Annotated in this window: 95 protein-coding genes, 3 tRNA genes and 3 pseudogenes (1 of these 101 running past the window's edge); 36 read left to right on the top strand and 65 right to left on the bottom strand. The window is 68.2% G+C overall.

The window, feature by feature from the left end; all coding sequences use genetic code 11:
- From bglB to hisG, 23 genes are all read right to left on the bottom strand, one after another.
- Positions 1-454, bottom strand: partial view of a beta-galactosidase BglB gene (gene bglB, locus M9979_RS07510; protein ID WP_254288713.1) — the beginning only. Its footprint begins 662 nt before the window's first position; the window shows 454 of its 1,116 coding nt (coding positions 1-454); it begins with the start codon at positions 452-454; the stop codon falls past the left edge of the window.
- 1 nt (position 455) lies between these two features.
- Positions 456-3,311: a beta-galactosidase gene (locus M9979_RS07505; RefSeq protein WP_254288712.1), complete on the bottom strand. Its 2,856-nt coding sequence runs from the start codon at positions 3,309-3,311 to the stop codon at positions 456-458.
- Between the two features lie 316 nt (positions 3,312-3,627).
- Positions 3,628-3,945: an L-rhamnose mutarotase gene (gene rhaM, locus M9979_RS07500; protein ID WP_254288711.1), complete on the bottom strand. Its 318-nt coding sequence runs from the start codon at positions 3,943-3,945 to the stop codon at positions 3,628-3,630.
- A gap of 64 nt (positions 3,946-4,009) precedes the next feature.
- A complete protein-coding gene (locus tag M9979_RS07495; protein ID WP_422921723.1) occupies positions 4,010-5,527 on the bottom strand; it encodes a rhamnogalacturonidase in 1,518 nt (505 codons plus the stop codon).
- A 141-nt stretch (positions 5,528-5,668) separates the two neighbouring features.
- On the bottom strand, positions 5,669-6,430 hold the full coding sequence (locus M9979_RS07490; RefSeq protein ID WP_254288710.1) for an L-rhamnose 1-dehydrogenase Lra1: 762 nt from the start codon (positions 6,428-6,430) through the stop codon (positions 5,669-5,671).
- A gap of 103 nt (positions 6,431-6,533) precedes the next feature.
- Positions 6,534-7,337, bottom strand: coding sequence for an IclR family transcriptional regulator (locus M9979_RS07485; RefSeq protein WP_254288709.1), 804 nt, complete (start codon positions 7,335-7,337; stop codon positions 6,534-6,536).
- A 95-nt stretch (positions 7,338-7,432) separates the two neighbouring features.
- Positions 7,433-10,684, bottom strand: coding sequence for a TonB-dependent receptor (locus tag M9979_RS07480; protein ID WP_254288707.1), 3,252 nt, complete (start codon positions 10,682-10,684; stop codon positions 7,433-7,435).
- 438 nt (positions 10,685-11,122) lie between these two features.
- Positions 11,123-12,448 carry a DUF418 domain-containing protein gene (locus M9979_RS07475; RefSeq protein ID WP_254288706.1) on the bottom strand — a complete coding sequence of 442 codons (1,326 nt, stop codon included), beginning with the start codon at positions 12,446-12,448 and terminating at the stop codon, positions 11,123-11,125.
- 206 nt (positions 12,449-12,654) lie between these two features.
- Positions 12,655-12,730 (bottom strand) — tRNA-Phe (locus M9979_RS07470).
- Between the two features lie 42 nt (positions 12,731-12,772).
- On the bottom strand, positions 12,773-12,946 hold the full coding sequence (locus M9979_RS07465) for a DNA gyrase inhibitor YacG (protein ID WP_254288705.1): 174 nt from the start codon (positions 12,944-12,946) through the stop codon (positions 12,773-12,775).
- Entirely contained in the window at positions 12,943-13,884 is a 942-nt protein-coding gene (locus M9979_RS07460; protein WP_254288703.1) for a ribonuclease, read from the bottom strand. The genes M9979_RS07465 and M9979_RS07460 overlap by 4 nt, the downstream gene beginning before the upstream one ends.
- Before the next feature lie 11 nt (positions 13,885-13,895).
- Positions 13,896-14,465 (bottom strand): Maf family protein, encoded by a 570-nt coding sequence (locus M9979_RS07455; RefSeq protein WP_254288702.1) that lies wholly within the window; start codon positions 14,463-14,465, stop codon positions 13,896-13,898.
- 35 nt (positions 14,466-14,500) lie between these two features.
- Positions 14,501-14,746, bottom strand: coding sequence for a translation initiation factor IF-1 (gene infA / locus M9979_RS07450; RefSeq protein ID WP_017977808.1), 246 nt, complete (start codon positions 14,744-14,746; stop codon positions 14,501-14,503).
- A 161-nt stretch (positions 14,747-14,907) separates the two neighbouring features.
- Entirely contained in the window at positions 14,908-16,548 is a 1,641-nt protein-coding gene (locus tag M9979_RS07445) for a GH35 family beta-galactosidase (protein ID WP_254288700.1), read from the bottom strand.
- Complete coding sequence (locus tag M9979_RS07440; protein ID WP_422921719.1) at positions 16,545-18,551, bottom strand: rhamnogalacturonan lyase; 2,007 nt, start codon at positions 18,549-18,551, stop codon at positions 16,545-16,547. Before M9979_RS07440 ends, M9979_RS07445 begins: the two co-directional genes overlap by 4 nt.
- Positions 18,552-18,658: 107 nt before the next feature.
- On the bottom strand, positions 18,659-20,323 hold the full coding sequence (locus M9979_RS07435) for a site-specific DNA-methyltransferase (RefSeq protein ID WP_254288699.1): 1,665 nt from the start codon (positions 20,321-20,323) through the stop codon (positions 18,659-18,661).
- A gap of 172 nt (positions 20,324-20,495) precedes the next feature.
- Positions 20,496-22,664 (bottom strand): sodium-translocating pyrophosphatase, encoded by a 2,169-nt coding sequence (locus M9979_RS07430; RefSeq protein ID WP_254288698.1) that lies wholly within the window; start codon positions 22,662-22,664, stop codon positions 20,496-20,498.
- A 232-nt stretch (positions 22,665-22,896) separates the two neighbouring features.
- Positions 22,897-23,796: a thiamine-phosphate kinase gene (gene thiL / locus M9979_RS07425; RefSeq protein WP_254288697.1), complete on the bottom strand. Its 900-nt coding sequence runs from the start codon at positions 23,794-23,796 to the stop codon at positions 22,897-22,899.
- Between the two features lie 131 nt (positions 23,797-23,927).
- Entirely contained in the window at positions 23,928-24,380 is a 453-nt protein-coding gene (gene nusB, locus M9979_RS07420) for a transcription antitermination factor NusB (RefSeq protein ID WP_254288696.1), read from the bottom strand.
- Positions 24,381-24,465: 85 nt separating this feature from the next.
- Positions 24,466-25,020, bottom strand: a complete 555-nt coding sequence (locus tag M9979_RS07415; RefSeq protein ID WP_254288695.1) for a fasciclin domain-containing protein — start codon at positions 25,018-25,020, stop codon at positions 24,466-24,468.
- Between the two features lie 283 nt (positions 25,021-25,303).
- Positions 25,304-25,744 carry a hypothetical protein gene (locus M9979_RS07410; RefSeq protein ID WP_254288694.1) on the bottom strand — a complete coding sequence of 147 codons (441 nt, stop codon included), beginning with the start codon at positions 25,742-25,744 and terminating at the stop codon, positions 25,304-25,306.
- Between the two features lie 134 nt (positions 25,745-25,878).
- Positions 25,879-27,174: a histidinol dehydrogenase gene (gene hisD, locus M9979_RS07405; RefSeq protein WP_254288693.1), complete on the bottom strand. Its 1,296-nt coding sequence runs from the start codon at positions 27,172-27,174 to the stop codon at positions 25,879-25,881.
- On the bottom strand, positions 27,171-27,932 hold the full coding sequence (gene hisG / locus M9979_RS07400; RefSeq protein ID WP_254288692.1) for an ATP phosphoribosyltransferase: 762 nt from the start codon (positions 27,930-27,932) through the stop codon (positions 27,171-27,173). The genes hisD and hisG overlap by 4 nt, the downstream gene beginning before the upstream one ends.
- A 64-nt stretch (positions 27,933-27,996) precedes the next feature.
- Between hisG and M9979_RS07395 the strand changes: the two genes are divergently transcribed.
- Positions 27,997-29,097, top strand: coding sequence for a DUF2332 domain-containing protein (locus M9979_RS07395; RefSeq protein WP_254288691.1), 1,101 nt, complete (start codon positions 27,997-27,999; stop codon positions 29,095-29,097).
- 102 nt (positions 29,098-29,199) lie between these two features.
- Here M9979_RS07395 and M9979_RS07390 read toward each other — a convergent pair whose 3' ends face one another.
- The 6 genes from M9979_RS07390 to M9979_RS07365 form a co-directional block, all read right to left on the bottom strand.
- Positions 29,200-29,679, bottom strand: a complete 480-nt coding sequence (locus M9979_RS07390) for an RcnB family protein (protein WP_254288690.1) — start codon at positions 29,677-29,679, stop codon at positions 29,200-29,202.
- Positions 29,680-29,904: 225 nt separating this feature from the next.
- Positions 29,905-30,786 (bottom strand): alpha/beta fold hydrolase, encoded by an 882-nt coding sequence (locus tag M9979_RS07385; RefSeq protein WP_254288689.1) that lies wholly within the window; start codon positions 30,784-30,786, stop codon positions 29,905-29,907.
- A gap of 147 nt (positions 30,787-30,933) precedes the next feature.
- A complete protein-coding gene (locus M9979_RS07380) occupies positions 30,934-31,833 on the bottom strand; it encodes a pirin family protein (protein ID WP_254288688.1) in 900 nt (299 codons plus the stop codon).
- Positions 31,826-32,272 (bottom strand): NUDIX hydrolase, encoded by a 447-nt coding sequence (locus M9979_RS07375; protein ID WP_254288687.1) that lies wholly within the window; start codon positions 32,270-32,272, stop codon positions 31,826-31,828. The genes M9979_RS07380 and M9979_RS07375 overlap by 8 nt, the downstream gene beginning before the upstream one ends.
- A 207-nt stretch (positions 32,273-32,479) precedes the next feature.
- Complete coding sequence (locus tag M9979_RS07370) at positions 32,480-33,193, bottom strand: glutathione S-transferase (protein WP_254288686.1); 714 nt, start codon at positions 33,191-33,193, stop codon at positions 32,480-32,482.
- Between the two features lie 5 nt (positions 33,194-33,198).
- Positions 33,199-33,486, bottom strand: a complete 288-nt coding sequence (locus M9979_RS07365) for a BolA family protein (protein ID WP_254288685.1) — start codon at positions 33,484-33,486, stop codon at positions 33,199-33,201.
- 94 nt (positions 33,487-33,580) lie between these two features.
- Between M9979_RS07365 and M9979_RS07360 the strand changes: the two genes are divergently transcribed.
- The gene (locus tag M9979_RS07360; RefSeq protein ID WP_254288781.1) at positions 33,581-34,135 is read left to right on the top strand and encodes a J domain-containing protein; all 555 of its coding nucleotides are present in this window, start codon (positions 33,581-33,583) and stop codon (positions 34,133-34,135) included.
- 349 nt (positions 34,136-34,484) lie between these two features.
- On the opposite strand, the gene M9979_RS07355 is transcribed toward M9979_RS07360, so the two are convergent.
- The 6 genes from M9979_RS07355 to M9979_RS07325 are packed head-to-tail and all read right to left on the bottom strand — an operon-like array spanning position 34,485 to position 38,103.
- Positions 34,485-34,949 (bottom strand): SRPBCC family protein, encoded by a 465-nt coding sequence (locus M9979_RS07355; RefSeq protein WP_254288684.1) that lies wholly within the window; start codon positions 34,947-34,949, stop codon positions 34,485-34,487.
- Positions 34,946-35,434: a VOC family protein gene (locus tag M9979_RS07350; RefSeq protein ID WP_254288683.1), complete on the bottom strand. Its 489-nt coding sequence runs from the start codon at positions 35,432-35,434 to the stop codon at positions 34,946-34,948. The genes M9979_RS07355 and M9979_RS07350 overlap by 4 nt, the downstream gene beginning before the upstream one ends.
- Entirely contained in the window at positions 35,431-36,219 is a 789-nt protein-coding gene (locus M9979_RS07345; RefSeq protein ID WP_254288682.1) for a VOC family protein, read from the bottom strand. The genes M9979_RS07350 and M9979_RS07345 overlap by 4 nt, the downstream gene beginning before the upstream one ends.
- Positions 36,220-36,247: 28 nt before the next feature.
- Complete coding sequence (locus M9979_RS17490) at positions 36,248-36,961, bottom strand: DUF1428 domain-containing protein (protein WP_479725607.1); 714 nt, start codon at positions 36,959-36,961, stop codon at positions 36,248-36,250.
- Entirely contained in the window at positions 36,958-37,662 is a 705-nt protein-coding gene (locus M9979_RS07330) for a glutathione S-transferase family protein (protein WP_254288681.1), read from the bottom strand. Before M9979_RS07330 ends, M9979_RS17490 begins: the two co-directional genes overlap by 4 nt.
- A gap of 12 nt (positions 37,663-37,674) precedes the next feature.
- Complete coding sequence (locus tag M9979_RS07325; RefSeq protein WP_254288680.1) at positions 37,675-38,103, bottom strand: VOC family protein; 429 nt, start codon at positions 38,101-38,103, stop codon at positions 37,675-37,677.
- Positions 38,104-38,196: 93 nt separating this feature from the next.
- Here M9979_RS07325 and M9979_RS07320 point away from each other — a divergent pair, with 93 nt between their 5' ends.
- From M9979_RS07320 to cobT, 5 genes are all read left to right on the top strand, one after another.
- Positions 38,197-38,865: a winged helix-turn-helix transcriptional regulator gene (locus M9979_RS07320; protein WP_340689056.1), complete on the top strand. Its 669-nt coding sequence runs from the start codon at positions 38,197-38,199 to the stop codon at positions 38,863-38,865.
- A gap of 107 nt (positions 38,866-38,972) precedes the next feature.
- The gene (gene cobS, locus M9979_RS07315; protein WP_254288678.1) at positions 38,973-39,977 is read left to right on the top strand and encodes a cobaltochelatase subunit CobS; all 1,005 of its coding nucleotides are present in this window, start codon (positions 38,973-38,975) and stop codon (positions 39,975-39,977) included.
- Positions 39,978-39,984: 7 nt separating this feature from the next.
- Positions 39,985-40,287 (top strand): nucleotidyltransferase family protein, encoded by a 303-nt coding sequence (locus M9979_RS07310; RefSeq protein ID WP_254288677.1) that lies wholly within the window; start codon positions 39,985-39,987, stop codon positions 40,285-40,287.
- Complete coding sequence (locus M9979_RS07305; protein ID WP_254288676.1) at positions 40,277-40,618, top strand: HepT-like ribonuclease domain-containing protein; 342 nt, start codon at positions 40,277-40,279, stop codon at positions 40,616-40,618. Before M9979_RS07310 ends, M9979_RS07305 begins: the two co-directional genes overlap by 11 nt.
- A complete protein-coding gene (cobT, locus tag M9979_RS07300; protein ID WP_254288675.1) occupies positions 40,618-42,444 on the top strand; it encodes a cobaltochelatase subunit CobT in 1,827 nt (608 codons plus the stop codon). The genes M9979_RS07305 and cobT overlap by 1 nt, the downstream gene beginning before the upstream one ends.
- A gap of 59 nt (positions 42,445-42,503) precedes the next feature.
- Here the strand turns inward: cobT and M9979_RS07295 are convergent, their stop codons facing one another.
- A complete protein-coding gene (locus tag M9979_RS07295) occupies positions 42,504-44,618 on the bottom strand; it encodes a TonB-dependent siderophore receptor (protein ID WP_422921743.1) in 2,115 nt (704 codons plus the stop codon).
- Positions 44,619-44,800: 182 nt separating this feature from the next.
- Between M9979_RS07295 and M9979_RS07290 the strand changes: the two genes are divergently transcribed.
- From M9979_RS07290 to M9979_RS07275, 4 genes are all read left to right on the top strand, one after another.
- Positions 44,801-47,233, top strand: a complete 2,433-nt coding sequence (locus tag M9979_RS07290) for a TonB-dependent receptor (protein WP_254288673.1) — start codon at positions 44,801-44,803, stop codon at positions 47,231-47,233.
- A 72-nt stretch (positions 47,234-47,305) separates the two neighbouring features.
- Positions 47,306-47,989 carry a Fe2+-dependent dioxygenase gene (locus M9979_RS07285; protein WP_254288672.1) on the top strand — a complete coding sequence of 228 codons (684 nt, stop codon included), beginning with the start codon at positions 47,306-47,308 and terminating at the stop codon, positions 47,987-47,989.
- The gene (locus M9979_RS07280) at positions 47,982-48,233 is read left to right on the top strand and encodes a ribbon-helix-helix domain-containing protein (RefSeq protein WP_254288671.1); all 252 of its coding nucleotides are present in this window, start codon (positions 47,982-47,984) and stop codon (positions 48,231-48,233) included. Before M9979_RS07285 ends, M9979_RS07280 begins: the two co-directional genes overlap by 8 nt.
- Before the next feature lie 47 nt (positions 48,234-48,280).
- Positions 48,281-49,369: a PepSY-associated TM helix domain-containing protein gene (locus M9979_RS07275; protein WP_254288670.1), complete on the top strand. Its 1,089-nt coding sequence runs from the start codon at positions 48,281-48,283 to the stop codon at positions 49,367-49,369.
- A gap of 132 nt (positions 49,370-49,501) precedes the next feature.
- Here the strand turns inward: M9979_RS07275 and M9979_RS07270 are convergent, their stop codons facing one another.
- The 3 genes from M9979_RS07270 to M9979_RS07260 form a co-directional block, all read right to left on the bottom strand.
- Entirely contained in the window at positions 49,502-54,106 is a 4,605-nt protein-coding gene (locus M9979_RS07270) for an NAD-glutamate dehydrogenase (protein ID WP_254288669.1), read from the bottom strand.
- 75 nt (positions 54,107-54,181) lie between these two features.
- Positions 54,182-54,538 (bottom strand): hypothetical protein, encoded by a 357-nt coding sequence (locus tag M9979_RS07265; RefSeq protein WP_254288668.1) that lies wholly within the window; start codon positions 54,536-54,538, stop codon positions 54,182-54,184.
- A gap of 230 nt (positions 54,539-54,768) precedes the next feature.
- The gene (locus M9979_RS07260; protein WP_254288667.1) at positions 54,769-56,061 is read right to left on the bottom strand and encodes a PAS domain-containing protein; all 1,293 of its coding nucleotides are present in this window, start codon (positions 56,059-56,061) and stop codon (positions 54,769-54,771) included.
- Between the two features lie 170 nt (positions 56,062-56,231).
- On the opposite strand from M9979_RS07260, the gene M9979_RS07255 reads away from it, so the two are divergent.
- Positions 56,232-56,307 (top strand) — tRNA-Thr (locus M9979_RS07255).
- A gap of 207 nt (positions 56,308-56,514) precedes the next feature.
- Here M9979_RS07255 and M9979_RS07250 read toward each other — a convergent pair.
- Positions 56,515-62,379 (bottom strand): DUF3320 domain-containing protein, encoded by a 5,865-nt coding sequence (locus tag M9979_RS07250; protein WP_254288666.1) that lies wholly within the window; start codon positions 62,377-62,379, stop codon positions 56,515-56,517.
- 272 nt (positions 62,380-62,651) lie between these two features.
- On the opposite strand from M9979_RS07250, the gene M9979_RS07245 reads away from it, so the two are divergent.
- Positions 62,652-62,864, top strand: coding sequence for a hypothetical protein (locus M9979_RS07245; protein ID WP_254288665.1), 213 nt, complete (start codon positions 62,652-62,654; stop codon positions 62,862-62,864).
- Positions 62,861-63,115 (top strand): hypothetical protein, encoded by a 255-nt coding sequence (locus M9979_RS07240; protein ID WP_254288664.1) that lies wholly within the window; start codon positions 62,861-62,863, stop codon positions 63,113-63,115. The genes M9979_RS07245 and M9979_RS07240 overlap by 4 nt, the downstream gene beginning before the upstream one ends.
- Here M9979_RS07240 and M9979_RS07235 read toward each other — a convergent pair.
- Entirely contained in the window at positions 63,084-63,875 is a 792-nt protein-coding gene (locus M9979_RS07235) for a DUF1134 domain-containing protein (protein ID WP_254288663.1), read from the bottom strand. The two genes, M9979_RS07240 and M9979_RS07235, sit on opposite strands and share 32 nt — an antisense overlap.
- A 165-nt stretch (positions 63,876-64,040) precedes the next feature.
- Between M9979_RS07235 and M9979_RS07230 the strand changes: the two genes are divergently transcribed.
- A tRNA-Ser gene (locus M9979_RS07230) sits at positions 64,041-64,130 on the top strand.
- 302 nt (positions 64,131-64,432) lie between these two features.
- Here the strand turns inward: M9979_RS07230 and M9979_RS07225 are convergent.
- From M9979_RS07225 to M9979_RS07195, 7 genes are all read right to left on the bottom strand, one after another.
- Entirely contained in the window at positions 64,433-64,906 is a 474-nt protein-coding gene (locus M9979_RS07225; RefSeq protein WP_254288662.1) for a hypothetical protein, read from the bottom strand.
- A complete protein-coding gene (locus M9979_RS07220) occupies positions 64,891-65,484 on the bottom strand; it encodes a TolB-like translocation protein (RefSeq protein WP_254288661.1) in 594 nt (197 codons plus the stop codon). Before M9979_RS07220 ends, M9979_RS07225 begins: the two co-directional genes overlap by 16 nt.
- Before the next feature lie 285 nt (positions 65,485-65,769).
- Positions 65,770-66,399 (bottom strand): hypothetical protein, encoded by a 630-nt coding sequence (locus M9979_RS07215; protein ID WP_254288660.1) that lies wholly within the window; start codon positions 66,397-66,399, stop codon positions 65,770-65,772.
- A 3-nt stretch (positions 66,400-66,402) separates the two neighbouring features.
- Positions 66,403-67,161, bottom strand: coding sequence for a CsgG/HfaB family protein (locus tag M9979_RS07210; RefSeq protein WP_254288659.1), 759 nt, complete (start codon positions 67,159-67,161; stop codon positions 66,403-66,405).
- Positions 67,161-67,601 (bottom strand): DUF3617 domain-containing protein, encoded by a 441-nt coding sequence (locus tag M9979_RS07205; RefSeq protein ID WP_254288658.1) that lies wholly within the window; start codon positions 67,599-67,601, stop codon positions 67,161-67,163. The genes M9979_RS07210 and M9979_RS07205 overlap by 1 nt, the downstream gene beginning before the upstream one ends.
- A 31-nt stretch (positions 67,602-67,632) precedes the next feature.
- A complete protein-coding gene (locus tag M9979_RS07200) occupies positions 67,633-68,691 on the bottom strand; it encodes an OmpA family protein (RefSeq protein ID WP_254288657.1) in 1,059 nt (352 codons plus the stop codon).
- Between the two features lie 9 nt (positions 68,692-68,700).
- On the bottom strand, positions 68,701-69,819 hold the full coding sequence (locus tag M9979_RS07195; protein ID WP_254288656.1) for a hypothetical protein: 1,119 nt from the start codon (positions 69,817-69,819) through the stop codon (positions 68,701-68,703).
- A 194-nt stretch (positions 69,820-70,013) separates the two neighbouring features.
- On the opposite strand from M9979_RS07195, the gene M9979_RS07190 reads away from it, so the two are divergent.
- Genes M9979_RS07190 through M9979_RS07170 form a run of 5 tightly spaced genes read left to right on the top strand, consistent with a single transcriptional unit; the run spans position 70,014 to position 74,063 of the window.
- Positions 70,014-71,240, top strand: coding sequence for a PLL family lectin (locus M9979_RS07190; protein ID WP_254288655.1), 1,227 nt, complete (start codon positions 70,014-70,016; stop codon positions 71,238-71,240).
- Positions 71,241-71,252: 12 nt separating this feature from the next.
- A complete protein-coding gene (locus M9979_RS07185) occupies positions 71,253-71,789 on the top strand; it encodes a hypothetical protein (RefSeq protein WP_254288654.1) in 537 nt (178 codons plus the stop codon).
- A complete protein-coding gene (locus M9979_RS07180; protein ID WP_254288653.1) occupies positions 71,786-72,355 on the top strand; it encodes a LemA family protein in 570 nt (189 codons plus the stop codon). The genes M9979_RS07185 and M9979_RS07180 overlap by 4 nt, the downstream gene beginning before the upstream one ends.
- Before the next feature lie 2 nt (positions 72,356-72,357).
- Complete coding sequence (locus M9979_RS07175) at positions 72,358-73,542, top strand: DUF3137 domain-containing protein (protein WP_254288652.1); 1,185 nt, start codon at positions 72,358-72,360, stop codon at positions 73,540-73,542.
- Entirely contained in the window at positions 73,539-74,063 is a 525-nt protein-coding gene (locus M9979_RS07170) for a hypothetical protein (RefSeq protein ID WP_254288651.1), read from the top strand. The genes M9979_RS07175 and M9979_RS07170 overlap by 4 nt, the downstream gene beginning before the upstream one ends.
- Before the next feature lie 7 nt (positions 74,064-74,070).
- Here M9979_RS07170 and M9979_RS07165 read toward each other — a convergent pair whose 3' ends face one another.
- Together M9979_RS07165 and M9979_RS07160 are read right to left on the bottom strand one after the other, a co-directional pair.
- Positions 74,071-76,500 (bottom strand): serine/threonine-protein kinase, encoded by a 2,430-nt coding sequence (locus M9979_RS07165; RefSeq protein ID WP_254288650.1) that lies wholly within the window; start codon positions 76,498-76,500, stop codon positions 74,071-74,073.
- Positions 76,501-76,530: 30 nt separating this feature from the next.
- Positions 76,531-77,043, bottom strand: a complete 513-nt coding sequence (locus tag M9979_RS07160; RefSeq protein ID WP_254288649.1) for an ECF-type sigma factor — start codon at positions 77,041-77,043, stop codon at positions 76,531-76,533.
- Between the two features lie 101 nt (positions 77,044-77,144).
- On the opposite strand from M9979_RS07160, the gene M9979_RS07155 reads away from it, so the two are divergent.
- The gene (locus tag M9979_RS07155) at positions 77,145-78,104 is read left to right on the top strand and encodes a helix-turn-helix transcriptional regulator (RefSeq protein ID WP_254288648.1); all 960 of its coding nucleotides are present in this window, start codon (positions 77,145-77,147) and stop codon (positions 78,102-78,104) included.
- 60 nt (positions 78,105-78,164) lie between these two features.
- On the opposite strand, the gene M9979_RS07150 is transcribed toward M9979_RS07155, so the two are convergent.
- The 3 genes from M9979_RS07150 to M9979_RS07140 all read right to left on the bottom strand — a co-directional run bounded on the left by M9979_RS07150 (position 78,165) and on the right by M9979_RS07140 (position 81,348).
- A complete protein-coding gene (locus tag M9979_RS07150; protein ID WP_254288647.1) occupies positions 78,165-78,713 on the bottom strand; it encodes a hypothetical protein in 549 nt (182 codons plus the stop codon).
- A 199-nt stretch (positions 78,714-78,912) separates the two neighbouring features.
- Positions 78,913-79,419, bottom strand: a complete 507-nt coding sequence (locus M9979_RS07145) for a hypothetical protein (protein WP_254288646.1) — start codon at positions 79,417-79,419, stop codon at positions 78,913-78,915.
- Positions 79,420-79,476: 57 nt separating this feature from the next.
- Entirely contained in the window at positions 79,477-81,348 is a 1,872-nt protein-coding gene (locus M9979_RS07140; RefSeq protein ID WP_254288645.1) for a hypothetical protein, read from the bottom strand.
- 620 nt (positions 81,349-81,968) lie between these two features.
- Between M9979_RS07140 and M9979_RS07135 the strand changes: the two genes are divergently transcribed.
- The 3 genes from M9979_RS07135 to M9979_RS07125 are packed head-to-tail and all read left to right on the top strand — an operon-like array spanning position 81,969 to position 85,512.
- Positions 81,969-82,793 (top strand): chromate resistance protein ChrB domain-containing protein, encoded by an 825-nt coding sequence (locus M9979_RS07135; protein ID WP_254288644.1) that lies wholly within the window; start codon positions 81,969-81,971, stop codon positions 82,791-82,793.
- Entirely contained in the window at positions 82,790-84,187 is a 1,398-nt protein-coding gene (gene chrA, locus M9979_RS07130; protein WP_254288779.1) for a chromate efflux transporter, read from the top strand. The genes M9979_RS07135 and chrA overlap by 4 nt, the downstream gene beginning before the upstream one ends.
- Complete coding sequence (locus tag M9979_RS07125) at positions 84,187-85,512, top strand: alginate export family protein (protein WP_254288643.1); 1,326 nt, start codon at positions 84,187-84,189, stop codon at positions 85,510-85,512. The genes chrA and M9979_RS07125 overlap by 1 nt, the downstream gene beginning before the upstream one ends.
- A gap of 316 nt (positions 85,513-85,828) precedes the next feature.
- Here M9979_RS07125 and M9979_RS07120 read toward each other — a convergent pair whose 3' ends face one another.
- Positions 85,829-86,245: an aminotransferase class I/II-fold pyridoxal phosphate-dependent enzyme gene (locus M9979_RS07120; RefSeq protein ID WP_254288778.1), complete on the bottom strand. Its 417-nt coding sequence runs from the start codon at positions 86,243-86,245 to the stop codon at positions 85,829-85,831.
- A 4-nt stretch (positions 86,246-86,249) separates the two neighbouring features.
- Here M9979_RS07120 and M9979_RS07115 point away from each other — a divergent pair.
- The 3 genes and pseudogenes from M9979_RS07115 to M9979_RS17215 all read left to right on the top strand — a co-directional run.
- Positions 86,250-86,411 (top strand): annotated as a pseudogene (locus M9979_RS07115) (integrase core domain-containing protein); the annotation flags it as partial.
- Positions 86,412-86,490: 79 nt separating this feature from the next.
- Positions 86,491-87,590: pseudogene (locus M9979_RS07110) on the top strand (IS3 family transposase).
- A 90-nt stretch (positions 87,591-87,680) separates the two neighbouring features.
- Positions 87,681-88,082 carry an acetyl-CoA hydrolase/transferase C-terminal domain-containing protein gene (locus M9979_RS17215; protein ID WP_340689057.1) on the top strand — a complete coding sequence of 134 codons (402 nt, stop codon included), beginning with the start codon at positions 87,681-87,683 and terminating at the stop codon, positions 88,080-88,082.
- Here the strand turns inward: M9979_RS17215 and rutA are convergent.
- From rutA to rutB, 4 genes are read right to left on the bottom strand one after another with little or no spacing between them, the layout of a single operon-like run.
- The gene (rutA, locus tag M9979_RS07100) at positions 88,077-89,159 is read right to left on the bottom strand and encodes a pyrimidine utilization protein A (protein ID WP_254288642.1); all 1,083 of its coding nucleotides are present in this window, start codon (positions 89,157-89,159) and stop codon (positions 88,077-88,079) included. The genes M9979_RS17215 and rutA overlap by 6 nt on opposite strands.
- Before the next feature lie 6 nt (positions 89,160-89,165).
- A complete protein-coding gene (gene rutD / locus M9979_RS07095) occupies positions 89,166-89,951 on the bottom strand; it encodes a pyrimidine utilization protein D (protein ID WP_254288641.1) in 786 nt (261 codons plus the stop codon).
- Positions 89,944-90,327, bottom strand: coding sequence for a pyrimidine utilization protein C (rutC, locus tag M9979_RS07090; protein WP_254288640.1), 384 nt, complete (start codon positions 90,325-90,327; stop codon positions 89,944-89,946). Before rutC ends, rutD begins: the two co-directional genes overlap by 8 nt.
- Positions 90,327-91,064 (bottom strand): pyrimidine utilization protein B, encoded by a 738-nt coding sequence (gene rutB, locus M9979_RS07085; protein WP_254288639.1) that lies wholly within the window; start codon positions 91,062-91,064, stop codon positions 90,327-90,329. Before rutB ends, rutC begins: the two co-directional genes overlap by 1 nt.
- A 600-nt stretch (positions 91,065-91,664) precedes the next feature.
- Here rutB and M9979_RS17405 point away from each other — a divergent pair.
- A pseudogene (locus M9979_RS17405) lies at positions 91,665-91,830 on the top strand (DDE-type integrase/transposase/recombinase); the annotation flags it as partial.
- Between the two features lie 226 nt (positions 91,831-92,056).
- Here the strand turns inward: M9979_RS17405 and M9979_RS07075 are convergent.
- Together M9979_RS07075 and M9979_RS07070 are read right to left on the bottom strand one after the other, a co-directional pair.
- On the bottom strand, positions 92,057-93,547 hold the full coding sequence (locus M9979_RS07075; protein ID WP_254288637.1) for a family 43 glycosylhydrolase: 1,491 nt from the start codon (positions 93,545-93,547) through the stop codon (positions 92,057-92,059).
- Positions 93,544-95,985 carry a glycoside hydrolase family 2 TIM barrel-domain containing protein gene (locus tag M9979_RS07070; RefSeq protein WP_254288636.1) on the bottom strand — a complete coding sequence of 814 codons (2,442 nt, stop codon included), beginning with the start codon at positions 95,983-95,985 and terminating at the stop codon, positions 93,544-93,546. The genes M9979_RS07075 and M9979_RS07070 overlap by 4 nt, the downstream gene beginning before the upstream one ends.
- A gap of 262 nt (positions 95,986-96,247) precedes the next feature.
- On the opposite strand from M9979_RS07070, the gene M9979_RS07065 reads away from it, so the two are divergent.
- Positions 96,248-97,513, top strand: a complete 1,266-nt coding sequence (locus tag M9979_RS07065) for an oligogalacturonate lyase family protein (protein ID WP_254288635.1) — start codon at positions 96,248-96,250, stop codon at positions 97,511-97,513.
- A gap of 57 nt (positions 97,514-97,570) precedes the next feature.
- On the opposite strand, the gene M9979_RS07060 is transcribed toward M9979_RS07065, so the two are convergent.
- Together M9979_RS07060 and M9979_RS07055 are read right to left on the bottom strand one after the other, a co-directional pair.
- Positions 97,571-98,131 (bottom strand): DUF1993 domain-containing protein, encoded by a 561-nt coding sequence (locus M9979_RS07060; protein WP_254288777.1) that lies wholly within the window; start codon positions 98,129-98,131, stop codon positions 97,571-97,573.
- A gap of 59 nt (positions 98,132-98,190) precedes the next feature.
- Entirely contained in the window at positions 98,191-99,072 is an 882-nt protein-coding gene (locus M9979_RS07055; RefSeq protein ID WP_254288634.1) for an aldo/keto reductase family oxidoreductase, read from the bottom strand.
- Positions 99,073-99,161: 89 nt separating this feature from the next.
- Between M9979_RS07055 and M9979_RS07050 the strand changes: the two genes are divergently transcribed.
- The 7 genes from M9979_RS07050 (at position 99,162) to M9979_RS07015 (ending at position 109,539) form a co-directional block, all read left to right on the top strand.
- A complete protein-coding gene (locus M9979_RS07050; RefSeq protein ID WP_254288776.1) occupies positions 99,162-100,067 on the top strand; it encodes a LysR family transcriptional regulator in 906 nt (301 codons plus the stop codon).
- A gap of 71 nt (positions 100,068-100,138) precedes the next feature.
- A complete protein-coding gene (locus tag M9979_RS07045) occupies positions 100,139-101,455 on the top strand; it encodes a dicarboxylate/amino acid:cation symporter (RefSeq protein ID WP_254288633.1) in 1,317 nt (438 codons plus the stop codon).
- 158 nt (positions 101,456-101,613) lie between these two features.
- A complete protein-coding gene (locus tag M9979_RS07040; protein ID WP_254288632.1) occupies positions 101,614-104,139 on the top strand; it encodes a M1 family metallopeptidase in 2,526 nt (841 codons plus the stop codon).
- Positions 104,136-104,639 carry a DUF6702 family protein gene (locus M9979_RS07035; protein ID WP_254288631.1) on the top strand — a complete coding sequence of 168 codons (504 nt, stop codon included), beginning with the start codon at positions 104,136-104,138 and terminating at the stop codon, positions 104,637-104,639. The genes M9979_RS07040 and M9979_RS07035 overlap by 4 nt, the downstream gene beginning before the upstream one ends.
- Positions 104,636-105,451: a DUF4198 domain-containing protein gene (locus M9979_RS07030; protein ID WP_254288630.1), complete on the top strand. Its 816-nt coding sequence runs from the start codon at positions 104,636-104,638 to the stop codon at positions 105,449-105,451. The genes M9979_RS07035 and M9979_RS07030 overlap by 4 nt, the downstream gene beginning before the upstream one ends.
- Positions 105,452-105,746: 295 nt before the next feature.
- Positions 105,747-108,362, top strand: a complete 2,616-nt coding sequence (locus tag M9979_RS07025) for a GAF domain-containing protein (RefSeq protein ID WP_254288629.1) — start codon at positions 105,747-105,749, stop codon at positions 108,360-108,362.
- Between the two features lie 325 nt (positions 108,363-108,687).
- The gene (locus M9979_RS07015) at positions 108,688-109,539 is read left to right on the top strand and encodes an alpha/beta hydrolase (protein ID WP_254288628.1); all 852 of its coding nucleotides are present in this window, start codon (positions 108,688-108,690) and stop codon (positions 109,537-109,539) included.
- A 25-nt stretch (positions 109,540-109,564) separates the two neighbouring features.
- On the opposite strand, the gene M9979_RS07010 is transcribed toward M9979_RS07015, so the two are convergent.
- From M9979_RS07010 to M9979_RS07000, 3 genes are read right to left on the bottom strand one after another with little or no spacing between them, the layout of a single operon-like run.
- The gene (locus M9979_RS07010; protein ID WP_422921695.1) at positions 109,565-111,628 is read right to left on the bottom strand and encodes a M3 family metallopeptidase; all 2,064 of its coding nucleotides are present in this window, start codon (positions 111,626-111,628) and stop codon (positions 109,565-109,567) included.
- 56 nt (positions 111,629-111,684) lie between these two features.
- Complete coding sequence (locus tag M9979_RS07005) at positions 111,685-113,661, bottom strand: PAS domain-containing hybrid sensor histidine kinase/response regulator (RefSeq protein WP_254288626.1); 1,977 nt, start codon at positions 113,659-113,661, stop codon at positions 111,685-111,687.
- Complete coding sequence (locus tag M9979_RS07000) at positions 113,662-115,173, bottom strand: ATPase domain-containing protein (protein WP_277998453.1); 1,512 nt, start codon at positions 115,171-115,173, stop codon at positions 113,662-113,664. It lies immediately after the preceding gene.
- Positions 115,174-115,343 lie beyond the last annotated feature (170 nt).

The raw sequence follows: 115,343 nt of genomic DNA, 5'->3' as shown, positions 1-115,343 counted from the left end.
GGTTCTCGTCGTTGTAGACGATGTGCTGGAAGCCGCCCTCTTCGGTCTTGGGCAGGCCGTCGGGCGCCATCAGCCATTCCGCCCAGGTGTCGAGATAGGGGATGTAGCGCGGGTCGCCCTCCAGCTCGTAGAGATAGGCGAGCGTGATGAACGGCGCGACGGTGTTGATGTTCTTGGTCGGCGTGCCTTCGGCGAAGCGATCCTCGAACCATTGCTTGATGATCTCAAGCGCGGTCATGTCGCCGGTCTGCTCGTAATAGCGCCACATGCCGAACAGGCCGACGCCGTGCGTCCATTCCCAGCCGGCCCAGCCCTTGGTGTCGATGATCCGACCGTCCTCGAGATGGAGCAGGAACTCGCCGGTCTCGTCCTTGATGTTGACGAGGTTGTCCATCAGCTTGTGGATCGCGGTCGTGACCTCCCCGCGGGGGATGTCGTGCGTGAGGGCGGCCAAGTTACTTCTCCTGGATGAGCTGGTCGGGGCGCGTCGGCGCGGCGACCGGGGATACGGACACACCGCCGCGCACGTTGCGCAGCGTGACGAGTTTGACGGGCTCCAGCACGTCGCCGGGCGCACCGTCGCTGATGACGGCGAGCGCGATGCTGTTGGGCCCACGGTGGTTCAATATGCCTTCGGGGATCGGGAAGACGCGCTGCGGGCCGACATGGGCGATGAACTGGCCCATGTTCCAGCCGTTGACGAAGATCGACGCGCGGTATTTCGCGACCGAGCGCGGGCTGGCGGTGTCGCCGAACGCGACCGCGACCGTCGCGTCCTGCCCCTTGGGCATGGCGAGCGTGAAGCGACTGCGATACCAGGTCGTGCCGGGTTGAACGGTGGTCGCCGCGGCCTGCCACTTGGCATCGTCGAAGCCGGGGAGGTGCCAGCCCATTCGCTCGCCATACTGGCCGCCAGTGTTGGCGGGGCCGCGCGCGGGGTCGGGCAGGTCTTCGCCGCCGGCCTTGCCCTGGATCTTCCACGCGATCGGGATCGCGAAGCTGCGCCCGCCGGGTGCCTCGAGCGAGGCGGAGATCAGGCCGCGTGCCTCCTTGTGGAAGTCGTCGCTGTCGAGGTCCCAGTTATGGCCGTTGTTGCGGACCATGACGCTGATGACGTGCTCGCCCGATGCCTGCGCCCCGGCGGGCAGGTCGAAGCGGGCGCCGCCGGTGGTGATCGGGCGAGGCAGGCCGGCGGGTAGCTCGTTCTGGCCGACGAACTGGCCATCGACCCAGACCTGCAGCATCCCGGATCCGCCGGCGCCATAGAACAGTGCGAGCTGCTTGGCGTCGGGCGTGCCGGTGAAGCGGCCGCGATACCAGACGTCGCCGTCGTGGAAGCCATAGGCATCCATCGACAGGTTAGGCTGGCCATCGGGGCGCGCGGTGATGCTGGCGTAAGGCTTGCCCTCGGCGACCTGCCAGCGGCTGTCGTCGAAACCGGGTTGCGCTTCCGGCGAGCCATAGGCGCTGCGCCACGTCAGCGCGGGCAGCGTCACGGGCGCGGGGCCGGCGAGAGGGCGGGTGGCGACCCGGCTGCCGATCGCCGTCGGCTTGAGCGCCACGGACGCGCCGTTCCACGTCACCGAGCGCAGCGCAGCGGGCGTCCAGAGTTCGAGCGGCGTCTCCTCCCGCGTATCGCCGGTCAGCGCGAGCGTGCCGCCCTTCGCTACCGCGCTACGCAGCAACGCCGGGCCGCGGACGAGTGCCGGGCCCTGCCGCCAGTAGCGTGCCCCCTCCGCCTCGTCGGCGAGGACCAGCGTCAGCGGCGTACGGCCGCCGCCCTCGATGCGGACCACGGCGCGGCCGGCATGCGGATAGGTCAGGCGCAGGTCGCCCTTCGCCGCGTCGAACAGGCTGGTCGCCTGCCCATCGAGCACGCGGACCTGCGGCGCGCTCGTGTAGCGCAGCACCGTCTCGCCACTCTCGCCGGCGCGGCCATACAGCAACATCAGGTCGCCGCCGTCCGCCGCCAGCGCCGCCTGCAGTTCGGAAGTTGAATAGACCAGCCTCTGCCCGCCGACGTTCACGCCGGCGACCAGCCACTTGGCGTCGAAACCGTTCAATCGCATCGGTTCGGTGGCGGGGAAAGTGTAGCGGCCATCGGGCAGATCGGCGGTGATCGTGAAGCGGTCGTCGGTCGTGCCGTTCGAAGGCTTGTGCGTCACCATGAGGAAGCGCGCGTCGCTCTCCGGGTTCCTGTCGTGATAGACCTGCACGTTGGGCGACGATGCCACCGCCGCGCCCGCGGGGACCATGCCGGCGAGATCGGGCACGGTGGCGATCAGGCCGCCCAGCTGCTTCATCTCCTCCGCCTTGGGGCGCAATTCGCGCGCCTCCGAGATCGCGGAGCCGTAATCGTAGCTGGTGAACACCACCGGCGCCGGCAGCCAGCCCCAGCTCGTCCCGCCATAGCCCATGTACACCGAATGGATGTCGATGCCGTTGGCGAGGTTGGTGCCGTAGAATACGCGTTGGAAGCGTTTGCCGCGCTGGATCGCGTTGCATTCGTAGCCGCCGTTCGAGCCCCAGTAATCGAACCAGCCGCCGCCGAACTCTGCCAAGAAGGCGGGGGTGTCGGGCGAGGCGCTGGCGCCGCCCTTCGCGCCACCGGGGCCGTAATAGCCCCAGTCGGGCGCGGCCGAGCCGCGCGTCGGCTTGCCCTGAACGGTGCAGGTGCCGCCGGGATAGCCGTCGAAGGCGTAGAGGTCGTTGGGGCCATGGACGACGTTGGCGACCTTAGAGCTTTCCGGCACCCAATAGCCGTTGCGGCCCTGATCGTTGTGGAACAGCGGGATGGTCAGGCCGTCGGCGCGCGCTTTCGCATACAGATGATTCATGTAGCGGCGCTGCGCCGGGGTGGTCAGCGCCAGCTCGTTCTCGATCTGGTGGAGGATGACCGAACCGCCGTTATTGATCTGGTGGCGCGCGATGATCGCGTCGATCCGGGTCAGCCATTCGTCCGCGGCCGCCATATAGGCGGGATCGTCGGTGCGCGCGCGACCGCGCTGGTTGACCAGCCAGCCGGGAAAGCCGCCGCGCGACAGCTCGGCGTTCACGTACGGCCCGGCGCGGGTGATGACGTAGAGCCCCTCCTCCTGCGCCATGGTCAGCACGCGATCCATGTCGCGGATGCCGGTGAAATCGTACACGTCCTGTTTCGGGCTGTGATAGCCCCAGTCGAAATAGAGCGCGACGGTGTTGAACCCGCTCGCCTTCAGCTTCTGCAGCACATCGCGCCACAGATCGGGGCTGGGCAGGCGGAAGGGGTGGAATTCGGCGGACCAGATCACCTGGCGCTTGCCGTCGATCATCAGCGAGCGCGCGTCGTAGCTGACGCGGCCGAAGGTCTTGACCGGCGCAGCGAGGTTTTCGGTGGCGCGCGCGGTCTGCGCGTGCGCGGTGGTGGCGAGGAGAGTGGCAGCCAGGGTCGCGAGGATTCGGAACGTACCCCCACGCCGTCCGTCACCCCGGACTTGGGCCCCATCAAAGTAATACTTTGATGGGGTCCCTTGTTCCGGGGTCCACCGTGCCGCGCGCGCAAGGCAAGAGGCACGAAGCGTCGGCCTCGCCGCAGAGTGGACCCCGGAACAAGTTCGGGGTGACGGGTGGGATTTGGCGGCCGTGCGATCAATCATGGTGGAAGATCATCGGCAGCGGCGTCTCGACCGGGCGATTGTCCGCCTGCACCTCCATCAGCGGTGCCATGTGATCCCACCAGCGCTTCATCACCGGATGGTCGGGCAGCGCGTCGCGCGTGTTGGGTTCGGCGAGCTTGAGCACCGCGAACAGCGCCAGCGTCTCCTCGTCGAGGAAGATCGAATAATCGTGGATGCCGCTCTCCGTCAGCAGCGCCGACAGTTCGGGCCAGATCTCATCGTGGCGGCGGCGATATTCGTCGATGACGCCGGGCTTCAGCTGCATCTTGAATGCGTGGATCGACGTCATCACCCCTCCAGACCATTATATGGTATAGGTCTGTAGGATTTGGTAAGCGTGATTTGCCGTCAGGTCAAACCCAAAGCGGCGTATCGCTGACGCGTACGTTCGCGACGTCTTCGACCCGCACCGGCGGGCGCGCATCGGGAGTGGCGGTGGCGAGGTCGAGGCCGTGGACGGTAAGCCCGCGCGCGTGGCGGACCCACAGGCCCCAGGCGGGGGTGACGCCGAACATGCTCGGTTCGGGATAGGCGGAGGCGAGGTCTTCCGGGCGTCGTGCCGCGTCCGCCGCGGTGCCGCCACCGGCATAGGTCAGGCGGATGTCGCGCAGCGTCACGTCCTCGATTCCGTGGCCGGGCAGGCCGGCGATCGTCGCGGCGAAGCGAGGGTCGATGCCGGTCGCCTCGATCGCCTCCAGCGTCACGCCGCGGATCGCGCCGATGCCGGTGCCGGCGGGACCGCGGCGGCGGTCGCCCAACCGCAGGAACAGCGGCGCGGTAGTGACGTCGCGCATGGTCAGCTGCTGCGCGATCACATTCTCCATCACCCCGCCGTCGACCGTCTCCAGCGCGAGCCCGCGGCCATGGTCGAAGCTGCAATCCTCGATGAGGATGTTGCGATAGCCGCCGTTGCTCTCGGTGCCGAGCTTGATGCGGCCCGTCGGCCGATCGCGATCGGGCGCGAGGGCCTGCGTCGTACGGCGGCTGCCGTCGAGCAATGTGCCGAGGTCGTAGCCGCTGACCGCGCAATGGCGGATCGTGATGTTCTCCGCCGTGGCGATCCGGCCGAGCGCGAAGCTGCTCTTGACGACGATCGCATCGTCGTTGGGCGTGTTGACGCGGCAGCGTTCGACGACGCAATCGCGCACCCCGTCGAGGTCGATGCCGTCGCGGTCGGTGTCGATCGTCAGGTCGGCGATGTGCAGGCCGCGCGTGCCGGTCGCGAGGATCGCGAAATGGCCGCAGGTGCGCATCGTGAAGCCCGACAGGCGGATGTCGCGGCCGTTCTTCAGCGCGATCGCCTTGTTGCCGCGGCCCTGCATGCGCGCGACGTCGGGTTCGAGGCGGGCGATCTCGGCGGCGCTCATCTGGCGCATCGACAGCGGGCGTTCACCGGTCTGCGCCTTCCACCGCGCGCCGGGGCCGTCGCGGGTCAGGCCCTTGCCGTGGATGAGGCCTGGGCCGAGGATCGCGACCTGCTCGACGTCGTCGCCCCAGAACAGGCTGTTGCGCCAGTGGCTGTGGCCGAAATCCTGGTAGAGTTGCTCGCCATTGTCCTCGGGCACGTCGTAGCCGGTGCCGTCCGCGGCTTCGATGATCGCGCCCTTGGCGAGCATGATCGTGACGCGGCTGCGCAGGCGGATCGAGACGCAGCGGTAGCGGCCGATGGGGATGACGACGGTGCCGCCGTGCGGGTGGGCGGCGGCAGCGGCGATGGCGGCGTTGATCGCGGGGGAGTCGAGCGTGGTGCCGTCGCCCTTCGCGCCGTGGTGGCGGACGTCGATCATCGCGGCGGCGTGGGCGGGGAAGGGAAGGAGGGTGGCGATCAGGCCGAGGCCGACGTCGCGCCGTGTGATGGGGGCGGCGCTCACCACCCACACCCGTCATGCCGGACTAGTTCCGGCATCCACCCTGCCGCGAAACCAAGGGCCGGTGGGTACGCGGCACCGTGGACCCCGGAACAAGTCCGGGGTGACGACGGGTGTGGGGGGAGGGCGGGCCCCCTCTCCACGCTATTGCAGGTTCACGTACGCGCCGCCGTCGACCAGCAGCGAGGCGCCGGTAACGTATTGCGACAGGTCGGACGCGAGGAACACCGTCGGCCCGACGAGGTCCTCGGGCTGCCCCAGCCGGCCGAGCGGGATGCGGCCTTCCATGTACGACCGCTTCTCCTGATCGGCGAGGTCGTCCTTGTTGATGTCGGTCAGGATCGTGCCCGGGAACAGCGAGTTGCAGCGGATATTGTGCTTGCCGAGCGCGATCGCGACCGACTGCATCAGCGAATGCAGCCCCGCCTTGGTCGGGGTGTAATGCGTCTGATACTCGCCCCCGACCAGCGCCGAGATCGACGACATGGCGATGATCGATCCGCCGTCGCCCTGTTTGACCATCTGGTTGGCCGCCGCCTGCACCATGAAGTAGGCGCCGTGCAGATTGACGCGCATCGTCCGTTCGAACGTCTCGACCGGCATGTCGAGGAAGGCGTGGAAGGGGCAGATGCCGGCGTTGTTGACGAACACGTCGACGCGGCCGAATGCCTCCACCGCCTGGGCGACGAAGGCGGTCGCGGTGGCGGGGTCGGACACGTCGCCCTGGATCGCGATCCCCTTGCGGCCCAGCGCCTCGATCTCGGCGACCGCGGCGTTGGCGCCGGCGACGTCGCGGCTGAAGTTCAGCGCGACGTTCGCGCCATGGGCCGCGCAGCCGATCGCGACGGCGCGGCCGATCCCGGCCGACGCGCCGGTGACGAGCACGGTCTTGCCTTCGAGCAACATGGGTATCTCCTTGAAAATGATCGCGAACCCGTTCGTGCCGGGGGCTTGTCTAAGCCTTGTGAGACCCGTGCCCTTCGACAGGCTCAGGGCGAACGGGATGGGTTTACGCTGGCGTGGTCGGCTCGAAGCCGAGTTCGTGGCTGATCGCGTTAGCGGTGCCGCGGACCTCGTCGGACAGCGCGGTCATGCGCTCGTCGCTCATGTACTGCGCGGCGGTCGAGACGCTGATCGCGCCGACGATCTTGCCCGCGGCATCGCGGATCGGCGCGGCGACGCAGCGGATCTGGTCTTCGTTCTCCTCGAGGTCGAAGGCGCGGCCGGCTTCGGCATAGCCGGCCATCCGCGTCATCCACACCTTGCCGTCGGCCTTCATCGCGCCCGCCGCCTGATCGGCATCGAACCGCTCCTGCCAATAGGCAGGCGGCGAATCGATCATCAGCGCCTTGCCGAGGCCCGTCGAGCTCAACGGCTGGCGATCGCCGACGCGGCTGGAGATGGTGATGCGGCGGCGGCCGGGGACCTTGTCGAGATACAGCGCGAAATCGCCGTCGAACACGCCGAGATGGACCGTGTCCTCGCTCGAGGCGGCCAGTTCCTCGAGATACGGCCGCGCGACCTGGACGAGGTCGGCCTGCGCCTGCGCGAGCGTGCCGAGCAGCAGCAGCTTCGGCCCCAGCCGATAGCCCGAGCGCGGGGTGAAGGCGAGGTAGCCGCGATCGACCAGCGCGCTGAGCAGGCGGTGCGTCGTACTCTTGGTGAGGTCGAGCTTCGCGGCGAGTTCGCTCAAGCTCAGCACTTCGTGGCTGACCGCCTCGATCAGGTCGAGCCCGCGCATCAGCGTCTGGCTGCCCGCGCCGACCGAACCGGCGGGGTCTGGCTTTTCGATGATGGCGGCGGCTGTCTTCATGTCCACTCCTTAGGACGCCCTCTTACATCTTGGCAATCGACGAAACGACCGGCCGCCGTGGAACACGACGACCGGCCAGTCGGGGGAGGAACGGTCTAGAACTTGAGCTGGAAGCCGGCGAAGAAGCGCTGGCCCGGGTAATAGGTTTCCACGGTGCCGATGTTCTTGATGTAGCTGCGCGAATATTCCTTGCTGATGTTCTGCATCTCCATGAACAGGCTGTAATGCCATTCCGGGAAGCGGAAGGTGATCTTGCCGTCGAGATAGCCTTCGCCCTTGCGGTAGATCGGGTTGTTGCTGTTGACGGTGTTGACCGCCTCGACCAGCCAGTCGGAACGATAATTGTAGCTGAGCCGGGCGTTCAGCCAGTCCTTGTCGTAGAAGATGCTGGCATTGTAGGTCCACTTCGACAGGCCGGGATATTCGTCGAGCGGCAGGCCGGTGGCGCTGTTGGTCAAATTGGTGCGGATCGCGCGGGCGAAGGTGACGTTGCCGCTCGCCCCCAGCCCGTCGAACGGCGCGGGCAGGAAGGTGAAGGCGGTCTGCGCGCTGCCTTCGATACCGTCGAGCAGCGCACCGAAGCCGTTGATCGGCTGACGCACCGTATAGGTGATGCCGTCCTGGAACAGGTCGACGCCGCTGCGCGTCACGTTCGGCACGACGAAGCTCTTCTCGTACTTCTTGTAATAGCCGAGGCTGAACAGCGTGTCGCGGTTGGCGAACCACGACAGGTTCACCTCCCACTGATCGGCGCGATAGGGCTTCAGCGCGGGATTGCCCGCGGTGCAGACGTCGTCGGCCGCGCTGATCGTGGCGTCGTCGAGGCAGTTGATGTTGGGCACGAGATCGAGCGGCTTGGGCCGGGCGAGGTTCTTCGCCCAGTTGGCGCGCAGCACCAGCTTCGGCGTGATCTCCAGCGCCGCGTTGAAGGCGGGCAGGATGTCGTGATAGCTGTTGGTCAGCGACAGCTGCTGCGCGCCCAGGATCACCGTCTCGACGCCGCCGGTGGCGTTGAAGCGGGTGACGCGCGCGATGTTGGTGCCGGTGCCCTGGTCGCGCGTGTAGGTGTAGCGGACGCCGGCGTTGCCGGTCAGCCGCATGCCGAACACCTGCGTATCCATGTTCGCCTGGACGTAGCCCGCGGCGATCTTTTCGGTGATCTTCGCCTGCGGGATCTGCGGCAGGCCGCTCGATTCGAACAACAGGTCCTGATCGAAGCCCGACAGGTCGAAATACTGGCCGATCAGCTGCGGCGTGAAATTGGCGAAGGCGATGCGATCGGGAATGCCCGACGGCGCGCCCTTCAGGCCGGTGAACAGCGCCGCACCGCCGCTGGTCGCGCCGAGCGAGGCGAGCAGCGAGGCATATTCGGCCTGCGTCAGCTGGGCGGTATAGCCACCGCCGCCGGCCGTGCCGCTGGGCGTCACGCGCGCGGTGACGGTCGGCACGATGTTGGTGGTGTAGGAGACGTTGGCGCTGGTCTGGTACACCGGGTTGGCGGTGCCGCCGCCCGACAGGATGCGCGAACCGCCGCCGTTGTAGAGAATATAGTCCTGATTGCGGAACTGGCCGCCGTATTCGATGCTCTTGAGCGGGCCGTACTCGACCTGCCAGTCGACGTCGAGCTTCAGCTGGTCCTCGGTATTGCCCGAATAGGTCGGGCGGTATTGCACCGTCGGCCCGAGCACGGTCGACGTCGTGCCGGTGGCGGTGACGAGGCCGTTACCGGGCCGGGTGAAGTTGGTGTAGATCGACGGATCGGCCGGGTTGATCGCCTCGGGATAGGTGAAGACGGGGATGCCGAGCGCGTTGCGGGTATCGACCTTGACGCCCGAGATGCCGGTCGACAGCGAGACGAGGTTGGTCTGGCCGTTGGTGTTGGCGGTCGCGTGCGAGACGAGCCCCTTGATCTGGACGCGATCGAAATCCCAGTCGAAGCCGCCCTGATAGTAACGCGACTTCTGGTCGTACTGGAAGTCGCGGCGCTGCACGCCCAGGATGTTGCTCGACCCGCTGTAGACCGGCGCGGTGGCGGTGCCGATGTTCACCGGGTTGGCGGCGGTGGTGTAGCTGGTGACGATGTGCGCGGCGTCCACCGTCGAGGTGCCGAGCTGGACCTGCTGGCGCGAGGTGCCGCCGTTGAGGCCGGCGGGCAGCTGCGCATCGAGCGGGAAGCGCTGGAAACGGCCGAGGTCGAGCGCGTAATTGGTGTCGAACAGGCGCTGATCGCGGTTGTTGATCGTCGCTTCGCCGAAGACGCGGAAATTGGGCGCGACCTCGTACTGCACGGTGAGGTCGGCGGAGATGCGCTTGTCGCGGCGGACGAGGTTGCGATAGCGCGGGCCGTTCGGCGCCCAGTCGAAGAACTGCGTTTCGCAGGCGAGGCGGCGTGCGGTCGCGTTGGAGGCGTTCTGGCCGCCGACGCCGGCACAGCTCGCGTACGTGTTGAAGTTCGAATAGAGCGGATCGGCGACCGTCTTCTGGTCCGAATGGTCGAAATCGGCGAGGCGCGTCCAGCCGGTGTTGGCGGCGTAATCCTGCCGCGTCGATTTGTCGTCGTAGGTGCCGTTGAACAGCACGCCGAGCCCGTCGATCAGGAACTTGGGCGTGCCGAGGATGACGGTGGCGCGCGGCCGCCAGTCCTGCGTCAGGTCGAGATGCTGTTCGGAGAAGACGACGCTGCCGAGCGCCTTCTTGAGTTCGAGGGGCTTGCGCGTCTCGACCGACACGGTGCCGCCGAGACCGCCTTCGGTCAGGTTCGCCTGATAGCCCTTGAACACGTCGATCGACTTGACGAGCTCGGTGGCGAGCTCGCGGAAGTCGCCCGAGCGCGAACCCAGCGCGGAGGTCTGGCTGACGCCGTTGATCTCGACGCGATTGAGGTCGGGTTCGACGCCGCGGATCGACACGGCGGTGCCCTCGCCGAAATCGCGGCTGAGCTGGACGCCGGTGATGCGCGACAGCGAATCGCCGACGTTCTTGTCGGGGAAGCTGGCGATGTCGTCGGCGACGATCGAATCGACGACGGTGCCGGCGTTGCGCTTGCGTGCGATCGCGGACTGGAGCGAGGCGCGGGTGCCGACGACCAGGATGTCCTCCGGCGTGGCTTCGGCGTCGGGGCCGGCGGGCTGGGCGGTGGTGGCCTGCCCGGTCGTGGTCGCGGGATCGCCGGCGGGGGTCTGCGCCGGCGTCTTGGGCTCGACCGCGGCGGACGAGGGGGCGACGTTGCGGTCGCCGGGCACCGGTGTCATCTGCGCGGCGGCGGGCGCGATGGCGCAGCCCAGCGCGATGGCGAGGACGGAGGTCGTGGCGAGCGTGCGGCGAACGGCGCGACGGCTGGCGATCATCTTATGGTCTCCCCTATACAGGCCGCCTGCTGGCGGCGGCCGGGCGCTGCGGCGTCGCAGGATCGCCCGGTGATTGGACGTGAAGCGGGCGTTAGCGGCCGAGGGCGGAAGGCGTGCGGCGGCACGGGGTGGACCGGCGTGACGGCGGTCGGGTCGCGGTGGTCGATGGCCTGGTCATTTCATCCCCTCCATGGCCGGCGCGGCTGTTGCCGTCACCGCGGCATCCTGTGCCGAAACGCTGATAGTCCATATGTTGGACTGACGTTCCGATCCTATGATGCCAGGATTTGAAATGCAATCATGATTATTGAGACGATCGTAAAATCATCCGGGATGAAGGGGCGTGACGAGGCGATGCAGGGCCGGACCCGCGCAGATGGCGCGTTTTTCCCGCCGTTCCAACCCGCGCGACGCCGCGGAACGGGCGGGTCCGGTATATCAGAGCGGGGCGGGCTGCGCCTTCGCCCTGACGCCGCCATAGGCGATTCTGCGGAGCAGCGTTTCCGCCGGCCCCATTTCGTGATGCGTCAGCCACCAGCGGCACAGCAACGCCGACACGCCCCAGATGCCGACCGCGATCAGCCACAGCTGCGGCAGCGTGAAGACGCCGACATAGCCCAGACCATAGAAGATCACGCCCCCCAGGATCGATTGCAGGCAATAGACGCTGAGCGTCATCCGCCCGAGCGCGCGCAGCGTCGTCGCATGGCCGAACGCGCCGGCCCGGAACAGCAGCACCACCGCGCCGACATGGCCGATCGTGACGAGCAGCCGCGCCGGCTGGAACAGGGCTTCCGACGCGACCCACGCCCAGCCGGGGACGAGCGGCGATCCCATGTCGAGCCCCGCCCGCGCCAGCAGCGCGACATGCAGCCCGCGCAGCAGCATGCCGCCGCCATAGCCACCGACCACCATCGCCCGGTAGATCGCGGGCCGCGCGGTGCCGGTCAGGATACCGAACCGGAACAGCGCCATGCCGATCAGCATGAAGGCGATGCTCTCCGCGATATCGACCCAGCCGGTGATCGTCAGATTCTCGCGCATCCAATAGCCCGCGCTCCAGTGGAGCAGGCCGAGCAGGTGCGTGCGTTCGGTGATGCGCTCGGCGCGGTCCTCGGCGTCGGGATGCGCGGCGGCGCGATGCTGCCGTTCGGCGGCGATCGCGGCGCGATCATCCGCGTCGAGTCGCCCGCCCGCCTGCGCGCGCGCGGTGGCGGCCTGCCCGCGTTCGAGCTGGACGACCTGCTCGTGCGTCCAGAACGCGCTGTTCGCGCCGAGCCCGGCGATCAGCAGCGCCGCGGCAACGAGCAACGTGCGCGGCCGCGCCGAGCGGAAGGCGAGCAGGAACAGCCCGCTGATCCCGTAATTCCACAGGATCTCGCCCGGCCACAGGAACAGCGCCCATTGCGCGATGCCGAACCCCATCAGCGCCACCGACCGCCGAGTCCACACGTCGAGCGGCCGCGCCGGTCCTGCCGCCCCCTCGGCACGGCGCAGCATGATGAGCATGCTCGCCCCGAACAGCATCGTGAACAGCCCGCGCATCGCCCCCTGCACGAACACCGTCTGGACGCCCCAGCTGATCCATTCGGCGTTCCACGTGGCGGGAAAGCGGGACAGCGGATAGTCGGCGACGTCGCCCATGCCGTGGATGTTCATCAGCAGGATGCCGCAGATCGCGACCCCGCGCAGCACGTCGAGCGTATGGATCCGCTCGGCAGGCACGCTGCGGGTGGCACGGGGCAGGAGAAGGTCGGTCGTCATGAGGCAGGCATGCTTTCCATCCGAAACCCGTGCCCCCCGGCATATGCTGCCATGCACAAACCGCGCGCCGGTCACCATCCGTTAACGCATCGCCACGGCGTACCAGAGCGGGATCGTGGCCGGATCGGGCGGAATCAGGGCATGCCCGGCAAGCAAAAGCGAAGGCTTCGGGCCGTGTGACGGCGACTGCTGCGATGGTGGGGAAGTGGTGCCCGGGGACGGATTCGAACCGCCGACACTGCGATTTTCAGTCGCATGCTCTACCAACTGAGCTACCCGGGCAGGGCCGTCACGCGAAGGCATTCGCGTTCGGAAGCGCGGCCTTTAGTCGGCGGAATCGATGCTGTCCAGCCCGTCTCGCTGTTCGTCCTTCACCGGCAGGCGATATCCTTCGCCCAGCCATTGCAGCAGGTCGCGATCGCGGCAGCCGCGCGAGCAGAAGGGATCGTGGGCGGGATCGACCGGCTTGTCGCAGATCGGGCAGGTCCTGGTGGTCATGCGGGTTCCAGCTGATGGGTGACGCCGGTGCGGCGGGCGAGTTCGGCGAGCCAGTCGGGACGGCTCGCGAGGCGCGCGTGCACCGCGGCGGGCAGGCGGTGGTGGCGCGGGCTGCCCGGCGGTTCGCGTTCGAGCCGGCGCAGCAGCGCGCGCGCCGCGGTGGCGGCGGGATCGGCGCGGAGCAGTTCGGGCAGCGACGCGCGCGGGCGCGGGCGGACGATCTGGAGGAAGCCGAAGCCGTTGACCGCGGTACGCTCGAACGGCGGCGGCAGCGCCGCGTCGAGCGCGTCGGCGACCGCCTGTCGCGCCGCCTTGCCGCCGAGCGTCGGAAAATCGATGCCGATCGACCCGCCGATGCCGTGGCGGCGGATCGCGCGCGCCACCGCGATCGCGGCGGCACGCGCGAGCGGATCGAGCGGCGGCGGGCCGTCGACGTCGAACAGCGTCATCGCCGGGGTCGGCGACATGCGCAGCGCGCCGAGCGTGAAGGGGATCGCGCCGTCGATCGCCTCCTCGATCAGTTCGGACCAGCCCGCCGCCTCCAGCGCATCGGCCTCGTGCGCGCGGGGCGTGCGGACGGGGAGGCCGGTGGCGTGCAGCCGTGCGAGCAGGTCGGGGCCTTCGCACAGGTCCGCGTCGGTCGCCGCGGCGCGCGCGGGCTTGGGGCGGCCGGGTTCCGGAATCGCCTCGCGCGTGATCGCGACGGTCAGGCTCGCGCCCTTGGTGACGCCGGCGGGGATGCGCGGGATGACCGCATCCTGCCCGGCGATGTCGAGCCGGCCCATGCCGCCCGCGGTCAGCTCGACCAGCCGCGCGCGCGCGACGGTGCCGAGACGCAAGGCCCCGGGCAGTTCGATCGCGGCCTCGACGATGTGGCCGTCCTCGACCAGCGCGGCGCGGGATTCACCGATCCCCGCCTCCCAGATCCACTCAGCCAAAGGCGCGCCGTTCAGGCAAGCGGCAGTCCGGCGGCGCGCAGCAGCGCGCGCGTCTCGGTCAGCGGCAGGCCGACGATGCCCGAATGGCTGCCGTTTATGAAGCGGACGAACGCCTCGGCGCGGCCCTGGATGGCGTAGCCGCCCGCCTTGCCCTCGCCCTCGCCGCTGGCGACATAGGCGTCGATCTCGGCCGCGCCCAATGGGCGGAAGGCGACGATCGTGTCGGACAGGCGATGGCGCAGCGTACCGGCGGCGTCGATCACCGCGACCGCGGACAGGCACCGATGGCGGCGGCCGGACAGTAGCGCGAGCATGCGGCGCAGGTCCGCCTCGTCTTCGGGCTTGCCGAGGATGCGGCGGCCGACCGCGATCGTCGTATCGCCGGCGAGGATGACCTCATAGGGCGCGCGTTCGACCGCGCGCGCCTTGGCGCAGGCGATCCGCAGGACATAGTCGCGCGGCGCCTCGCCACGCAGCGGCGTCTCGTCGATGTCGGGCGCGGCGATGCGATCGGCGACGAGGCCGAGGCGCGCCAGCAGCTCGCGGCGGCGTGGCGACGAAGAGGCGAGGACCAGCGGCATGGGAGCAGGCGGCGCGGAAGATGCCGCCCGGTGGCTTATTGCGGGCCGGGGCCGCCGCGGCCGGGCATGAAGCGGTAGGTGATCCGCCCCTTGGTCAGATCGTAGGGGGTGAGTTCGACCAGCACCTCGTCGCCGACGAGCACGCGGATGCGGTTCTTGCGCATCTTGCCCGCGGTATGCCCGAGGATCTCATGGTCGTTTTCGAGCTGGACACGGAACATCGCGTTGGGGAGCAATTCCACCACGCGGCCGCGCATCTCGAGCAGTTCTTCCTTGGCCAAAAATCAACCTCTGTTCGTGTGCTTCGGGCGCGCCATTAGCGCAGGTCGCCGAAAAAGGGAAGCAATCCGGACACGCCCGGCCCCGATATGGGGATCGCCGCGGCGTCCCGCAATCGGGGCGCGGGGGCGGGCAGTCGTCGGCGAACCTCGGTTGGAAGGCGCTATTTGTAGCGATAGACCTTGAGCGTCTGGATGCCGAAGCGTTCGGGCGGCAGGCGCAGGTAGCGGCCCTGTCCGCTCTCGTCGCCGTTGAGCCAGCGGCCGGGCACCCATTGGCCGTCGACGAAGCTGCCGTCGACGATCCGTTCGATGCCGATCCTGAACCCCGATCTGGCGGCATCGGCGAAGCGCAGGATGACGCCGCGGCCGGCGACGAGGAATTCGTCCTGGCCGGTCTGGATGATGAGGCCGCCGTGCGCGCGGATGTCCTGCGTCGCCTTGGGCGTGCGCGAATCGACCATCGACGCGGTGATCGTGAAGCCGCCGAGATCGAACGTGCGCGGCGTCTCGTCGACGACGCCGTCGTAGCTCAAGGGCGCCTTGAAGCCGCGCATCGTACCCTTGCCCTGATTGGCGAGGATCGCCGGCGTCATCTGGCGCAGCACGCGATAGGCGTCGGTCAGGACGTTGGTCGCGGGATCGGGCAGCGTCTCGATGTGGAAGGGCGAGAAGCCGATCCCGTCGAGTTCGCCGATCGTGTAGAAGGCGTTGCCGCCCGCGTCGGGCTGGCCGGCGCGATTGGCCTCGGGCACGAAGACGGGGTTGTCGGGGCGTTTGAACTGGTCCGCCCAGTGGACGTAGTTCGGATAATAGGCATCCATCCCGATCAGGTCGATCGCGGGACCGCCCGCCTTCCAGATGTCGAACAGATGCGGCAGCGGGCCGCCGCTGGGATATTGGCCGGGCTTCTGGTCGGGGGCGTTGAGCGCGACGTTGACGTACATCGGCAAATTGTAGGCCGCCTTGCCGGCGCGGGTCAGGGCGTTGGCGAAGACCGCATAGCCCCACGCCTGGAAGATCTGCTGCCCCTCGACGCCGTCGCCGAACACCTGCGCCCAGGTGCCCGCGGTCCGGCTGCCCGCCCCGGTCCAGGCGTCGCGGACATAAGGGTGGAGGGTCGCCTTGTGCTTCAGCAGGTAATCGATCAGCGCCTTGGGCACGGTGCCGGCGAAAGCCGCCTGCGCCTGCGGGCCATAGTCGCGCACGACCGGCAGCATGCCGATCTCGTTCTCCACCTGCACCATCACGATCGTGTGGCGCGTGTCGATCGCCTTGATATGCGCCATCAGCGCGGCGAACGCGCGCTGGTCGGCTTTCAGCGTGTCGGGGTCGAACGCGCTGAGGATATCGACCGGTTCGCCCTTGTCGTCGCGTGCCTTGGCGAAGCGCCGGTAGTCGTGCTTGACGTAGGGCGGCACGTAGGACGAGGTCGAGTTCTTCCACGCCCCGAACCACAGCGCGACGAGCTTGACCTGGTTGGCCTCCGCCTGCCGGATCAGGCCATCGATCGAGGCGAAGTCGAACCCGCCCTCGCGCGGCTCGATCTGGTCCCATTCCAGCGCGGCGATGACCGTGTTGAGTCCGATCGTCTTCAGCACCGGCCATTGCGCGTCGAGGTAGCGCAGGTCGGACGCGGTCGAATTGCCGAGCTCGCCGCCGGGGATCAGCATCGGCTTGCCGTCGACGATCAGCTGCGTCGCGCTGCCCTGCCGGGCGAGGTGCGGCGCCTGCTGCGCCGGGGCGGCGACCGGCGCGGCGGCGAGCAGCCCGGCGAGCAGGACGCCGCGAACCGTCCGCTTCACCGCGCGCTACCCCGCGCGACGATCTTCGGCACCGGTGGCGTCTTCATGCCGGCGCCCAGTTCGAAGCTGGGCTGCGGCGGCTGGTTGTAGGCGGTGTTCTGCCACGCGATCGCGACGCGATATTGCGCGTCGTGCATCAGCGTCACCAGCCGGCGGTCGGTGGGATAGGGCGTCGTGTAGATGCGCAGGAATTTCTCGTCGGGTGTGTGCCAGACGACTTCCTCGCGCCAGTCGCCGAACAGGTCGGCGGAGACGACGGGGATGTTCTTGGTGCCGCCGGTCGCGGTGGCACCGGTGGCTTCGAGCAGCGTGTGCGTCTTGCCCGTCGTCCAGTCCCATTTGGTGATGCGGTTCCTGTCGTACAGTTCGCGCAGGTCGTCGCCGTCCCACCAGACGAGGAAGCTCATCTCGCGCGGGCGCCTGACCCCGGGGATCGGCTTGCCCTGCGCGGTGTAGAGCGTGTCGCCGTTGCTCGCCCACGCCTCCGCGCCGGGGAAGCGCGGATCGATGTCGGCGGCGACCGCGCGCCCCGTATCGGTGTCCGCGGGCGTGCTCCACAGCACCTTGCCGGTGCGCGCGTCGAGCATCGCCGAACCGATCCCGCCGTTCTTGCGGATCTCCTCGTGCGCGCCGAACTTCTCGAGGCCGGGGTGCGTCGGATCGAGATCGCCGACGATCATCGCGTCGCCGTGGTGCAGGCCCGAGCTCCACAGGCCCTTGCCGTCGTCGTCGATCGCCATCGATCCGTAGACGATCTCGTCCTTGCCGTCGCCGTCGACGTCGGCGACCGACAATTGGTGGTTGCCGTTGTCGCCGAACGTCTCGTTGCCCGGCGTCGCGCTGTCGAACGTCCAACGGCGCGTCAGCTTGCCGTCGCGCCAGTCCCACGCCGCCAGCGTCGAGCGCGCATAATAGCCGCGCGCCATGACGATGCTGGGTCGCTCGCCGTCGAGATAGGCGGTGCCGGCGAGGAACCGGTCGGAGCGGTTGCCGTAATTGTCGCCCCAGATCTCCTTCAGCTGCTCGCCGGTCGGTGCGTCGGTGCCCATGCCACGCTGCGGCCAATAGGGGGCGCTCGCCAGCGCCTTGCCGGTCAGTCCGTCGAAGATCGTCAGATATTCCGGCCCCTTCAGGATGCGGCCCTGCAGCGGCGCGACGATGCTGCCGTCGGGTTGCACCTTGCCTCCGGTGCGGTCGGTCGAGGTCCGCTCGCCACCCGTCTCGCGCCAGTCGGCCTTGGGGTCGCCGAGCACCTTGCCGGTGCCGTCGATCGTGCCGTCGCTGGTGCGCACGGCCATCTCGGCGCGGCCGTCGCCGTCGTAGTCGTAGACCTGGAATTGCGTGTAATGCGCGCCGGCGCGGATGTTGCGGCCCATGTCGATGCGCCACAGCCGCTTGCCGTCCTGCGTATAGGCATCGATGTAGACCGGGCCGGTATAGCCGTCGAAGGCATTGTCCTTGGCGTTGGACGGCGAGGTCACCGGTCGCTGCGCGCCGACCGGGTCCCATTTGAGGATGATCTCGTAACGGCCGTCGCCGTCGAGGTCGGCGACGCTCGCCTCGTGCGCGGTATAGGTGAACGCCTCGCCCGCGGGCGTCGTGCCGCCCGGCGGCTGCTGGATCGGGATGCTGAGATAGCCGTCCTTCCACACCACCGCCGGCTTGCTCGCCCCGACGTAGCGCCCGCCGACGCGGGTGCGCACGACATAGGTCGATGCCGGCGTGCCGCCCGTGTCGACGAAGTCGGTGCCGCCGGTCAGCGGGTGCGGGGTGATCTTCACGCCATCGCGGAACACGTCGAACGTGACGCCGGGCGCATCGGTGGCGAGCAGGCGCCAGCTGACGAGGTTGCCGCCGTCCTTCGCCGGCACCGCGACCGCGCCGCGATCGAGCGCCTCCATCCAGCGCGCCGCCGCGCCCGCATCGGACGCCGCGAACAGCGTCGCGGCGGCGGTGATCCACAGCAGCCTCCGGTACGATCCGCGCTTGGTCAGCCTGGCCATCGTCTTATCCCCTCGTTTTGGTCAGGGTATCAGACGTTCCAACCCGCGCAACTCATTTCCGACATATGAAAATGATATTTGCAATGCGGTACATTTGGGGATGGCTGCTACAACAGCGCACCCTGCCGCCCGGTATCCTCGCGCGCCGGGCGACGGAAGGCGAGGCCGGGGTCGGGATAGGGGATTTCCGGCTTCCGCCCCGCGAAGAGCTCGGCGATCGTCAGGATCTGGAGGCGCGGATAGGTGCGGCCGAAGCCGTCCTCGAACCGGCCGACCGCCGCGGCTTCCTTGAGCATCGGGCCGGTCGGCGCGGTGCGGGTGACGAAGATGCCGATCGGCGCACGCTCGCGCGTCATCGCCGAATGCAGATCGCGGATCATGCCGACGCCGACCCCGTCGCCGCCCTTGACCGACACGATCGCCTTTTCTGTGCGCTTGCCGTCGGGCTTGAAATAGATGAGCCCGTCGACCCCGCCGTCCGCGCCCTTCTTCTTGCCGCCATAGGGCACCGCATCGACCATCGACACGGCCCACCATTGAAACTGGTATTTGTCGCGCCGCGCGAGATCGTCGGCGGAGGCGAGGTCCTTGGGCGTGCCCTCGACGGTAAACGAGGCGTCAGGGAAGGCGGCCTGCATCCGCTTTTCGATCAGCGAGATGGCGAGGTGCGTGACGTCGATCCCGATCCAGTGCCGCCCCAGCTTCTGCGCGGCGTGCACGGCGGTGCCGCACCCGCAGAACGGGTCGAGCACGACATCGCCTTCGTTGGAGGAGGCGGCGATGATGCGTTCGAGGAGCGCGACGGGTTTCTGGGTGGGATAGCCGAGGCGTTCGGCATGGCGGGCGGACAGTGGCGGGATATCGAGGATGATGTCCTGCGCCGCCATGCCCTTGGCGCGATCAAGGTAACGGCGGACGTGCGGCCAGACGGTGCCTTCGCCGGCCGTCGTGACGAGACCCTCTCCGTCGAACAGTTCGAGCCATTGGTGCGGCGACAGGCCCTGATCGGGAAATTGCTCCTTTACGTCGGTAGGGATCGCCCAATGGCGTCCATAAGCGGTCGGATCGAAGCCGCCCCAAGCGCGCCCGCTTTCGCCGTTGCGCGTACCGCTGCCGGTCAGGTCCGACAGTCGGAAGCGGCGCCCCTCGGCGTCGACATGACGGTAATAACGCTGGAGATAGTCGGCGTCATAGTCGCCGAACACCTTGTTCCAGACGAAGCCGGGCGAACGGGCATAGAACAGCAGGATGTCGTGGATCGGACCCCAGCGGCGTGCACTGTTGTGCGAACTGGTCCGCTTCCAGACGATTTCGTTGAGGTAGCGATCGGCGCCGAACACGCCGTCGAGCAGCAGCTTGAGGTAATGGCTCGCGGTGGGGTCGCAATGGAGGTACAGGCTGCCCGTCGATTTGAGGACGCGGTGGAGCTCGACCAAGCGGATCGCCATCATCGCAAGATAGGCCATCATGTCGCTGTCGCCGAGGAACCCGCGCATCGCACGCAGCAGCTCGAACGCGGCGCCATGGCCGCTGCGCGCGACCTGATCGAAAGCGTCCTCTGCCGCGTCGTTCCAGCGCCAGGTATCCTCGAACGCTTCGATCTGCGCATCGGCGCCGGTGCCACCGGGCGATTTGAACAGAATATTGTAGTTGGCGTTCGAATTGAACGGCGGGTCGAGGTAGATCAGGTCGACGCTGGCATCGGCGATGTGTTCGCGCAGGACCTGCAGATTGTCGCCATAGTACAGGTGGTTGTCGGGACGGTTGCGCATCGCCAGAACCTGACGCGGAACGGCGGAAAACCTCTGCGCCGTTTGCTCCGCAATGGCGCGGTTAGGTTACGATGTTTGTATCATGTTCCCGGTATCGATATCGGAAATGGATGCACCGGCAAATCGGCGCGTGCCCGGCGGGTGAAAAGGCACCCGTCGAGCACTCGCATTCTCAGCCGTTGCCCCCCGCCAGTGCCGCCAGCAGCAACAGCGCCACGATGTTGGTGATCTTTATCATCGGGTTGACCGCGGGACCGGCCGTATCTTTGTACGGATCGCCGACGGTGTCGCCGGTGACCGCGGCCTTGTGGGCTTCGGAGCCCTTGCCGCCGTAATTGCCGTCCTCGATATATTTCTTGGCATTGTCCCAGGCGCCGCCGCCGCTGGTCATCGAGATCGCGACGAACAGGCCGGAGACGATCACGCCGAGCAGCATCGCGCCGAGCGACGCGAAGCCCTGCGCCTGGCCGGCGACCGCGGTGATGATGAAGTAGAGCGCGATCGGGCTTGCCACCGGCAACAGGCTGGGAACGATCATCTCGCGGATCGCCGCGCGGGTGACGAGATCGACGGTGCGGCCGTAATTGGGGCGGCTGGTGCCGAGCATGATGCCCGGATTGTCGCGGAACTGGCCGCGGACCTCCTCGACCACCGCGCCCGCCGCGCGGCCGACCGCGGTCATGCCGAACGCGCCGAACAGATAGGGGAGCAATGCGCCGAGCAGCAGCCCGACGATGACGTAGGGGTTGGACAGGCTGAAATCGACGGTGACGTCGGGGAAGTAGGTCTGCAGATCGGTGGTGTAGGCGCCGAACAGGACGAGCGCGGCGAGGCCCGCCGAGCCGATCGCATAGCCCTTGGTCACCGCCTTGGTGGTGTTGCCGACCGCGTCCAAGGCGTCGGTGCGGGTGCGGACGTCGTCGGGCAGGCCGGCCATCTCCGCGATGCCGCCGGCATTGTCGGTGACCGGGCCGTAGGCGTCCAAGGCGACCACCATGCCGGCGAGCGCGAGCATCGCGGTTGCGGCGAAGGCGATGCCGATGATCCCGGCGAGCTGATAGGTGGCGATCACCGCGACGACGATCACCAGCGTGGGGAGCGCGGTTGATTCGAGGCTGATCGCGAGGCCCTGGATGACGTTGGTGCCGTGGCCGGTCTGGCTGGCGGCAGCGATCGATTTCACCGGACGATAGTTGGTGCCGGTGTAATATTCGGTGATCCAGACGATGAGGCCTGTCACCGCGAGACCGATCACCATGCACCAGAACAGGTCCATGCCGGTGAACGATGCGATCGCGCCCGCCGCGGCGGCGGGGCGGTCGAAGCCGGTGGTGAGGTCGTCCGACACCGCGTCGAGGAAGCCGGCGCTGCCGATCGTGCGGTTGAGGTCGCCGAGCACGTATGTGCACGCGAAATAGATCGCCGGGATCGACAGGAGGGCCGACGTCCAGAACCCCTTGTAGAGCGCACCCATGATCGTGCCCTTGCCGAGGCGGACCATATAGGTGCCGATGATCGACGTGATGATGCACACGCCGCCGACGAGCAGCGGCAGCGTCATCAGCCGCATCAGCTCGGCCGCGTCGGCACGGATGAGCAGCGCGATCGAGATCATCGTGACGCCCAGGGTCACGACGTAGGTCTCGAACAGGTCGGCGGCCATGCCGGCGCAGTCGCCGACATTGTCGCCGACGTTGTCGGCGATCACCGCGGGGTTGCGGGGGTCGTCCTCGGGGATGCCCGCCTCGACCTTGCCGACGAGGTCGGCGCCGACGTCGGCGGCCTTGGTGAAGATGCCGCCGCCCAATCGCGCGAAGATCGAGATGAGCGACGCGCCGAAGGCGAGCGCGGTGAGCGCCTCGACGATGATCCGGTCGTTCGGGGCGTGGCCGGCGGGGCCGGTCAGATACCAGAAGAAGGTAGCGATCGCGAGCAGGCCGAGCCCCGCCACCAGCATGCCGGTCACCGCGCCCGAGCGGAACGCCATGGTGAGCCCGCCCTGCAGGCTGGTGCGCGCGGCCTCCGCGGTGCGCACGTTGGCGCGCACCGAGATGTTCATGCCGACGTAGCCCGCGACGCCGGACAGCACCGCACCGATGACGAAGCCGACCGTCGAGATCGCGCCCAGCGTCGCGAACAGGATGATCGCGACGACGACGCCGACGATGGCGATGGTGGTGTACTGGCGGCCGAGATAGGCCTTGGCGCCTTCCTGGATGGCGGCGGCGATATCCTGCATCTTGGCGTCCCCGGGCGAGGCCCGGAGCACTTGTCGGCTGGTGACGAAGCCATAGACCACGGCGATGACGCCGCAGAGGATGGCGATGGTGACCGTGGTCATTACGCGCGAATCCTTCTCCTGTTGACGCACGGCCGATGTGATCCCGGTCTCGTGGCGTTGGGGGGAGGCTATGGCGCGCGGGCGGGGAGCGCAAGCGGCTTCCCGACTTCCCCGTCACCCCGGACTCGTTCCGGGGTCCACCGGGCCGCAGGCGTATCGCCCGAGCCTCAGACCGTTCGCCTCGCCGCGGAGTGGACCCCGGAACACGTCCGGGGTGACGGAGGATGTGCGGTCAGTGCTGGAAACCCAATCGTTCGGGCAGCGGGATCATCGCGTCGCCGTCGTAAAGCCGCAACCCCCCGCCGCGCGCGAAGCGGCCGAGACGCGTCGCCGGCACCGGCGGGACGACGTTGGCAGGCATCGCGAACAGCAGCTCGTAATCGTCGCCCGCGGTCGCCGCCGCCAGCCGTGCGTCGCGGTCGTCGCCGGCGAAGGCGCGGTATGCGGCGGACAGCGGCACCGCGGCGAGATCGAGGTAGACGGCGAGGCCGCTCGCCTCGGCCATGCGCGCGGCGTCGATCAGCAGGCCGTCGCTGACGTCCATCATCGCATGCGCGAGCCGGCCGAGCGCGCGGCCCTCGGCGAGGCGCGGGGCGGGGCGGCGGTAGCGCGCGGCGAGTTCGGCCGGGCCGTCGGCGCCGCGCGCGATGGCGAGACCGGCGCCGGCATCGCCGATCGTGCCGGTGACCCACAAGGCGTCATTCTCGCCGGCTCCGCCGCGCGGCGGGGCGGGGGTGTCGCAGCCGAAGGCGGTGACGGTGAGGATGCGTGGTGCGCCGTGCGGCAAGGTCACCGTGTCGCCGCCGAGCAGCGACGTGCCGCAGGCGGCGAGCACCTCGGCGAGGCCGGCCAGGAAGGCGCGGTCCCATCCGTCGTCGGACAGCGGATAGTTGAGCAGGATGCCGTCGGGCTTCGCGCCCTTGCCGGCGATGTCGGACAGGTTGGTGGCGACGAGCTTCCACGCAACGTCCTGCGGTGTGTCGTGGCTGAGGAAATGAACGCCCTCGACCAGCGTGTCGGTGGTGACGACGAGGGGGGCGTGGACGAGGCGCGCCGTGTCGTCGCGCAGGCCGCGCGCGGAGGGGTGGAGCGGGAGGGCGCGCAGCGCGGCGAGGAAGTCGGTTTCGGTCATGTCGTCTGCTCCCTCTCCCCTCCGGGGAGAGGGCCGGGGTGAGGGGGAAGGGGCCTCGCAGAGAGGGCGGTCTCGGTGAGACACCTTCCCCTCACCCAACCCTCTCCCCAAGGGGAGAGGGCTTTATCGCGTTACCGCACGTCCTTGGCGATGCCGTCGAGCAGGCCGTTGACGAACCCCGCCTCGCGGCGCTCGTAGAAGGCATGCGCGACATCGACATATTCGCTGATCGTCGCGCCGACCGGCACGTCGGCGCGCGCCATCAGTTCGTAGGTGCCGGCGCGCAGGATCGCCTTCATCGGCTTGTCGAGGCGGGCGAGCGTCCAGCCGGTGGCAAGCTTGTTCTCGATGGCGAGGTCGATCTCGCCGGCGCGCGCGGTGGCGCCCTTCACCAGATCGTCGAAGAAATCCTGGTCGGCGTCGGCATATTCGGCATCCTCGATCGTCGCGCCCAACCGATGGTTGTGGAATTCGTGGAGCAGCGCGGGCACCGCGGTGCCCTCCATCTCGTGCTGGTAGAGCGCCTGGACGGCGGCGAGGCGGGCGGCGGCGCGCGCCTGGGTGCGGTTCGGGGTACGGGACATCGGGCGGGCATGTAGTCGTCCGCGTGGCATCCGTCACCCCTTGCCGGGCCGCGGCGGGTCCCCACGCCGCGGCCTATGGCGTGGATCAGGGCATCAGCACCGTGTCGACGACGTGGATGACGCCGTTCGACTGCATGACGTCCTTGATCGTGACGTGGCTCATGCCGCCCTTGGCGTCGGTGAGCGTCAGCCGGCTACCCATCATCGTCGCGGTCAGCGGCTCGCCCTGCACCGTGGTCAGCATCGCCTTGCCGCCGCCGGCCTTGATCGCCGCGGCGATCTGCTTCGAGGTCATCGTGCCGGAGACGACGTGATAGGTGAGGATGTTGGTGAGCGTCGCCTTGTTTTCCGGCTTCACCAGCGTGTCGACGGTGCCGGCGGGCAGCTTGGCGAAGGCGGCATTGGTCGGCGCGAAGACGGTGAACGGGCCGGGACCCGACAGCGTGTCGACAAGGCCGGCGGCCTTCACCGCGGCGACCAGCGTGGTGTGATCCTTCGAATTGACGGCGTTTGCGACGATCGTCTTGGTCGGGTACATCGCGGCACCGCCGACCATGGGGTTTTTCTGCGCCGACAGCGCGGGACCGGCGGCGAGCAACGCGACGGCGGCGAGTCCGGCGCGGAAGTGGGTCTTGGTCATCTGGGGCATCCTTCTCGTGTCGCACCCGCGTGGGGTTGCTGCGAGCAGGTACGTCGGTGGGGTGCAATTGGATGAGGTGCAATCGATGCGATCGGCCCGATCTTTGTTACGAAGCCAAGTCTTTTCGCACGGCGTCATGCGGTTGGACGGATGAGGCGCATCGGATATTTGCATCCTGAAACCGTCCGGATTTCCGCCGTTTCCAATGTGATGCGAAATCCGTGAGTTTTGCATCAGGCGCCGAAATGCAGCCGGTGATTCTTGGCCGCGCACAATCAGTTATTTAGCTTTTACCGGACCATCGCTCTTGCCGCGCAACCAGATTGATGGACTTCCAATAACTCGTTCCTGCCCAAGCAATGTACAGAACAATAGGACCAATGATAATGACGACCGTCCAGATATTGTCTGGGCTAATATTGTAGCCGGCCCTGCCTAATATTACAGCCATTGCCGCAAAGCACAGCAAATAACAGCACCGAAGCAATGCTCCAAGGGGACGGTATGCGAGGCGCTCAACCTCATCGGTATACCGTCCGTAGACCATTCCCCCAATCTGCGCCGCCTGGCGGGATGCCGCTCCTTCAAAGATAGGTGGCACCGCAATAATCAATAATGCCCAAGCGAGTATGTTCTCGCCATTTAGAAACCACATAGCCGCGCCTAGAGCTAGGGCGACTCCACCTATCAAAAGCAGAATCGTTGGAGAGCGATAGTTCGTCACGAATCCAACTGTGCCTGCCCACGCCAAGGTCCGCAACCGGATATCCTGATAGTCTGATTGGCCTGATCCTGATGCAAAACTTTTAAGTTTTGCATCAAGGTCAAAATGCCCCGACGGCGTCAGACCAAATAAGCCTATCGGTTCAGCCGCAGCCTTAGCGCCACCGATCGGGCATGCGCCGGCAGACCCTCCGCGTGGGCGAGGGCGACCGTCGCGGGTCCCAGTTGCGCCAGCGCAGCCTCGTCCAGCCCCAGGAAACTGGTGCGCTTCATGAAGTCGAGGACGGACAGGCCGCTGGCGAAGCGGGCGCGGCGGCCGGTGGGCAGGACGTGGTTGGGGCCGGCGACGTAATCGCCGATCGCTTCGGGGGTGTGGCGGCCGAGGAAGACGCTGCCGGCGTGGCGGACCTTGTCGAACAGCGCCTGTGGGTCGTCGACCGCGAGTTGCAGGTGTTCGGGGGCCAGGCGATCGATGAGGGGGCAGGCGGCCTCGAGCGAATCGACGACGATGATCGCGCCGTTGGCGTCCCATGCTGCGCGGGCGACGGTGGCGGTCGGGAGGTGTGCCAGTTCCTCGTCCACCGCGGCGGCGACGCGGTCGGCGTAAGCAGCATCGTCGGTGAAGAGGATCGATTGCGTGGTGACGTCGTGTTCGGCCTGGCTGAGCAGGTCGGCGGCGGTCCATTGCGGGTCGTTCTTCGCATCGGCGACGACGACGATCTCGCTGGGGCCGGCGACCATGTCGATGCCGACCACGCCATAGACCTGGCGCTTGGCCTCGGCGACCCAGGCGTTGCCGGGGCCGGTGACGACGTCGACCGGCGCGATGCGGCCGGCGCCGTAGGCCAGTGCGGCGATTCCCTGCGCGCCGCCGATCCGCCAGACTTCGTCGACCCCGGCAAGATGCGCGGCGGCGAGGACGAGGTCGTTGATCTGGCCGTCGGGGGTGGGCGTGACCATCACCAGCCGCCCGACGCCGGCGACCTTGGCGGGGATCGCGTTCATCAGCAGCGACGAGGGGTAGGCGGCGCGACCGCCGGGGACGTAGAGACCGGCGGCATCGACCGCGCTCCAGCGTGCGCCGAGGCGGACGCCGGCGGCGTCGGTATAGTCGGTGTCGGTCGGCTTCTGGCGTTCGTGATAGGCGCGGATGCGCGTCGCGGCGAGATTCAGCGCGTCGCGCAAGCCCGGGTCGAGCGCGTCGTAGGCGGCGGCGCAGGTGGCGGGTTCGATGCGCCAGCCGGTGTCGCCAAGGTCGTGGCGGTCGAGCTTGCGGGTGAACGCCGCCACCGCCGCCTCGCCGTCGTCGCGGACGGCGCGGATGATCGTCGCGACGTCGCGGGTGACGTCGGCGGACGCTTCGCGGCGGCCCTCTACCAGAGCGGTGAAGGCGTCGGCGAAGCCGGCGTCGCGCGCGTCGAGGCGGATCATGCGCTTCCCCTCCCGCTTGCGGGAGGGGTCGGGGGAGGGGATGCCCCGTCGGTGGTCGATCGTGGGGACAGGCCCTCCCCCAGCCCCTCCCGCGAGCGGGAGGGGAGCGTGCCAACCGCCCTTCGGAACGCCTCGACCAGCGGCACGACTTCGGCGCGCGTCTTCATCGCGGCGCGGTTGACGATCAGGCGGCTGGTGACCTCGGCGATCACCTCGACCTCGACGAGGCCGTTTTCCTTGAGCGTCTTGCCCGAGGAGACGAGGTCGACAATGCGCGGCGCGAGGCCGAGCGTCGGCGCCAGCTCCATCGCGCCGTTGAGCTTGACGCATTCCGCCTGCACGCCGCGCGCGGCGAAATGCGCGGCGGTGGTGTGGGGATATTTGGTCGCGACGCGGACGTGGCTCCAGCCGCGCGGGTCGTCGGTGGCGGCCATCGCGGCGGGCTCGGCGACCGAGATGCGGCAATGGCCGATGCCGAGGTCGACGGGCGCATAGAGTTCGGAATAGTCGAACTCGGCGAGCACGTCCGACCCGACGATGCCCAATTGCGCGGCGCCGTGCGCGACGAAGGTCGCGACGTCGAAGGCGCGGACGCGGATCAGCTCGATATGGGCTACATCGGTGGCGAAGCGCAGCGCGCGGCTGTCGGGGTCGCCGAACGCCGCCTCCGGGTGGATGCCGGCGCGGGCGAGCAGGGGCAGGGCCTCGGCGAGGATGCGGCCTTTCGGCACGGCGATGACTAGGGGGGATGTCGGCACGGCCCGGGCTTTACTGACGGGCCGGGACGGGCGCAACACGGCGCGGCGAAGGAGGACCGAGTCGATGGCGAGCGAAGCGGACAACCGGCAGGCGTTCGACGTCCAGGCGGGCTATTGCACGGCGATGGCGGCGCCGGTCACCGCGCGGGTCTGCATCGCGCTGGGGCAGGCGCTCGACCGGAGCAGCGCGACGGGGCGGCGGGTGCTCGACTGGGCGGGCGAGCCGGTCGCCGATGCGGTGGTACTGCGGCTGGTCGGCGGGCTGCATGCGCTTCACCGCGCGGGCGTCGATCGCGACCTGTCGCGGCTGTTCGATGGCAAAATCGGCGATGAGCGCGGGGTCGAGGCGGTGCTCGCGCGGGTGTTGCGCGATCATGACGCGGCGCTGCTGCCCTGGCTCGACGGGCCGCCGCAGACCAACGAGGCGGCGCGCTCGGCGGGGCTGATGACCGGGCTGTTGCATCTGGCGCGCCGGTTCGGGCCGCGGGTCGAGGTGCTGGAGATCGGGTCGAGCGCAGGGCTCAACTTGATGCTCGGGCGCTATCGCTTCGATCTGGGTGGGGTGGCGGTCGGGCCCGAAGCGGCTGCGGTGCGGATCGTGCCGGAGTGGCGCGGGGTGGCGCCGCCGGCCGTTGCGGTCGAGGTGACGCACGCGCGCGGCGTCGATATCGCGCCGGTCGATGTCGGCGATCCCGCGCAGGCGGCGCGGCTGGAGGCCTATGTCTGGGTCGATGCGCAGGAGCGGCTGGCGCGGCTGGCGGCGGCGATTCGCGAGGTGCGCGCGCACGGCGTCGATCTGGTGCGGGGCGATGCGGCGGACTGGGTCGAGGCGCGGCTCGCCGAGCCGCAGGACGCGGGGGTGACGCGGGTGCTGATGCATTCGGTGGTGTGGCAATATCTGCCCGCCGCGGGCCGGGCGCGGATCGTTGCGGCGATGGCGGCGGCCGGCACGCGGGCGACGGCGGAGCGGCCGCTCGGCTGGGTGACGATGGAGCCGAACCGCGACCTCCACCGGCACGAGGTGCGCGTGCGCGGCTGGCCGGGTGAGACGCCCATGGAGCTGGTCGCGCTGACGCATGCGCATGGCGCGTGGGTCGAGGGGCTGCCGGCGCCGTACGAAACGCGGGACTATGTGATGCGGCGGGGGGCGTATGAGGCGGATTGAGCGACCCATCGCTTTCCCACCTCCGTCGTCACCCCGGAACAAGTCCGGGGTGACGACGGAGGATTTGGGGAGGGCGCGGGCCCTCCCCGGCATCGGGCTGCCTCAATAGAAGAAGCGGTTGTAGACCTGCACGACGCGGCCCGAGCGCGTGTCGACCAGCACGACGTCGTTGCCGTAGCGGACCCAGCGCTGATAGCCGTAGCCCGGGCGGGGCAGGCGGTAGGTGCCGTAGTCGTTGATCCAGTAACGGCGACCGTAATAGTCCGGGGCGAAGCGATAGCCGACGGTCACCGGGCGGTAGCGGTAGCCGCGCGGGCCGGCATAGCCGCCGCGGCGATAGACGTCGCCATGCGCGCGGCGATAGTCGCGCCAGTCCTCGCGCAGTTCGCGGCGATCCTCGCGGACCTCGCGGCGGGCTTCGCGGACGTCGCCGCGGTCGCCATAGGCGCGGGCGCGGGCGAGATCGCGCTCGCTTTCGCGCACCTCGCGCTGGCTCTGACGGACCTCGCGGGCGCTCTGCGCACTGGCGGCGACCGGCGTGATGGTCGCGGCGGCGATGGCGGCGATGATGATCTTACGCATCGTAACACTCCTCTTCATCGGGCGCCCCGCGGCCGGGGCGGCGGGGCATGGCGGCCTTTTCGGCCTGCGCGGCTGAACGCTTGAGGAATGTTTTGGTCAGGATAGCGAAAGCTGGCGAGGTGCGCTCACCCTCACCCCGCGGCGCTGCGCGCCTTTCCCCTTTCCCCGTGGGAGAGGGGATGAGACGGCGAAGCCGGCGAAGGGTGAGGGTGAGGGTGGGACGGTTCAGATGTTCCACCGCCGCATCGCCGCGACCACCGCCTCCGACTTCTCCCACGGCACGAAATGCCCCGCGTCGATCTTCTCGACCGTCAGCTGCGGCACGTACGGCCCCAGGTCCTCGACCAGCACCGGCAGCAGCGCGGTATCGCGCATGCCCCAGATCACCAGCGTGTCCTGCGTGACCGGCGGGAAGGGCTTGTCGAGGAAGGCGGGGCGGGGTGCGTCCTCGCCCATCGCCGGCACGACCACGCTCGACGCGCGATACCAGTTGAGCATCGCGGTCATCGCGCCGGGCTGCGACCATTCGTCGAGATAGGCGGCCTTGTCCGCGCCGCCGATCGCCTGCGTGACGTGATGCGCGAAGGTGGAGCCGAGGAACTTTTCGAGGCCGGCGCCGGTCAGCCCCTGGTCGATCGAGGTGTCGCGGAAGCGGGTGATGTACTGGCTGGCCTTGCGCTGTTCGGGCTCGTCGAACAATGCGCGCTGGAAGAGGAAGGGGTGCGGCGCATTCACGATCACCAGCCGCGCGACGCGGTCGGGCCGGGCGAGCGCCGCCATCCACGCGATCGCGCCGCCCCAGTCGTGGCCGACAAGCGTGAACTGGCCGATGCCGAGGTGATCGGCAAGCGCGATCAGGTCGGCGAGGATCCTGTCGGCGGCATAGGCCTCGACGCCCTCCGGCTTCGACGAGCGGGCGAAGCCGCGCTGGTCGGGGGCGATGACATAATGGTCGCGGGCGAGATCGGGGATGACGCCGCGCCAGGTGCGGTGCGATTCGGGGAATCCGTGAAGCAGGATCACCGGCGGACGGTCGGGATCGCCGGCGATGGCGACGTCGAGCTCGACGCCGGTAGGCAGAGCGATACGCTGCAATGGTAGGGTCACGGGCCTCTCCTTATATGATCTCGTCACCCCGGACTTGTTCCAGGGTTCACCGGGCCGCAGGCGTGCGGCCCGAACCTCACGCCTTGCGCCTCGCCGCAGAGTGGACCCCGGAACACGTCCGGGGTGACGGTGTGCTTCGGGCAACGATCACGGGTAACTCACCGTCAGCGGCACTTCGGGGATGGGGATCCACTCCTTGTCGTCGCCCGGCACGATCGGAAACTCGCCCGCCTTCCACGCGCGTTTCGCCTCGTTGATCCGGTCGCGGCTCGACGAGACGAAGTTCCACCAGACGTGGCGCGGGGTGGCGAAGGCGTCGCCGCCGGCGAGCATCACCCGGCCGCCGCTCGCCGAACGCAGCGTCGCGGCGATGCCGGGGCGCAGGACGTAGAGCCGCATCGGTTCGAGCGGGACGTCCTCCAGCGTCGCTTCGCCCATCGCGAGATACACCGCGCGTTCCTCGGCCGCGGCGTCGATGGGGACGCTCGCGCCCGGATCGAGCGCGATGTCGGCGTAGATCGTGCCGGCATAGGTGGTGGTCGGCGCGCGCTCGCCCCATAATTCACCCATGATGACCCGCGCGCGCGCGCCGTGCGCGGCGATCGTCGGCAGCGCGGCCTTGGCGACATGTTCGAACGCCGGGTCCATCTCCTCGCGCGCCTCGGGCAGCGCGAGCCAGGTCTGGATGCCCGACAGCGCCGGTCCCGCCTGTCGCTCGTCGCCGGGCGAGCGCTCCGAATGGACGATGCCGTGGCCGGCGGTCATCAGGTTGACCGCGCCCGGTTCGATCCGCTGGCGCGTGCCGAGCGAATCGCGATGGTCGATCGCGCCGTCGAACAGATAGGTGACCGTCGCGAGGTTGATGTGCGGGTGCGGCCGCACGTCGATGCCGGTGCCGACCTCGAGATGCGCCGGCCCCATCTGATCGAAGAACAGGAAGGGGCCGACCATCGTGCGCGCCTTGTTGGGGAGCGTGCGATGCACCTTGAACCCGCCGAGGTCGTGGGTGACCGGGGTGATCGTCTGGAGCACGAAATCGTCAAGCACGGGCGGGCTCCGTTTCTGCGAGCAGGGGGGCGAGGTCGGCAGGATAGATGGTTTCGGGCCAGTCGGCGAGTTCGTGGCGTTCGAACCAGCGCGATCCGGCGAGCACGCGCTGTTCCAGCGCGGTCAGCGCGCCCGCCTGTACCTCGTGGGAATCGACGTCGACGCGGAAATAGCGTTCGTCGGCGATGACCTCGACCCCTTCGAAGGTCAGGAATTCGCAGGTACGCTGCGCGACCTGCGGCCCGCAGTCGACGTCGAGCCCGACCTCTTCCCACAATTCTCGGCGCGCGGCCTGTTCGTAGCTCTCGCCCGGATCGACCGCGCCGCCCGGGGTGCACCACAAAGGCGGGCGGTCGCCGGGGGTGAAGCGCATCAGCAGCACGCGGCCGGCGCCGTCGACGAGCAGGATGCGGGCGGCGGGACGGGGGACGCGGGGCATGGTGACGCTTGTATCGCGTCGCGGGGCGTGCGCGAAGGCGGCAATCGGGAAACGGTGTCGTTCGGTGCTGACGCCGCTCCCAACCGTTCGCCCTGAGCCTGTCGAAGGGCAGGTGAGACTCATCCTGCTTCGACAAGCTCAGCATGAACGGTGGGGGAGAGGGGGCGGGTTCACGACGAACGTCGGGGTGGCTCACGCCGCCCGCCGTTACTCCCCATCCAGTTCGGGATAGTGGCGGAAGATGCCGTCGGTGTTGAACGGCAGCCGGCGGTCGCTCTTCAGATAGGCGCGTACCCCCGGCAGGCCGCCGACCGCGGCGTGCAGCCGCAGCAGCGCGGGGCAATCCGCCTCCAGCGTCTTCATCCGCCGCGGGAACATGTAGCGCAGCCCCTCGACCAGCTGGAACAGCGAGGTGTCGCCATAGGTCCAGCGATGATCGACCAGCCATTCCGCCGGGCCCTGACGCGCTGCGGCTTCGAAATGCGTCAGGAACTTCGGCAGCCGTTCGTCGCGGAACTGCGCCGCGGCGCGTGCCGCCTCGGGCTTCTGGTCGTCGTAATAATCCATCATCGCGACCGGGTGGTGGACGTTGTGCACCTCGGCCACCACGTCGGCGATCGTCAGCTGCAGCTGGGCGAGCCAGTAGCGATCGGCGAGGTTGGAGGGGCCGAGGTCGTGCTGCTGCCCCAGGAACTGCAGGATGTTGGCGACCTGCGCCACCGCATGACCGTCGAGTGCCAGATAAGGCGGGGCGAAGGGGCCGCGGCCGTTGCCGGCGCGCGCCGCCATGTCCGCCATCATGGCATCCGCCCCGCGGGTGCGCGCGCAATCCTCGTACTCGATCCCCGCGGCTTCCAGCGCGAGGCGGACGAACTCGCCGCGGCCCTGGATCGTCGGCCAATACCACAGTTCGTAAGGCATGCGCGTCACTCCCCCGGTGCGCGGGCCCTGATGGCGAGCGCGTGTATGCGCGTGGACAACAGATCGGCGAGCGCTTGGTTCACCGCGCGCTGTCGCGCGACGCGGCTGGCGCCGGCGAAGGCTGCGCTCTCGACGATCACGGTGAAGTGCGATTCGCCGGTGCCGTCGTCGCCCATGTGGCCGGCGTGATGGTGGCTGTCGTTGACGACCTCCAGATGCGTCGGCGCGAGCGCAGCGGTCAGGCGGTCGGCGATGATTTGCGCGAGCGGCGCGGCGGTAGCGGTGTCGGTCATCGCGCCTATATACCGGGATTGCGCCAACAAGGGAGCGTTCGTGACGCGCGCGAGTGAGAAGAAGGAGCGGCCGCACACCCGGTTCCACGGCCGGATGGAGGCAGCGGGCCGGGTCTGCGTCGAACCGGGATGCGAGGCGCCCGGCGAATTCCGCGCGCCGCCGCTGGAGGGTGCCGCCGACGGCGGCGGGCCGGGCGCGTTCCGCTGGATGTGTCTCGACCATGTCCGCGCGTTCAACAGCCGCTACAATTATTTCGACGGCATGACCGCCGACGAGATCCATCACGCGCAGCGGCCGCTGGCGGGCTGGGAGCGCGAGACGCGCGCCTTCGCGCGGGCGGGGGCGGGCGACCAAGGCCCGCGCTGGGCCGATTTCAGCGACCCGCTCGACGCGATCGGCGCCCGCTACCGCCGCGAGGCCGCGCCCGACCGGCCCGACGGCAAGCCCTTGTCCGGGCAGGACCGGATGAGCCTCAAGGTGCTGGGGTTGGCGGCGGACGCCGACCGATCGGCGCTGCGCAAACGCTATTCGGAGCTGGTGCGCAAATATCACCCCGATCGCAACGGCGGCGACCGCAGCCATGAGGCAGTGCTGCAGAAGGTGATCGCGGCGTATCAGCAACTGCGCCAGGCGCCGGCGTTCGCGTGAGGCCCACGTCCGCCTTCGGCGCAGGGGGCGTGCGTAAGGATCCGGACGGTTTCCCCAACTCCTCCGTCACCCCGGACTTGTTCCGGGGTCCACCGGCCCTCAGGCGTCGGACAAGAGGCTCGAGCTTCGCGCTTGCCGAACCGTGGACCCCGGAACAAGTCCGGGGTGACGGAGGATTTGGGGCAGTCACCCCCTGTGCCGGGAGGAGTTAGCGTATGCCGACCGGAGCCAACCCGTTCGTGCTGAGCTTGTCGAAGCACCCTCTCCCCAACGGCGGACGTACTTGTGGAGAGCTGCCCTTCGACAGGCTCAGGGCGAACGGGAGTGAGGAGGGGGCGGTCGTGACGCTCTAGCCGCTTGCCTTGGCGATCCCCACCGCGATCGCCTCCAGCTGGTCGGTCGCGGCGTTCCATCCGGCTTCGAACCCCATTGCGGCGTGGTTGTCTTTCGCTTCCTGCGTCCAGTGTCGCGCCGTCGCGGTGTAGCGCGTCCTGCCGCCCTCGTCGGCGAATGTGTCGATGCGCACCATGAACGGGCCCGCCGGTACCCAGCCGGCGGTGAAGGCGTCGGTCGAGACGATCCGTGTCCCCGGCACGACCTCCAGATAGACGCCCTCCAGCCGGTTCTCCTCGCCGTTCGGCCCGCGCATCACGATCTCCGACCGGCCGCCGGCGCGCAATTCCTGCGTGACGAATTCGGCTGTCCACGGCCTGGGGCAGAACCAGGCGCCGGTGTCTTCGGTCCAGGCGCGCCACACCGCCCCGACCGGCGCGTCGATCAGGCGGGTGATGGACAGTTCGTAGGTGTCGGTCATGCTGCGTCTCCCCGGACGGCGGCTTCGATGCCGGCGATATCGATCCTGGTCATCCCCATCATCGCGGTGAAGGCGCGCGCCCGCACGTCGGGATCGGGATGCGACAGCGCCGCGGGCAGCACGCGCGGCACGATCTGCCAGTTGACGCCCCAGCGGTCGCTGCACCAGCTGCACGCGTTGGGCTTGCCGCCGTTGCCGACGATCGCGTCCCACAGCCGGTCGGTCTCGGCTTGCGTGTCGGTGAAGATCTGGAACGAGATCGCATGGCCGTGCGCCACGCCGCCGCCGCCGTTCAGTCCGACGAACGGCGTGCCACAGACGGTGAATTCCACCGTCAGCACGTCGCCCTGCTGCCCCGCCGGATAGTCGCCGGGCGCATGCGTCACCTTGTCGACGCGCGAATCGGGAAAGGTCGCGGCGTAGAAGGTCGCGGCCTCTTCCGCCGCGCCGTCGAACCACAGGCAGACCGCCATCGGATGGCTCATTGCGCGACTCCCTTGCGCGGGCCGACCAGCCCGATCTGATGGCCGGCGGGATCGACGATATTGGCGGAATAGTCGCCGCCGGGAATCTGGTCCGGTCCCTGGATCAGCTGGCCGCCGCCCTTCTCGGCGGTCGCGATCGCCGCATCGATGTCGGCGGCGAGAAAGTACATGTTCCAATGCTGCGGTGCGCGGGTCAGCGTGCTCGACATCACCGCACCGGGCCGGGCGTCGCCGGCGCCGAGGAAGGCATATTCGCCCATCTCGTCCATCGGCATCGCGCCGGCCTTCGTCCAGCCGAACAGGCCGCCGTAGAAGGCGAAGGCGCCGTCGGGATCGGGGGTCGCCAGTTCGATCCACACGCCATGGCCCAATGCGCCGGGCATCTGCTTGAACGGCCGCGCGGTGTCCTCGCCGTCCGGCTGCATCACCGAAAAGGGGATGCCTTGCGAATCGACGATCACCGCGAAGCGGCCGACATGGGGGATATCCATCGGGCCGAAGACGGTCTTGCCGCCGAGTTCCGCGGCCTTCGCCACCGTCGCCGCGATGTCGGAGGCGAGGAAGTAGAGCGACCAGCCGCCCGATGGCGGCGCGCCGGGCGGCGGCGCCATGATGCCGGCGATGCGATCGCCGTCGGGCGCGGTGGCGACGATGTAGCCGCCGTGCTCGGTCATCGGCGAGGGTGCGGTCGTCCAGCCGAGCAGTGCTTCGTAGAAGCCGGCGGCTGCCTGCGGATCGGCGGTGGTCAGTTCGAACCAGATCGGTGTGCCATCGGTCAGGGCCATCGTCGTCACTCCTGTCAGTCCAAGGCTATCAGGCGAGGGGAAGCGCGGCGAAACCGCCGTAGATCATCCGCCGCGCGTCGAAGGGAAGGTCGCCCGGCGCGATCATCCGGTCGTCCTTCTCGATTCCCGCCCAGCCGGCGTTGCGCGTCGCCTTGTCGGGCCATTCGATCCAGCCGAATACGACCGCCTCGTCGTCACCCGCCTGCACCGCGCGGCGGAAGTCGGTGACCTCGCCCACGGGAACGTCATCGCTCCAGCTGTCGACGATGCGCAACGCGCCGTGATCGCGGAACAGCGCCGCCGCCTTCGCGGCATGCGCGCGATAGGCGTCCCTGTCGGCGGACGGCGCCGGCAGAACGATGCCGTCGATATAGCCGCCGGTCTCCGTTCCTTCCTCGACGATCCCGGCGAAGCCGCCATAGATCATGCGCTTACCGTCGAACGGCATCGATTCGCCCATCGCCATCATCCGTTCGTCCGCCATCATCTTCGCATTGGCGGCATCGCGCGCGGCGCGGTCGGGATATTCGAACCAGCTGAACACGACCGTTTCGTCGTCCTGCTTCTGCACCGCCCGCGCGAAGTCGGTCGTCTTGCCGGCGGGGACGTCGTCGCCCCAATATTCGGCGATCCGCCGCATGCCGAACCCGGCGAACAGCGCCTGCGCTTCCCTGGCATGGGCGATATAGGCGTCCTTCCTGGCGGTCGGCACCGGGGTCACGAAACCTTCGATATAGGTCATTGCATCTCTCCCTGCTGGTCCTGCGCCTTCAGCCACGCGACGATTGCGGGCGGCGGCGTTCCGGTGAAGCCCGCCATCTGGTCGGCGAGCGCGCGCACGAAGGCAGGCCGCGCCCGGCCGCGTGCGACATAGGCGACGAGATCGGGATGACCGTCGAGCAGCCCGGTGTCGGCGATGATGTGCAGCACCGCGACCATCAGCAGGTCGCCCGCGGTGAAGGCGTCGCCGTCGAGCCATGTCTTCCCGCCCAGCCGCCGCGCCAGTTCGCCCAGTCGCTCGTCGATCCGTGCGATCACCGAGGGCAGGCGCGCTGCCGACCACGGCTTGCCGCGTTCGAACAGCGTCGCGATCGCATGGTCCATGATCGGCGGCTCGACCGTGTTGAGCGCAGCGAACATCCATTCGATCGCGCGCGACCGCGCCGCGGGATCGGACGGCAGCAGCCCGCCGCCGAACCGGTCGGCGACGTGCAGCACGATCGCCCCCGATTCGAATAGCGTCAGCTCGCCCTCCTCATAGGTCGGCACCTGTCCGAAGGGCTGGCGGCAACGATGATCCCCGCGCTTCTGTTCGCCCTGGCTGAGGTAGCGGACTGCGTAAGGCTGGCCGACCTCCTCCAGCGCCCAGCGGACGCGCAGGTCGCGCACCTGACCCTTGGCGAAATCGGGGACCCAGTCGAAGGCGGTGATCGTCGGTGTCATCGCTCGCTCCCCTCACGCGGTTGCCGGTTGTCCCATGACCTTCTCGGCCTCGACCATGTCCATATGGAACGGTCCCCAGCCATGGCCGTCGAGATCCTCGAACGCCCGGCTGTACATGAAGCCATGATCCTCGGGATCGTGCAACTCGCGCCCCCCCGCGGCCAGCGCAGCCTCGGTGAAGGTATCGACGTCGCCGCGGCCGTCGAACGACAGTGCCAGCAGCGCGCCGCTGTGTGTCTTGGCGTCGATAATCGTCTTGTTGGTGAAGGTCGCGTAGAAATCTCGGCCGAGCAGCATCACGTAGATCGCGTCCGACCAGACCATCGACGATGCCTGTTCGTTGGAGAACATCGCATTCTTCTCGAATCCCAGTGCCTGGTAGAAAGCGGTGGCGGCGGCGACGTCGGCCACCGGCAGGTTGACGAAGATCATCTTGGTCATGGCGAAATCATCCTCTCTCGAATCGTATCTGGCGTTTTGTGCGCCTCGCAGTTATATAAAACAACCATGAAGTCAGAAAAAATAACAGGAGCCGTGAAATCGCGCTGGTACGAGGATGCGTGCGGGACGGCGATGGCGCTGGAATTCGTCGGGGAGCGCTGGTCGCTGCTGATCCTGCGCGAACTGATGTTCGGCCCGCGCCGCTTCGGCGAGATCCGCGCGCACCTGACGGGGATCAGCGCCAACGTGCTGACCCAGCGGCTGGCCGGCCTGGAGGCGGCGGGGCTGCTGGTGCGCCGCAAGCTGCCGTCGCCGGCGTCGGTGCAGGTCTATGAATTGACGCCTTGGGGTTACGAGATCGAGCCGATCCTGCAGACGATGGGGCGCTGGGCGACGCGTTCGCCGCTGCACGATCCGACGCTGCCGTTTTCGCCGGCGTCGGCGATGCTGTCGCTGCGGACGATGATCGATGCCGGTGCCGCGCGCGGGCTGGCGATGACGATCGGCTTCCGGCTCGGCGAAGACCAGTTCCTGGGCACGCTGGCGGACGGTACGCTCGACATCGTCCGCGGTGATCCCGACGGCGCGGACGTCGTGATCGACACGCAGCCGACGCCGCTGGCGGTGTGGATCTACGTCAAACGCCCGTTGGCGGAGGCTGAGGCGGACGGATCGATCCGGGTGACGGGGGATCGCGCGGCGGCGGAGCGTTTCGCCGATCTGTTCGCTCTGCCCGTGAAGATCGCGCGCCCGGCGGGTTGACGCCGGGACATTCCGTTTCCACTGAATGAACCGTTGCGCCGTTCGCTCGCTTCGCGCGTTGGGAGGGGCCGCTCTCTTGTGACTTTGCCGAACGGTGCCCCGACGCGATGACCGACATTCCCAATACCCAGCCCGACAGCCGCGAGACGACGATTCTCGACGCGCCCGACAAGATGGTCGGCATCCGCGAGCTGTTCGGCATCGACAGCGATATGCAGGTCCCTGCGTTCAGCGAGGCGGACGAGCGCGTCCCCGATCTCGACCCCGCATACGTCTTCGATCCCGACACGACGCTCGCGGTGCTGGCGGGCTTCGCGCACAACCGCCGCGTGATGGTGCAGGGCTATCACGGCACCGGCAAGTCGAGCCACATCGAACAGGTCGCGGCACGCCTCAACTGGCCGTGCATCCGCATCAACCTCGACGCGCATATCAGCCGCATCGACCTGATCGGCCGCGACGCGATCGTGCTGCGCGACGGGCAGCAGGTGACCGAATTCCGCGAGGGCCTGCTCCCCTGGGCGTTGCAGACGCCGACCGCCCTGGTGTTCGACGAATATGACGCCGGCCGCCCCGACGTGATGTTCGTGATCCAGCGCGTGCTGGAGACGGAGGGCAAGCTGACGCTGCTCGACCAGAACCGCGTCATCCGCCCGAACCCGTGGTTCCGCCTGTTCGCGACCGCCAACACCGTCGGCCTGGGCGATACGTCGGGGCTGTATCACGGCACGCAGCAGATCAACCAGGGCCAGATGGACCGCTGGAACATCGTCGTGACGCTCAACTACCTGCCCGCCGCGACCGAAGCGCAGATCGTGCTCGCCAAGTCGGGCGAATACGACAAGCCGGAGGGCAAGAAGCAGGTCGACGCCATGGTCCGCGTCGCCGACCTGACCCGCAAGGGCTTCATCAACGGCGACATCTCCACCGTGATGAGCCCGCGCACCGTCATCACCTGGGCACAGAACACGCTGATCTTCGGCGACGCGGGCTTCGCGTTCCGGCTCTCGTTCCTCAACAAATGCGACGAGGCGGAACGGCCGCTGGTGGCGGAATATTACCAGCGGGTGTTCGGCAAGGACCTGCCCGAAAGCGTGGTGGGGAAGGCGTAAGGGTGCGATGACACGGGCCGAGGCACTTGAACGGTTGCGCGCACGCGAAGTCGATTTGCGGAAGCTGGGTATTGTGCGCTTGGCGATCTTCGGCTCGACGGCGCGTGACGAGGCGCGACCCGACTCCGACGTCGATCTGGTGGCCATGATCGATTACGACGCAGTACGCCGGCTAGGACCGTTCGGCTTCTTCGGTATCGAGGGTAGGATCGAAGAAATGCTTGGCACGAAGGTCGATTTCATGACTGAGCCAATGGATGAGGCTGGCTTGAAAGCGGCAATCGACCGGGATCGTGTGCATGTCTTCTGATCGCATTCGATCGCGGCTTGAACATGTCGTCGAATATGCCGACCATATCGCCGAGTATCTGACAGGTTATGATGTCGATCGTTTTCTCGGCGATCGTAAGACAGTGGATGCCGTAGAGCGTTGTCTTGAGCGAATTGCCGAGGCAATCGTTCAAATCGGTGCTGAGGAAATGGTTACAATGCGTATCCCCGTACCGTGGAATGAAGTCCGGGGACTTGGTAATCGTCTTCGGCACGAATACAGGCGCATCGACAAACGTCTGATCTTCGACACGGCTCGGAACGATATTCCACCGCTGCGCGATGCTGCGTTGCGTGCATTGGGCGAGTAATGGCGAACGAAACCCCCCTCGACCGGTTCAAGGCGGTCCTGGCCGGCACGGCGCGCGCGCTGGCGGAGGAGCCGGAGGTGGAGCTTGCCTTCACCGCGGATGCGCCGACGCAATCGGGCAAGCATATCAAGGTGCCGATGCCCGCGCGCACGCTGCCACCCGAACAGGTGGCGGAGGCGCGCGGGTTTTCCGACGGGTTCGCGCTGCGCCTCAAGCATCACGACGGCGCGCTGCACCTGCGCCATGCGCCGGCCGAGGCGGTGGCGCGCGCGGTGTTCGATGCGGTCGAGGGCGCGCGGGTCGAGGCACTGGGCAGCCGCGGTTACGCCGGCATCGCCGACAATCTGGGCCATGCGCTCGACGTGCGGCTGCGCAGCGATCCGATCACTCGCGCGCGCACGCTCGAGGAGGTGCCGCTGGCGACCGCGCTGTCGCTGCTGGTCCGTGAGCAGCTGACCGGGCAGGCGGCGCCCGCCGCCGCCGCGCCGGGTCTCGCGCTGGTGCGCGACTGGATCGACGCGCGCACCGATCTGTCCAGCCTCGCGCTCGCGCTCGACGACCAGCGTGCCTTCCAGAGCCTTGCGATGAAGATGCTCGAGGAGCTCGAGCTGGTCGAGGGCGAGGCCCTGCCCGAAAACGCCGACGACGGCGGGTCTGAGGACGAGGGCACCGACGAGCAGCAGCAGGACGAGGGCGAAGAGGACGAGGAACAGGACGGCGGCCAGGGCGAGGGCGAGGTCGACGCGCGCGGCGAGGCGCAGGAATCGGACAGCGACGAGGGCGAGGGCGAGGAATTCGGTGACGAGTCGATGGACGACCTCGACGGTCAGCCCGGCGACGACGGCGAGGAGGGGATGCAGCCCGTCCGCCCCAACCGCCCGAACAGCGACTTCATGCCGCAGTTCGAATACAAGCCGTGGACGACGCAGTTCGACGAGGTCGTCGCCGCCACCGACCTGTGCGACTCCGACGAGCTCGCCCGGCTGCGCGGCTATCTCGACCAGCAACTGGCGCACCTGCAATCGGCGGTGTCGAAGCTCGCCAACCGCCTCCAGCGCCGGCTGATGGCGCAGCAGTCGCGCTCATGGGACTTCGACCAGGACGAAGGGATGCTGGACGCCGCGCGCCTCGCCCGCGTCGTCGTCACGCCGGGTCAGTCGCTGTCGTACAAGATCGAGCGCGAGACCGATTTCCGCGACACGGTGGTGACGCTGCTGATCGACAATTCGGGCTCGATGCGCGGTCGCCCGATCGGCATTGCCGCGATCAGCGCCGACATCCTCGCGCGAACGCTGGAGCGCTGCGGCGTCAAGACCGAGATTTTGGGCTTCACCACGCGGGCGTGGAAGGGCGGGCAGGCGCGCGAGACGTGGCTTGCCGCCGGCCGCCCGCCGCAGCCGGGGCGGCTCAACGACATCCGCCACATCGTCTACAAGAAGGCGGACGAACCGTGGCGGCGCGCGCGCACCAACCTCGGCCTGATGATGCGCGAGGGACTGCTCAAGGAGAATATCGACGGCGAGGCGCTGCTGTGGGCGCATGCGCGGCTGATGGCGCGGCCCGAGGAACGCCGCATCCTGATGGTCATCAGCGACGGCGCGCCGGTCGACGATTCGACGCTGTCGGTCAATTCGGGCAGCTATCTCGAACGGCACCTGCGGCAGGTGATCGGCTGGATCGAGGGCAAATCGCCGGTCGAGCTGGTCGCGATCGGCATCGGCCACGACGTGACGCGTTATTACGCGCGCGCGGTGACGATCATGGATGCCGAGCAGCTCGGCGGCACGATCATCGAGCAGCTGGCGGCGCTGTTCGACACGCCCTGACCGCGCGCGGTAGCAAAAGGCCGGGCGGGACGGCGCGATATGCCGATCCCGCCGTCGCATCAGAAGCGATAGCCGAGCGAGGCCATCACGTTGCGGGGTGCGGTGCTGAAACAGTCGCCGCGCGACAGGCAGCTCGCATAGGCCCGGTTGTCGAGCAGGTTGGTCGCGTTGAGCGACAGCCGCCAGTTCGCGCGCGTCAGCTCGACCAGTGCATCGACCATCGTGCGGTCCGGCGTCACGATCGTCCAGGTGTCGCTGCTCGATACCTGCTTGCCTGTGTAGCGGATGCCGGCGCCCAGCCGCAGCGTGCCGAGCGCGCCGACGAACGTCTTGGTGCCCCAGGCCGAGGCGATGTGCTTGGCGAGATAGCCGGTCGCGGCGCTATCGCCGCTGACATCGTTATAGCCATAGGCAAGCGACACGTCGAAGCGGCCGGGCAGAGTACGCGTCGCTTCCAGTTCGACGCCCTTGGTGACGAGTTCGCCGGCCTGGATGATCGACGTACCGGGGCCGGAGATCGGGCGATTGCGCTCCTTGATGCGGAACGCCGTCGCGGTGACCAGCGTCGCGGCATCGGGCTGCCATTTCGCGCCCGCTTCATACTGGGTGCCGGTCTGCGGCTTGAACGGCGATCCGGCGGTCGTGCTGCCGGCGATCGGCTGGAAGCTCTCGGTATAGCTGACGAAGGGCGAGATGTGCGCCGCGACCTCGCCGATGATCCCGGCGCGGACGGTGGTGGCGGTGTCGGTCGTGCGCGTCGTCGTGCCGCTCGCGGTGTCCAGGCTGGTGCTGCGGACATGATCGCGCCGCGCGCCGAGCACCACCGACACCCGGTCCCACAGTCGCAACTGGTCCTGTACGTAGAGACCGAGCTGCTTTTGCGTATCGCGCGAATAGGGACCGGTCACCACCGGCGCGGCGATCGCGGCATAGTCGATATCGTACAGGTCGATCGTCTGGTAGTCGAAGGCGCCCGCCTTCTTCACCGCATTCCAGCTGTAATCGACGCCGGCGAGCAGCGCATGCTCGACCGCGGCACCGGTGTGGAAGCGTGCCTGGATGTTATTGTCGGTCGAGAAGACGTTCATCCGCGCCAGCGAGGCATCGGCGTACAGGCCGATGCGGCGACCGTCGCTGCCCGCCTGATACGGATCGGTCGGGTTGCCGTAGCTGTCGGTATAGTGCGTGAAATAGCTGAGCCGGCTATCGATGTAGCGCGCCTTGAGGCTGAGCTTGATCGCATCGTTGAAACGATGCGTCAGCAGGCCGCTGCCCTGCAGCAGCCGCCCGTCGTAGCGGTCGTAGCCCGGCTTGCCGACGAACAGATAGCGGTCGAGCGGCGGCCTGGTGCCGTTGGGCTTCAGCGTGCCGACGACCGGCAGGAAGTTCGCGGTCGAGCCGCTATGGTCGTCCTGGTACAGGCCGATCAGCGTCACGTCGGTGCTGGCATCGGGCCGCCAGGTGACCGATGGCGCGATCATCACACGGTCGTCGGGGACGTGGTCGACATAGGTGTCGGCATCGCGCACCCGCGCGACGATCCGCCCGGCGACCGTGCCGGTCGTGCCCTGCAGGTCGGCGAGCACCTCCTTGCGGTCATAGTTGCCATAGGTCAGCTGCACCTCGCCGGCATTCTCGAACCCCGGCGTCTTGGACACGAGGTTGACGATGCCGCCGATCGATCCCTGTCCGAACAGGACGGACGCCGGGCCGCGCACCACCTCGACCCGCGAGAAGTTGTAGGGGTCCGAGGTGATGCTGGCATAATAGCTGAAAATGTCGCGCATGCCGTCGCGGAATTGCAGCGCATCGACGCCGCGGATCGCGAAGTTGTCGACGCGCGTATCGCGGCCATAGGCATCGGCGTTGACGCCGGCGGCGTAGCGGACGGTATCGGAAATGTTGATCGCGCCCTGCGCCAGATAGGTGTCGCTGGTGATGACGCTCAAAGGTTGCGGCACCTCGATCAGCGGCGTTTCGGTCTTGGTGCCGGCGAACGTCTCGTCGCGGCGCGCCTGGACGAGGATGTCGTCGCGGTCGGCGCGATCGTCGTCCTGCGTCGTCGCCTGGCCGCCGTCCGCCGTGGCCGTCGCGGCGAGCGTCTGCGCCGCCGCGGGTGTCGCCAGCAGCGCCGCGTACGCCACGCTCATCATCATCATCGCCGTCCTGCTCATCATGGGCCCCTTTTTGCCGAATGGGGGCGCACTAACGCTATCGCGAATCGTTTTCAATACTCGATCGGCGGCGATGGATCAGGCGATGATCGAGGCTGTCACCGAAATCTGCGCGTGACTCTCAATAGCGTTGACGATGATAATCATTCGCATTAAGCGCCCCCTCAACGAAGGGGGTTTTCATGACCAAGCAGCATTTCCTCGCCCTGTCCTGCGTGGGCTTCATCGCATCCGCACCGGCGATCGCGGCCGATACGCACAAGCCGAGCGCCGCCGAACAGCAGGCGCAGGATGCCAAGCGCGCGGTCGAGCGCGACGAGATCGTCGTCAACGGCAAGAACGACGTCGCGCCCGCGGTGGTGGAAAGCCCCAAGGCGACGAGCGCGCTCATCAACACGCCGCAGACGATCACCGTCATCTCCGATCAGGTGATCCGCAAGCAGAACCTGCAGACGCTGCGCGACGCGCTGCAGACGATCCCCGGCATCACCTTCGGCGCGGGCGAGGGCGGCGGCGGCTATGGCGACAGCATCAACCTGCGCGGCTATTCGGCGAACAACGACATCACCGTCGACGGCATCCGCGACAGCGCGCAGTACAGCCGCACCGACCCGTTCAACATCCAGCAGATCGAGGTCTACAACGGCGCCAATTCGGTCTTCAACGGATCGGGCAGCGTCGGCGGCACGATCAACCTCGTCACCAAGGAACCGCGCGCCGAGGATCTGACGATCCTGCAGGGATCGGTCGGCACCGACGATTATTACCGCGGCGCGATCGACGCCAACCGCCGTATCGGCGACACGATCGCGGTGCGCCTGAACGGTGCCTATCACCGCAACGACGTGCCCGGCCGCGACGTCGAACGTTACAAGCGCTGGGGCATCGCGCCCTCCGTCACGATCGGTATCGACGGGCCGACCAGCCTGACGCTCGCCTATGTCCATCAGGAGGATCGCAACACGCCGGTCTATGGTGTGCCCTATTACAAGAACGCGCTGTACGACGGCGCGCTCCCCGGCGTGTCGAGCCGCGCCTATTTCGGCATCCGCAATCTCGATCGCCAGGATACGACGGTCGACCGCTTCACCGCGACCTTCCGCCATCAGGTCAACGACCAATTGTCGGTGCGCAACCTCACCCGCTGGCAGCGCGTCGGCCAGTATAGCGTCACCAGCGCGCCGCAGGGCACCTATTGCCTTGGCCAGACCGGGCTGACGCCGACCGGCACCGCGTGCACCGCGACGTTCAGCAATGTCGTCGATGCGGGCGGCGTCTACCGGCCGGGGACCAATTCGGTGACGATTCCGGTCGCGCGCGGCACCTTCCAGCCCAACGGGCCGCGCGGGCTGATCCGCGATCAGGAGAACCAGCTGCTCGTCAACCAGACCGACATCCGGCTTGAGACGGGCGAGAAGGGCGGCATCCGCAACGTCGCCAACGTCGGCATGTCCGCCTCGGTCGAGGATTATGCGATCACCACCGCCTCGCTGATCCGCAATACGGCGGGGCAGGCGCTGATCCTGCCGCCGATCAGCATCGCCAGCCCCGACACGACCTATACCGGCCCGCTCAACAAGACGATCACCGCGCAATCGAAGTCGCGAACGACCAACGTCGCGGTCTACGTCTTCGACACGCTGGAGCTGGGGCGATACTTCGAGCTGAACGGCGGCGTGCGCTGGGAAACGCAGCAGGCGAACTTCCGCGCGCTGCCGCTCGCGTTCGTGCCGCCGGGGACGACCGCGCTGACCGCCGCGCAGCAGCTGCCGCAGCGCAGCGACGAACGGCTGTTCTCCTACCGCATCGGCGCGGTGGTGCATCCGGTGCCCAACGTCAGCGTCTATGCCGGCTATGGCAATGCCAAGACGCCGTCGTCGGCGACGGTGCGGCTGGGTTGCGGTTCGCTGACCGTGTCGGCGACCGGCACCTATGATCCCTGCGCCGTCGCGCCGGAAACCGCGAAGAATTACGAGGCGGGGGTGAAGGCCGGGCTGTTCGGCCGCCGGCTGGAACTGACCGCGGCGGTGTTCCGCAACGAACGCACCAATTTCCGCGTCACCTCGAACGACCCAGCGCTGCCGACGTCGACGCAGGTGCTCGACGGCCGTGCGCGGGTGGACGGCATCGCCTTGGGCGCGTCGGGCAACGTGACGCGCAACTGGACGATCTTCGCCAATTACACCTATCTCGACGGCAAGATCCTGCAATCGGTGTCGAACGCCTGCATCGCCAACCCCAGCACCGCCTGCGCCAATTCGGCCGGCGTGCGCGATCCGCAGGCCGGCACCTATTTCGTCCAGACGCCGGAGCATTCGGGCAGCCTGTTCACGACGTACAAGCTGCCGTTCGGACTGGAGGTCGGTTATGGCCTGACCTATCAGGGCGACTTCGCGCTCAACGCCGCCAGCCTCGCCGCGCCGACGCAATATCGTTCGGACGATTACCTGATCCACCGCGCCTATCTCGCCTACAGCTTCGCCGGCGGCCTGACCGCGCAGGTCAACGTCCAGAACTTCACCAATGAAAAATACTATACGTCGATCAGAAACAACGGCTGGGCCGCGCCGGGTGAGGGGCGGTCGGCGGTGCTGAGCCTGTTCTACAGCTTCTGATCCCGCTACTTCTGTCCGCTCGCGTGCCCCCCAGGACAGCGACGCGGGCGGGCAGGAGACCAGGAACGAGCCATGCTGATCGCGATTCCCGACATCCTCGACGCCGACGGCGTGGCACGGCTGCGCGCGGTGATCGACGCGGCCGACTGGGTCGATGGCAATGTCACTTCGGGGCCGCAGGCGGCGCTGGCCAAGCGCAACCGGCAATTGCCCGAAGAGTCGGCGGCGGCGCGCGAGGGCGCGGCGATGGTGCTGGCGGCACTCGGCCGGTCGCCGTTGTTCTTCGCCGCGGCGCTGCCGCTCAAGGTGTTTCCGCCCTTGTTCAACCGCTACGAAGGCGGTGAGGATTTCGGGCTGCACGTCGACAATGCGATCCGCATCCAGCGCGGGTCCGAATTCCGCATCCGCGCCGATCTGTCGGCGACCTTGTTCCTCGACGATCCCGCCACCTACGACGGCGGCGAGCTGGTGATCGAGGATCGCTTCGGGCCGCAGAGCGTCAAGTTGCCCGCCGGGCACCTCGTCCTCTATCCCTCATCCAGCCTGCACCGGGTGACGCCCGTCATCCGCGGGGTACGCACCGCGTCGTTCCTGTGGCTCCAGTCGATGGTCCGCGACGATGGCGAGCGGCGGACCTTGTTCGAGCTCGACGAGGCGATCCAGGCGGTCGCCGCCACCAACGGACAGGGCAACCCCGCGGTGGTGCAGCTGACCGGCATCTACCACAATCTGCTGCGGCGCTGGGCCGATGCCTGACGTTGCTGCGCCCTCCTGCGGGTTCGCCGGCCCGGTGAAGCGCTCGATCACCATCGCCGGGCACCAGACGTCGATCAGCCTCGAACCCGTCTTCTGGCGCGCGCTGGAGGGTGCGGCGGCGGCGCATGCATTGCCGCTGTCGGCGCTGGTCGCGCAGATCGACGTGCTTCGCATCGCCGCCGACGCGCCGCCCAATCTCGCCAGCGCACTACGCAGCTGGCTTTTCGCGCAGGCGTTGACCTGAACGCCCAACGCATGCGAGCGCGCTGTGGCGACAGGCGGGAGCGAGCGATGAGCGCAGGGCAATGGCGGCGGCGGTGGTTCCAGATCCACAAATGGATCGGGCTGATCCTCGCCATCCTGATCGTGCCGCTATCGCTGTCGGGTGCGGCGTTGGTCTGGCACGACGGGCTCGACCGGATCGTCAATCCGGCGCGCTACCAGACGAGCGGCGAGGCGTTGCTGGCGCCGGGTGCCTATGCCGCCGCGGCACAGGCGGCGGTCAAGCCCGGCGAACGGATCGCGCAGATCGGCCTGCCCGAGGGCGATGGCCCGGTGACCGTCGCCGCGGTGCCGCCGGATGCGCAGCCGGCGCGGCGCGGGCCGCCGCTGCGCGACATCGTCTATCTCGATCCGCCGACCGCGCGCGTGCTCGACGTCGCGCCGGGCAATGCCGGGCTGGTCCGCGTCCTCCATCGCCTGCACGGCAGCCTGCTGCTGCCAGGCGTCGGGCGCAGCATCGTCGGCTGGATCGGCGTCGCGATGCTGGTGTCGAGCCTCACCGGCTTGTGGCTGTGGTGGCCGACGGTCGGCAGCTGGCGCAAGGGGCTGCGCTGGCGGCGGCATCGCAACACCGACACCAATCTGCATCACATGGCGGGGTTCTGGATCGCCCTGCCGCTGTTCGTGCTGTCGCTGACCGGCGTGTGGATCAGCTTTCCCGGCGTGTTCGGCGGCCGCGACGCCGGCCCGCAGCGCGGCCCCGACCGGGCAGCGATGATGCGCGCGCTGCCGCTCGCCGCGCCGGCGCAGCCGGTCGATGCGGTGCTTGCCCGCGCCGCGGCGGTGGTGCGCGGCCCGTTCCGCAGCATCGCCTGGCCGACGACGTTGTCCGCCGACTGGACGGTGAGCTTCGCCGACGGCCGTCAGGTCAAGGTCGCCGACGACGGCGGCGTCGCGGTCGCGGTCGCCGCGCGCCGTCCGGGTGGCGCGGCGCGCTGGATGCGGCGTATCCACGATGGCGAGGGGATGGGGGGCGTGTGGCAGCTGGTGATCTTCGCCGGCGGGATCCTGCCCGCGGTGTTGGCGGTGACGGGGATCATCATGTGGTGGCGCGCGCGGGGCTGGCGGGCGAAGGTGCAGGCCAAGCGAGGCGCTTGAGGCGCGCCTTCTTCGACCCATCACCCTCACCCTTCCCACCCGGCTGCGCCGGGCGGGCCCCTTCCCTCTCCCAATGGGAGAGGGAGGGAGCGGCGAAGCCGCGGAAGGGTGAGGGTGAGTGATCGACCGGCCTTACCGCCCCAGCAACACCCGCGCTTGCCCCGCGATCTGCGCGAGCATCGCGGCATTCGGCTGCGCCGCATGGCGCGCGCGGTCGATCACCGCCTTGAACTGGCCGATTCGCGCCGCGTTGGCGGTCAGCCAGTCGTTGACCGCGCCGCGTGGGTCCCTGGCGCCGTTGCGGGCGAGGAATTCCAGCCGCTGCTGCTGGAAATCGCGCGCCAGGCCGGCGAGCAGCAGCCGCTCCCACGGGTCGCCCGAGACGATCCGCCCCGCCGCCGCCTGCGCCCAGTCGAGGCCGAGCACCTGCCCCAGATGCGTGAACGCGCGGGTCAGCTCGATCTCGTCCAGCCCCAGCCGCTCGCCCAGCGCCGCCAGCCCGACCGCACCGTCGAGGTCGAACAGGCGTACCACCTGTCGCGCCAGATCGGCGGGCGCGCCCGCCGCCTCCAGCTCGGCGGCGATGCGCGCGCTCTGCGCGCTCGCCTCCTCGAGCAGTAGCGAGGCGGTCTGGCGTTCGAGCTGCGCGATGCCCTTGCCAAGGCGGTCGATCACCGCGCCGGGCAGCGTCCCGGGCGCACTCGCGCGGAGCAGGTCGGCGATGTGCGAGCGCGTCGCCACCGCGACCTCGTTGAACAGCGCGATGCGCGCGCCTTCGGCGATCGGTGCGCGCTCGATCGCCTGCCATAGCGCGTCGAGCCCGAACAGACGTTCGGCGACGACGAACATGCCGGCGATATCGGCGACCGCCGCGCCTTCTTCCTCGGCGAGTTCGAACGGGAACAGCACGCCCAGCCGGTTGACGATGCGGTTGGCGAGCTTGGTCGCGACGATCTGCCCGCGCAGCCGGTGCTCGTCGATCGCCTTCGCATAGTCGCGCTGCATCGCCGCGGGGAAGGCGGCGTGGAGATCGGGCGCGAGTTCGGGCGCCATCGCCAGCGGCGCATGTTCGATGCCGTCCTGCAACGCGAGCTTGGCGGTCGCGAGCAGCACCGCGAGTTCGGGCCGGGTCAGGCCATGGCCCTCCTGCCCGCGACGCAGCAGATCCTCGTTCCCCGCCAGCCCCTCGACCGCGCGGTCGAGTCGGCCGGCGGTTTCGAAGATCTCGATGACGCGCACGTAGCTCGGGATCGCCGACGCACCATCGGCCTCGGCGATCGACAGCGCCAGCGTCTGCAGGCGGTTGTCTTCCAGCACCAGATGCGCGACGTCGTCGGTCATGCTGGCGAGCAGCGCATTGCGTTCCTCGAACCCCAGCCGGCCCTCGTTCATCTCGCGGTTCAATGCGATCTTGATGTTGACCTCGTTATCCGAACAATCGACGCCCGCCGAATTGTCGATGAAGTCGGTGTTGATCCGCCCGCCGCGGCCCGAGAACGCGATGCGCGCCGCCTGCGTCACGCCCAGGTTGGCGCCTTCGCCGATCGCAATGACGCGCAGATCCTCGGCATCGACGCGCAGGCGATCATTGGCCGGATCGCCGACCGCGACGTTGTTCTCCGCCGCCGCCTTCACATAGGTGCCGATGCCGCCGAACCACAGCAGGTCGGCGGGCGCCTTGAGGATCGCCGAGATCAGCGACGCCGGGTCCATCTGCGTCGCGGTGATGCCGAGCGCGGCCTGCGCTTGCGGCGACAGCTTGATGACCTTCTCGCTGCGCGCGAACACGCCGCCACCCTCGCTGATGAGCCCGGCGTCGTAATCCGCCCAGGACGAACGCGGCAGCGCGAACATCCGCGCGCGCTCGTCCCAGCTTGCCGCGGGATCGGGGCTCGGATCGATGAAGATATGGCGGTGATCGAACGCCGCGACGATCTTCAACGTCTTGCTGAGCAGCATGCCGTTGCCGAAGACGTCGCCCGACATGTCACCGCAGCCGACGACGGTGATCGGCTGCGTCTGCACGTCGAGTCCGCGCTCGGCGAAGTGGCGCTGCACCGACACCCACGCGCCCTTGGCGGTGATGCCCATCGCCTTGTGGTCGTAACCCACGCTGCCGCCGCTGGCGAAGGCGTCGCCCAGCCAGAAATCGCGCTCCAGCGCCAGCGCATTGGCGACGTCGCTGAACGTCGCGGTGCCCTTGTCGGCGGCGACGACGAAATAGGGGTCCTCGCCGTCGAGCACCGCGACGCCCGTAGGATGCACGACCTTCCCGTCGACGATATTGTCGGTGATCGACAGCAGCGAACGGATGAAGATGCGGTAGCTCTCGGTCCCTTCCGCCAGCCACGCATCGCGATCGACCGCGGGGGAGGGGAGCTGCTTCGGATAGAAGCCGCCCTTGGCGCCGGTCGGCACGATAACCGCATTCTTGACGCGCTGCGCCTTCATCAGCCCGAGGATCTCGGTGCGGAAGTCGTCGCGGCGATCCGACCAGCGCAGGCCGCCGCGTGCGACCGGGCCGGCGCGCAGGTGGATGCCCTCGATGCGCGGCGAATAGACCCAGACCTCGCGCCACGGCACCGGCGCGGGCAGGCCGGGGATCAGGTGGCTGTCGAGCTTGAACGCCAGCGCTTCCGCCGCGGCGGGCGCGAAGGCGTTGGTGCGCAGGCAGGCGGCGATCAAATTGCGATAGGCACGCAGGATGCGATCGTCGTCGATCGCCGACACCGCGTCGAGCCCGCGCTCGATCGCCTCGTCGCAGGCGTGGACGTCGCCCGGCCGGGCGGGATCGTGCGCCGCCTTGAAACGCGCGATCAGTGCCTTGGTCAGCTTGGGCGCGCGGCGCAGCGCATCGACCACCGTGGTCAGGCCATAAGGCAGGCCGGCCTGGCGCAGATAGCGGAACCACGCGCGCAGCAGCACCACCGATCGCGGCGACAGGCCGACGTCGACGATCAGCCGGTTGAACGCGTCGTTTTCGGCGGCGCCCTCCAGCGTCGCGGCGATCGCGCCTTCCAGCACGGCGGCGTCGTGGCCGTCGCCGCCCGCATCGGTCTCGACGACGAAATCGTGGACGAACGTGTCGGCATCGTCGCGCAGCCGCGTCGGCAGTTCGCCGATGACGCGGAAGCCGAAATTCTCCAGCACCGGCACCGCGTCGGACAGCGCCAGCGCGCCGTGCAACTTGTAGATCTTGAGCTGGCGCTCCTCGCCCGGCACCACCGGGAAGATGCGCACCGATCGCGCGCCGGCGTCGTCCAGCGTGGCGATGCGCAGGATGTCGGCGGCGGCTTCGCCCGCGCTGCTGACGTTGCGGTAATTCGGCGGGAAGGCATTGGCCCAGCGCAGCGCCAGTCGCGCCGCGCGTGCCGCGGGCACCTGTTCGGCGAGCGCCGCCTCGACGTCCGACACCCAGCCGCGCACCATCCGCCGCAATCGCTCGGCGAGCGGCTCGGTCTCCGGCATCCGCCCGTCACCGCGCAGGTCGATCGTATAGCGCAGCAGCGCGACGACGCCGTCGTCGAGGCTGATCGACCAGTTGAGCACGGACCCGTTCGACGCCTCGGTCAGCATCTGCGCGATCTGGACGCGGCGCGCGGTGGTGAGGTCGTCGCGCGGCAGCCAGGCGAAGGCGAACAGATGCCGCCCCAGCGCCGATTTGACCAGCACCAGCGCCGGCCGCGGCCGGTCGGCGAGGCTCATCGCGGTCAGCACCACCTCTTCCAACGCCGCGGGCGGGAAGGCGATGACGAGGTCGTGCGGCAGCGCGGTCAGCGCATGGGTCAGCGCCTTGCCGGTGTGGCCGCGGGGATCGAAGCCGAACTTCGCCTCCAGCGCCGACAGCCGCGCGCGCAGCACGGGTACGTCGCGCGGGCGCACGCTCAGCGCGGCGCTGGTCCACAGGCCGGCGTGGATCGACAGGCCGGTGATCTCACCCGCCTCGATGATCGGTACGATCGCGAGGTCGAGCGGCACCGCGCGATGGACGGTGGAGATCAGGCTGGATTTGAGCAGCAGCGGCGCCTCGCCGCCATCCTCGAACCAGCGGATCGCCAGCGCGCGGCTCGCCTCGGCGAGCACGGGCGTCTCGTGCGGGTTGCGCGCGAGGCCCAGCGCCTCGCCGGCGCTGCCGTCGCGCCGCCAGATCTGGTGGCCGAGCAGCGTGAACTGCCCGTCGAGGAACCATTGCAGCAGCGCCGCGCCTTCGCCCTGCGGCAGCGCGGCCTCGTCGCGCGCCATCGCGCGCTGCAGCGCCGGCCAGTCGGTGACCGCGGCGCGCACGTCGGCGAGCACCGCGGTCAGCTCGTCGATCAGTCCGCGCCGGTCGCGCGCGTCGGCGCGTTCCAGCTCGATGTAGATCATCGATTCAGGCGCGCCCGCGCCGCCGATATCGATCAGCCTGCCCTCGCCGTCGCGGCTGACGCGGACGACGGGGTGGATGACGCGATCGATGTCGAGGTCCTGTTCGCCGATCGCCGCGGCGATCGAATCGACCAGGAACGGCATGTCGTCGTTGACGATCGCCAGCCGCATCCGACGGCGCACGTCGTCCGATGCGATCGGCTCCAGCGCGATCCCCGGCTTGCCCGGCTCCCGCTTCGCGGCGGTCTGCGCGACGAACGCGGCGGCGGCGGTACGTTCGGCATCGCCGAAGCCCGTCAACTCTCCCGGTAGCGCGCCCTTGGTCAGCCGGGCGGCGAGCGCCTCGGCCATGTTCTCGTGATGGTCGGCCATGCCCCGCCTATGCGCCCGCTGCCGCCGGACCTCAAGGCTTGCTGCGATGCGATAATTACGTGGTGGCGTAACTTTCTATGGCGTTGGTCGACCGGAGTGGGGTTCTCCGCGGCGTGGCTTACGCGGGCGCAGGACCGCACGGCTCGCGAGCAGACATGCGAGCCAAGCGGGCATCGCGGCCCAGAGCAACACGCCACCTGGCGGGATGCCGTCGGGCAGCGATTCGGGTTGCCACCAGGGCAGGGGCCACAACAGATATTGGGCGCGGGCCAGCATCGCCGCGGGCAGCACGCTGCCCACCGCGACGAACGTCCGATGCGATACGGCGACACCGACGACGCGCCGGACCACCAGCGCGACCGTCGCGGTCACGCCGGCCGCGATCAGGACCGGTACGACTACCATCGCCAGAAGAAACGTCAGCATGGCCATCAGGCCAGTATAGAGCGGATCGCAGGCGTATCGACCATAAGAGATGTGTTCACGCGGAGGCGCGGAGGACCCGGAGATGTTGCGCGTGCTGCGTCGCCGGGACGCTCTATCGAGCCTTATCGAGGACGGGATCGCGCTGCCGCGCGCAATCCACCTCCACGTCCTCCGTGCCTCTGCGTGAATCATCCCGTCTTGTCGGATCGACCGAACGTCGATGGCGATCCTCGCGCTCAGGCAGCAGCGCGGCGCACGATGCTGTCGACCAGCGCCTTGCCCGCGACGCGCTTGATGACGTCGACCGTCCCGTCGGCGCCGGCGCGAGCGAGCAGCACGACGAATTCCTCGTCCCCCGCCGCAATCGCGACATGGCCCAAGACCGGCAGCGTGCGCAGCTCGGCCGCGGCGCGGTCGAACAGGTCAGGCTGTTTGACCGGCCGTTTCGCGGCGCGCTCGGCGGCGACCACCGCCTTGATGCCGCCCTCGGCCGCGTCGAGGAACTGCGCCAGCTGCCCGGCCGGCACCGCCTGGCGCCGCGCATGGCCCAGCACCGCGGCATATTCGGCGAGCCGCGTCTTGTCGTATTCCACGCCGAAGACCAGCTTGACCACCGGGGTCAGCGGCGCGCGCGGCTGCACCTTCAGCCCCGTCGCATCGAGCAGCGCGGCATAGCCCGCCTCGTCTTCGGCACAGGCGAGCGCGAAATCGTGCGCGCGGCCCAGCGCGCGGTACAGCGCCGACCGTCCGCGCGTATCGGCGGCGCGTACCGCCGCGGCGCTCTCGCGCGCCATCATCAGCCGGTCGCCGAGCGATCCGTCGAGCTGCGGCCCGGCCGGTTCCTCCGACGCCTCGAACCCGCCGCTCGGCCCATCGGCCCATATTGCGGAGGCGGCGGGCGGTTTGGGCGCGGCGCGTACCGCGGCGTCGAGCTCCGCGTCGAGCGTCGCCTGCGTCGCGGCGTCGACCATCTCCTTCCAGTTGATGACGCCATAGATGAAATCGATCGTCTCGCCGTCCGACGAAAACGGCATCAGGATGCCGCGGTACAGCGTCGTGCGGCCGCGGGTGCCGACGAACTCCGCCTCGAACCCGATCGGCGCACGATTCGCGATGATCTGCAGATAATGGTCGGTCAGCCGCGACAGGAGCGAGCGCCCCGGTACGTCGGCGACGCGGACGATATGCGTCTCCAGCCCGCATTCCTCGCGCAGGCTGCGACCCAGATAGGCGATCGTCGGATCCTCGATCCCCGCGCTGAAATCGAGCAGCACGCTATGCGGCCCGAAATCGGCGATATTGGCGGGGTCGAGATCGTCGATGCCGGGGTAGGGGCGGCCCCTCAACAGCGACACCCAATGGTTGTAGGCGCGCACGTGCATGCGCCGTTCGTCGCCGCCGAGATCGAACATCGCATCCTCGACGCCGCCCGCATCGACGCCCGAATCACCACCGCCGCCATCGCCGGCATCGACGATGTCGTCGTCATACCCGACCCGCCCGTCATCGAAGCCGCGCGCCGTTTCCATGCCCAGACCCTTCATCCGCCGGACCTCACATCGGCCCGGTTCACACGTGCTTGTGCACGCCCTGTGGTAAACGGCACGTAAAGCCGCGCGACGATCACGCGACGCTTGTCAGCCCTGATCCGACCTGTTAGGCGCACCTCCGAACGGCCCATGTGGCCGCTTCGCCCCGTGCCGCTTTAGCTCAGCTGGTAGAGCATCGCATTCGTAATGCGGGGGTCACAGGTTCGAGTCCTGTAAGCGGCACCATCGACTTTCCAGCGGTTATCCTGACATTTTCGTCTCCTGTCGCCGCGCGGCAGGAGAGATGGCTCCGGTGCGTTTCCGGTGCAGGGAGCCCGGAGCCAGCGTCTCGATCTCGTTGAGGATGGACTGCGGCGCGCGTTCAGCATCCTGCGCGTTCGTATGGCAAGGATGGATAACGCGCTCGGGCGTGCGGTGTCGGCGGCCATCCGTTCATCGCAGGTGCCCGGTCGCCGGCGCCGCACGCCGCAAGCGGTCGCGGCCGACCCCGCTCAGGCGGCGGACACCCAGCGCCCGCGCGGCGTCGGCCGCAGGGTCTTCGCCCGTACAGGCCCGCAGCGCGGCGGTCAGTTCGGGCAGCGCGATGTCTTCCAGCGACCGGACGTCGTCGCTGGTAGCCGGGTAACGCGGGCGGTCCCACGCGCCGGGTGCCAGGCGGTCGGGCCATAGGAAGGTCGCACCACCCGCTTCGTGCTCCGGATGCGTGGCGGCACGCGCGAGCGTCATCACGCGATCGCGAATGGCGCGGCCCGAACGGCGGAAGCCGTGCGCCCGCGCGATGCGCTCTACCAGGAGATCGTCGCGGATCGGCGCTTCGGCAGCCATCACGCGGCCGATCATCTCGCGCAGGGTCGTGGCATAAGCGGGTTCGTGAAAGCGATCCGGTGCAATGCGGGACGCCATGTCCGTGAATTCCGTGCGTCGATAATCGCCGCCCAGATCGAGCGCCTCGGGCGTGTCTTGCGGCGGGGTATCCGAGGATTCTTCACGATCGCCGGGGTCGACGGCATACGCCATCGATCCGGCGGCGGCGCGTGCCTCCGCCCGGATCGCATCGGCCGCGCGCGCTTCGTCCAGCATGGTGCGCAACGTCGCGTCGAGCCGGTCCAATGCGCCGGGCGCGTCATGCCACCAGTCGGTCGACCAGACCCGCGCGAGCCGCCAACCCAGGCCGGCGAGAACGCCTTCGCGTACCTTGTCGCGATCGCGCGCGGTCGCCGCGCCGTGGTAGGACGCGCCATCGCATTCGACGCCGGCCAGATAGTCGCCGGGGCGATCGGGATGGACGATGCCGAGATCGATCCGGAACCGCGACACGCCGATCTGCGACACGGCGCTCCAGCCGCGGGCGCGCAGGCCCTCTGCCACGGCCTGTTCGAACGGCGATTCGAACCCGCCGATCGATCCCATCACCGCCTCGCCCAGTGCGCGGGGACCGCGTTCGGCGAATTCGAGGAAATGCCTCAGGTCGCGCACGGCTTCGGCACTCGTGCGGTTCAGGTCGATGCGATCGGACGGGAAGGAGGCGAACACCACCATCTCGCGCCGCGCCCGCGTGATCGCGACGTTCAGCCGGCGCCACCCGCCCTGTCGGTTGAGCGGGCCGAAGTTCATCGCCATCACCGGCGCGCCGGGCGTCTCGGGGCCATAGCCGATCCCGAGCAGCACCAGGTCGCGCTCGTCGCCCTGCACGGTTTCCAGATTCTTGACGACGACGGGTTCGGTCGCGTCCTCGGCGAAGAAGGGTTCGAGTTCGGGACGGCCGCGCCGGGCACGATCAAGCAGATCCTCGATCAGCTTCTGCTGTTCGGCGTTGAGCGTGATGACGGCGATGCTGAGCGGGCGACCGCGTTCGTCGACGAAATCGGGGTCGGTCAGCCGCGCGACGACCTCCGCGACGATCGCTTCGGCCTCGATCTGGTTGGTCCGCGCCTTGCCACGCGCCCAGGCGCCGGCGACCGGGCGGAGCGAGACGGCAGCGTCCTGGGTAACGGGGGCGGGGAAGGTGATGAGGTCGCCATCGTAATAGCGGTGGTTGGAGAAGGCGATCAGGCTCTCGTTGCGGCTGCGGTAATGCCAGGTCAGCCGGCGCTGCGGCAGGCGGGCACCGAGGCATTCCTCCAGGATGCTTTCCTGGTCGCTCTCGACCTCGCTGTCGTCGTCCTCCGCGCCGGCGCCGCGGCCGAAGAAACTGGTCGGCGGCATCTGCTTGGGATCGCCGGCGACGACGAGCTGACGCCCCCGCGCGATCGCCCCGACCGCATCCCAGGGCGTGATCTGCGAGGCTTCGTCGAAGATGACGAGGTCGAACTGCGCAGCCTCGGGCGGCAGATATTGCGCCACCGACAAGGGGCTCATCAGCAGGCAGGGGGCAAGCGTGGTCAGCGCCGGCCCCATTTCCGCGACAAGCTGGCGAACCGGTTTCTGGCGCTTCTGAAGCTTGAGCTGATGCGCGAGGGTGCCGAAGCCGGGCGGCTGCACCTGCGTATTCTTGGGCGGAATCGCGCCGGACAGCTTTGCGCGGATATAGGCGATGGTCAGGTCGGCGAATTGACGATCGAGATCGCGGAAGCGGGCGATGGCGTCGGCCTGCTCGGCCAGCGTGAAGTCCCGCACGGACGGTTCCGCATCGATCGCGCCTTCCGCCCACCAGCGCGCATAGGCCAGCTCGAACGAGTCTGCCGCCGCGCCGGGGGGAATGGTCCCGGTTTCGACCCCCGCGACGAGGGCGGCGAGACCGAGGTCGAGCGCGGCCTGTCCGGCGCGGCGCCACGCCGTCCAGCCATGGAGATGGGGGGCGTGTGCGGCGATGCCGGCGGCGATGGCGCGGGCGGCGTCCGCGACATCGGGGCCATCGATCGGGGCGGGAGAGGCGGCAACCCGCTGGAAGGCGTCGAGCGCGGCCTCGAACCGGTCCTGTGCCTCGGTGAACGCCAACAGCGTGCGTCCGATCGCGGCGTCGCCGGCGAGCATGTCGGCGGCGTCGGTTACGATCCGCTTGAGATTGGTACGCAGCGCGACCAGCCGGTCGGGCGTATCGGCGGCATGGAGAATCGCGCGGCGTAGCGCGTCAGCGACATCGAGGACCGCCGCAACGCGCGCGCCGTCGGTGTCGACGCCCGCCCAGCCGGGGGCGCCGCTGCCTGCCGCCGCGAACGGCTCGAGCCGCGCGAGTATGTCCTGAAGCCGGCGCAGACGCGGCAGTTCCTCATCAAGATCGGCGGTGCCGCCCGGATCGAGCTGACGTGTCACGGCTTTCTTGCGGAAGATCGACAGCGGCCACATCGCCGCGGTGGCAGCGGTCCATTCGGCCTCGAGCGTGTCCAGCGGCAGAGCCGCGATCGTCGCGTTCGCCAGCGGGATCGTCAGCGCCGCCGCCTCGGCACGATAGTCGGCGATCAGCGGCAGCGCCGCACGGGCATGCTCGATCGTCCGGACCGCGTCGGGTGCGAAAGCGAAGCCGAGATCGAGCCCCGCCGCACCGACGAGCGACCGCGCGACGTTCGCCGTCGCCGCCAGGCCGCGGCGATCGGAGCCGAGATCGATGCCGAGCACGTCGGTCAACGCCAGCCGCTGCGTCTGCACGACGCTTGCCGTTTCGCCGAGGGTCGCGGCGGCGGCGAGCAGTTCGGCGACCCAGGCGTTGGACCAGTCGGTCCGCCCCACGGTGACGAGCGCCGGTTGTCCGGGATCCGCCGGCCGCAGCAGGTCGAGCCGGCGCGCCGCTTCGCGCAACGCCTCCAGCATGGCCTCGTCGTGATGCGTGTCACGCGGCCAGTCGAGCCGCAACGTGCCGCCCTCGCTTCCATCGCGGACCACGCGCCCGATCGCCGCATAGAGCGTCAGGCCGTTGGGATGGCGGCGGTGCAGGGCCGCGACCAGCCGGTTGAGGCCATCGCGGCTCGTCTTCAATTCGGCTGCCCGGCGTTCCCATTCGGCCTGCGGCGAGGCTTCGCTGGTGCTCCAGGCGGCGTCGAGCTGACGCAGGACATCCTGCTTCGACGCCTTGTTGCTGTGCAGTTCGAGGCAGAACGGGCCAAGGCCGTGCGCCACCAGGCGGCGGTGGACCACGTCCAGCGCCGCGCGCTTTTCGGCGACGAACAGCACCTTGCGGCCGAGCGCCAGATTGTGCGCGATCATGTTGGCGATCGTCTGCGACTTGCCGGTGCCGGGCGGTCCGTCGAGCACGAAGTCGCAGCCGCGCGCGGACCCGACCACCGCCGCGAGTTGCGACGAATCGGCGGGCAGCGGCGTGAACAGGTCGGCGGGCGTCACTTCGCCGTCGAGCGCATCGGGGCGCGGCGGCTGGAGATCGCAAGGATAAGGTTCGCGCGGCGAGTCGAGCAGGTGGCGCACGACCGGGTTCGCCTTCAGCGCGTCGGTGCGATCGACCAGATCCTTCCACATCAGATATTTGGCGAAGGAGAAAGCACCCAGCATCACGTCCGGCACCACCTCGAACCCGGCCATGTCGCGCACCGCGCGGCGGACGATATTCCAGACCCGCGGCACGTCGATGCCCGAGGCGTCCTGCGGCAGCGGACCGGCCAGTTCGGGGATGTCGAGTTCGAAGTCCTGGCGCAGCATCTGGAGCAGCGTGAGATTGAAGCGCGGTTCGTCCTCGTGGATCGCGAGCTTGACGCCCGACCGCACGCTGCGGCGGTCGAGGCGGACGGGCAGCAGGATCAGCGGCGCGCGATACTGGCTCGCATCGGTGTCGGACTTCTTCCACAACAGGAAGCCGACCGCGAGGAACAGCGTATTCGCGCCACCCTCGGCCAGATCGAGCCGCGCCTTGCGGTAGAGTTCGATCAGTTGCGCATCGAGCTTCGCCGGATCGCCCGGCGACAGCAGCTCGCCGCGGTCGAGTGCGGCGCGGGCATAGGCGTCGTCCAGCACGATGCCGGTGCGTTCGGTGTGAAGCGCCGCATCGCGTCCGGCGGCGCCGGCGAGATCGGGTGCGCCGACGATGCGGAAGCTCCTGCCGTCGGCGAGTTCGTCCTCCAGCCGCGCCGGGTCCGGGCACATCAGGCGGATCGCGGTCGCGCCGGGCTTGACATGGAGCAGGCGGTTGCGCGTCGTGAGATCGAGCAGCTTGCGCTGCCAGCGCTCCAGCCGCCCCTCGGCTGTCGTCGGCAGCGCCTCGGCCTCCGCCAGATCGAAGTCGGGCAGCGCCGGGGCCGCTTCCAATGCGTCGCCGGCGGGATCGATGACCGGTTCCGCGGGCATGGCCGTCGCGCCACCGACATCGGTCCCCGCATCGGTCAGGGCCAGCGGGCGGATCCGTTGCATCCGCGCGCGACGGACGTCGATCGCGGTAACGAACGTCGCCTCCTGGTCTTCGGCGATCAGGCGATCGGCGGCGGCGATCGCGCGCGCGAAGCCGGCGGGCGAGGCGCCGGTGGCAAGCGTCGTCTCGAACACCAGCAGTTCGTCGAGGGCGATCCGTTTGCGTAGCGCGGCCGCGTCCGGGACCAGCAGCGTCGCGAACTCCTGCGGTTGCAACCAGAGACCCGTGAAGGCGTGCCCCTCGGTCACGATCAGCACCGGGTAGAGCCCGGCCTGTTCGAGCGCGGCGGCGAACAGCAGGGCGGTATCCAGACAGGTGGCGAGGCCGCCCTCGACGACCTGACCGGGCGTGCGGACCTTCTGTCCCGCCAGTTCGAAACTGGCCGGCGGTTCGGCATAGGTCAGGCGCAGACCCGACACCGCCGACCAGATGGCGGAGGCCAGCTCGTAGACGCGGGTCCTCGACTTCGACTGATATCCGTCGATGCCATCGGGCTTGCCGGCGTGGCGCAGCACGTCGCTCGCCACCTTCAGCAGGCGCCCGACCGCGGGGTCGTTGGGCAGGGCGAATGCCGCCAGCAATTCGGGCATCGCGCCGGCTCCACCCCATTCGTTGCGGGCCAGCAGTTCGATCGGCACGCGGCGTTCGGCGATGGGCCGGTCGTCCCCCTCGATCCGGGCGGTCAGCGTCACCGTGGCCCGGATGGCTTCGCTCAATTGCAGCAGCAGCGCGGCATTGAGCGGCAGGTCGCGCTGCGTGACGTGCACCTCGCCCCCGGCCGTGATCCGGTCGAACCGCCATTGGCGGGCGGCGAAGACGGGCGGATCGGAGGCGACGCCGAGGATCACGTTCTCCGCAGGGACGTCGCCCAGATTGAGCAATTTCAGGTCATGCAGCGCGGGCACGTCGTTCTGATGCGTCGCGAAGCTCAGCTTGGGCGCGATCATCGCATCGATAAGCAGTTCGCCTTCGAACCGTGACCGTATCGCGTCGTCCATTACCGTCATGCCCCGTCTTTCGTCGCCTCTCCATGACGGTGCCAACAAATGGCGATAGCGGAAAGAGATGAGCGACTTTTGTTTTCTTCATGCGGCCGACATTCACCGCGACAGCCCGCTGACCGGCCTTGCCCGCCCCGGGAATTACTGGCCGAAAAGGTACGAAATGCCACGCGCGCAGCGTTCGACAATCTGATCCATTTTGCATGTTAGGAGGCGGTCGAGTTCGTCATCGTCGCCGGCGACCGGTTCGACGGGGACTGGCGGATGCGATCCCCGCGGTGGCGGGCGGCACGCTGCTCGGCTTCGAACAGTTCGCGCTCGGCGGCACGATCACGCTCGCCGCAGGGCAGGCGCAGCTCGACATCGACCGCGCCACCGGTCTGATCCGCCGCTATGCCGCGGACGGCCGCCGGCTCGCCTCGGGCGCCGCGCCGCATGTCTGGCGCGCGGTCGCCGACAACGACCCCGGCAAGATGCTGGCGCCAGCGTGACCGTCGCGTACGCGCTCGGCGACGGCGCGGCGACCTTCACCACCGTCGATACGATGGCCGGCGGCGGATCGGTCGAGGTGTCGGGCGCGCTGACCCCGGTGAAGGCGGATCTGCCCTCGCCGTTCCGCACCCCCGACAAGGCGCTGAGCGCCCGCACGCGACCGCGGACGAATGATGCGGGTGAGCCCCCGGTTCGCCGGGGAGCTCGCGCCCGCAGCGTCAGAACGGCAGCCACTTCGCCTTGTGCGTGAACTTCATATACCCGACGTTTACGCCTGCGCGGTAGCCGACGCCGAGGCGGATCGGGATCAGCACGACGTTGCCGCGGCGCAGATAGGTCGCGGCGAACCCGCCAACCAGATACAGCCGGCCCTCCGCCGCGGGGAAGCGGTGGAACAGCTCCTCGCTGTCGTACAGGTTGTAGACGAGCACGAACACCTTGTTGGCATCGCCGCCGACATCGAAGCCGACCGACGGCCCGGTCCAATAGACCGGCTGCTGGCCTTCGACCTTGTGGCTCATCACGCCCGATCCGTAGCGCAACCCGACGACGAACGCCCCCGCCGCCTCGCGCCCGGCGATATAGGCGTTGGGCTGGCCCTGCTCCTTCAGCACCTTCTCGAGCAGCCCGGCGAGCCCCGCGGCACCCTTGCCGAACACGCCTTCGCCCGCGGCGAGCAGGTCCTCGCGCTGATAGGTGTCGGCGGCACGGTTCGTCGCCTCGGCGCGTGCCTGCTGCTGCGCGGGCGAGGCGTCGGCGGCGGGGGATTCGGCGAAGCCCGGGGAGGGCGCGGCCGGCTCCGTGATCCGGTTCGTCTGTGCGGGCGCCGCCGCCGCGGCACGTGGGGTCGCGGTGGTGCGCGGACGCGTGGAGGCGGGGCCGGACAGATCGCCGTCGATCGCGCGATTGGGATCGATCGTGGTGACCTGCGCCGGCGCGCTCGCCGCCAGCGGGCCGCCCAGCGCCATCGCCGCCATCGCCATCGCCGCCGCGAAACCTGTTCCCCGCATCACCGTCCCCCTTGCCCAACGCCCCGGATCGCCACCGTTAACCACCTGCGCGCTTGCCCGGCAATGAACGAACGGCGGGCGGCATCGAAATTCCGGTCGATTGCATGCGCCAACCCCGTTGATCGCACCGAACACCGCCGCTATAGGCCAACGCCTGCCGCAGCCGGAGACGTGGGTGAGTGGCTGAAACCAACGCTTTGCTAAAGCGTCGTACGGGAAACCGTACCGAGGGTTCGAATCCCTCCGTCTCCGCCAGGCCCCCTTGTTTTCATTGAATAAATTCCAAAAAGGACATCGTTGCCTACTGCCTTGCCCACTTTCGGTTTGGCTTTTGGCGAACGGTCGCGGATGTCCACGACTGATCTGATGCTGAGGTCATTGCGCCCTTGGTGCGTGGAAGAGGCTTCATCCTTAGTATTCCGACGCTAGCATGATGGTCAGCACTCGGGTGGTGACGCCGGGATCGGCTGGCTCCAGTCGCACTGCGCAAGGGCGCGCGCCGCGGTCTGCGAAGGTCGAACTGTTGCGCGATCACCAAGGTCGGAATCGCTCGTCCGTCATCTGCGACGGCGCGGTGATTGATCGCGACCCAGCGTCGTCATCAGACCAAGTGCACCGACCACGACCGCTGCGATCCACAGATAATAGCCGGTGCCGAAGGATACGATAGGCCCAGGCCCACCATCATTGGGATAATCGGTCCAGAACAGCGCATCGATCAGAGCGATCCCCATCGCCAAGATCACGATGACCCTGCCGCGGCCACTGAGGCACGGCCGCCGCGTTACGGTCGCATAGATCGCAACGGCAAGGCACGGCGTCGCGAACCAGCCGAATTGCCCGTTCAGGGCACCCAATGGGCCGATGAGCAGAAGGTTTAAGCCAGTAATGGTCGTTAGGCCCTGTGTCTGCTGTGCGGTGGCGACCGGCAACGCCAGCGACGCAACAAACAGCACGGCCGCGACTACCCCGAACAGCACACTTGCGCCCGATCGGCGAACCATCGCCACAGCGCTTACGAAACCGTCCATCGTTTGGCCGAAAGCCACGCCGTTAACCCTGCGTCGGGATCGCTGCCGTCGGTGTCCGGCACGATGGCGATCTGCCGGCCATCCGGGCGCACGATGATATAGGGATCGTACGATCCATTACCGTTCTTACGATAGCGATGTTGCTGGACGACGAGATAGCCACGCCACGGTCCGTCCCGCAGAACCCCGTACAGCCCGCCGTCGGTCACGTACCGCGCGACGCCGGTGCGAACGTTGACCTGATGAACCGCCGGCGAGGTCGCATAGGCGTCGGCCTCGACATAGACGTATCCGCCATCGAGCGAGAAGTCGGGGTTCGCCAAGCTCGACCGGTCCTGCTTGGGATCAGCGGACGACCGCCCGCGAAAGAGTTGCCGGCTGGCTCCGGTCTTCGCATCGGTCAGCCATAACACTGAAGCCGCCTGCCCGCTCGCGCCTGCTGCACCCTTCACGGGTTTGATCCATGCAGTCAGGCGGCCGTCGGGCGATAGCGCCTTCGCCCGCTCCGCTGCGGATGACGGCGCGATGCCGATTAAAGCGATCACACAACCCAGGCCAGCGCGCTGCACGATCCTCATCTCACCCTCCGTCGTTCGGTGTCCTGACAGATGCTAATCGAAGGCGCTGGCTCTATCATGAACGCAGCGACCGATACATGGTCGAGCCGCGCGTGATTTAAACAGCGAAACGGGCCAGACGGCAGCACGCTCGATTTCCGGCGCATCCACCATCGATTTCGCCCCACCCGCCCCGCGTATTACGTCGCTGTGACGAAGCCATGTCCGCTGTTGTGCCTCGATGACCGGACGACGCATTGCTTTGACGTCGTTCACATATGCCTTGCCCGCGCCCAAGCACGGCCATCACGGCAGCGGATCGTCGGGCCATGTCCACAGCAGCTGTGCGGTGCGCCGTTCCTCCCGTTCGAGCGGGCTGGCTAGTCCCACGCCGGCACGGCTGCTGCCCCAGTTGCGCGCCAGGGACCGGGCGGGCGCAGGAAGGCGCGGGTCGTATAGTTCCACCTGCACGTCCGGCCGGCCGACGCCGTTCGCCTCGATCAGGAGGCTCGCCACACGGGGAAGAGTACGCGGCGCGGCGACCACCCACGCGCCCTCGATCAGCCGTCCGCCCGCCCCGCCCCACGGCCGCCGCGCTTCGAGCCGGATCGGCTGGGCCACGCGCGGATCCGCCCAGGGCGGCGCGTCCAGCACGCGGGCGCTGACCGCGAACCGCGCGTCATGGCTGATGAGGATAAGGACCGGCGTGTCCGATCGCACGGTGACGAAGGCGACCGCATAGGCCGCGACAGGGTTGCCGGTGAACCGGTCGACCGGGCCATAGCCCGGCCGGAGGGAAAGCCATGTCGCCGGGGCGTTCGCCTCGACCATCCCCGGGACCGTCTCGTCGGCGCGGACCGGCGGCACGTCGTAGGGCGGCACCTGTATCGCTCCAAGCAGCGCCAGCGTCACAATCGGCCCGGTGAGACTGCCCATCGATCAGGATGCCGGCGCCAGCCGCCGCACCAGTTCGGCGACGCCGGCTTCCATGCCCACCCGCAACGCCCGGTCGATCCCGTCCTGGTGCGAGGTGGAGATCCGCGCATCCGCGCCGAGCGGCACGCCGCCTGCCCCCGCCTTCTGCAGCAGCCGCCCCGCCAGCGCGTTCAGGCCCGAAACCTGTTTGGCGCGCGCCTCCACCTGGGTGGAGGTGTTGACGGCGTCCATCACCAGCCCGGTCTGTACGTCGGTGATGCGGATGTCGATGCCGATCACGTCGCGGCTGCCCTTGTGATCGAGCTGCGCACCGCCCAGCGAGAAGCTGTTGTCGTGCTTGTCGGCGCCGACCGCCGCTTCGGAGACGACGACCTCGAACACGTAGCGCGCGGCGGCATAGGGCAGCGATGGTACCGGCGCCGGCACGCCGCCCGCACCGGCCAGCATGGCGGTCGTCCCGGCGGCGATCAGGCTGCGCTCGCGGCCGACGCCCTCGTTCAGCCGCGTGCGCTCGGCGACGCGGAACGCTCCCGACTTGATAAGCGCGGTCATGAACATCTCGTTCGCCGCCCGCGGCTGGATCTCGGGCACGGCGCTGCGCACGTCGTAGATGGCGACGACGGGCTTCTCGCCGGCGACCCGCGGCAGCGCGGCGAGCGCGCGGCTGGTCTTCGAATTGTCGACCTTCGCCTTCTGTGCCAGCGCGCCCGCTGGCGCGGCGACAAGAACGGCCAGCACGATCGGGGCGACGATATGGCGCATCAGCAGCCTCCCGTGCGCTGGCCGGTCAGCTTCAGCGACATGGTCATCGGGTGCTTGCCGGTCTGGACGCTCCTGGCGACCGCGTCGAAGGTGGTCGGCGTATAGGTGCCGCTGACGTCGGTGGTGCCGGTGCCGCCATCGGGCTGCGGGCACACGGCGTGCGAGGTGAACACCCCCTTGGCGCTCAGCGTCTGGGTGACGGTGCAGCCCGCCCGCGCGAAGGTGCCGAGCGGTGGCCCCTTGGCGGCGTCCGCCTGCGACACGCAGCCCTTCCACGTCTGCGGCCGCTTCGCGAACAGCTTGGCCAGCATCGGCGGCGCCCCGGGCATCTGCAGATCGGTGATGTCGGTGCGCACCGACCAGCTGCCCGCCTGGATGGGCACGCCGTTGGTCGCTGCGACGAGCAGCAGGATCGGGATGGTGAGCGCCAGTCTGTTCATGGTGGTTCTCCTGCCGCAGCGGGCGTGTGGTTCAGCGTTTGACGAGTTCGACGCGGCGGTTCTTCGCCTTGCCGTCGTCGGTGGCGTTGTCGGCGATCGGTTTGCCCTGGCCGAAGCCCCTGGCCTGCAGGCGTGCAGGGTCGATGCCGGCGGCGATCAGCGCCCCCATCACGGCATTGGCGCGACCCTGCGACAGCGTCTGGTTATGCGCGGGCGTGCCGGCGTCGTCGGTATGCCCCTCGACCGTCAGCTTCAGCGCCGGATCGGCGTTGAGCAGCTTGACGACTTCGCCCAGCAAAGGCTGCGAGCTCGGCTTGACGGCGGTCTTGTCGGTATCGAAATTGACGTACAGCGCGACATGGCCGGTCGCGTCGAGCGCCTTCTTCATCGCCTCGGCCGGCAGCAGCCTGGCGGTCACGTCCAGCGCCTTGCGCTCGACGATCGTCAGCCAGTAATTGTCGGGCTTCTGGTCCCAGGCATCGTACACCTCGACCCAGATCTCGCTGGTCGGCGTGCGCAGCATGTACACGCCCATCTTCTCGTTGCCGAGCATGTTGTAGCGCGCGCGGAAGCGCGGATCGCGGAACGTCAGCTTGCGATCCGCCATCGCCTGCCCGTCGCCTTCGAACACGGTGACGCCGCCCGCCGCGCCGACCAGCGCCGCATAGTTGCGGGCCGCCTGCAGGAAGGACGCCCCCTTGCCGATCGCCTCCACCGTGCGCAGCCGGCCCTCGACCGCGACGATTTTCGTACCGTCGAAGAATTCGTAGCGGTCGAACGCCGCATCCCGCTGGTTCTCGCTGTCCCAGCTCGACGGCGTATTGTCCCTGTTCAGCGCGACATAGCCGTCGAGCAGCCCGAAATAGGGGAAGGCGCCCAGCGCCGCGCCGGATACCGGGACGGACGCCGGATCGAATCCCGTCTGCGCCGTCGCCGGCGTGGCGGCGGGCGTCGGCGCCGGTGCCGGCGAGGCTGCGACGGCGGGCGGAGCGGCAGCGTTTGCCTGCCCGTCGGCGCTGGCCGTCTGCTCCTTCGAACAGCCCGCCAGCGCCAGTCCGGCGAGGATCGCGATCGCCGATGCGGAACGCATGCTCACGGCTCAGCCCCGAACCGGCGACGGGGGACGGCCGTTGCCCAGCTTCGCCTTGCCGACCGGCCCGATCATCTCGCTATAGGTCGCCTTCATCGGCCGCCATGCCGCGACCGCGGCCTTCACCCCGGCGTCGTCGGAAGGACGCCCCAGCGTGTTGAGCGCGCGCTGGACGGTGAGGATCAGCGGATCGGCATCGCCGCCGCCCCACAGCTGCTGGCGCACGCCCTCGACCATCGTGCCGAAATTCTGGCCGCTGGCCGTCCACTGCTGCAGTTCGGCCAGCGAGGGATCACGGCCCAGCGCCGCCTGCGCGACCCGTTGCGCGATGCCGGCCCGCACCTGCGATCCCGGCGCGATACCGGGCATCTGATCGTTGACGATGGTGGCGTACCACGCCTTGCCCGCGCTGATCCGGTTGTAATAATCGATCTGTTCGCCGGGGGTGGACAGGCGTCCGTACACCTGGAGAAAGGCCGCATCGACCGCCGCGTTGCGATAGGGTTCGCCGATCGATCGGGCGATATACCGCTTCAGAAACGCCGATGCGGCGCCGAAGTCGAATTCCTTGGTGAAGATCGCGGCGCGCGATTCGGGATTGGCCGGTGCGCGCGCCGTCATCACCAGCTTGCGGATCTCGTCGCTGCCCAGATCGCGGCCCAGGATCAGCACCGCCGCGGCGCGCATGCCGGGGGTGGCGGCGGCGACCTGTTCGGCGACCTCCAGCTGGTATTTCAGATCGGCCGCCGCCTTGGCCTGTGCGGCGGCGGAGGAATCGGCTGCCGCCTTCGCGTCCACCTCCTTCTTCAGGCGTGCGGCGACCTTGGCCTGATCGTAAGTGCAATACAGGTTGCCGTCGTTGTTGGAGATGTCGCCGACGCAATCGGTGTAATACAGCGACGTCACGGTATTGAGGTACAGGTCGCAACCGGCGAGAAACGAGCATTCGTGCTTCGGCTCGCACGAGGCGGTGAGTTCGCCGCTCGACGAATCGATGCTCATGACGGAGCACGTCTGCAGATAGCTTCCCTGAGGGATCCCGCCCTGCGCACGGGCGACCTCGGGCATCGAAATGCCGCCCAGGCTCGCCACGATCAGGCTTGCTCCCGCCAACAGCGTCATACGCATCGTCATGGTCCTTGTGGTTCGCGATCTTTCGTCGTGATCCTGCCGCGGACGCGCGCGCCGTACTGCCCCCGGATGGGGGCGAAATCGCGAAAACTGACAGGGCGGACGATTGCGGGAGATCGCCCCCAGGTGGTGGCAGTTTGCCGCGGGCCGGCCGCGCTACTCCCGACGCAGGACACGGATGGGAGGCGACGATGCCGACGCGGCACGGGCAGGGGATGAAGGCGGCGTTGGCGGCGGGGGCGCTGCTCGCCTCCGCCGCGCACGCGCAGGAGGACCAGTTGATCCATCTGCCGCCCGAACGCCCGGCGCAGCCGGTGCGCACGATACCGGCGGGTAGCCTGCCGGGGGCGGTCGCGCTGCCGGGCGGCCAGCGGAGCGGCGGCAGCGAGATGCGCGCCGTCCCGACGCTCCCCGACAGATCCTCCAAGCCGATCCTGCTCAAGCTGGCGCCCGTCCCCTGGCTCGGCGTGACGCTGATTCCGCAGAACGACATGACCGGCTGGACGGCGCTGACCAACGGCGCGACCAAGGGCGGCGCCTCGGTCGTCCGGCTGCCCGGCGGCGGTGGCCAGATCATCGTGCGCGGCGCCGACGACGGGCTCTACGTCGCACCGGTCGAGCTGGCGCAGCCCGGCGGCCCGATCGACGCGGCGGCGTGGCGCTCGCTCGGCGCCACCGCGACCTCGGAAGCGAACTGTCGCGTCGCCGGGTTCGGCTATATGTTCGGATGTGCCTGGCTCGGCACGAACGGCAATGCGGTCTACGCCTTCCTGTCGGCCAATCCGTCCGGCACGGCAGCGGAGAGCTACGACCTTGGCGGCAGCAAGGCGGACGGCCGCCCGGCGCTTGCCGCCCTGTCGATCACGCCGGGGGTCGGTCTCACCCGGCGGGTGCGCATGCTGGTGCTCGGCAACGAGACGATGTTCCTGCGCACGCAGAGCACGACCGGCGCCGTCGAACAGCCCAATCCGCTGGTTCCCTGGGGTGGCGCGCCGGGCAGTGTCGACGATACCGGATGGACCCGGATGACCGGCAGCTTCGTGACGTCGGCACAATGCGATGCGGACAGATGCGCCTATGTCCGCAGCGGCGGGCTGCTCGGCCTGGGCGATCCTGCGAACGAGATGCCGGGCGCCGGCGCGCCGCCGCTGCCCGGCGGCTGGTCGAAGACCGCGCCCGCGCCGGTTCGGCTCGCATCGGGCAAATATGCGGTCATCGCGCGCAGTGCCAATGGCCGCATCTACCGCACCGTCACCGACGGCGGCACCAGCTGGACGCCCTGGGCCGACGAGGGCGGCACCGTGATGGCCAGCGCCAGCGTGTCGTGCGTCGCCGAGGGCGAACGCCCCTTGTGCTTCGCGCAGGGACTGGACGGGCGGATCTACTGGAAGAAGCTCGGCACGGCGTCCGGGTTGTAAGGAGGACGGCGAATGAGACACGCATGGATGGCCGTGCTGCTCGCGGCGACGCTGGCAGGATGCGGGGGCAATGACGGCAGGAGCGGCGACGCCACGGCGACGGCGGACGGCTGGGACGAGCGTGACGCCTGCAAGACGTTGCCCAAGGAACGCGTCGCCACGCTGCTGCGCGGCACGGTCATCAAGGCCGAACTCGCCGCGGTCCAGGACGACCGCGACTACGACACCTTCTCGCAATGCAGCTACACGTTCGATGACGGCCGCATCGCGGTGGTCGGCACCGGACATCTGGTGAGCAAGGATCCGCTCGCCGATCAGGTCGAGAAGCAGCGCGCGCAGGCCAATGCGGCGATCGGCCCGACCACACCGCTGGCCGGGGTCGGCAAGGCGGCGCTCTATGCGCCCAACATGAACATGCTCTGGGCATTCCTGGGTGATGGCCGTTACCTGCAGATCAACCTGGCGCAGATCGTCCCCGGTCAGGACAAGATGCCGGCCGACACGCTGAAGGCGCAGGTGATCGCGCTGGCCAGGGCGCTGGGCGCATGACCGGGCTCTGGATCGTCGCCATCGCGCTCTGCGTGGTGCTCTACCTCTGGTATGCCGCCATCGTCACCCGCCGCAACCGCGTCGGCGAGGCGCTGGGCGGGATCGACGCGCAGCTGACCCAGCGGCACGACCTGATCCCCAACATGCTCGCGATCGCCAAGCGCTTCATGGCACACGAGCACGACCTGATCGCCGAGATCACTGCGCTCCGCGCGCAGGGTGCGGCGGCGGTCGGCGGATCCGATCCCGCCGGCCTGTCCGCCAGGTTCGCGACCGAGGAACGGCTGGGCGCCGACCTGCGCCGCCTGATGGCGGTGGCGGAAAACTACCCTGCTCTCCAGTCGCAGGCGCCGATGTTGGAAGCGCAACACGCGCTGATGGAGACGGAGACCAACATCGCCGCGGCACGGCGCAGCTACAATGCCGCGGTCACCGACCTGCGCAATGCGGCACAGATCTTTCCGGGGCCTCTGCTCGCCGCTTTGGCCGGCGCCGGCACGATGCCGCCCTTCTACGAAAGCACGGCGGAGGCGCGCGCGCCCGTCGATGCCGGCGCGCTCCTGTAGCCATGGCTGCCACCGCGCCCTTCACCGGCGGCGGCGACGCCGGGCTGCGCTTCCAGCGGCGCGTGGTCGGCGGCGTGTCCGCGGCGCTGCTCGTCGGCTGCCTCGTCGCGGGCCACCCTTTCAACGGAATGGTGGCGGCGGCGGGGCTATGGTTCGGTGCCGACTGGATCATCCGCGGCGTCGTCAGCCACAAGCATCAGGCGGTCGCCGAGGATGACGCTGCCGACCTGCCCGTGCCCCCGGCCATGGCGCCGATCCTCGCCCGGCTCGAGGCTTCGCGCGCGGCGATGATGCTGGAGATCGAGCAGCGGATGCGCACGCGCATGCCGATCGGCCTCGCCGCCGGCGCGCTGCCGTGGCTATGGTCGCAGTTCGGGCGCCGCCCCGACGATCCCCTGTTCCTCGCCGTCTATCTCGTCGTCGGCGCGACCGCGGCATGGACGTGGGCGTCGGGGTCGCTCGCGAGCGCCTATCGCCGGCGGTACAAGAACGACGTGCTGACCCCGCTCGCCGCCCAATTGGGCGACCTCAGCTACCGGGCGGCGGTGGCGCCCGACGCCGCGATGATCCGCGAACAGCGCATGTTCCCCTATTTCGACCGGCTGACCGCGGATGACGAGATCGTCGGCACCTATCACGGCGTCCCGATCAGCATCGTCGAGCTGGAGCTGGCCGATACGCGCGGCAAGTCGACCATTATCGTCTTCGACGGCCTGTTCGTCCGCATCGCTTTGCCCCGCATGCTGTCGGGCATGACCGCGGTGGTGGCAGACATCGGCGTGCTCACCGCGCTACGCGATCTGATGGGCGCGCGCGGCGCGGGGCGGGTACGGCTGGAGGACCCCGTGTTCGAACGCCTCTATCAGGTCTATGCGACCGACCAGATTTCGGCACGTGCGCTCCTCACCCCGGCGTTCATGACCCGGTTCATCACGCTGGGCGATCGCACCGGCTTTCAACGGCCGGTGGCGCTGGCACAGGGCAACGACCTGACCATCGCGCTCGCCAAGCAACAGGGCCGCGACCTGTTCGAACCGCCCGCCTACAACCGCCGCGCCGACAGCCGCGCCGCGCTGGCGCGACTCCATGACGACCTGGCGGCGGTGCTGACCGTGGCGGACGGCGTGATCGACCTCGACCAGTCCGTGCGCGGGCGTGTCGCGGCCGCGGCCAACAGGGGGGCATGACGATGATCCGTTGGGGCGTGATCGGGCTGGCGGTGATGACGGCGATAGCGACGCCGGGCGCCGCACGCCTGCCGGGACTGGTGCCCACCTTGTCGGAAGCCGGCATCCGGCTGGGCCCGGCGGGGAGGCTGATGCCATTCGGCACGCCCCGAACCATGGCCCTGCGACAGCTCGCTGAAGCCTTCGGCAAGCCGTTGCGACAGCGCATCATCCCCGACTGCGGACAGGGACAGCCGATGGGCGAGGCGCGCTATCGCGGCGCGCTGACCGTCAGCTTCATGAAGGGGCGATTCACCGGCTGGACGATCGACAGGCCTTCTACCCTGCGCACCGACCGCGACGTCGCCATCGGCTCGCCGCGTACCGCGGTGCGGCGCGCCTATCCCGGCATGACCGTCGACGACGGGCCGCTCGGCCTGATGTTCGTCACCGACGAATCGCTCGGCGGCTTCCTCGATGCCGATCGGCCGACCGGTCGCGTCACCGCGCTCTATGCCGGCGAGACCTGCATGGTGTCGTGACCGATCGTCAGCGCATGGCGGCGATGCGCTGGTCGATCTGCCTCAGCTGCATCAGGCCGTACGCGCCCGCCGGTCCCATCGCCGTCAGCACCGCCCTGGCCTGACCGGCGGCCGCCAGCGCCGCGGCACGCTGATGATCGTTGATCGCGATCACCGCATCGACCAGCGCCAGCTGCGGCACGACCGGATTGGGGGACGGCATCGCCGCGACCGCCTGCCGCACCCCGGCCAGTGCCCGCCGCGCGTCGTCCGTCCGGTGCAATTCCGCCAGCGTCTGCGCGATGGCCATGTCGATGTTCATCGTCGGCAGCGAGGTCGCCCCCAGATATTTCACCGCCAGTGGTCGCGCCTCGGTCAGCGCCTGCATCGCGCCGGTGAAATTGCGCTGCGCGAGTCGCGCACGCCCCAGCCATGTCAGGTCGTTGGCGAGGCCGGGGGTCGCGCCGTACAGCGCGCGCCGCCGCGCGGCGACCGTCGCGAAGGTCCGCTCCGCGGTCGCGGGATCGCCGCCGCGCAACTGCCAGCCGCCATGGATCAGCTCGATGCCGAGCGACTGGATCGTGTCGCGCTGCCCCGGCAGGGCCATGACCCGCTCGGCGCGTGCGAAGATCGGCCCCGCCTGCGCCAGCCGGTTCGCCTCGATCAGATAGACGAGCAGGTTGTTGTAGCGGGTCAGCAGCGCACTCTCATTGCCGGCGAAGGCGCGTTCTGCGGCGGCCATATTGTCCATCAGCAGGCCGATCGCGCGGTCATAGTCGCGCTGGCGACGCGCCAGTCCGGCGCGGGTGGCGACGATCTGCTGGAGCGGCACCGCATTGCGTTCCCGGTCGGCGGCCAGCACCGCCTCCGCCCGGTCGAGAATCCCGGGCACATCGTCCTTCGCCCCCGTCGCCATTGCGGCATCGGCCAGGTTCGCCTGCATCTCCGCCGTGACGACGGGATCGTCACCACCGATCCCGCGCGCCAGCGCCGCCTTCGTCAGGTCGTAGCTGCCCTTCGCATCCTGCGTGTTCACGTACAGGTCGCTGAGCACGTTGACGGTGCGGCCGGAGCGCGCGCTGCGGTCGAGCGTGCGCAATAGCCGCGCGGCGGAGGCGTCGAGCGCCTGCTTCAGCGTCAATTCGCCCGCATTGCCGCTTTGGCCGAGCATCAGCGTCAGCGTCTGGACGATCGAATCCGACCGGCGCGCTTCTGCCAGCGCCGCATCGCGCTGCACCGCCGCGCGATGCGCCTGGATCGCCACGCCGATCGTGCCCGCGGCGATCGCGACCAGCACCGCGGACACCGCGGCGATCGCCCAGCGGTTGCGCCGGACATAGCGCTGCATGCGATAGCGGCGCGATCCCGCGCGTGCCGCCACCGGCCGCAGGTCGCGCGACCGCCGGATGTCGTCGGCCAGCGCGGCGACCGAGGCATAGCGCGCGTGCGGCTCCTTGCGCAGCGCCTTGAGGACGATCGCGTCCAGGTCGCCGCGCAGCGCGGCCGGGGCCACCGGCGGCCGGGCATGTGCGGCCGCCGCGCGGCTCGGCGGTTCGGGATCGTCCGCGACGATCCGCTGCACCACCGCCGGCAGCGATCCGCCCGCGCGCCACGGCGGCGAACCGCTGAGCAGTTCGTACAGGATGACGCCCAGCGCATGGACGTCGGTCGCCACCGTGATCGGCCCGTCCTCCAGCTGCTCGGGCGCCGCATAATGCGGGGTCATCATCATGCTGGTCACCAGCGTCTGTTCGTCGCCGGCGTCGTCGATCAGCTTGGCGATGCCGAAGTCGAGCAGTTGTGCCCGCCCGCGCCCGTCGACCAGGATGTTGGCGGGCTTCAGGTCGCGGTGGACAATCAGGTTCGCGTGCGCGAAGCCGACCGCATCGCACACCTCGCCGAACAGCCGCAGGCGCTCGTCCAGCGACGCGCCGCGCTCCTTGCACCAGCGATCGAGCGACTGGCCCTCGACATAGGCCATCGCCATCCACGACCGCCCCTCGGCCGTGATGCCGCCGTCGATCAGCCGGGCGATCGCCGGATGTTCCAGCTTCGACAGCAACCGGCGTTCGCGCGCGAACAGCGCCGCGTCGGTCACCGCGTCGATGCGCAGCAGCTTCAGCGCTACGCGCTGCTGGAACGCGGCATCCGTGCGGATCGCGCGATACACCTCGCCCATGCCGCCGCGGCCGATGAATGCCTCGATCGTGAACGGGCCGACCTGCGCTCCGGGCGCCAGCGATGCGGGGACAGGGGCACTCGCCTGGGTCTGGTCCGCCTGGTCGAGGATGCCGGTCTGCTCCAAGCTCGCCAGCATCGCCTCGACGCGGGTGCGGACGATGGGGTCGCACTTGGCTAGCGCCGCGGCGCGCGCGCCCTGTGGCATGGGCTGGATCCGGTCGAACTCGCGCGCGATGCGCTCCCACAGCGTTACGTCGTCGCTTGCGGCTGTCGTCATGTCGGTGGCCCCCCTCCGTCACGCGAAAAGCTAGACGGAGACGATCCCCGCGTCGAGTCCGTCGTCCATCATCCGCGCATGGATCCACGCCCGCGCCCGCGTCCAGTTACGGCGCACCGTGCGGCCCGACACGCCCAGTATCTCCGCCGTCTCCGCCTCGTCATAGCCCGCGAAGAAGCGGCATTCGACCAGTCGCGCGAGGTCGGGCTCCAGCTGCGCGAGTTCCTGCAGCACGTCGTTGAGGGTCAGCAGCGCGACGTCGCCTTTGGCGCCCTCGTCTCCATCGGGTTCGGGCGCCTGCCGCTTGGCGCTGAGCCGCGCACGGGCGCCGTCGATCAGGACGTGGCGCATCGCGGTCGCCGCGCAACCGAGGAAATGGGCGCGGCTCTGCCAGTTGCTGCGGCGCTGCAGCTTCAGATAGGTTTCGTGGATCAGTGCCGTCGTCTGCAGCGTCATCGGCGATCCCGACCGGACATGCTCGCGCCGCGCCATCCCGCGCAAATGGGGGTAAAGCTCGACGATCAGCACATCCGTGCCCGGCATCCAGACTTTTTCGCCGTCGCTGGCCATTTTCCCCCCGGCCTTCCGTCTATCCTTGTGCAGGCACCACGATCCTACGGGGTCGCCGCCCGCACAGGCAAGTCATGGCGAAGGGGGCGGAAATGACGAAGGGGACGGTCCTGCGGGCATCCGGGGCGCTGCGGCACGTGGAGCATCTCGCGACGCTCGATCTCGAACCGCATATCGCGATTCCTGAGATGCTGCGCACGCTAAACAGCGTGGTCCCCGGCGCGAAAACCGGATTCTTCTGGCTGAACCAGCACGGCAATGTCGTCGATGCCTATCATGCCGACGTGTCCGATCCGGTGCCGTCCCTGTCCGACAACGGCGACGGGGTGCGGGTCCATCTGACGGCGAACGATCGTCTGCTGGCCGTCCTGGCGGTGCATCGGGCAGCGCCGCTCGTGGAACGGGACCGCCGCGTGTTTCGGGCCGCGGCCCCGTCGTTGCGACGCGCCCTGCGTAACGATGCGCGCGTCGGCGAACGGTTCGACGCGAGCCCTGAACGCACCGGCGTCCTGACCGCCACGGCGGACGGGCGGCTCGTCGGAGCCGACGCGCACGCGCTGCTGCTCGTCGCCGAAATGGATGGCCGTCCGTTGCTTGGAAAGGACATCGCCGCCTTACATAGCGGCGAGCGCCTCCCCTCCGTCATCGCCGAGCTCTGCCATCGCCACACGGCACGCCCCGGATCGGCCATCATCCTGAACCGGACGTCGCGTTGGGGCGCCTATCGCGCGCAGTTGTTCGCACAGCATGCCGAGCAGAGCGCGGCATCGCACCACGTCATCGTCATTTCGAAGCATCTGCCGCATCGGGTGGGGCTGATGCGGACGATCGGCACGCTGGATCTGTCGCCGCGCGAACGCCAGGTCGCCTTTCAGCTGGGGATCGGCGCCGACGCCAGCCAGGGCGCCGCCGCTCTCGGCGTTTCGATCGCGACGTGGCGCAGCTACGTGAAACGCGTCTACCTGCGGCTCGACGTCAGCGATCGGTTCGAACTGTTCTCGCGGCTAAACCCACCGACCATGCAGCCGGCGTGAGTCGTCAACGAAAATTCCGGTACCGGCCCGTACTAATGGCGTCGGTTGGGCCGATACCGGTCACCAAACCATGCACGTTCGTCCGGCATATAGGCCGGTGACATGGGAATTGGGGCTCAGGCCGTCGAGAAAACCGGACGGGTCGCCCAAGCGCGTGAACATCGGCCCCAGTGAACCATCATCGACGTCGATATTGGGATAGCCTTTGCGAACGGCCGCGAGCGTGGAGCCGATGGTGATGCCGGCAGCCGTCCTGAAGCGCGGGTCGGCGGGCCGATCGAGCGACCATCCGACCAGTTTCTCCTTCAGGAACTGTAGCGTGAACCCGCCCTTGTAGGTCACGAGCGTCATCGGGTGACCGATGCCGCAATCCGGCGAAACCTGGCTGCCCAACGGCGTGCCGAGCAGGACGCTTGCTGCAGCGACGGCCGCCGACTTGGCAGTGCCGAACCGCAGCCCCTGTGATCGGTGGGCGTCACCAGAGGCGATGCCGTCGCTCCGCAACACGACGCGCGGGAGCGGACGGGCCGCCGAGGGCGCCGCGGCGCCATATCCAGAAATCGCGCCGCCGACAGCTGCCATCAAAAGGCCGAGGCGCAGTACCGCCATGATGCCACGAATGTTACAATCCCGATATATCCGGCCGCGCGATCCCCCAGGCCCGTGGGCCGTCCCGCAACGCGATGCCGGGCTTCTGCGTGGCGCCGAGGCAAACTCGGCAAGCTTCACCCTTACCATCATAGCCCTCCGTCCTCGGAGCACCTGGTAAATGTCCCCCGATGCCCGTCTGCCGGAACGTCGGCTCCGGTCACGATCCGACGGGCGACGCCCCCGGGTTGATCCGTACCGTACGTGGCTGCGTCATCGCGAGCGAGCAGGTGGTGCCCGCCGTACCGGTACAATCGCCCCGCCATTGCGCGCCGGCGATCATCACCGGCTCGCTGGCGGCGACGGCACCGATGTCGTTGCCGACCTGCGACGGCGTCCATTGCGCCGAGAGCGTCGTCTGCGCGCCCTGCGGCACTGGCAGCCGGCAGGTATATTGCGGCACCAGATAGGGTTGCGGGGGCGTGCAGGCGAAACTGCCGAGCGGACTTGTCAGGACGAGCGACGCCGCCCCCGGCACCGCCGGATAGGTGACGACGATGTCCACCATAATGGTCGGCAGCGTCTTCGGGTTGGAGGAGACGGGCTTTGGCGCAAACCCCTTCGCCGCGCGCGGTGCCACGCTCTGGGCCTGCGTTGCGGCACCTGTGCCTGCGCTCGCGAGGCCGATCGTCAGGATCGCGGCAAGCAGATGGAATGTCCTCGTCATGGCTGTGATCCTGTTGGGATGGAAGCATGGCGGCGGGAGCGGTCACCCCCAACCCGTTCAGTTCGCCAGCGGCGTCCCGGTGATCGTCATCGACCCGTCCGCGCCGAACGAGAGGCTGGTCAGCGTCTTGATCTTCCCCGCTGGCAGCGCCTGCTGGATCGCCGCATCCAGCCTGGCACCGATCTGCTGGATCGATGATTTCAGCGGCGGCAGCGTCTTGAGGCGTTGGCGCACCTCGTCGTTCACCCAGGCGCGGAGGTAGGGACAGAAGGTCGCCGCGACCCCGCCGCAGGAGAAGTTCAGCGTCGCATCGATGCTGGACAGCCTCGCCGTCACATGGCCGTCGACGACGGCGAGATCGACCGCGAAGGCGCCGTTGGCGATGCCGATATCGTTGATGTCGGGCATCGCGTCGTCGTAGATCGGCCAGCAGACGAAGCAGAAGCCCTTGATCCGCGGGCTCTGGCCGTTCGCGCCGGTGACGAAGAACCCGCCGGTGACCCGCGCCGGCGCGGCCAGCACCAGCGGCTTCATCCGCAGCAGGATGTTGTCGAGGTAGAAGACGATATCGTCGGTCGGCTTGATCGAGGGGATGTTGAACGCCTTGCCCTGCGACCCCTCGCTGTCGGTGTACATGATCGACGCATTGTCGAGATGCGCGCCGGTGCCGGACCAGTTGGGATTGTAGCTGCGCAGCAGCACGCCATAGGGCTGCGCCGAGGCGAGCTTGTCCGCCACCGTCGCGGCGGAGACGGTCATCGACATCAGGCCGTCGATGCCGGCAATCATCGTCTTGTCGCGGCCGGTGCTGGTGATGGCGCTCGCCCCCGCGATATCGATGCCCAGCTCGCGGGTAAGCCCCGTCAGCGCCGCATTCTTCGTCACCGATAGGCTGCACACGATGCTGCCGGTGCTGCTGGCGACGGTCTGGCACATCGAATCGGCGCCGAGCCGCAGCTTCACCGCAAGGTCGGCGGCGGGCAGCTTGGTCGCCTGGTTGACGATCTGCGCGGTGATGACGGTGCTGCTGCCGAGCGGCATGGTTTCGGGCAGGCCAGCGAACTGGACCGCAAAGGGCGCCGTGGCGACGGTGACGCCGACGGACCCGGTCGACGAGGCGGCCTTGTCGGAATCGTCGCTGGCGGTGGCGCGCAAGGTCGCGGCGCCGGGGCGGATGAAAGTGAACGGCGCCTGGAACGTCGAATTGGTGACGTCGGCCGTCACCATCTCGGCGCCGTCGTCGGAATAGAGTTGCACCTTGGTCGGCTGCACGCCGCAGCTGCCGCTCACCCAGCCGCTGACCTTGCCGGGCGCGCCGATGGTGAAGCCGTCCGGCTGATTGAACCCGACCTTGCTCGGATTGGGCGCCAGCGTCGCCTGCCCCTTGGTCACGATGACGCCGTCGACCCCCTCCACCTCGGCCATGACGATCAGTTCGTAGTCGCCCGGCGGCAGCTCGCATTTGGGGATTTTGACGGTCGCGCGGCGACACTGTCCGATCAGCTTGGGCTGCTGCTGCGGCATGGTGAAGGCGCCGGGGATCTGGGGCGGCTTCCGCTCGAAATACGGCCCCATCTCGCCCGATTGCGTCCCGCCCATCACCGCCGAACCGGGCGTCTTGAGATTATAGTGCATCGCCTGGATCGTGCCGGGATTGCCGGCCTTGTCCGCGACGCAGGCCGCAAAACTCAATTCGCGCGTCCCGTCCTCCTGCATGATGGCATAGCCGGGATCGATGATCGTCAACTCCATCGGGCCGGCCACGGCGATCCGGTTTGGCAGCGGCCGTAACGCCGACGGCGCCACCACCGGCGCGCGCTGGATCGTCGTGGCGGATACCGGCGGCAACGGACGAACGATGGTCTGGGCGGCGGCTGGCGGGATGACCCATGCAAGCCAGAGGAGGCTTAGCGAAAGGAAACGGAACATGTGCGCGACTCCCATGCGGACGATCGCAGCCTAGGCAAACCCCCGATCGAGAACCGCCCCCCGATGGGGGCGGTTTCGCGCGAACGCCTGCCAACCCATCGCGCCTATCCGTTTATCGTCATCACGACGACAGACGGCGGAGCCCCGCATGGCGTGTGGGTCGGCGAGGCCACCTGGCAAACGCGGGGATGCGGCCGTTTCCACCAGTCCCCCTATTTCGGCACGCGCCGGTGCGCACCGACTTTGACGCCCATGTCTCGCTTGGCGGCGGTGCGCCCCTCATCGGCGCCGCTAACCACCACTTCTGCGCACGGAGACCCAGTTGCGGACGCTCACGCCCCGTCGCGCGCGTCCCAACTTCAGCCATTCGTTCATGCCAAATGCGAAGGGAACACTCTCGATAGCAACCGCGCATGGCGGCAAACGAGCTGTGTCAAAAACGACGGTGAGCCGGGAATGAGATGGCTTTCGGACCTCGTCGGTCGCGAGGATCGGAAGGCTGGCGCAGTCAGTTGACAATTTCTTTCGAGCATGGCTGACTAGGCGCATGGGGATCGCGATCTCCCCACGAGGCGTCAGCTAAAGCATCGCGTCCAGCACGAACACGCAAGGGACGCGTCATGCCTGCTCCAAACGCCATTATACCCGACAAACTTGCCCGCCTTATCGCATCCGCCAGCGCGCCTCGCGTCGTCGATCTGCGCGACGGAGTTGCGGAATGCATTCCGGGGTCGACCTTTCCAGCCCATCCCGATCCGACGGGATGGGGCTATGCCGCCGGCTCTGCCGTCGTAACGGTCGACGCCGACGGCAATGGTTCGGCAGTCGCCGCAGCGGCCATACTGCGCAGCGAGGGTGTGGCGGCCGAAGTACTGGAAGGCGGGTTCGCCGCATGGGCGGCAGGGGCATTGCCGACCGTATCGCTCGCCCATCTGCCACCCCGTCACGTGGACGGACGCACATGGTGGGTCACGCGGGCGAGGCCCAAGGTCGATCGCATAGCCTGTCCCTGGCTGATCCGGCGCTTCGTCGATCCCGAGGCTCGCTTCCTGTTCGTGGCTCCCGGCGAGGTGTTGACCGTCGCTACGCAGCAGCAGGCCGAGCCGTTCGACGTCGCGGAAGAAGGCGTATTCTGGAGCCATCGCGGCGAGCGTTGCACCTTCGATGTGATGGTCGAAGCATTCGGACTTGAGAAGCATGAGCCGCTGATGCGCTTGGCGGCGATCGTCCGCGGGGCCGATACCGACCGACTTGACCAAGTGCCGGAAGCCGCCGGACTGCTCGCCATCTCGCTCGGCCTGTCCCGCATCCATAGTGATGACCACGTCCAGCTAGAGGCAGGCATGGTGGTGTATGACGCGCTCTATCGCTGGTGCCGCGACGCGCAGGGCGAAAAGCACAACTGGTCCTCGCATCAGCCGTCGCGCGGCAAGGCGTCGGCATGACTACGGTGACGGCAGAAGCAGCAATCTCGGCGCGCCCCGAGCCGGTTACGCTCGGCCAGGCCTTCTGGGTCTGGCTGCGTGTCGCGATGCTCTCGTTCGGCGGTCCGGCCGGGCAGATCGCGGTCATGCACCGCATCCTCGTCGACGAGAAACGCTGGATCGGTGAACAGCGGTTCCTGCACGCCCTCAACTATTGCATGTTGCTGCCCGGGCCAGAGGCGCAGCAGCTTGCCACCTACATCGGCTGGCTGATGCACCGCACGAAGGGCGGCATCGTCGCCGGCGTGCTGTTCGTCATTCCCGGCGCCGTCGCGATCATGGCGCTGAGCTGGGTCTATGTCCTCTACGGTCGGGTCGGGGTCGTCTCGGCGCTGTTCTTCGGCCTCAAGTGCGCGGTGCTGGCCGTCGTGCTTCAGGCAGTGGTGCGGATCGGCGGACGGGCGCTCAAGTCGACGCCGGCAAGGGCGCTTGCCGCGCTGGCGTTCGTCCTGATCTTCTTTGTCGGGGCGCCTTTTCCGCTGATCGTGCTGGGTGCCGGTCTCATCGGATGGTGGTCCGCCCGGCAGGGCAGCACGGCCTTCCGGGGCGGGGGACACGGCGCATCCAAGGGCGCGGTCGTGGCCGATGCCGACACGCTGCTGGGCGAGGAGCTGCCCGCCCATGCGCGACCCACCGCGGCTGAGACGATCCGCACGGCGCTGGTCTGGTTGGCCCTCTGGCTCGTACCGGTCGCGGCGTTGCTGATCGCGCTAGGTCCCGATGACGTCTTCAGTCGTATCGCGACCTTCTTCTCGACGATGGCGATGGTGACGTTCGGGGGCGCCTATGCCGTCCTCGCCTATGTCGCGCAGCAGGCGGTTGAGAATTACGGCTGGCTGGGGCCGAAGGAGATGCTGGACGGCCTCGGCATGGCGGAGACGACACCGGGGCCGCTCATCATGGTCCTGCAATTCGTCGGCTTCCTCGGCGCCTATCGCGATTCCGGCGGGCTGTCGCCACTGGTGGCCGGCACGCTCGGCGGGCTACTCGCGACTTGGGTGACTTTCGTGCCGTGCTTCCTATGGATCTTCCTCGGCGCGCCCTTCATCGAACGGCTGCGCGGCAATGCCGCTGTCGCCGGGGCGCTATCCGCCATCACTGCGGCGGTAGTCGGCGTCGTTCTCAACCTTGCGGTGTGGTTCGCGCTGCACACGCTGTTCCGCGAAACGACGATGGTAGCGGCGGGTCCGATCCACTTCGACGCGCCCGTGCTTTCCAGCCTCGATCCCTGGGCGACGCTGCTCGCGGCGGCAGCCGTCGCCGCGGTGTTCTGGCTGCGCGCCGGGATCATCACGACTCTGGCGGCAAGCTCTGTCGCTGGACTGGCGCTGTATTTCTTCGGCTTGATCGGCTGATGCGGACCATCGCGATCCTCGCCGCGTCGGCGGCAGCGCTGCCATGCGGGCCGGCCATGGCGCAGGTCAGCGTGAGCGGCACCACCCGCCTCCGCGTCGAAACCATCGATGGTCAGGCGCGGGCCGGCTTCAACGCGAGCGACACGCTGCTCAACCTCCGCACCACGTTGGCGGCGCAATATGAGGACGGCCCTGTCAAGGTCGTGGGCGAACTGTGGGATAGTCGCGTCTACGGTGACAATGCCGGCACGCCGCTGTCGACCGGTGAGGTTAACACCCTCGAACTCGTCCAAGTCTATATCGAATGGAAGCCGACCTCCGCCTTCGGGCGCAGCACCGCCGCCACGATCCAGGCGGGGCGATTGCTGCTCAACCTCGGCTCGCGCCGGCTGGTCGCGGCAGACGACTATCGGAACACCACCAACGGCTACACCGGGGTCCGCGCCGATCTTGCCTGGCCTGGCGGATGGAAGTCGACCGCCATCTACGTGTTGCCGCAGCAGCGCAGGCCCGACGATCTGCCCTCGCTAAGGCGGAAACGCGTCGCACCGGACCGAGAGGGCTTCGACCTTGTCCTGTGGGGCGGACTGCTAAGCCGCTCGAACACGATCGGCCGTGCGACCGTCGAAACCTCGTTCTTCCATCTCGGCGAGCGCGATCGGCCGGGCAGACCGACCCGCGATCGATCCCTCAACACGGGCGCCCTCCGCGTCATTGCCGACCCTATTGCAGGCGGCGTCGACTACGAAGTCGAAGGGATCCTCCAGCGTGGGAGAGTTTCCACCAGCCTGGCCGCCAATGCCTCGCGCCAGGACGTCTCTGCGTGGTTCGTGCATGGTGACATCGGCTACACATTCCAGGCCGGCTGGAAGCCCCGCATCGCCCTCGAATACGACCATGCTAGCGGTGATCGGCCAAGCGGCGACTACGGACGCTTCGATACGCTGTTTGGGATGCGCCGGGCCGACCTTGCCCCTGCCGGACTCTACAACGCCATTATCCGCAGCAATCTCGTCAGCCCGGGTGTTCGGTTCGAGGCCACGCCCGACGAGCGGACCGACCTGATGGCCTCGCTCCGTCCGTTCTGGCTGGCGGCTCGCCAAGACGCGTTCTCCTTTACCGGCGTGCGCGACGCGACCGGCCGATCAGGCTCGTTTGCGGGGTCCCAGTTCGATGGGCGGGTGCGGCATCAACTGTCTAAGGCGTTGCGCCTCGAGCTCGACGCCGTCCTCTTCGCGAAGGGCGAGTTTTTGCGCATGGCCCCCAACGCACGGCCGGGCCGCTGGACTAAATATGTGTCACTCAACGCGACCGCAGTTTTCTGAAGGGACTTAAAGCGACAGCAAGACCCACATCAGGTCACTCAATGCGCAATGTCGGACTTCAAATTGCTGCCATTGGTTCATCTTACCGCTCGCCTGATCAGCTAGGACCGATCGACATTCAGAAGATGACGTGCCGAAAACGGTGGTTTTGCGTGACCCGGAGCGCAGCGTACTTTCGGTACGTGAGCACCGGAAGCACGCGAAACCGCCGTTTGCAGGCCGTCAGGGCTGAATGTCGATCGGTCCTAGCCAAACAGGACTGATCCGATGCCAACGCGCGGGCCATCAATGATCGGCGGCAGACCCACTGCGTCGCTCACCCGACAACGCCGCGCAACACCGCGAGGAACCTGTCATTCTCCGCCGGCAGCCCGACAGTCACGCGCACCCAGTCGTCCAACGGCGGGAACTGGCGGGCGATCTCAATCCCGGTCGCGGCCGCCGCGGTGCGGATGCGGTCTGCGTTAGGCGTTTGGAAGAACACGAAATTGGCGCGGGCATCGGTGTGGCGGAGCGACAGCGCGTCGAGCGCGGCGTGGACCCGCCGCCGTTCCGCCGCCGTCTTTGTCCGTATCGTGGCGACATGCGCCTGATCGTCCAGTGCGGCGCCCGCCGCGGCGAGGCTGGGCCTGGCGAATGCATGCGGCGCGCCGATCCCTGCCGCACGCAGCGCTCTTGCCAGCGGTGCCTGCGTAACGGCGTATCCGATCGACAGGCCCGCCAGTCCATAGATCTTGGCCAAGGTGCTGATCGAGGCATGGCGCCGTCACTACAACACCGTCCGACCGCACAGCAGCCTGGGCTACCGCCCACCCGCACCAGAAGCGGCGACGCCGCCATTGCCGGCCTCCGGTTCCGCTTCGCTCCACCTACGCCCGGCAATGGCGGCGGAGACGTGACCTGAGCCCTTCGGATTGGTCCATTCTTTTTGAGAAATTCCCGGTTAGGTTTGCAGATGCCAGACGAGGGAATCCGCCGATGAAGAAGTCGAGGTTCAGCGAGCAGCAGATAGCCTTCATTCTCAAGCAGGCTGAGGATGGAACGACCGTTGAGGAGGTGTGCCGGAAGGCCGGCATTTCCATCCAGACTTATTATCGATGGCGCAGCAAATACGGTGGGCTGATGCCGTCGGAGATGAAGCGTCTGAAGGTGCTGGAAGAGGAGAACGTCCGGTTGAAGCGGCTGGTGGCGAACCTCAGCCTGGACAAGGAGATGCTGCAGGATGTCATCCGCCGAAAAATGTAGGGCCTGGTCGGGCCCGGGAGATCGTCGGCTATTTGCAGGCGAGCTACCAGGTTAGCGAACGGCGAGCTTGCGGCGCGTTTCCGATCAATCGATCGACCCAGCGCTATCAGTCCCGCCGCCTCGATCAGGCCGGCCTCAAGATGCGGATCAAGGAATTGGCTGCGACCCGTGTTCGCTAAGGGTACCGACGCATCCACGTGCTGCTCCGACGGGAGGGCTGGGAGATCAACCACAAGCGCACCCATCGGCTGTATCGCGAACTCGGGCTGCAGCTGCGCAACAAGACACCCAAGCGCAAGGTGAAAGCAAAGCTGCGCGATGACCGGACGCCGGCGACGGCCCCCAACGAGTGCTGGTCGATGGATTTCTTGTCGGACCAGCTGTTCGACGGGCGCAAGATCCGCGTGCTGTCGATCATCGACAACTTTACCCGTGTGTCGCCAGCGCTCGACGTACGGACGAGCTACCGCGGCTCTGACGTGGTCGAGACGCTCGACCGTATTGCCGCGGTACACGGTCGTCCCAAGCGCATTCGTCTGGATAATGGCCCGGAATTCATCTCGAAGAATCTCGACCTGTGGGCCTACCAGCATGATGTGGTGCTAGACTTCAGCAGGCCTGGAAAACCGACCGACAATGCGTTCGCGGAGGCGTTCAATGGCCGGGTGCGGGCCGAATGCCTCAACGCATACTGGTTCTTGAGCTTGGACGACGCACGGGTAAAATGTGAGGCGTGGCGATGCGATTACAACGAGCACCGTCCGCATAGCTCCCTCGGCAACCAGACCCCGATGGAGCGCGCTTTTTCGTCAGGGCAGGCATGCCTGCCCTGACGAAAAGAGAGCCGGTTTTCTCATAAAGACCGGACCAGAAACGGGGTGAGGCTCAAGACGACAATGCACTAACTAACAACTTGGACCACCCTGTGGGGGCTGCTCAATCAGCTCGATTTTGTTCGGGGAGCCTCCGCCTCTGTTGGAGGAAAATCGATCATCGCCTGCCATTCGACGGCTGCGGGCGGCCAGGTCTCACGCATAGTCTCACGTCTGACCGGTCCGGTCACGACGCCGCGGAATGACGTACACTTTGTCGTTACCGAACACGGCTATGACGACCTGCGCGGAAAATCTATCGCCGAACGGGCTAAGGTCTTGATAGCACTTGCTCATCCGATTTTCGGCACAAACTCGCGGAAGATTTCGCTACGAGCAAAGCAAGGCCGTAGCCCGAAACATCATTCCGTAATTATAAACGAGGGGATGGGCGGGTGTCTCTTTATTCTTGCACGTGCATTTGGTTGGAGCGCATGGCCGTTGCTATCATGATGCGTCCATACCGTTACTGCCCCGGCGGCTGGTCATAAGCGGTTGGATACGGGTCCCGAATGCCTCGACGCCTTCGAGGAAATCGTCGAACGTCAGTAGGACGCCGCCGGTGTTCGGCACCTCGGCCATCTCGTCGAGCATCCGCGCGACGCTGGCGTAGCTGCCGACCAGCGTTCCCATGTTGATGTTCACCGCGCCCTCGGGCGCGGCGAGCTGGCGAACGTTGGTGGTGGCGTTGACCTTGTCGGCGGCGCCCTGGTCCTTCAGCCAGGCGATCGCGTCATGGTCGACGCCAGCATTATAGTGCCGCCACCTAGCCATCGCTTCATCGTCGGTTTCGGCAGCGATAATCATGACCAGCACGAAGACCGACACGTCACGACCCGTCTTCGCGGTGGCGGCGGCGAGGCGTTCGTTGTTGAAGGCGAAGGCGGTCGGCGTATTGACGCCTTTGCCGAGACAAAAGGCATAATCCGCCCATTTGGCGGAGAAGGCGAGCCCTTCGTCCGAACTGCCCGCGCAGATGATCTTCATGTCGCCGGTCGGCCGAGGGCGGACCAGGCAGTCGTCCATCTGGTAATATTCGCCCTTCAGATCCGAGCGCCCCGTCTCCCACAGGTCGCGCAGGATATGGGCATATTCGTCGAGCATCTTGTAGCGGTCGCGGAAATGCTCCTCACCCGGCCACAGTCCCATCTGGCTGTATTCGGGCTTTTGCCAGCCGGTGATGAGGTTCAGTCCGAAGCGCCCGTGGCTGATCGAATCGATCGTGTTGCACATCCGCGCTGCGAAGGCGGGCGGGATGACGAGCGTCGGGCAGGTCGCGTAGATCTTGATCCGTGTCGTGACCGCGGCGAGCCCGGCCATCAGCGTGAAGCTTTCCAGGCCATATTCCCAGAACGCGGTCTTGCCGCCGAACCCGCGCAGCTTGATCATCGACAGCAGGAAATCGAGCCCGTGTTCCTCGGCCTTTTGCGCGATCGCCTTGTTGAGGTCGAACGACGGCATGTACTGCGGGGCGTTCTCGCTGATCAGCCAGCCATTGTTGTTGATGGGCACGAAGACGCCGACCTGCATGGCTTTTCAGCTCCTGAGATAATCGAGAACGTGGCGGTTGAAACCGTCGGGTTCGGTGACGTTGCAGGCATGCCCGCCGCGGGGCATTGCCGCGATCCGGCTGCCAGAAAGCGCGGCGTGGAGCCGGGCGCCGGCGGCGGCTGGGACCAGCATGTCGTCCTCCGCCACGAGGATGAGGACGTCGGCCGCCAACGTGGCGAGGCGGTCGGCGACGTCAAAGGCGGCAAGGGCCGCGATGCGCTTCTCCACCGTCGCGCTGCCGGGGAAGCCGGCGACCTGATGCGGCAGTTCGGCGTCCAGATCGACGGTGTGAACGCTGATCCAATCGGCGGGGAAGAGAAAGATCGGCTGGGCGCGCAGGAACGCTTCGACCCCGCTGTGACGAAGCAGGTTCAGCCGCGCTTCGAAACAGCGCAGAAAGTGCGGGTCAGCCTTGGCCCAGCCGTTGACGACGACCAGCTTGTCGAGGCGATCGGGCGCCTTCAGCGCAAGCGCGAGCCCGGCGACGCCGCCCGCGGCATGGCCGACGATGTGTGCCCGCGACCAACCGACCGCATCCATCAGCGCCAGCATGTCGTCGGCGAGGTCATCGACGGTGACGGTATCGGGCAGCCCACGGTGGCTCCGCCCGGTGCCGCGATGGTCGTAGACCAGGACGCGATACTGCTCGGCAAGCGCTGGCAGGTTGGGGCCCCAATAGCTCGCCGATCCGCCCAGCCCGCTCGACAGGATCAGCGGCGGAGCATCCTCCGATCCGTGCAGTTCGTAATAGAGACCCGCGGCTTCAGCCAAGGTGCGCGACCGACGCGATCTCGACGAGGCAATCGGGCTTCACCAGTTCGCACTTGATGCAGTAGCGCGCCGGTTTGTCGCCGGGAAAATACTCGGCATAGACCTGGTTGAACGCCGCGTAATCGCCAAGGTCCTTCAGGAAGATGTGGTTCATCGCGACGTCGGCCATGGTCGCGCCTGCCGCGACGAGCGTAGTCTTGATGACCTCAAGCACGTGGCGCGTCTGCGCTGCGGCGTCGCCGACATGCAGCACCGTGCCGCCCTCGCCGAGCGCGAGCACGCCCGAAACATAGACGGTGTTGCCCGCCTTGGCGCCGGCCGAATAGGGGGCGATCGGCGTCGCGAATTCGGGCGGGTTGATCGGTTGAAACGGCATCAGGCCTCCTTGGTGGGCAGCTGGCCGACCGCGCCGCAGAAATCGGCGCAGGTGGACACCCAGCCAAAGAATTTCTCGACGTTGTAGACGGTCGCCTGCTGGATGAAATCGGGGCCGAGATGGTGGGTCGCGTCCTCCAGCATCACGCCGAAATATTCGAGGTGGAAGCCGTCGCGCAGCGTCGACTCGACGCATACGTTGCTCGCGATGCCGACGAAGACGATCGTCTTGATCCCGCGAGCCCGCAGGATGCTGTCGAGCTGCGTGTTGAAGAAGGCGGAATAGCGGGTTTTGTGGACGCGAATGTCGCCGGGCTGCGGCGCGAGCGCATCGACGAGCTCATAATCCCAGCCGCCGCGCGCGAGCAGTTGACCGGCAAGTTCCGGCCGCGCCCGCATCGTCTTCAGCGCATTCGACTTGTGCCAATTGGGCGAGGCGGGCGTCCCCGCCTCGATATAGTCGGCGTCCCAGCCGTTCTGCAGATAGATGACCGGCATGCCCGCTGCGCGCGCCGTCTGCAGCACCTGGGCGATCCGGCCGATCACCCCGGCTGCGCCGGCGATGTCGAAGCCTGCCAGATCGACATAGCCGCCCTCGCTCGCATAGGCGTTCTGCATATCGATGACGACCACCGCGGTATCGGCGGGGGACAGGCGAATGGCCTCGGGTCGGGCGCTCAGCACGACCGTCTCGGTGGTTCCGGGGCCCCGGTGATCAACAATCGGTAGAGCGTTCATGCCGTATCGTTGCGCATCCTGATCGTCCGGGCAAGCAGTCCATGGCGGATATTCCGGCATGGAATTGGCCCGCGAGCGGAAGGTAACCCGACGGCAGCGATATTTTCGACGCGATCGACGTGGATGATGAGGCGCCCCGTGGTTTCTCCCTTGCCAGTTCGGAAAGTCCGTCAGCGCCGACAGGCAAAGACAACACCCGCGCGATGACGAGCGTCGTCGAGAATTCCGGCCTGTCGCTGGCGCGTTACGAATATGACGATCTCGGTCGGCGCAAGCGGCGCGTGCTGGGCAACGGGACGAGCACGGCCTATGACTACGATCCGGCGTCACGGCTCTCCGCACTGACGCTGAACGGCGGTGGCCAGGCGAACAGCACGAGCTTCGCCTGGAATCCGGCGGGGCAGATCGCGAGCCGGACGATCTCTAACGATGCCTATGCGTTCACCGGTCATTACACGATCGATCGAGGCTACGCGGTGAACGGCCTGAACCAGTATGCCGCTTCGGGCGACGTCGTGCCGACCTATGACGCGCGCGGCGACCTGACGAGCGCGGCGGGTGGGTCATGGCTCTACAACAGCAAGAACCAGTTGTCGGGGGCTGTTCGCCGGCGACATCCGCCGTCAGCGGGGCAGCCGCATGCGGGGCTTTCGCCACTGGCGCTGGCGCCCGGACGAGATGTACATGAGGCTGAAACGGCGAGATGGTTTACCTGTGGCGGGCATTCGGTCACGAGGGTGAGGTGCTGGAGAGCTATGTTACCAAGGGGTGGACCTGCCCGATGCCCCGGCGCCCGTCGTCGCCGATGAAGATACCATGGGCGTTCAGGTGCTTGACGATCGCCTCGACGCCCATCCGGCTGTGGTCGGCCTCGGCGCCGAGCGCGAGGCCTGAAATGACGTAAATGCCGGTGTGACACCGGCGACATGTCATGCATGTATCAGAACGGATCTGTCTCGTGCTGGTTCGCGAAGTATCGTTGAATATCGTCATCATGGGTCGGTTCCGACCAGCTGAAAATCATCGACGACAAGCGCCTGCCTGTCAGTGCTCTCGACATAAGCGCCGATCTGCAGGTGCTGGTTCGTAACTTCGATCGAAGGCAGCGTGATCTCGGTCCAGCGATCGGCCTGCATAAGGTCACGAGCGATGGTCGCGCCGCCGTAGCCGGTTGCGAAAAGGCGCGCCACGGCCTGTCCGCCGGTGCTTTTGACCCACGCGCGCAGGGCATAGCGGCCATTGGGAAGCGTGATCGTCTGCACGGCGCTGCCCATCGCGGCCGCGGTGGGGGCCAGCGTCAGCGCCCATCGTCCGGTTCGGCCTCCCAACGTGTTGACGATGGGTGCGGCACCCTTGAGGTTCGTCCAGCTCGTTACCCAGCCGGCGACGCCGGTCTGGGGAACCCGATCCGCCTCGAAGCTCGGGTTGAGCACGTAGTTGTTCGCCGCCCCGACCGTCCAGCGTCCCCGCCGTGTATCGAGGTCGATCGCGCTGAGCGAGCGGAAGTGCGGCACATCGCCCTCGAAGCTCAGCGGCACCCAGACATTGTAGCCGATGCCGTTGCCGGCAAAGTCGCTCCAGCGATCGCCCGCATACAGGATCGTCGTCGCCTCCGTCCCCTGCACCGGAATAAAGAAGCCGTTTTGCGAGACGTGGGAAAAGTCCGCCTCCGTCCCCTGCAGCGACCGCTCCGGGCCGTACGGCCCGGTGATCGCCCTGGCGGTCATGTAATAGCTGCGCGAGGCGTTCCAGCCGTGCAGCTCGGACGAGCAGAAATAGTACAGGCCCCCGTGCTTGAACATCGCATTGCCTTCGCGACCGCCGCCGGGCACATCGTAGACCCTGGTCGCGGGCCCGACGTGGAGATAGTCGGGGCCGTCGAGCGGCGCGACATACAGGCTCCGGCGATCGCCCGAGCCGCTGAAGATCAGATACGGGTTGCCGTCGTCGTCGACGAACACCGTCTGGTCGCCCGGTGTCCGCGTCGCGACGCCGTCGACGACCGCCTGATGCCGGGCGAAGACGAAGGGGCCTGCCGGCGTATCGCTGGTCGCGAAGACGATGCCGGGCCCGGTCTCCTTGCCGGCATATTGGCTGACCAGCACGTATTTGCGGGTGCGCGCGTTGTAGACCACGCCCAGGCGGCCCATCCACGCGTCGCGCGCGAACCGCTGCCCGGCGGCGCCGACGGTGATCGCATTGCCTTCGAACCGCCAGTCGACGAGATTCTCCGACGAATAGACCGTCACCGCACTGAAGTGCGGGTTCGCCGCATGGACCGCCGGCTGGCGGGCATAGGCGACCGCCTCCTCGTATTTCGCGCCGTACCAGTAATAGCGGCGCCCGACCTTTAGCATGCCGCCGCCCTGCGAATAGATCGGCGTGCCCGACGTGTCCTTCCAGAAGACGTCGTTGTGGATCGTCTGCGCGGGCGCGCCCTGGCTCGACAGCGCGACGAGCATCGCAATCGCCGCGCGCTTCATCGGGTCGCCGTCAGCTGGATGCTGTCGCCCGCGACGCCGTCGGCGGTCGCGGTGACGCGGAAGCGCCCCGATCCGGCGCCGCGCACCAAGGCGACGGCATGGCCGCCCAGCACCGCGCGCTCGGGCGACGCGAACGGCGTATGATCGACCGACGAACCATTGTCGGTGGCGACCAGCGTCCCCGCCCCGTCGACCGCGAAGCGCAGGCGGCGACCGTCCTCCGGTACCGTCGTGCCTGTGGCATCGACGACGCGGGCGCGGACGTAGGTCAAATCGTCGAACGACGAGCCGACTGACGACCGATCCGGCTCGAGTACGATGCGGGCGGGCTTGCCCGCGGTGCGCAATATGTCGGTCACGGTGCCGACGCCCGGGTCACGGCAGGTGGCACGCACCTCACCCGGCGCATAGCGCACCGACCAGCGCCGCGGCGAGGCGTCCTGATGAAGCGGCTGGACGCCCAGCGAGCGGCCGTTGAGGAACGCCTCGACCTGCCGGCAGTTGCTGTACACCTCGATCGTCTCGTCGTGCGGCGCGGCGTTCGCGGGCGTCCAGTCGTCGAACAGCGCGACCTTCGGCTTCGGCGTCGCGACCGCGATCATCGTCGGCAGCGCCGGCTGGTTCGGGCCGCCGGCGCCATCGGTGGCGGGGCCGGCCGCCGCCGGATCGGCATTGCGCACGACATGGACGACCGGGCGGGCAGACCACCAGCTCTCGCGCTCCATGCCGCTGATCTTCTGCCGACCGGTGCGGTCGAGCAGCCCCGCCGGGTTCTGGACATTGGGCCAGCCCGAGCGGTTCGCCTCGCCGAGATAATCGACGCCGGTCCACAGGAACATGCCCGAAAACGGCGCATAGTCGCGCACCGGCAGCCAGTTGACGCGGTTGTGCGCATTCTCCGTACCCACGATGCTGCGTTTCGGATTCTGGCGGCTCGCGGCGATCAGCTCGTTCTCGCGGTAATTCTGCCCTACGACGTCGAGCATGTCGGCGAGGCCGTTGTCGTAATCCTTGGTGACGTTCGGGCGGAACAGCGCCATCGTCACGGGGCGCGACGGATCGGCGGCGTGGACGATGTCGAGGATGCTGCGCAGCGCCGCCTTGGCCTGCACCGGATAGGCGGTGTCGTGGATCTCGTTGCCGGCGCTCCACAGCACGATGCTCGGGTGGTTGCGGTCGCGCCGGACCATGTCGAGCGTGTCGCGCTGGTGCCAGTCGCCGAAGAACAGGTGATAGTCCTCGGGCGTCTTGGCGACGTTCCACTGGTCGAACAGTTCGTCCATCACGAGCAGGCCGAGCTCGTCCGCCAGATCGAGGAATTCGGGGCTGGGGACGTTGTGCGCGGTGCGGATCGCGTTGACGCCTTGCGCCTTCAGCGTCGACAATCGCTGCCGCCAGACGTCGAGCGGCACCGCCGCGCCGACCGCGCCGCCGTCGTGATGGAGCGCGACGCCCTTCAGCTTGAAGTTGCGCCCGTTGAGCCAGAAGCCGGTGGCGGGATCGAACCGCGCGTCGCGGATGCCGAAGCGGACGGTGTCGTCGTCCAGCGTCGTGCCGTCGGCACCGAGAATGCGGATCGTCGCGCGATACTGCACGGGATCTTTTATGTCCCAGCGGCGGGGGTGCGGCACGGCGATCTCGCCCTGCACGGTCACCGTCCGATCCGCCGCGACGGTCGCGGCCGGCAGCATCGTCCGCGCGACCTCGCGTCCATCGGGACCGGTCAGCACGACCTCGACCTTCACATCGTTTGCCGCGACGCCGGCGTTGTGGACATCGGTCGCGATCGCCAGCGTCGCACCGCTGGCATCGAGCCTGGCGGTACGGACATAGGCGCCGCCCTGCGGGATGTGCACGTCGCCCGTCTCGATCAGGCGGACACGGCGGTAGATGCCCGCACCCGTATACCAGCGCGACGATGGCGCGGCGGAGGTATCGGCGCGCACCGCCATCACGGTGCGCCCGTCCGCATCGAGGTGCCGCGTGATATCGAAGCGCTGACTGACGTAGCCCATCGGCCGGTAGCCGACGTGGTGACCGTTCACCCAGACGCCGCTGCGCTCCATGATGCCATCGAATTCGACGAAATAGCGCCGGCCGGGGCGCGGCGTCAGGTCGAGCGTCCTGCGATACCAGGCGACGCCGCTCGGCAGGAAGCCGTTCTCGCCCGCGGCCTTGGCGTTCGCATCGAACGGGCCGGCGATCGCCCAGTCGTGCGGCACCGACACCGTCCGCCATGCCTTGTCGTCGAGCGTCGCCGCCTCGGCATCCTTCGGGTCGGCCTGGATGAACCGCCACCCGTCCGCCAGCGCGGTAACGGCCCGCGGCGCCGCCCGTGCCGCGATCGCCGGACACAGGCACAGCGCCGCCATGGCGACCGCGCCGTGCATGCGCAGACGGCGCCCGATGCGCGCGGATCGATCATCGGTACGATGCATCAAAGCCCCTTTCGACAGGCCCACGACCCCGAAGGAAAATCGGGGCGGACACCGTCCGCCTCAAGGATTCTCCGGGGAGGGAGATCTGGAGCGCGAGAAAAACGCGTGACCTTTCATCATCATCCCCTCTTCGTCCCTCGGCGGGTCGCATGTCGCCTTTGGCTGACGGATGCACATTGCCGCTTGCCAAACGCGGTGACAAGCGAAATATTGTAACTGAATTCCATATTATGAAATAGCAGATACTGCCGGAGAGTGACCGATGCCGCTTGCGACCTGGACGATGGCGATCGCCGCCGCAGCGACATTCGGCATGCCGCCGGCGTCATGGACCGACCCCGCGACGGGCCATCGCATCGTCCGTATCGATGCGATGCCGGGCAATTACGCGCTGTATTTCAACTACAATCCCTTCACGCCGCAGGGCGACCTGATGATCTATATGACCCCGGAGGGGATCCGGGTGGCCGACCTCAAGACATGGCGAACCCGGCTGGTGCTGCGCACGAGGGTCGACCGGCTGCTGTTCGCCGGACCCAAGAGCCGCAGCGCCTATTACACGACCAAGGATGCGTCGGTGGACGACGGTGGTCCTTTCCAGGTGTGGCGCGTCGATCTCGACACCGGCCGGACGCGCAAGGTCGCCGACCTGCCCGGCGGGCGGATCGAGGCGATCAACGCCGACGAGACGCTGCTGGCGGGCGAGCGCGAACTGGAGCCGCCGCCGCCGGCGATCGCCGCACAGGGCCGGCGCGATCCCACGACGGGTGCTCCCACCTATTCCGGCACCGGGCCGGACGGGCGGCCGTTATCGTTCGGCGCCGCCAAGGCGCAGTGGATGGCGGCGCGGCTGGCGGCGCACGTCCCCATGGAGCTTTACGCGGTCACGATCGGCACCGGTACGAAGCGGACGATCCATCGCGCCACCGACTGGCTGAACCACGTTCAGTTCTCGCCGACCGATCCCGCATTGCTGATGTTCTGCCACGAAGGGCCGTGGGATCAGGTCGACCGGATCTGGACGGTCAGGACCGACGGCAGCGCGCTGACCAGGGTGCATCAGCGCACGATGGCGGGCGAGATCGCGGGCCACGAATTCTGGAGCAGCGACGGGCGGACGATCTGGTACGACCTCCAGACCCCCGCGCGCCGCGTCGGCTGGCTGGCGAGCTACGACGTCGTCAGCGGCGCGCGCACCCGCTATCTGGTCGCCCCCGATCAGGCCTCGTTCCACTTCACCCAGTCGCCTGATCGCCGTACCTTCGCGGGCGACGGCAGCGCGGCGGGCAAGTGGATCAGCGTCTTCACGCCCCGCAGCGTCGCGACGCCGCAGCCCGGCCTCATCACGCCCGGCGTCCTCGACACGCACCGTCTCGCCAGTCTCGCCCGGCACGACTACACGCTGGAACCCAACGAGCATTTCACGCCCGATGGCCACTGGATCGTCTATCGCACGAACCTGGAGGGTGCGCCCGCGATCTACGCGGTGTCGACGGACCCGGTTCAGGCTCGCCCGGCGACGCCATAATCGGGCGCGCGAAATCCGGTGACGTTCTCCGTGATGATCGGTCGAGCGGCGGCCTCGTCAGGACATGGCGGGTTGACGAAAATAGGCGATCATGTGCGAGACGTAATCGGCCTTTCCCAGTTCGATGCCTTGCGCGCGAATGATCGAATATGCCGTCACCACGTGGAAGTAGAATTGAGGCAGCGCCCAGTCGCGCGCATATTGCTCCGCCGTCAGGTCCAGGATCATGCCGTTTGGCAGCGCGTGCGCGATCGGTGCGGTTGGTTCGATCGCGATGCCCTGCGCCGCCGCGGCTTCCACCACCGCGATCGTTTCGGCGATCCGCGCCTGTGCCTCCGCGATGGTACCGGGGCGCTCGCCGGCGTTTCGGCCTTCGTCGAGCAGGATCTGCAGCGAGGGGGGGAAATCCTGTTGCAGCAGTCGGAACACGCCCTCCTGCGCCTGCCGGCATGCAAACCGGACCTGCGTCGCGAGGGGGAACATGTCCGGCGCGAGCCGGGCGATCAGCAACGCTTCCGCCTCCCCGGCCGGCTGCTGCGCCTCGGCCTTCGCGAGCCATTTCGATAACGCTCCCAGCATCTGCACGTAGGAGGGGACGAGAAGGTCTGGAAGCGTCATGGAAGGGGGGCTCGCTGCACGGATCAAAGGCGCAGTCCAAGCCGGCCGGAGCCAGAGCGTCAAGCGCCCTGTTCGCCGATCCCGTCCAGCGCTGCCATCGTCTCGCTCGAAAGCTGCAACGCCGCAACTGCGAGATTCTCGCGAAGGTGGGCGACCGACGAGGTGCCGGGGATCAGCAGGATATTGGGCGACCGCTGCAGCAGCCAGGCCAGTGCCACCTGCATCGGCGTCACGCGCAAGCGCGCGGCGACGTCGGACAGGGTCTGCGACTGGAGAGGATCGAAACCGCCCAGCGGAAAGAAGGGCACGTATGCGATGCCGTCGGCCGCCAGCGCGTCGATCAATGCATCGTCGCGGCGGTGGGCGAGATTATAGTGGTTCTGGACGCAGACGATCTCGACGATGCCGCGAGCCTGCTCGACCTGCCCAGGGGTCGCGTTGCTCAGCCCGATATGCCGGATCAACCCCTGCTCCCGAAGTTTGGCGAGCGCGGTCAGCTGCGGCTCCACCGGGCCGTCCGCCGGTCCATGGTCGTCACCCCCGCCCATCAGACGCATGTTGACGACGTCCAGCACGTCGAGGCCGAGGTTCCTCAGATTGTCGTGAACCGCAGCCGTCAACGCCGCCGCGTCCTGCGCCGAGTTCCAGGATCCATCATCGCCGCGCACCGCGCCGACCTTCGTCACGATCGTCAACCCGTCGGGGTAGGGGTGGAGCGCCTCGCGGATGATCTGGTTGGTGACGTGCGGGCCGTAGAAGTCGCTGGTATCGATATGGTCGATCCCGTTCGCCACCGCCTCGCGTAGAACGGCCAGCGCCGCGCTGCGGTCGCGCGGCGGGCCGAACACGCCCGGGCCGGCCAGCTGCATCGCGCCATAGCCCAGCCGGCTCACCTCGCGGTCACCCAGCCGGAAGCGGCCTGCCTGATCGATCGTCTGCATGTCGTTCTCCTCTTGGCCTGCCAGATAGGCGATGGTGACACGCGCGATAATCCGGCATGATCCGCACGGGCTGTACGGAAAACCGCACGATGGACGCCGACCTTGGAGACCTGACCGCCTTCCTCGCCGTGGCGAAGGCGCGTGGCTTTCGCGAGGCGGCCCGGACGAGCGGCACGAGCGCCTCGACGCTGAGCGAAGCCGTGCGGCGTCTGGAAACGCGGCTCGGCATACGGCTCCTCCACCGTACGACCCGCAGCGTGACGCCGACCGCGGCCGGCGCCGGCTTGATCCAACGGCTGACACCCGCGCTTGGCGAAGTCGATGCGGCACTGGATGCGGCCGGTGGCTTGCGGGACGGTTCGGCGGGGGTGCTTCGTCTGAACGTACCGGTCAGCGCCGCACGGCTGGTGCTCCCCGCGATCGTGCCGGGCTTTCTCGCCGCCCACCCCGGGATCCGGCTGGAGATCGTGGCGGAGGACAGCTTCGTCGATGTGCTGGCCGCCGGGTGCGACGCCGGCATCCGCTATGACGAGCGGCTGGAGCAGGACATGGTCGCCGTTCCGATCGGTCCGCGCGTCCAGCGCATGGCGACCGCCGGCGCGCCGGTCTATCTCGATCTTCATGGTCGTCCGGATCACCCACGGGACCTTCTCGACCACGCCTGTGTGCTCGGGCGTTTCGCGAGCGGTGCCCTGACGAGCCCATGGGAGTTCGAGCGTGCCGGCGAGATCATCCGGATCGAGCCGCGCGGACAGCTGATCGTGCAGGTCGGCGGTGCGACCGATCTGGCCGTCGATGCCGCGATCGCGGGAGTGGGGATCATCTTTCTGTTCGAGGATTGGCTGCGACCTCATCTCGAGAGCGGCGAACTGGAGCCGGTGCTGATGGATTGGTGGCAGCCGTTCTCCGGTCCCTTCCTCTATTATTCCGATCGCCGGCTGGTGCCGCCCCCGCTTCGCGCGTTCATCGATTTCATCAAGACGATGACCGCTTGAGCGGTCTTCGTTCCGGAGCATTATCCATATCGAGCGCTGGAGCATGCGCGACCCCAAGCGTTGGAGATGGCATGAGCGACACCGACACCGAAACCGAAACGCCGGCCCCATCGCGGTTTCCGCTTCATCTCCAGATGCTCGCGGGTTTCGCCATCGGCCTGTCCGCCGGTCTGGTCGTCAATCTGACGGCGGGCGACGCGGCATGGGTGAAGGCGATCACCACCTATGTCACCGGGCCGGCGGGGCAGGTGTTCCTGCGCCTGCTGTTTATGCTGGTCATTCCGCTGCTGTTCTCGGCGCTGGTCACCGGCGTTGCGGAGATGGGCGATCTCGCCTCGCTGAAGCGGGTGGGGCTGCGGACGCTCGCGTTCACGCTCGCGCTGTCGACGATCTCGGTGGTGGTCGCGCTGGTGCTGGTCAACGTGATCCGGCCGGGCGGCGGTGTCGATCCGGCGCTCGCCCGATCGATGCTGGCGCAGGCGGGCAGCGGCGCCGGCGCGATCGTCGGATCGGGCCGGGAACAGCCGGGCGGTGTCGAGGCGGTGCTCGGCATCATCCCGTCCAACGCGATCAAGGCGGCGGCGGACGACGACATCCTCGCGCTGATGGTCTTCGCGCTGGCGATCGGCATCGGGCTGGTGCTGGTCCGTACCGACAAGACGCAGGCGTTCCAGAACGCGGTCGAGGGGTTGCTGGAGGTCGCGATGGCGCTGATCGGCCTCGTCATCCGGCTCGCCCCGATCGCCGTCGCCTGTTTCATGTTCAACCTCGCCGCGCTGTTCGGCTTCGACATCCTCGTCAGGCTGAGCTGGTACGTCGCGACGGTGCTGGCGGCGATCCTGTTCCAGCTGGTGATCGTCTACGGCGCCGGGGTGTGGTTCGCGGCCGGGATGGGGCCGCGGACGTTCTTCGGCGGCGTGCGCGAGGCGATGGTGATGGCCTTTTCCACCGCGAGTTCGAACGCGACGCTGCCCACGTCGCTGCGCATCGCCGAGACCGATCTCGGGCTCCCGCGCAAGATCGCGCGCTTCGTGCTGACGATCGGCGCCACCGCCAACCAGAACGGCACCGCGATCTTCGAGGGCGTCACGGTGATCTTCCTCGCGCAGTTCTTCGGCGTGGAGCTCTCGCTCGGCCAGCAGGGCACGGTGATGCTCGTGTGCATCCTGGGCGGGATCGGCACCGCCGGCGTGCCCGCGGGTTCGCTGCCGGTGATCGCGCTGATCCTCGGCATGGTGGGCGTGCCGCCGGCCGCGATCGGGATCGTGCTCGGGGTCGACCGTTTCCTCGACATGTGCCGCACCATGCTCAACGTCACGGGCGACCTCGCGATCGCCACCATGGTCAATGGGCGCAGGTCGCCGGCGCCGGACGAGAGATCGGCGTGATCTTTTGGGCCCTTGGCAGGCGGGCGGTGAACGACCGCTTATGGGTCGGCATGACCCACCCCAAGGGCGAGATTGCCAAAGCGTGACATACTCTTTCATAGTACCGATACGTTGCGCAGCTGTGCGGCGGCACGGTCGAGCCCTGCGGAGACAAAAGAATGACGACGGGCACGACCAGGATGATCGCCGCGGCGCTGCTTATGTCCGGGGCATCGTCGGTGTCCGCGCAGTCGGACCCGGTGCGCCAGACCAAGGCGCCGTTCCGTGATGCCTTCCGCCAGCTCGAGGGCGAGGCGTGGCCGACCCCGACCGATTATCGCACCGCCAGCGGCGCGCCGGGCTCGCGTTATTGGCAGCAGAAAGTCGATTACCGGATGCAGGTGCGCCTCGACGAGGTGGCAAAAACGGTCAGCGGTCGCGCCACGATTACCTACAAGAACAATTCGCCCGATCGGCTGCCGTACCTATGGCTGTTGCTCGACCAGAATGTGTTCCGCCGTGACAGCATCGCCGAGCGCACGCAGGGTGCAGGGCGGGCGGACGAAATCTCGCTCAGCGCGTTGACGCGGGTTCAGCGCTACAAATCGTGGGATGGCGGCTTCACGTTAGGCGCCGTGCGTGACGCGAGCGGGCGCGCGCTCCCGCACACCACGGTCGATACGCTGCTACGCGTCGACCTGCCCGGCGGATTGGCACCGGGCGCGTCGACCAGCTTCACCATCGACTGGTCGTATCCGATGATCGAATCGAAGGTGATCGGCGGCCGCGACGGATACGAATGTTTCACCAAGCCGGGCGAGGACGGCAACTGCATCTTCCTGGGCGCCCAATGGTTCCCGCGGCTGGCCCGCTACACCGACTATGAAGGCTGGCACAACAAGGCGTTCCTGGGCGCCGGCGAGTTCACGCTGGAGTTCGGCGACTACGATGTCTCGGTCACGGTTCCGGACGATCACGTCGTCGCCGCGACGGGCGAACTGACCAACGCCGCATCGGTGCTGAGCGCGGCCCAGCGCGCGCGGCTGGCTGAGGCGCGTACCGCCAGCGACCCGGTCTACGTCGTGACCCCGGCGGAAGCTCTCTCGGCGGAGCGCGGCAGGCCGTCGGGCGAGAAGACGTGGAGCTTCCACGCCGACAACGTGCGCGATTTCGCCTGGGCGTCGAGCCGCAAGTTCGTGTGGGACGCGATGGGCGTGCGCCAAGACGATGCCGCGCAGCCGCTCGTCATGGCGATGAGCTTCTTCCCCAAGGAAGCGCGGCCGCTGTGGGATGCGTGGTCGACCAAGGCGATCGCGCACACGATCCAGGTCTATTCGAGCTTCAGCTTCCCCTATCCGTATCCGAAGGCGCAGTCGATCAACGGGCCCGTCGGGGGCATGGAATATCCGATGATGACCTTCAACGGGCCGCGCCCGACGAAGGACAGGAAGACCGGCGACCTGACCTATACCGAGCGTACCAAGGCAGGGCTGATCGGCGTCGTCATTCACGAGATCGGTCACAGCTACTTCCCGATGATCGTCAACAGCGACGAGCGCCAGTGGACGTGGATGGACGAGGGGCTGAACACCTTCCTGCAGTTCCAGGCCGAGAAGCGCTGGGCGAAGGACTTCCCGAGCCGGCGGGGCGAGCCCAAGGACATCGTCGAGTATATGGTCAGCCAGAACCAGGTGCCGATCATGACCCAGTCGGACAGCCTGTTGCAGTTCGGCGCCAACGGCTATGCCAAGCCCGCCACCGCGCTCACCATCCTGCGCGAGACGGTGCTGGGGCGCGACCTGTTCGACAAGGCGTTCCGCGACTATGCCACGCGCTGGCGGTTCAAGGGGCCGACGCCGTTCGACTTCTTCCGGACGATGGAGGAATCGAGCGGGGTCGATCTCGACTGGTTCTGGCGCGGCTGGTTCTATTCGACCGATCACGTCGACATCGCGCTTGACGGCGTGACCGCGGGCAAGGTCGAACCGGCCGATCCCGATACGCTTGCCGCTCGCCGCCGCTCGGCAGAGGGCGCCGAGCCGCCAAGCCTCACCGCGTCGCGCAACACCGGCGCGACGGTGGTCGAGCGCGATCCCAGCGTGCGCGACTATTACGACGCGACCGACCGCCTCGCACCCACGGCCAGGGCGCGCGCGAAAGCGACCGATACGCGCAAGGAACTGACGGCCGACGAGCGCGCGGCGCGCGACTTCGACGAGACCTTCTACCGCTTCAGCTTCCGCAATGTCGGCGGTTTGGTGATGCCGGTCATCATGAAGCTCGACTTCACCGACGGATCGACCGAGACGGTGCGCATCCCGGCCGAGATCTGGCGACAGAACAGCGAGCGGGTGGCCTGGTCCTTCACGACACCCAAGACGCTGAGGAAAGCGGAGGTGGACCCGCTATGGGAGACCGCCGACGCCGACCGCGGCAACAACATCTACGAAGGATCGGGATATCCGCGCACGATGAAGGTGACGACGCCCGACAGTGCGTCAGGCGACGACCGCATCCGCGACGACAATCTGAAGGTGCTGCCCGACAGCCTGCAGACCTATCCGGCGACGAGGAAGGATGATGCGCCGACGGCTCCCGCCGGCGGCGTCACCCCGCCGCCCGCCAACGCTCCGGCTGCACCGAAGGCAGAGCCCGCACCGGCCGCGCCGCCGCCGGCCGACGCGCCGCGCGGCAATCGTCCGTGAGGATCGCCGCACTGACCGCCGCGCTGACCGTCGCGCTGCTGTCGCTCGCGGCTCCCGCGGCGGCGCATCGTGGCCACTCGACGCTGAGCGTGATCGAGGTCGACGCGGCCACCGGCGCGGTGACGGTCACGCACGATATGGCCGCGCACGATGCCGAGCCGGCGTTGGTCTTCATCGCTCCCAACGCGCAGCCCAGCCTGGACGACGCCGACGCGCTGGCCGCCCTGACGGTCTATATCGGCCGGCGCTTCCGGCTGAGCGATGCGACCGGCGCGGCGATCGCGTTGACGCTGGCGGCGACCGAGCTCGACGGCGACGACGTGCGGCTGACGTACCGCGGCCGGATGCCGGCGGCAGCGCGCGCGATCACGGTCGACTCGACGATCTTCGCTGATATCCACCCGGACCAGGAAAATCAGGTCAACGTCCGTCGATCGAAGGTGACGCGAACCGCGCTGTTTCGGCCCGGCAGCGAGCCGCAGACGATCGCGCTGCAGTGAGGGCGTTCGTCGCTGCGGCGCTGGCGCTGGCGCTGACCGGCAGCGCGGCTGCCCACGAATTCTGGATCCAGCCTGGGCGTTTCCGACTGTCGCCCGGTGAGACCACATCGCTGGCGGTGCTGGTCGGACACGGCGCCGAGCGCGAACGCTGGCGTATGCGGCTGCGACGGATCGTCCGCTTCGCCAGCATCGGGCCCGACGGCGCGGAAACCGATCGCCGCGCCACGCTCGACGAGGCGCCCGGCGCCCCCGACGCCGCGCTCCGCTTCGAGGGGCAGGGCTTGCACGTGCTGGTGATGGAAACCAACGACGCGCTGAGCAGTCTGCCCGCGGACAAGTTCGCCGCCTATCTGGCAGAGGAAGGACTGACCTCCGCGATCGCGGATCGCCGGCGCGAGGGGAAAGAGGGGGAGGCCGGCCGCGAACGCTACAGCCGCCGCGCCAAGGCGCTGGTCCAGGTCGGTCGGGTCGGACCCGGGACCATCCGCGCGACCCGCCCCCTCGGCCTGACGCTCGAGATCACGCCGGAGGTCGACCCATACCGCCGGAGCGCCGACACGGCGTTCCCGTTGCGGGTCACGTATCGCGGCCGGCCCCTCGCGGGCGCCCGCGTGACGATGACCGATCTCGCCGCCGATGCCCGTCCTGCGACGACGCGCGTCACCGACCAGCGCGGCCGCGCCGTCTTCCCGCTACGCCGCACCGGCGATTGGCTGTTCGGAACGATATGGACCCGGCGCGTGCAAAACGACCCCGACGCCGACTACGAAACCGTATTCTCCAGCCTCAGCCTGGGCTTCCCTTCGCGGTGAGCGTGACGGCGCAAATGAACGAGAGACCGAAGTCGAGCGGCGGAAGGCGCGATTTGAACGTTGACAAGGGGACCCTGTTGGCCGTCGACCCACGCCAGCTACGTCCTTTCGGCAAGACGGACGAGCGGTCGACGGACACGCGGACGCCCCGGATCGAAGGTGTGCGGCCGAAGCGTCGTGCAGTATCCTCGGCCATGGGGATCAGGCGAGCGGCATCGGCGACCTGACGGTCGTTTCTCCTCGATCAGCGGGCAGGGTGAATGACGCGGCCCCAATCCCTTGCTAAGCGATAGCGATGGGAGACGATCCGCCTGCAGACAATGCCTATGCCGCAGACGTTTCGGCGATCGGTCACCTCGACGTGGTGCCGACGCTGCTCGACACGGTCTGCCGGATCACGGGCATGGGCTTCGCCGCGATCGCCCGTGTGACTGATGACAAATGGGTTGCTTGCAGCGTCAGGGACAACATCGATTTCGGTCTTCTGCCGGGTGGCGAACTGAAGCTGGAAACGACGATTTGCCACGAGATCAGGCAGCATCGGCAAGCGGTGGTCATCTCGGACGTCGATGCGGATCCCGCCTATGCGGCGCACCACACGCCCGCGCTCTATGGCCTGAAGAGCTACATCTCGGTTCCGATCGTTCTGCCCGAAGGCCGCTTCTTCGGTACGTTGTGCGCGATCGACCCGCGTCCGCACGACCTCGGCAGGCGCGACATCCTTCCGACGTTCGAGATGTTCGCGCGGCTGATCGCGCTGCAACTGGATCAGGTCGAGAAGGCGTCGGTCATGCACGATGCCGGCGAAGCCATGCGCAACAGCGAGGCGCTGCATCGGCAGATCCTCGACAGCGCGACGGACTTCGCGATCATCGCGACCGACCTCGATGGCCGGGTCACCCGGTGGAACGCGGGGGCCGAGAACATCCTCGGTTGGACGGAACGCGACATGATGGGAGAACCGGTCGACCGGTTCTTCACGCCGGAGGACCGCGCAGCCGGGCGACCGCTGGCGGAGATGCGGCTGGCGCTGGAACGGGGCCATGGCAACGACGAGCGCTGGCACCTGCGGGCGGACGGCACGCGGTTCTGGGCGCAAGGCGAGATGACGCCGCTCAGGCGGTTCGACGACGAGGTCGTCGGGTTCGTGAAGGTCCTGCGCGACCGGACGGCGGAGCGGCTGCGCGAGCAGCGGCTCGATCTGTTGGCCAGGGCCTCCGCGGGCCTGCTGTCGTCGGATGATCCCGACCGGGTGCTTCAGGACATCCTGTCATCGGGCGCCGACACGCTCGGCTACGACCAGAGCTACAGCTACCTGCTCAACAACGACTGCACGCGCATGCGTCTGCTACAGTCAACGGGGGTGGAGGAGGAGGTCAGGGAATGGCTGGCCGATGCGTGCCCGGCGGACGTGCCGCTGTGTGGCCTCGTGGCGGAAAGCCGGACGCCGCTGATCCTCGACCATGTCCAGCAATCGACCGATCCACGAACGCAGATCAGCCGGCGTCACGGCACGCGGGCCTATGCGGGTTTCCCCGTCCAGTCCGAAGACAAGCTCTACGGCGTGATCTCGTTCGTCTCGACGGTCCATGACCGTTTCGAAAGCGAAGCGCTCTCCTTCTTCGAAAGCTTTGCGCGCTTCCTCTCGATCGGCCGCGAGCGGCTCGACCGCGAGGCCGCCCTGAGCGATCTGGCCATGACGCTGGAGCGTCGCGTCGAGGAGCGCACCCGCGACCTGGTCGCCTCCGAAGAGGCGCTGCGCCACTCGCAGCGCATGGATGCGATCGGCCAGCTCACCGGCGGGGTCGCGCACGATTTCAACAATCTGCTGACCGTGATCCGGGGTTCGGTCGATCTGCTGCGCCGGTCCGACCTGCCGGAAGAACGACGCGCGCGCTACATCGCGGCGATCGGCGATACGGCGGATCGCGCAACCAGGCTGACCAGCCAGCTGCTGGCATTTTCGAGGCGGCAGACGCTTCATCCGACGACCTTCGACGTCGCCGAACGGCTGCGCGGCGTCGCCGACATGTTGAATTCGGTGACCGGTGCCCGGGTGACCGTCACCCTCGAGATACCGGATGAGGTCTGCATCGTCCGGGCCGACGTCAGCCAGTTCGAGACGGCGTTCGTCAACATGGCCGTCAACGCGAGGGACGCGATGGCGGGGGAGGGCGCGCTCCGCATCGGGCTGGCCTGCGCCGTCGACAAGCCGCACATCCGCGGCCATGCGGCCGTGGACGGCCCGTTCGTGGCCATTTCGCTTGCCGACACCGGGACCGGGATCGCATCCGGGAACATCGCACGAATATTCGAGCCGTTCTTCACGACCAAGGAAGTGGGCAAGGGCACCGGCCTGGGGCTCAGCCAGGTGTTCGGCTTTGCCAAACAGTCGGGTGGCGATGTGGATGTCGAAAGTACGCCGGGCGTCGGCACGCGCTTCGTCCTCTATTTACCCGAGGCCGATGGGGACACCCGCGTGGAAGCGGTCGTGCCGATCGCAGAACGCGTGCACCCTACGCGCGGGCTGTCGATCCTGGTCGTGGAGGACAATGAGGAGGTCGGCCGCTTCGCCAGCGAGGCACTGGACGACATGGGCTATCGCACCACGCTGGTCCCCAGTGCCGAGGATGCGCTCGACGCCCTCGGTGCGGCGATCGGCAGCTTCGATGCCGTCTTCTCGGACGTCGTGATGCCGGGCATGGGCGGTCTGGAACTCGCCAAGCGGCTTCGCCAGACATGGCCGCACATGCCGGTGGTGCTGGCCAGCGGTTACAGCCACGTCCTGGCGCAGGAGGGCGCACATGGCTTCCTCCTGCTGCAAAAGCCGTATTCCGCGGACCAGCTCGCGCAAGCCATCGACAAATTGGTCATCCCGGATCGGTCGCCGCCATCTGCACCGGCCGAGTAACTGCCGGTCGCCGATCCAATATTGGGGCCGTCACCACCGACGATCTACGCAGCTATGGCGCTACCATGAACGAACTGGGCTGCCGCGATCGTCAGGAGATCGGCCGCCGCGTGAACAACCGGTGGAAAACAGCCACCTGCCGTTCCGACGGCGGGAGCGGGGGATGCAGCGTTTTCGATGAATGAAGACGCCACACAAGGTCGTTTCCGTCCACGCCACTTCATGGACCGGCAGGCCTGCGGGAGACCGACAGCGCCTGTGACAGTCCGGTTTTATGAATGCCCATGGATTGGCGTCTGCGGCGGAGACGCGGTAGGGGAAGGGCATGTCCATTACCCTCGACGCAGACACCGCCTGGCCGCTGTGGGACGACGAACCGATCGACGGCGCGTTTACGGTCGAGGATCCGGGCGCCGCTGTGGATGCGATGGTCGTCACCGGCGTCGTGCGGCCGTGGCTGTTCGGCTATGCGCCGGCGCGATCGAACGGACGGGCGATGCTGGTGCTCGGCGGGGGTGGCTATACCGCGCTGATGGTGGGGCGCGAGGGTGTGGCGGTGGCGCGCTGGCTGACCGCGCTCGGTTATCATGCCTATGTGCTGGTCCACCGGTTCCCCGATGCGCGGCACGGCGTGACGGTGGCGCTGGACGATGCGATCGAGGCGATGCGGGTGATCCGGGGCGGCGGTGCGTTCGCCGCCGGGGTGGGCGTCGTCGGGCTGTCGTCGGGCGGGCATCTCGCCGCCTGCCTGCTCGCCGATTATCCGGCCGAATGGATGTCGCCCGCCGCGCCGTCGCCCGGCGGCGATGCGCGGCCGGATGTCGCGGTCGTCGGCTATGCGCCGATCTCGACCAATGCCCACGGGCGAACGTTGGTCCCCACCAAGCCGCCGCTGCTGCCCGCCGAGAAACAGGCGATGTACGACCGGTTGCAACCCGACGCGCAGCTTGCCGCGGCGCCACCGCCGGTGTTCATCGTCTACGCCGGCAACGATCCCGTCGTTCCCGTCGCCAACGCCTATCGGCTCGACGCCGCGCTCACCGCCGCGGGCGGTATGACCGAATTGCATATCTTCGCCGACGCGCCGCACGGCTTCGCGCTCGATACGCGCGATCAGCCGGTGTCGCTGTGGCCCGAGCTATGCGCGGCATGGCTGCGCCAGATCGGGTTCGGCTGACCGCCGAGCGGCGGACGGGAGGACCCTAGCCGTTCACGGCGGTGTCGAGCAGGCCATGGCGGGCGAGCATCGCGGCGGGATCGGCATCGCGGCCGCGGAAGGCGCGGAAGCTGTCCGCCGCGGGTCGCGTCGCGCCGCGCGCCAGCACCTCGCGGCGGAAGCGGTCGCCGGTCGCACGATCGACCAGCCCCGCCTCGGCGAAGGCGCGGAAGCCGTCGGCGGCGAGCAGCTCCGCCCACAGATAGCCGTAATAGCCCGAGGCATAGCCGCCGGCGAAGATATGGCCGAACGCATGCGGGAAGCGGTGCCAGGCGGGCGGGCGGATCACCGCGACCTCGTCGCGTACCGCCTCGATCACCTCGATCGGGTCCGATCCCATCGTGCCGAGGTGGAGCAGCAGGTCGAACATAGCGAATTCGACCTGACGGACGATGAACAGCCCCGACTGGAAACGCCGCGCCGCCAGCATGCGCTCGAACAGGTCGGCGGGCAGCGGTTCGCCGGTCTCGTGATGCCCCGACATGCCGGTCAGCACGTCGCGGTCCCAGGCGAAATCCTCCATCAGCTGGCTCGGCAGCTCGATCGCGTCCCATTCGAACCCGTTGGTGCCGGCGATGCTGGGCCGGTCGACCGTGGTAAATAGATGGTGGAGGCAATGCCCCGTTTCATGCAGCAACGTCGTCACGTCGTTGTGGCTGAGCAGCGACGGAGCATCGCCGCCGGTCGGCGCGAAGTTGCAGACCAGATAGGCGACCGGCATGCGGATCGTGTTGCCGTCGCGCAGCCGCGGCCGCGCTTGCGCCATCCACGCCCCGCCGCGCTTGCCGGGGCGGGCGTGGAGGTCGAGGTAGAGGCCGGCGAACACCGCGCCATCGGCATCGGCGACGTCGAAATAGCGCGCGTCGGGATGCCACAGCGCGACGTCGTCGCGGGGGATCAAGCGGATGCCGAACAGCCGCTCCATCAGCACCTGCCACCCCGCCATGACGCGCTCGACCGGGAAATAGGCGCGCACCGCCTGTTCGTCGACCGCATAGCGCGCCTGTCGCAGCCGGTTGCCGACGAAGCCGACGTCCCACGGCTGGAGATCGTCGAGCCCCAGTTCCTGCGCGGCGAACGTGCGCATCGCGTCGAGATCAGCCTCCGCCGCCGGTTTTGCGCGACGGGCGAGATCGCGCAGGAAGGCGAGCACCTCGCCGGCGTTGGGCGCCATCTTGGTCGACAGCGACCAGGCGACGGGATCGGCGAAGCCGAGCAGGTGCGCCGCCTCGTGCCGCAGCGCGAGAATGCGCGCGATCCGCGCCGAATTGTCGAAGGCGCCCGCGTTCGGCCCCTGATCCGACGCGCGCGTCGCGAAGGCACGATAGACGCGCGCACGCAGGTCGCGGTCTTCCGCGAAGGTCAGGATCGCGGCGACGCTGGGCTGTTGCAGCGTGACGCGCCAACCCGCCTCGTCATTCGCGGCGGCGGCGGCGCGGAACATCGCCTTGTCGGTCTCGGCGATCCCCGCCAGCAGCGCCTCGTCGGTGATCGTCTCGCCCCAGGCATCGGTCGCGTCGAGCACCGCGCTGCCGAATTGCGTCGACAGGTCGGACAGCTCGATCGACACCACCTTGAACCGTTCGCGCTGCTCGGCGTCCAGCGCCACGCCCGACAGCGTGAAGTCGCGGATCGCCTGTTCCACCGCGATCCGGTCGGCGTCGGACAGAGCGGCGAAGTCGGGCGAGGCGGCGAGCGCGACGAACACCTCGTACAGGTCGCGGTTCTGTTCGACCTGCATATTGTGCTCGACCAGCCGTGCCTGCGCCTCGGCATGGACAGCGCGTAGCTCGGGCGTGTCGGCGACCGCGTGCAGGTGCGACACCGCCGACCACAATGCCATCAGCGCGGTGTTCGCGCGCTCGTAGGGCAGCCATGCATCAACGAAGGTGCCGGGCCGTTCGGCGGTCAGCGTCGCGATCACCGCCTCATGCTCGGCGATCGCCCGGTCGAGCGCCGGCAGGATCGCGTCGGGCACGATGTCCGGGAACGGCGGCAGCGCCAGCGGATCGAGCAGGCGGGTAGCGACGTCGGGGGCGGTCATCGTCATTCATCCTTCGGTATCGGGGGCGGCGACGTCGGCTTCCGTCGCGGCGATGGCAAGCGTCAGCCGACCACGCGCAGCCCCGGTGGTGGCGACGACGCGGCGCGCAGCAGTTCGTCGACCTTGCTCGCCAGATCGACCTGGCGGAACGGTTTGGCCAGCCGCGCGATGTCGGCCGGCACGTCCTCGCCCGCCGCAGCATAGCCGGTGACGAGCAGGGTCGGGATGCGATGCCCCGCGGCGCGCAATTCCTGGATCAGCTGTCCGCCGGTCATCGCGGGCATCAGATAGTCGCTGACCAGGATATCCACCTCGATCCCCGACCGGATTGCGGCGAGCACCTGCGACGCGGAGCCCATCTCGACCACGGTATAGCCGATGTCGCGCAGCATCTCGGCGGTCGCGGAGCGGACGAGATCCTCGTCGTCGACCAGCAGCACGGTCGCGGTGTGGCGCGCAGCGACCGGTTCGGCGTGGCGTTCATCGAGGCTGGCGGCGGGCTCGTCGGTGGCGGGCAGCCAGAGTTCGACCGTCGTGCCTTCGCCCGGTTCGCTCGCCAGCTTGAGCGTGCCGCCCGATTGCGCGGCGAGCCCGTGCACCATCGACAGGCCCAGCCCGGTGCCCTTGCCGACGCCCTTGGTCGAGAAGAACGGCTCGGTCGCGCGTGCCAGCGTCGCCCGGTCCATGCCGACGCCGGTGTCGGAGGCGAGCAGGCGGACGTAGCTGCCCGGCTTCAGCCCCAGCCGGTTGCGCTGTTCGACGACGACGTCCGCGACCGACAGCGTCAGCGTGCCGCCGCCCGGCATCGCGTCGCGCGCGTTGATCGACAGGTTGAGCAGCGCGAGTTCGAGCTGGTTGGGATCGACCCGCGCCGACGACAGATGCCGCGGCACCTCCAGCGTCACGGTGATCGAGGGGCCGAGCGAGCGGCGGATCAGGTCGACGATGCCGTCGATCAGCGCGCCGACGTCCACCGCGCGCGGTTGTAGTGCCTGCCGCCGTGCGAACGACAGCAGCCGCTGCGTCAGCGTCGCCGCGCGTTCCGCCGCCTGCAGCGCGCCACCGACCATCCGCTGCGTTCGCTCGTCGTCCTTGTGGCGACGGCGGACGAGGTCGAGGCTGCCGACGATCGGGGTCAGCAGATTGTTGAAATCGTGCGCGACCCCGCCGGTCAGCTGGCCGATCGCGTCCATCTTCTGCGCCTGCGCCAGCTGCGCGTCTGCGTCCTTGCGGTCAGTGACGTCGGAGACGACGCCGGTCATCCGTATCGGGGTCCCTTGCGCATCGTAGCGCACGCGCCCCTTGGCGACGATCCAGCGGTGGCTTCCGTTAGCGGAGACGATGCCGCATTCGATGTCGAGCACGCCGGTGTCCATCGCGCGTTCGAACGCGGCGGCGACCGCGTCGCGCTGCGCCGGGTCGACATGCTTCAGGAAGGTGCCGACGTCCCAGTCGGGCAGCGCCTCGGTATAGCCGAAGATCTCGTCATGGCGCAGCGTCCGCCATGCCTCGCCGGTGACGAGGTCGATGTCCCAGCTGCCCATGCCGGCGGCGTCGAGCGCGATCTCCAGACTGTCGCGCGCCGCCTCCAGCTCGCGCGTGCGGTCGGCGACCGCGCGCTCCAGCGTATCGGCGGCGTCGCGCACCTCATATTGGCGTGCGCGCGCCTTCAGCGCGGAGCGGACGGCGCCCAGCATCGCCTCGGCGTGGAGCGGGCGTTCGAGCAGTACGACGTTGCCGAGCTCGCCGAGCCGCTGGGTGGCGAGCAGCGTCCGCGGTGCGCGCGCGCCGTTCGCCAGCACGACGAAGGGGATGTCCGCCCACGCGGGCTGCTGCGCGACCCAGTCGGTCAGTGGGCCGATGTCGCCGACCAGCGATTCCTCGGTCAGCAGCACCGTGCCGGCGCCGCCGCGCAGCTGTTCGAGCAGCGCCGCCTGATCCGCGCAGACGTGCGCCGCGATGCCGTGGCGGGTCAGCAGCTCGGCGGCGATCGCCGCATCGCGACCGCGCGGCGCCAGGATCAGGACGCGATCGGGCATCTAGGCGTGGGCGTCCAGCGGGTCCATGTGGTTGGTCATCAGCGTATTTCCCTCGCCCGAGAAGGTCGGCACCCCGGTCAGCACGCCCTGGAACTGGCGGAGCGGTTCGCCGACCTGCAGCCCGTTGCCGCCGATCTGGAACTCGCGGATCGTCCGTTCGTGCCGTGCGGTGCGCGTCTTGATGACCGAAATCGCCTGGCGCACCTCGCCATGCGCCTCGAAATAACGCAGCTGGACGACGGTATCGGACAGATAGCTGAGGTCGACGTCGGAACGGATGTCGCCCATCACGCCGTGCAGGCCGAGGATCAGCAGGCTGACGACGCCGCGCTGCCCCAGATAGGTCAGCAGCTCGTGCATCTGAAGCACGAGGAACTGTTCGTTGGGCATCGATTGCAGATAGGCGTTGAGGCTGTCGATCGTCACGAAGCTTGCGCCATGTTCCTCGACCGCGGCGCGGATCGCGCCGGCGAATTCGCCGGGCGACATTTCGGCGGGATCGATCGCGCGCAGGTCGAGCTGGCCCGAATCGATGTAGGGTTGCAGGTCCATGCCGAGCGTCGCGCTGCGCGCGAGCAGCGTCGGCAACCGTTCGTCGAACAGGAAATAGGCGGCCTTCTCGCCACGCTCGAGCGCGGCGACCATGCATTGCACCGTCGCGGTCGTCTTGCCGACGCCGGCAGGGCCGGTCAGCAGGGTCGCGGTGCCGGGCGCCAGGCCGCCGCCGAGCAGCGCGTCGAGCTCCTCCGACCCGGTGGAGACCACATCGCCCGCCTCGCGCGTGGCGTGATCCGACGCGACGAGGCGCGGATAGACGCACAGGCCGCCGCGTTCGATCTCGAAATCGTGATAGCCGCCGCGGTAGCGCACGCCGCGCATCTTGACGACGTGCAGCCGGCGCCGCTGCGCCCCGAAGCCCGACAGCGTCTGTTCGAGCGAGACGACGCCGTGCGCGATGCTGTGCAGCTGCAGGTCGCCGCCGCTGCTGCTCTTGTCGTCGAGGAACAGCACGGTGCATTGCCGGGTTGAGAAGAAATGCTTGAGCGCCAGGATCTGCCGGCGATAGCGGATCGGGCTCTGCGCCAGCAAGCGCAGCTCGGACAGGCTGTCGAGCACGACGCGGTGCGGGCGCAGCTCGTCGACCTTCGCCATCACGTCGCGGATCGTCTCGCCCAGTTCGACCTCGCTGGGATGGAGCAACGTCTGTTCGTGATCCTCGCCCAGGCCGTCGGCGGGGACCATCTCGAACAGGTGCAGCGCGTCGAGCGTCCAGTCGTGCGTCGCGGCGACCGCGCGCAGCTCGACCTCGGTTTCCGCCAGCGTGATGTACAGCCCCGTCTCGCCGACCGCGGCGCCGGCGAGCAGGAAACCGAGGCCCAGCGTCGTCTTGCCAGTGCCGGGCGTGCCCTCGACCAGATACATGCGGTGCGGCGTCAGGCCGCCGTTCAGGACGTCGTCGAGCCCGACGATTCCCGTTAGCGCCGGAGAAAGCGGTGCATCCGATGCCAACAAGCTGTTTTCCTTCGATGATCGTGCGTGCGTCCCGTCCGCCTTATGACGCGCCCGAAGCGTCTTGTCGCGGCCTAAGAGGCTGTCTGGAAACGCGCCACGGCGCGTTTGGCGGTGCCGGCCCGCTCCCCCACCCGGCCGCCCATCAAGGATACTCTGTGGGCGGCCGGGTG

This window comes from Sphingomonas liriopis, from assembly GCF_024211255.1.
GTDB lineage: Bacteria > Pseudomonadota > Alphaproteobacteria > Sphingomonadales > Sphingomonadaceae > Sphingomonas > Sphingomonas liriopis.
This window is presented reverse-complemented; position numbering and strand designations above follow the sequence as displayed.

Coding starts and splice junctions, on each gene's coding strand:
- M9979_RS07290 (WP_254288673.1), top strand. CDS start 44,801: ATGACCAAGCAGCATTTCCTCGCCCTGTCCTGCGTGGGCTTCATCGCA.
- M9979_RS07220 (WP_254288661.1), bottom strand. CDS start 65,484: ATGAGGATCGTGCAGCGCGCTGGCCTGGGTTGTGTGATCGCTTTAATC.
- M9979_RS07440 (WP_422921719.1), bottom strand. CDS start 18,551: ATGGCCAGGCTGACCAAGCGCGGATCGTACCGGAGGCTGCTGTGGATC.
- M9979_RS07145 (WP_254288646.1), bottom strand. CDS start 79,419: ATGACGAGGACATTCCATCTGCTTGCCGCGATCCTGACGATCGGCCTC.
- rhaM (WP_254288711.1), bottom strand. CDS start 3,945: ATGACGTCGATCCACGCATTCAAGATGCAGCTGAAGCCCGGCGTCATC.
- M9979_RS17490 (WP_479725607.1), bottom strand. CDS start 36,961: ATGACCTATATCGAAGGTTTCGTGACCCCGGTGCCGACCGCCAGGAAG.
- M9979_RS07225 (WP_254288662.1), bottom strand. CDS start 64,906: ATGGACGGTTTCGTAAGCGCTGTGGCGATGGTTCGCCGATCGGGCGCA.
- M9979_RS07155 (WP_254288648.1), top strand. CDS start 77,145: ATGGCGAAGGGGGCGGAAATGACGAAGGGGACGGTCCTGCGGGCATCC.
- M9979_RS07325 (WP_254288680.1), bottom strand. CDS start 38,103: ATGACCAAGATGATCTTCGTCAACCTGCCGGTGGCCGACGTCGCCGCC.
- M9979_RS07180 (WP_254288653.1), top strand. CDS start 71,786: ATGACCGGGCTCTGGATCGTCGCCATCGCGCTCTGCGTGGTGCTCTAC.
- M9979_RS07140 (WP_254288645.1), bottom strand. CDS start 81,348: ATGTTCCGTTTCCTTTCGCTAAGCCTCCTCTGGCTTGCATGGGTCATC.
- cobS (WP_254288678.1), top strand. CDS start 38,973: ATGACCGACATTCCCAATACCCAGCCCGACAGCCGCGAGACGACGATT.
- M9979_RS07505 (WP_254288712.1), bottom strand. CDS start 3,311: ATGATCGACGGCAAGCGCCAGGTGATCTGGTCCGCCGAATTCCACCCC.
- M9979_RS07480 (WP_254288707.1), bottom strand. CDS start 10,684: ATGATCGCCAGCCGTCGCGCCGTTCGCCGCACGCTCGCCACGACCTCC.
- M9979_RS07360 (WP_254288781.1), top strand. CDS start 33,581: ATGGAGGCAGCGGGCCGGGTCTGCGTCGAACCGGGATGCGAGGCGCCC.
- M9979_RS07295 (WP_422921743.1), bottom strand. CDS start 44,618: ATGAGCAGGACGGCGATGATGATGATGAGCGTGGCGTACGCGGCGCTG.
- M9979_RS07465 (WP_254288705.1), bottom strand. CDS start 12,946: ATGACCACCAGGACCTGCCCGATCTGCGACAAGCCGGTCGATCCCGCC.
- M9979_RS07235 (WP_254288663.1), bottom strand. CDS start 63,875: ATGCGGGGAACAGGTTTCGCGGCGGCGATGGCGATGGCGGCGATGGCG.
- M9979_RS07395 (WP_254288691.1), top strand. CDS start 27,997: ATGGCGAGCGAAGCGGACAACCGGCAGGCGTTCGACGTCCAGGCGGGC.
- cobT (WP_254288675.1), top strand. CDS start 40,618: ATGGCGAACGAAACCCCCCTCGACCGGTTCAAGGCGGTCCTGGCCGGC.
- M9979_RS07270 (WP_254288669.1), bottom strand. CDS start 54,106: ATGGCCGACCATCACGAGAACATGGCCGAGGCGCTCGCCGCCCGGCTG.
- M9979_RS07125 (WP_254288643.1), top strand. CDS start 84,187: ATGCGGACCATCGCGATCCTCGCCGCGTCGGCGGCAGCGCTGCCATGC.
- M9979_RS07305 (WP_254288676.1), top strand. CDS start 40,277: ATGTCTTCTGATCGCATTCGATCGCGGCTTGAACATGTCGTCGAATAT.
- M9979_RS07050 (WP_254288776.1), top strand. CDS start 99,162: ATGGACGCCGACCTTGGAGACCTGACCGCCTTCCTCGCCGTGGCGAAG.
- rutB (WP_254288639.1), bottom strand. CDS start 91,064: ATGAACGCTCTACCGATTGTTGATCACCGGGGCCCCGGAACCACCGAG.
- M9979_RS07205 (WP_254288658.1), bottom strand. CDS start 67,601: ATGAACAGACTGGCGCTCACCATCCCGATCCTGCTGCTCGTCGCAGCG.
- M9979_RS07175 (WP_254288652.1), top strand. CDS start 72,358: ATGGCTGCCACCGCGCCCTTCACCGGCGGCGGCGACGCCGGGCTGCGC.
- M9979_RS07040 (WP_254288632.1), top strand. CDS start 101,614: ATGACGACGGGCACGACCAGGATGATCGCCGCGGCGCTGCTTATGTCC.
- M9979_RS07250 (WP_254288666.1), bottom strand. CDS start 62,379: ATGACGGTAATGGACGACGCGATACGGTCACGGTTCGAAGGCGAACTG.
- M9979_RS07190 (WP_254288655.1), top strand. CDS start 70,014: ATGCCGACGCGGCACGGGCAGGGGATGAAGGCGGCGTTGGCGGCGGGG.
- M9979_RS07370 (WP_254288686.1), bottom strand. CDS start 33,193: ATGCCTTACGAACTGTGGTATTGGCCGACGATCCAGGGCCGCGGCGAG.
- M9979_RS07075 (WP_254288637.1), bottom strand. CDS start 93,547: ATGAAGCGCGCGGCGATTGCGATGCTCGTCGCGCTGTCGAGCCAGGGC.
- M9979_RS07375 (WP_254288687.1), bottom strand. CDS start 32,272: ATGCCCCGCGTCCCCCGTCCCGCCGCCCGCATCCTGCTCGTCGACGGC.
- M9979_RS07350 (WP_254288683.1), bottom strand. CDS start 35,434: ATGAGCCATCCGATGGCGGTCTGCCTGTGGTTCGACGGCGCGGCGGAA.
- M9979_RS07010 (WP_422921695.1), bottom strand. CDS start 111,628: ATGACGATGACCGCCCCCGACGTCGCTACCCGCCTGCTCGATCCGCTG.
- M9979_RS07355 (WP_254288684.1), bottom strand. CDS start 34,949: ATGACCGACACCTACGAACTGTCCATCACCCGCCTGATCGACGCGCCG.
- M9979_RS07185 (WP_254288654.1), top strand. CDS start 71,253: ATGAGACACGCATGGATGGCCGTGCTGCTCGCGGCGACGCTGGCAGGA.
- M9979_RS07455 (WP_254288702.1), bottom strand. CDS start 14,465: ATGCCGCTGGTCCTCGCCTCTTCGTCGCCACGCCGCCGCGAGCTGCTG.
- M9979_RS07415 (WP_254288695.1), bottom strand. CDS start 25,020: ATGACCAAGACCCACTTCCGCGCCGGACTCGCCGCCGTCGCGTTGCTC.
- M9979_RS07160 (WP_254288649.1), bottom strand. CDS start 77,043: ATGCCGGGCACGGATGTGCTGATCGTCGAGCTTTACCCCCATTTGCGC.
- M9979_RS07060 (WP_254288777.1), bottom strand. CDS start 98,131: ATGACGCTTCCAGACCTTCTCGTCCCCTCCTACGTGCAGATGCTGGGA.
- M9979_RS07275 (WP_254288670.1), top strand. CDS start 48,281: ATGAGCGCAGGGCAATGGCGGCGGCGGTGGTTCCAGATCCACAAATGG.
- nusB (WP_254288696.1), bottom strand. CDS start 24,380: ATGTCCCGTACCCCGAACCGCACCCAGGCGCGCGCCGCCGCCCGCCTC.
- M9979_RS07265 (WP_254288668.1), bottom strand. CDS start 54,538: ATGGCCATGCTGACGTTTCTTCTGGCGATGGTAGTCGTACCGGTCCTG.
- M9979_RS07435 (WP_254288699.1), bottom strand. CDS start 20,323: ATGCGCAACCGTCCCGACAACCACCTGTACTATGGCGACAATCTGCAG.
- M9979_RS07485 (WP_254288709.1), bottom strand. CDS start 7,337: ATGAAGACAGCCGCCGCCATCATCGAAAAGCCAGACCCCGCCGGTTCG.
- rutA (WP_254288642.1), bottom strand. CDS start 89,159: ATGCAGGTCGGCGTCTTCGTGCCCATCAACAACAATGGCTGGCTGATC.
- M9979_RS07165 (WP_254288650.1), bottom strand. CDS start 76,500: ATGACGACAGCCGCAAGCGACGACGTAACGCTGTGGGAGCGCATCGCG.
- chrA (WP_254288779.1), top strand. CDS start 82,790: ATGACTACGGTGACGGCAGAAGCAGCAATCTCGGCGCGCCCCGAGCCG.
- M9979_RS07285 (WP_254288672.1), top strand. CDS start 47,306: ATGCTGATCGCGATTCCCGACATCCTCGACGCCGACGGCGTGGCACGG.
- M9979_RS07330 (WP_254288681.1), bottom strand. CDS start 37,662: ATGACACCGACGATCACCGCCTTCGACTGGGTCCCCGATTTCGCCAAG.
- M9979_RS07055 (WP_254288634.1), bottom strand. CDS start 99,072: ATGCAGACGATCGATCAGGCAGGCCGCTTCCGGCTGGGTGACCGCGAG.
- M9979_RS07365 (WP_254288685.1), bottom strand. CDS start 33,486: ATGACCGACACCGCTACCGCCGCGCCGCTCGCGCAAATCATCGCCGAC.
- thiL (WP_254288697.1), bottom strand. CDS start 23,796: ATGACCGAAACCGACTTCCTCGCCGCGCTGCGCGCCCTCCCGCTCCAC.
- M9979_RS07070 (WP_254288636.1), bottom strand. CDS start 95,985: ATGCATCGTACCGATGATCGATCCGCGCGCATCGGGCGCCGTCTGCGC.
- M9979_RS07195 (WP_254288656.1), bottom strand. CDS start 69,819: ATGCGTATGACGCTGTTGGCGGGAGCAAGCCTGATCGTGGCGAGCCTG.
- rutC (WP_254288640.1), bottom strand. CDS start 90,327: ATGCCGTTTCAACCGATCAACCCGCCCGAATTCGCGACGCCGATCGCC.
- M9979_RS07490 (WP_254288710.1), bottom strand. CDS start 6,430: ATGTTGCTCGAAGGCAAGACCGTGCTCGTCACCGGCGCGTCGGCCGGG.
- M9979_RS07430 (WP_254288698.1), bottom strand. CDS start 22,664: ATGACCACGGTCACCATCGCCATCCTCTGCGGCGTCATCGCCGTGGTC.
- M9979_RS07025 (WP_254288629.1), top strand. CDS start 105,747: ATGGGAGACGATCCGCCTGCAGACAATGCCTATGCCGCAGACGTTTCG.
- M9979_RS07215 (WP_254288660.1), bottom strand. CDS start 66,399: ATGGGCAGTCTCACCGGGCCGATTGTGACGCTGGCGCTGCTTGGAGCG.
- M9979_RS07005 (WP_254288626.1), bottom strand. CDS start 113,661: ATGCCCGATCGCGTCCTGATCCTGGCGCCGCGCGGTCGCGATGCGGCG.
- M9979_RS07015 (WP_254288628.1), top strand. CDS start 108,688: ATGTCCATTACCCTCGACGCAGACACCGCCTGGCCGCTGTGGGACGAC.
- M9979_RS07045 (WP_254288633.1), top strand. CDS start 100,139: ATGAGCGACACCGACACCGAAACCGAAACGCCGGCCCCATCGCGGTTT.
- M9979_RS07150 (WP_254288647.1), bottom strand. CDS start 78,713: ATGGCGGTACTGCGCCTCGGCCTTTTGATGGCAGCTGTCGGCGGCGCG.
- M9979_RS07210 (WP_254288659.1), bottom strand. CDS start 67,161: ATGCGCCATATCGTCGCCCCGATCGTGCTGGCCGTTCTTGTCGCCGCG.
- M9979_RS07475 (WP_254288706.1), bottom strand. CDS start 12,448: ATGACGACCGACCTTCTCCTGCCCCGTGCCACCCGCAGCGTGCCTGCC.
- M9979_RS07065 (WP_254288635.1), top strand. CDS start 96,248: ATGCCGCTTGCGACCTGGACGATGGCGATCGCCGCCGCAGCGACATTC.
- M9979_RS07200 (WP_254288657.1), bottom strand. CDS start 68,691: ATGCGTTCCGCATCGGCGATCGCGATCCTCGCCGGACTGGCGCTGGCG.
- M9979_RS07310 (WP_254288677.1), top strand. CDS start 39,985: ATGACACGGGCCGAGGCACTTGAACGGTTGCGCGCACGCGAAGTCGAT.
- hisD (WP_254288693.1), bottom strand. CDS start 27,174: ATGATCCGCCTCGACGCGCGCGACGCCGGCTTCGCCGACGCCTTCACC.
- M9979_RS07170 (WP_254288651.1), top strand. CDS start 73,539: ATGACGATGATCCGTTGGGGCGTGATCGGGCTGGCGGTGATGACGGCG.
- M9979_RS07260 (WP_254288667.1), bottom strand. CDS start 56,061: ATGGAAACGGCGCGCGGCTTCGATGACGGGCGGGTCGGGTATGACGAC.
- M9979_RS07135 (WP_254288644.1), top strand. CDS start 81,969: ATGCCTGCTCCAAACGCCATTATACCCGACAAACTTGCCCGCCTTATC.
- M9979_RS07280 (WP_254288671.1), top strand. CDS start 47,982: ATGCCTGACGTTGCTGCGCCCTCCTGCGGGTTCGCCGGCCCGGTGAAG.
- M9979_RS07390 (WP_254288690.1), bottom strand. CDS start 29,679: ATGCGTAAGATCATCATCGCCGCCATCGCCGCCGCGACCATCACGCCG.
- M9979_RS07345 (WP_254288682.1), bottom strand. CDS start 36,219: ATGGCCCTGACCGATGGCACACCGATCTGGTTCGAACTGACCACCGCC.